At 65.5% G+C, this 113,991-nt stretch carries 113 protein-coding genes and 2 pseudogenes (1 of these 115 running past the window's edge); 66 read left to right on the forward strand and 49 right to left on the reverse strand.

Going from position 1 to position 113,991, the window contains the following annotated elements:
• Positions 1–135 precede the first annotated feature (135 nt).
• The 16 genes from EV580_RS07075 to EV580_RS07150 all read left to right on the forward strand — a co-directional run bounded on the left by EV580_RS07075 (position 136) and on the right by EV580_RS07150 (position 16,975).
• Entirely contained in the window at positions 136–495 is a 360-nt protein-coding gene (locus EV580_RS07075) for an NADH-quinone oxidoreductase subunit A (RefSeq protein WP_133690338.1), read from the forward strand.
• Positions 486–1,040 (forward strand): NuoB/complex I 20 kDa subunit family protein, encoded by a 555-nt coding sequence (locus tag EV580_RS07080; protein ID WP_133689969.1) that lies wholly within the window; start codon positions 486–488, stop codon positions 1,038–1,040. Before EV580_RS07075 ends, EV580_RS07080 begins: the two co-directional genes overlap by 10 nt.
• Positions 1,041–1,114: 74 nt before the next feature.
• Entirely contained in the window at positions 1,115–1,741 is a 627-nt protein-coding gene (locus EV580_RS07085; protein WP_370581725.1) for an NADH-quinone oxidoreductase subunit C, read from the forward strand.
• A complete protein-coding gene (gene nuoD, locus EV580_RS07090; RefSeq protein ID WP_133690339.1) occupies positions 1,741–3,039 on the forward strand; it encodes an NADH dehydrogenase (quinone) subunit D in 1,299 nt (432 codons plus the stop codon). The genes EV580_RS07085 and nuoD overlap by 1 nt, the downstream gene beginning before the upstream one ends.
• The gene (gene nuoE, locus EV580_RS07095) at positions 3,036–3,770 is read left to right on the forward strand and encodes an NADH-quinone oxidoreductase subunit NuoE (protein ID WP_133690340.1); all 735 of its coding nucleotides are present in this window, start codon (positions 3,036–3,038) and stop codon (positions 3,768–3,770) included. Before nuoD ends, nuoE begins: the two co-directional genes overlap by 4 nt.
• Positions 3,767–5,095 carry an NADH-quinone oxidoreductase subunit NuoF gene (nuoF, locus tag EV580_RS07100; RefSeq protein ID WP_208114571.1) on the forward strand — a complete coding sequence of 443 codons (1,329 nt, stop codon included), beginning with the start codon at positions 3,767–3,769 and terminating at the stop codon, positions 5,093–5,095. Before nuoE ends, nuoF begins: the two co-directional genes overlap by 4 nt.
• Positions 5,095–7,473 (forward strand): NADH-quinone oxidoreductase subunit G, encoded by a 2,379-nt coding sequence (locus EV580_RS07105; protein WP_133690342.1) that lies wholly within the window; start codon positions 5,095–5,097, stop codon positions 7,471–7,473. Before nuoF ends, EV580_RS07105 begins: the two co-directional genes overlap by 1 nt.
• Positions 7,470–8,699: an NADH-quinone oxidoreductase subunit NuoH gene (gene nuoH, locus EV580_RS07110; protein WP_133690343.1), complete on the forward strand. Its 1,230-nt coding sequence runs from the start codon at positions 7,470–7,472 to the stop codon at positions 8,697–8,699. Before EV580_RS07105 ends, nuoH begins: the two co-directional genes overlap by 4 nt.
• Entirely contained in the window at positions 8,629–9,216 is a 588-nt protein-coding gene (nuoI, locus tag EV580_RS07115; RefSeq protein ID WP_502703911.1) for an NADH-quinone oxidoreductase subunit NuoI, read from the forward strand. Before nuoH ends, nuoI begins: the two co-directional genes overlap by 71 nt.
• Positions 9,213–9,953, forward strand: coding sequence for an NADH-quinone oxidoreductase subunit J (locus tag EV580_RS07120; protein ID WP_133690345.1), 741 nt, complete (start codon positions 9,213–9,215; stop codon positions 9,951–9,953). Before nuoI ends, EV580_RS07120 begins: the two co-directional genes overlap by 4 nt.
• Positions 9,950–10,249 carry an NADH-quinone oxidoreductase subunit NuoK gene (gene nuoK, locus EV580_RS07125; RefSeq protein WP_133690346.1) on the forward strand — a complete coding sequence of 100 codons (300 nt, stop codon included), beginning with the start codon at positions 9,950–9,952 and terminating at the stop codon, positions 10,247–10,249. The genes EV580_RS07120 and nuoK overlap by 4 nt, the downstream gene beginning before the upstream one ends.
• Complete coding sequence (gene nuoL, locus EV580_RS07130) at positions 10,249–12,132, forward strand: NADH-quinone oxidoreductase subunit L (protein WP_133690347.1); 1,884 nt, start codon at positions 10,249–10,251, stop codon at positions 12,130–12,132. Before nuoK ends, nuoL begins: the two co-directional genes overlap by 1 nt.
• Before the next feature lie 5 nt (positions 12,133–12,137).
• Positions 12,138–13,703 (forward strand): NADH-quinone oxidoreductase subunit M, encoded by a 1,566-nt coding sequence (locus EV580_RS07135; protein WP_133690348.1) that lies wholly within the window; start codon positions 12,138–12,140, stop codon positions 13,701–13,703.
• Positions 13,700–15,265 (forward strand): NADH-quinone oxidoreductase subunit NuoN, encoded by a 1,566-nt coding sequence (gene nuoN / locus EV580_RS07140; protein ID WP_133690349.1) that lies wholly within the window; start codon positions 13,700–13,702, stop codon positions 15,263–15,265. Before EV580_RS07135 ends, nuoN begins: the two co-directional genes overlap by 4 nt.
• Entirely contained in the window at positions 15,265–16,026 is a 762-nt protein-coding gene (locus tag EV580_RS07145) for an enoyl-CoA hydratase (RefSeq protein WP_133690350.1), read from the forward strand. The genes nuoN and EV580_RS07145 overlap by 1 nt, the downstream gene beginning before the upstream one ends.
• 85 nt (positions 16,027–16,111) lie before the next feature.
• Positions 16,112–16,975, forward strand: a complete 864-nt coding sequence (locus EV580_RS07150) for a DUF4344 domain-containing metallopeptidase (RefSeq protein ID WP_286171481.1) — start codon at positions 16,112–16,114, stop codon at positions 16,973–16,975.
• A gap of 16 nt (positions 16,976–16,991) precedes the next feature.
• Here EV580_RS07150 and EV580_RS07155 read toward each other — a convergent pair whose 3' ends face one another.
• Together EV580_RS07155 and EV580_RS07160 are read right to left on the reverse strand one after the other, a co-directional pair.
• Positions 16,992–17,879, reverse strand: a complete 888-nt coding sequence (locus EV580_RS07155) for an SDR family NAD(P)-dependent oxidoreductase (RefSeq protein WP_133690351.1) — start codon at positions 17,877–17,879, stop codon at positions 16,992–16,994.
• Between the two features lie 14 nt (positions 17,880–17,893).
• Entirely contained in the window at positions 17,894–18,496 is a 603-nt protein-coding gene (locus tag EV580_RS07160) for a TetR/AcrR family transcriptional regulator C-terminal ligand-binding domain-containing protein (protein ID WP_133690352.1), read from the reverse strand.
• Between the two features lie 42 nt (positions 18,497–18,538).
• On the opposite strand from EV580_RS07160, the gene EV580_RS07165 reads away from it, so the two are divergent.
• From EV580_RS07165 to EV580_RS07180, 4 genes are all read left to right on the forward strand, one after another.
• Entirely contained in the window at positions 18,539–19,678 is a 1,140-nt protein-coding gene (locus EV580_RS07165; RefSeq protein ID WP_133690353.1) for a phosphotransferase family protein, read from the forward strand.
• Positions 19,679–19,684: 6 nt separating this feature from the next.
• Positions 19,685–20,797 carry an Rv3169 family protein gene (locus EV580_RS07170; protein ID WP_133690354.1) on the forward strand — a complete coding sequence of 371 codons (1,113 nt, stop codon included), beginning with the start codon at positions 19,685–19,687 and terminating at the stop codon, positions 20,795–20,797.
• Between the two features lie 4 nt (positions 20,798–20,801).
• Positions 20,802–21,782, forward strand: coding sequence for a TIGR03617 family F420-dependent LLM class oxidoreductase (locus tag EV580_RS07175; RefSeq protein WP_133690355.1), 981 nt, complete (start codon positions 20,802–20,804; stop codon positions 21,780–21,782).
• Between the two features lie 67 nt (positions 21,783–21,849).
• Positions 21,850–23,205: a flavin monoamine oxidase family protein gene (locus tag EV580_RS07180; protein WP_133690356.1), complete on the forward strand. Its 1,356-nt coding sequence runs from the start codon at positions 21,850–21,852 to the stop codon at positions 23,203–23,205.
• Here the strand turns inward: EV580_RS07180 and EV580_RS07185 are convergent.
• On the reverse strand, positions 23,202–24,149 hold the full coding sequence (locus EV580_RS07185) for an alpha/beta fold hydrolase (RefSeq protein WP_133690357.1): 948 nt from the start codon (positions 24,147–24,149) through the stop codon (positions 23,202–23,204). The genes EV580_RS07180 and EV580_RS07185 overlap by 4 nt on opposite strands.
• 123 nt (positions 24,150–24,272) lie before the next feature.
• Here EV580_RS07185 and bluB point away from each other — a divergent pair, with 123 nt between their 5' ends.
• Positions 24,273–24,917: a 5,6-dimethylbenzimidazole synthase gene (gene bluB, locus EV580_RS07190; protein WP_133690358.1), complete on the forward strand. Its 645-nt coding sequence runs from the start codon at positions 24,273–24,275 to the stop codon at positions 24,915–24,917.
• 13 nt (positions 24,918–24,930) lie between these two features.
• Here bluB and EV580_RS07195 read toward each other — a convergent pair whose 3' ends face one another.
• The gene (locus tag EV580_RS07195; protein ID WP_255496786.1) at positions 24,931–25,206 is read right to left on the reverse strand and encodes a hypothetical protein; all 276 of its coding nucleotides are present in this window, start codon (positions 25,204–25,206) and stop codon (positions 24,931–24,933) included.
• Positions 25,207–25,284: 78 nt separating this feature from the next.
• Here EV580_RS07195 and EV580_RS07200 point away from each other — a divergent pair, with 78 nt between their 5' ends.
• A complete protein-coding gene (locus EV580_RS07200; protein ID WP_133690360.1) occupies positions 25,285–25,557 on the forward strand; it encodes a hypothetical protein in 273 nt (90 codons plus the stop codon).
• 266 nt (positions 25,558–25,823) lie between these two features.
• Positions 25,824–26,189 carry an STAS domain-containing protein gene (locus tag EV580_RS33675; protein WP_286171482.1) on the forward strand — a complete coding sequence of 122 codons (366 nt, stop codon included), beginning with the start codon at positions 25,824–25,826 and terminating at the stop codon, positions 26,187–26,189.
• A gap of 131 nt (positions 26,190–26,320) precedes the next feature.
• Here the strand turns inward: EV580_RS33675 and EV580_RS07210 are convergent, their stop codons facing one another.
• Positions 26,321–28,942, reverse strand: a complete 2,622-nt coding sequence (locus EV580_RS07210) for a LuxR C-terminal-related transcriptional regulator (RefSeq protein ID WP_133690362.1) — start codon at positions 28,940–28,942, stop codon at positions 26,321–26,323.
• Between the two features lie 121 nt (positions 28,943–29,063).
• Entirely contained in the window at positions 29,064–30,239 is a 1,176-nt protein-coding gene (locus EV580_RS07215) for a serine/threonine-protein kinase (protein WP_133690363.1), read from the reverse strand.
• A 202-nt stretch (positions 30,240–30,441) separates the two neighbouring features.
• Between EV580_RS07215 and EV580_RS07220 the strand changes: the two genes are divergently transcribed.
• Positions 30,442–31,653: a pyridoxal phosphate-dependent aminotransferase gene (locus tag EV580_RS07220; protein ID WP_133690364.1), complete on the forward strand. Its 1,212-nt coding sequence runs from the start codon at positions 30,442–30,444 to the stop codon at positions 31,651–31,653.
• On the opposite strand, the gene EV580_RS07225 is transcribed toward EV580_RS07220, so the two are convergent.
• From EV580_RS07225 to EV580_RS07265, 9 genes are all read right to left on the reverse strand, one after another.
• Positions 31,654–32,853, reverse strand: a complete 1,200-nt coding sequence (locus tag EV580_RS07225) for a cytochrome P450 (protein ID WP_286171483.1) — start codon at positions 32,851–32,853, stop codon at positions 31,654–31,656.
• 92 nt (positions 32,854–32,945) lie between these two features.
• Positions 32,946–33,671, reverse strand: coding sequence for a class I SAM-dependent methyltransferase (locus EV580_RS07230; protein WP_133691081.1), 726 nt, complete (start codon positions 33,669–33,671; stop codon positions 32,946–32,948).
• Positions 33,671–34,789, reverse strand: a complete 1,119-nt coding sequence (locus EV580_RS07235) for a methyltransferase (protein ID WP_133690366.1) — start codon at positions 34,787–34,789, stop codon at positions 33,671–33,673. The genes EV580_RS07230 and EV580_RS07235 overlap by 1 nt, the downstream gene beginning before the upstream one ends.
• The gene (locus EV580_RS07240; protein ID WP_133690367.1) at positions 34,782–36,992 is read right to left on the reverse strand and encodes an MMPL family transporter; all 2,211 of its coding nucleotides are present in this window, start codon (positions 36,990–36,992) and stop codon (positions 34,782–34,784) included. The genes EV580_RS07235 and EV580_RS07240 overlap by 8 nt, the downstream gene beginning before the upstream one ends.
• Complete coding sequence (locus tag EV580_RS07245) at positions 36,986–38,596, reverse strand: fatty acyl-AMP ligase (protein ID WP_208114572.1); 1,611 nt, start codon at positions 38,594–38,596, stop codon at positions 36,986–36,988. Before EV580_RS07245 ends, EV580_RS07240 begins: the two co-directional genes overlap by 7 nt.
• Entirely contained in the window at positions 38,593–38,853 is a 261-nt protein-coding gene (locus tag EV580_RS07250; protein WP_133690368.1) for a phosphopantetheine-binding protein, read from the reverse strand. The genes EV580_RS07245 and EV580_RS07250 overlap by 4 nt, the downstream gene beginning before the upstream one ends.
• A complete protein-coding gene (locus EV580_RS07255) occupies positions 38,850–39,884 on the reverse strand; it encodes a 3-oxoacyl-ACP synthase III family protein (protein WP_133690369.1) in 1,035 nt (344 codons plus the stop codon). Before EV580_RS07255 ends, EV580_RS07250 begins: the two co-directional genes overlap by 4 nt.
• On the reverse strand, positions 39,881–40,567 hold the full coding sequence (locus tag EV580_RS07260) for a DUF8713 domain-containing protein (RefSeq protein ID WP_133690370.1): 687 nt from the start codon (positions 40,565–40,567) through the stop codon (positions 39,881–39,883). The genes EV580_RS07255 and EV580_RS07260 overlap by 4 nt, the downstream gene beginning before the upstream one ends.
• Positions 40,564–42,225 (reverse strand): thiamine pyrophosphate-binding protein, encoded by a 1,662-nt coding sequence (locus EV580_RS07265; RefSeq protein WP_133690371.1) that lies wholly within the window; start codon positions 42,223–42,225, stop codon positions 40,564–40,566. The genes EV580_RS07260 and EV580_RS07265 overlap by 4 nt, the downstream gene beginning before the upstream one ends.
• 666 nt (positions 42,226–42,891) lie before the next feature.
• Between EV580_RS07265 and EV580_RS07270 the strand changes: the two genes are divergently transcribed.
• From EV580_RS07270 to EV580_RS07315, 10 genes are read left to right on the forward strand one after another with little or no spacing between them, the layout of a single operon-like run.
• Complete coding sequence (locus tag EV580_RS07270) at positions 42,892–43,899, forward strand: MlaE family ABC transporter permease (protein WP_133690372.1); 1,008 nt, start codon at positions 42,892–42,894, stop codon at positions 43,897–43,899.
• Complete coding sequence (locus tag EV580_RS07275; RefSeq protein WP_133690373.1) at positions 43,900–44,760, forward strand: MlaE family ABC transporter permease; 861 nt, start codon at positions 43,900–43,902, stop codon at positions 44,758–44,760.
• 3 nt (positions 44,761–44,763) lie between these two features.
• Positions 44,764–45,816: an MlaD family protein gene (locus EV580_RS07280; protein ID WP_133690374.1), complete on the forward strand. Its 1,053-nt coding sequence runs from the start codon at positions 44,764–44,766 to the stop codon at positions 45,814–45,816.
• Positions 45,813–46,823, forward strand: coding sequence for an MlaD family protein (locus tag EV580_RS07285; protein WP_133690375.1), 1,011 nt, complete (start codon positions 45,813–45,815; stop codon positions 46,821–46,823). The genes EV580_RS07280 and EV580_RS07285 overlap by 4 nt, the downstream gene beginning before the upstream one ends.
• Complete coding sequence (locus EV580_RS07290) at positions 46,823–47,863, forward strand: MlaD family protein (RefSeq protein ID WP_133690376.1); 1,041 nt, start codon at positions 46,823–46,825, stop codon at positions 47,861–47,863. The genes EV580_RS07285 and EV580_RS07290 overlap by 1 nt, the downstream gene beginning before the upstream one ends.
• Before the next feature lies 1 nt (position 47,864).
• The gene (locus EV580_RS07295; RefSeq protein ID WP_133690377.1) at positions 47,865–49,028 is read left to right on the forward strand and encodes an MlaD family protein; all 1,164 of its coding nucleotides are present in this window, start codon (positions 47,865–47,867) and stop codon (positions 49,026–49,028) included.
• On the forward strand, positions 49,025–50,071 hold the full coding sequence (locus tag EV580_RS07300; RefSeq protein ID WP_133690378.1) for an MlaD family protein: 1,047 nt from the start codon (positions 49,025–49,027) through the stop codon (positions 50,069–50,071). The genes EV580_RS07295 and EV580_RS07300 overlap by 4 nt, the downstream gene beginning before the upstream one ends.
• On the forward strand, positions 50,068–51,033 hold the full coding sequence (locus EV580_RS07305; protein WP_133690379.1) for an MlaD family protein: 966 nt from the start codon (positions 50,068–50,070) through the stop codon (positions 51,031–51,033). Before EV580_RS07300 ends, EV580_RS07305 begins: the two co-directional genes overlap by 4 nt.
• 49 nt (positions 51,034–51,082) lie before the next feature.
• Positions 51,083–51,808 (forward strand): hypothetical protein, encoded by a 726-nt coding sequence (locus EV580_RS07310; RefSeq protein ID WP_255525266.1) that lies wholly within the window; start codon positions 51,083–51,085, stop codon positions 51,806–51,808.
• 10 nt (positions 51,809–51,818) lie between these two features.
• The gene (locus EV580_RS07315; RefSeq protein WP_133690380.1) at positions 51,819–52,595 is read left to right on the forward strand and encodes a hypothetical protein; all 777 of its coding nucleotides are present in this window, start codon (positions 51,819–51,821) and stop codon (positions 52,593–52,595) included.
• Positions 52,596–52,598: 3 nt separating this feature from the next.
• Here EV580_RS07315 and EV580_RS07320 read toward each other — a convergent pair whose 3' ends face one another.
• Positions 52,599–52,967, reverse strand: a complete 369-nt coding sequence (locus EV580_RS07320; RefSeq protein ID WP_133690381.1) for a hypothetical protein — start codon at positions 52,965–52,967, stop codon at positions 52,599–52,601.
• Between the two features lie 89 nt (positions 52,968–53,056).
• On the opposite strand from EV580_RS07320, the gene EV580_RS07325 reads away from it, so the two are divergent.
• From EV580_RS07325 to EV580_RS07335, 3 genes are all read left to right on the forward strand, one after another.
• Positions 53,057–53,665, forward strand: coding sequence for a TetR/AcrR family transcriptional regulator (locus EV580_RS07325; RefSeq protein WP_133690382.1), 609 nt, complete (start codon positions 53,057–53,059; stop codon positions 53,663–53,665).
• 102 nt (positions 53,666–53,767) lie between these two features.
• On the forward strand, positions 53,768–54,667 hold the full coding sequence (locus tag EV580_RS07330; RefSeq protein WP_133690383.1) for an MBL fold metallo-hydrolase: 900 nt from the start codon (positions 53,768–53,770) through the stop codon (positions 54,665–54,667).
• 9 nt (positions 54,668–54,676) lie between these two features.
• Positions 54,677–55,342 (forward strand): nitroreductase, encoded by a 666-nt coding sequence (locus EV580_RS07335; protein ID WP_133690384.1) that lies wholly within the window; start codon positions 54,677–54,679, stop codon positions 55,340–55,342.
• A 13-nt stretch (positions 55,343–55,355) separates the two neighbouring features.
• Here EV580_RS07335 and EV580_RS07340 read toward each other — a convergent pair whose 3' ends face one another.
• Positions 55,356–55,922, reverse strand: coding sequence for a nuclear transport factor 2 family protein (locus EV580_RS07340; RefSeq protein ID WP_133690385.1), 567 nt, complete (start codon positions 55,920–55,922; stop codon positions 55,356–55,358).
• Positions 55,923–56,012: 90 nt separating this feature from the next.
• Between EV580_RS07340 and EV580_RS07345 the strand changes: the two genes are divergently transcribed.
• Positions 56,013–56,651 carry a TetR/AcrR family transcriptional regulator gene (locus EV580_RS07345; RefSeq protein ID WP_133690386.1) on the forward strand — a complete coding sequence of 213 codons (639 nt, stop codon included), beginning with the start codon at positions 56,013–56,015 and terminating at the stop codon, positions 56,649–56,651.
• A gap of 4 nt (positions 56,652–56,655) precedes the next feature.
• Here EV580_RS07345 and EV580_RS07350 read toward each other — a convergent pair whose 3' ends face one another.
• From EV580_RS07350 to EV580_RS07370, 5 genes are all read right to left on the reverse strand, one after another.
• Positions 56,656–58,017: an LLM class flavin-dependent oxidoreductase gene (locus EV580_RS07350; protein ID WP_286171484.1), complete on the reverse strand. Its 1,362-nt coding sequence runs from the start codon at positions 58,015–58,017 to the stop codon at positions 56,656–56,658.
• 40 nt (positions 58,018–58,057) lie between these two features.
• A complete protein-coding gene (locus tag EV580_RS07355; RefSeq protein WP_133690388.1) occupies positions 58,058–58,921 on the reverse strand; it encodes an SDR family NAD(P)-dependent oxidoreductase in 864 nt (287 codons plus the stop codon).
• Positions 58,914–60,275 (reverse strand): cytochrome P450, encoded by a 1,362-nt coding sequence (locus tag EV580_RS07360; protein WP_166654604.1) that lies wholly within the window; start codon positions 60,273–60,275, stop codon positions 58,914–58,916. The genes EV580_RS07355 and EV580_RS07360 overlap by 8 nt, the downstream gene beginning before the upstream one ends.
• A complete protein-coding gene (locus EV580_RS07365) occupies positions 60,256–60,999 on the reverse strand; it encodes an SDR family NAD(P)-dependent oxidoreductase (protein ID WP_133690390.1) in 744 nt (247 codons plus the stop codon). The genes EV580_RS07360 and EV580_RS07365 overlap by 20 nt, the downstream gene beginning before the upstream one ends.
• Before the next feature lie 70 nt (positions 61,000–61,069).
• A complete protein-coding gene (locus tag EV580_RS07370) occupies positions 61,070–61,840 on the reverse strand; it encodes an SDR family NAD(P)-dependent oxidoreductase (RefSeq protein WP_133690391.1) in 771 nt (256 codons plus the stop codon).
• Between the two features lie 65 nt (positions 61,841–61,905).
• Between EV580_RS07370 and EV580_RS07375 the strand changes: the two genes are divergently transcribed.
• Together EV580_RS07375 and EV580_RS07380 are read left to right on the forward strand one after the other, a co-directional pair.
• Complete coding sequence (locus EV580_RS07375) at positions 61,906–63,093, forward strand: cytochrome P450 (RefSeq protein ID WP_133690392.1); 1,188 nt, start codon at positions 61,906–61,908, stop codon at positions 63,091–63,093.
• Position 63,094: 1 nt separating this feature from the next.
• Positions 63,095–63,913 (forward strand): mycofactocin-coupled SDR family oxidoreductase, encoded by an 819-nt coding sequence (locus tag EV580_RS07380; protein WP_133690393.1) that lies wholly within the window; start codon positions 63,095–63,097, stop codon positions 63,911–63,913.
• Here the strand turns inward: EV580_RS07380 and EV580_RS07385 are convergent.
• On the reverse strand, positions 63,898–65,493 hold the full coding sequence (locus EV580_RS07385; protein WP_133690394.1) for a GMC family oxidoreductase: 1,596 nt from the start codon (positions 65,491–65,493) through the stop codon (positions 63,898–63,900). The two genes, EV580_RS07380 and EV580_RS07385, sit on opposite strands and share 16 nt — an antisense overlap.
• Before the next feature lie 13 nt (positions 65,494–65,506).
• Positions 65,507–66,319, reverse strand: a complete 813-nt coding sequence (locus EV580_RS07390; RefSeq protein ID WP_133690395.1) for an SDR family NAD(P)-dependent oxidoreductase — start codon at positions 66,317–66,319, stop codon at positions 65,507–65,509.
• A 65-nt stretch (positions 66,320–66,384) separates the two neighbouring features.
• Between EV580_RS07390 and EV580_RS07395 the strand changes: the two genes are divergently transcribed.
• The 8 genes from EV580_RS07395 (at position 66,385) to EV580_RS07430 (ending at position 70,647) form a co-directional block, all read left to right on the forward strand.
• Complete coding sequence (locus EV580_RS07395) at positions 66,385–66,981, forward strand: carboxymuconolactone decarboxylase family protein (protein WP_133690396.1); 597 nt, start codon at positions 66,385–66,387, stop codon at positions 66,979–66,981.
• A 283-nt stretch (positions 66,982–67,264) separates the two neighbouring features.
• A complete protein-coding gene (gene mbp1 / locus EV580_RS07400; RefSeq protein WP_133690397.1) occupies positions 67,265–67,498 on the forward strand; it encodes a microaggregate-binding protein 1 in 234 nt (77 codons plus the stop codon).
• Between the two features lie 128 nt (positions 67,499–67,626).
• Complete coding sequence (locus tag EV580_RS07405; protein ID WP_133690398.1) at positions 67,627–67,884, forward strand: DUF7218 family protein; 258 nt, start codon at positions 67,627–67,629, stop codon at positions 67,882–67,884.
• Between the two features lie 8 nt (positions 67,885–67,892).
• Entirely contained in the window at positions 67,893–68,261 is a 369-nt protein-coding gene (locus EV580_RS07410) for a hypothetical protein (RefSeq protein WP_133690399.1), read from the forward strand.
• 23 nt (positions 68,262–68,284) lie between these two features.
• Positions 68,285–68,713, forward strand: coding sequence for a hypothetical protein (locus EV580_RS07415; RefSeq protein ID WP_286171485.1), 429 nt, complete (start codon positions 68,285–68,287; stop codon positions 68,711–68,713).
• Positions 68,713–69,942, forward strand: a complete 1,230-nt coding sequence (locus EV580_RS07420; protein WP_133690401.1) for an NRAMP family divalent metal transporter — start codon at positions 68,713–68,715, stop codon at positions 69,940–69,942. The genes EV580_RS07415 and EV580_RS07420 overlap by 1 nt, the downstream gene beginning before the upstream one ends.
• Entirely contained in the window at positions 69,939–70,322 is a 384-nt protein-coding gene (locus EV580_RS07425; protein ID WP_133690402.1) for a PRC-barrel domain-containing protein, read from the forward strand. Before EV580_RS07420 ends, EV580_RS07425 begins: the two co-directional genes overlap by 4 nt.
• Positions 70,309–70,647: a PRC-barrel domain-containing protein gene (locus EV580_RS07430; protein WP_133690403.1), complete on the forward strand. Its 339-nt coding sequence runs from the start codon at positions 70,309–70,311 to the stop codon at positions 70,645–70,647. The genes EV580_RS07425 and EV580_RS07430 overlap by 14 nt, the downstream gene beginning before the upstream one ends.
• An 11-nt stretch (positions 70,648–70,658) precedes the next feature.
• Here EV580_RS07430 and EV580_RS07435 read toward each other — a convergent pair.
• The 7 genes and pseudogenes from EV580_RS07435 to EV580_RS07465 all read right to left on the reverse strand — a co-directional run bounded on the left by EV580_RS07435 (position 70,659) and on the right by EV580_RS07465 (position 78,528).
• A pseudogene (locus tag EV580_RS07435) lies at positions 70,659–71,198 on the reverse strand (cysteine hydrolase family protein).
• 9 nt (positions 71,199–71,207) lie between these two features.
• Positions 71,208–72,260, reverse strand: a complete 1,053-nt coding sequence (locus EV580_RS07440) for a DNA topoisomerase IB (RefSeq protein WP_133690404.1) — start codon at positions 72,258–72,260, stop codon at positions 71,208–71,210.
• Positions 72,261–72,341: 81 nt separating this feature from the next.
• A complete protein-coding gene (locus EV580_RS07445; protein WP_166654605.1) occupies positions 72,342–74,030 on the reverse strand; it encodes a sensor domain-containing protein in 1,689 nt (562 codons plus the stop codon).
• Between the two features lie 76 nt (positions 74,031–74,106).
• Positions 74,107–75,168, reverse strand: coding sequence for an NAD(P)H-dependent amine dehydrogenase family protein (locus EV580_RS07450; protein WP_133690406.1), 1,062 nt, complete (start codon positions 75,166–75,168; stop codon positions 74,107–74,109).
• Entirely contained in the window at positions 75,165–76,283 is a 1,119-nt protein-coding gene (locus EV580_RS07455; RefSeq protein ID WP_133690407.1) for an ABC transporter substrate-binding protein, read from the reverse strand. The genes EV580_RS07450 and EV580_RS07455 overlap by 4 nt, the downstream gene beginning before the upstream one ends.
• Positions 76,280–77,338, reverse strand: a complete 1,059-nt coding sequence (locus EV580_RS07460) for an NAD(P)H-dependent amine dehydrogenase family protein (protein WP_286171486.1) — start codon at positions 77,336–77,338, stop codon at positions 76,280–76,282. The genes EV580_RS07455 and EV580_RS07460 overlap by 4 nt, the downstream gene beginning before the upstream one ends.
• The gene (locus tag EV580_RS07465) at positions 77,320–78,528 is read right to left on the reverse strand and encodes a cytochrome P450 (RefSeq protein WP_166654606.1); all 1,209 of its coding nucleotides are present in this window, start codon (positions 78,526–78,528) and stop codon (positions 77,320–77,322) included. The genes EV580_RS07460 and EV580_RS07465 overlap by 19 nt, the downstream gene beginning before the upstream one ends.
• 89 nt (positions 78,529–78,617) lie before the next feature.
• On the opposite strand from EV580_RS07465, the gene EV580_RS07470 reads away from it, so the two are divergent.
• Complete coding sequence (locus EV580_RS07470) at positions 78,618–79,376, forward strand: FadR/GntR family transcriptional regulator (RefSeq protein ID WP_133690409.1); 759 nt, start codon at positions 78,618–78,620, stop codon at positions 79,374–79,376.
• Between the two features lie 18 nt (positions 79,377–79,394).
• On the opposite strand, the gene EV580_RS07475 is transcribed toward EV580_RS07470, so the two are convergent.
• The 4 genes from EV580_RS07475 to EV580_RS07490 form a co-directional block, all read right to left on the reverse strand.
• A complete protein-coding gene (locus tag EV580_RS07475) occupies positions 79,395–79,868 on the reverse strand; it encodes a hypothetical protein (RefSeq protein WP_133690410.1) in 474 nt (157 codons plus the stop codon).
• Between the two features lie 22 nt (positions 79,869–79,890).
• Positions 79,891–81,111, reverse strand: a complete 1,221-nt coding sequence (locus EV580_RS07480; RefSeq protein ID WP_133690411.1) for an MFS transporter — start codon at positions 81,109–81,111, stop codon at positions 79,891–79,893.
• A gap of 105 nt (positions 81,112–81,216) precedes the next feature.
• Positions 81,217–82,086, reverse strand: a complete 870-nt coding sequence (locus EV580_RS07485) for a LysR family transcriptional regulator (RefSeq protein ID WP_133690412.1) — start codon at positions 82,084–82,086, stop codon at positions 81,217–81,219.
• Positions 82,087–82,095: 9 nt separating this feature from the next.
• Complete coding sequence (locus EV580_RS07490) at positions 82,096–82,698, reverse strand: TetR/AcrR family transcriptional regulator (protein ID WP_133690413.1); 603 nt, start codon at positions 82,696–82,698, stop codon at positions 82,096–82,098.
• Positions 82,699–82,813: 115 nt separating this feature from the next.
• Here EV580_RS07490 and EV580_RS07495 point away from each other — a divergent pair, with 115 nt between their 5' ends.
• The gene (locus EV580_RS07495; protein ID WP_133690414.1) at positions 82,814–83,890 is read left to right on the forward strand and encodes a phosphotransferase; all 1,077 of its coding nucleotides are present in this window, start codon (positions 82,814–82,816) and stop codon (positions 83,888–83,890) included.
• Here EV580_RS07495 and EV580_RS07500 read toward each other — a convergent pair.
• The gene (locus tag EV580_RS07500) at positions 83,880–84,200 is read right to left on the reverse strand and encodes a WXG100 family type VII secretion target (RefSeq protein WP_133690415.1); all 321 of its coding nucleotides are present in this window, start codon (positions 84,198–84,200) and stop codon (positions 83,880–83,882) included. The two genes, EV580_RS07495 and EV580_RS07500, sit on opposite strands and share 11 nt — an antisense overlap.
• Before the next feature lie 119 nt (positions 84,201–84,319).
• Between EV580_RS07500 and EV580_RS07505 the strand changes: the two genes are divergently transcribed.
• The gene (locus EV580_RS07505; protein ID WP_133690416.1) at positions 84,320–85,735 is read left to right on the forward strand and encodes a TIGR00366 family protein; all 1,416 of its coding nucleotides are present in this window, start codon (positions 84,320–84,322) and stop codon (positions 85,733–85,735) included.
• A 46-nt stretch (positions 85,736–85,781) separates the two neighbouring features.
• On the forward strand, positions 85,782–86,936 hold the full coding sequence (locus EV580_RS07510) for a geranylgeranyl reductase family protein (RefSeq protein ID WP_133690417.1): 1,155 nt from the start codon (positions 85,782–85,784) through the stop codon (positions 86,934–86,936).
• Here EV580_RS07510 and EV580_RS07515 read toward each other — a convergent pair.
• On the reverse strand, positions 86,933–87,811 hold the full coding sequence (locus EV580_RS07515; RefSeq protein ID WP_133690418.1) for a cyclopropane mycolic acid synthase family methyltransferase: 879 nt from the start codon (positions 87,809–87,811) through the stop codon (positions 86,933–86,935). The two genes, EV580_RS07510 and EV580_RS07515, sit on opposite strands and share 4 nt — an antisense overlap.
• Positions 87,812–87,912: 101 nt before the next feature.
• Between EV580_RS07515 and EV580_RS07520 the strand changes: the two genes are divergently transcribed.
• Genes EV580_RS07520 through EV580_RS07535 form a run of 4 tightly spaced genes read left to right on the forward strand, consistent with a single transcriptional unit; the run spans position 87,913 to position 91,983 of the window.
• Positions 87,913–89,217: an NAD(P)/FAD-dependent oxidoreductase gene (locus EV580_RS07520; RefSeq protein WP_133690419.1), complete on the forward strand. Its 1,305-nt coding sequence runs from the start codon at positions 87,913–87,915 to the stop codon at positions 89,215–89,217.
• Positions 89,178–89,930: a DUF1365 domain-containing protein gene (locus EV580_RS07525; RefSeq protein ID WP_133690420.1), complete on the forward strand. Its 753-nt coding sequence runs from the start codon at positions 89,178–89,180 to the stop codon at positions 89,928–89,930. Before EV580_RS07520 ends, EV580_RS07525 begins: the two co-directional genes overlap by 40 nt.
• Positions 89,927–91,201, forward strand: a complete 1,275-nt coding sequence (locus EV580_RS07530) for a class I SAM-dependent methyltransferase (RefSeq protein WP_133690421.1) — start codon at positions 89,927–89,929, stop codon at positions 91,199–91,201. The genes EV580_RS07525 and EV580_RS07530 overlap by 4 nt, the downstream gene beginning before the upstream one ends.
• A complete protein-coding gene (locus EV580_RS07535; protein WP_286171487.1) occupies positions 91,198–91,983 on the forward strand; it encodes a DUF1295 domain-containing protein in 786 nt (261 codons plus the stop codon). Before EV580_RS07530 ends, EV580_RS07535 begins: the two co-directional genes overlap by 4 nt.
• 3 nt (positions 91,984–91,986) lie before the next feature.
• Here EV580_RS07535 and EV580_RS07540 read toward each other — a convergent pair whose 3' ends face one another.
• The 5 genes from EV580_RS07540 to EV580_RS07560 all read right to left on the reverse strand — a co-directional run bounded on the left by EV580_RS07540 (position 91,987) and on the right by EV580_RS07560 (position 95,874).
• Positions 91,987–93,249: an SAM-dependent methyltransferase gene (locus EV580_RS07540; protein ID WP_208114573.1), complete on the reverse strand. Its 1,263-nt coding sequence runs from the start codon at positions 93,247–93,249 to the stop codon at positions 91,987–91,989.
• A gap of 36 nt (positions 93,250–93,285) precedes the next feature.
• Positions 93,286–93,984: an anti-sigma factor gene (locus EV580_RS07545; RefSeq protein ID WP_133690424.1), complete on the reverse strand. Its 699-nt coding sequence runs from the start codon at positions 93,982–93,984 to the stop codon at positions 93,286–93,288.
• Positions 93,981–94,544, reverse strand: coding sequence for a sigma-70 family RNA polymerase sigma factor (locus EV580_RS07550; protein WP_133690425.1), 564 nt, complete (start codon positions 94,542–94,544; stop codon positions 93,981–93,983). The genes EV580_RS07545 and EV580_RS07550 overlap by 4 nt, the downstream gene beginning before the upstream one ends.
• A 122-nt stretch (positions 94,545–94,666) precedes the next feature.
• Positions 94,667–94,954 (reverse strand): DUF4873 domain-containing protein, encoded by a 288-nt coding sequence (locus tag EV580_RS07555; RefSeq protein WP_133690426.1) that lies wholly within the window; start codon positions 94,952–94,954, stop codon positions 94,667–94,669.
• Positions 94,951–95,874, reverse strand: coding sequence for an AurF N-oxygenase family protein (locus EV580_RS07560; RefSeq protein ID WP_133690427.1), 924 nt, complete (start codon positions 95,872–95,874; stop codon positions 94,951–94,953). The genes EV580_RS07555 and EV580_RS07560 overlap by 4 nt, the downstream gene beginning before the upstream one ends.
• Positions 95,875–95,977: 103 nt before the next feature.
• Between EV580_RS07560 and EV580_RS07565 the strand changes: the two genes are divergently transcribed.
• Positions 95,978–96,610, forward strand: coding sequence for a TetR/AcrR family transcriptional regulator (locus EV580_RS07565; protein WP_133690428.1), 633 nt, complete (start codon positions 95,978–95,980; stop codon positions 96,608–96,610).
• Here the strand turns inward: EV580_RS07565 and EV580_RS07570 are convergent.
• The 3 genes from EV580_RS07570 to EV580_RS07580 form a co-directional block, all read right to left on the reverse strand.
• Positions 96,607–97,104, reverse strand: a complete 498-nt coding sequence (locus EV580_RS07570) for an LppA family lipoprotein (protein ID WP_166654607.1) — start codon at positions 97,102–97,104, stop codon at positions 96,607–96,609. The two genes, EV580_RS07565 and EV580_RS07570, sit on opposite strands and share 4 nt — an antisense overlap.
• Before the next feature lie 62 nt (positions 97,105–97,166).
• Positions 97,167–98,984, reverse strand: a complete 1,818-nt coding sequence (locus tag EV580_RS07575) for an alpha/beta hydrolase (RefSeq protein WP_133690430.1) — start codon at positions 98,982–98,984, stop codon at positions 97,167–97,169.
• Positions 98,985–99,095: 111 nt separating this feature from the next.
• On the reverse strand, positions 99,096–99,761 hold the full coding sequence (locus tag EV580_RS07580) for a DsbA family protein (RefSeq protein ID WP_133690431.1): 666 nt from the start codon (positions 99,759–99,761) through the stop codon (positions 99,096–99,098).
• Positions 99,762–99,901: 140 nt separating this feature from the next.
• On the opposite strand from EV580_RS07580, the gene EV580_RS07585 reads away from it, so the two are divergent.
• Genes EV580_RS07585 through EV580_RS07605 form a run of 5 tightly spaced genes read left to right on the forward strand, consistent with a single transcriptional unit; the run spans position 99,902 to position 103,990 of the window.
• The gene (locus tag EV580_RS07585; RefSeq protein WP_133690432.1) at positions 99,902–100,429 is read left to right on the forward strand and encodes a YbhB/YbcL family Raf kinase inhibitor-like protein; all 528 of its coding nucleotides are present in this window, start codon (positions 99,902–99,904) and stop codon (positions 100,427–100,429) included.
• 44 nt (positions 100,430–100,473) lie between these two features.
• On the forward strand, positions 100,474–101,544 hold the full coding sequence (locus EV580_RS07590; RefSeq protein ID WP_133690433.1) for an NAD(P)-dependent alcohol dehydrogenase: 1,071 nt from the start codon (positions 100,474–100,476) through the stop codon (positions 101,542–101,544).
• 30 nt (positions 101,545–101,574) lie between these two features.
• A complete protein-coding gene (locus EV580_RS07595; protein ID WP_133690434.1) occupies positions 101,575–102,252 on the forward strand; it encodes a type 1 glutamine amidotransferase domain-containing protein in 678 nt (225 codons plus the stop codon).
• A 5-nt stretch (positions 102,253–102,257) separates the two neighbouring features.
• On the forward strand, positions 102,258–102,584 hold the full coding sequence (locus tag EV580_RS07600) for a putative quinol monooxygenase (RefSeq protein ID WP_208114574.1): 327 nt from the start codon (positions 102,258–102,260) through the stop codon (positions 102,582–102,584).
• 2 nt (positions 102,585–102,586) lie between these two features.
• Positions 102,587–103,990, forward strand: a complete 1,404-nt coding sequence (locus EV580_RS07605; RefSeq protein ID WP_133690436.1) for an NADP-dependent succinic semialdehyde dehydrogenase — start codon at positions 102,587–102,589, stop codon at positions 103,988–103,990.
• Positions 103,991–104,003: 13 nt separating this feature from the next.
• Here EV580_RS07605 and EV580_RS07610 read toward each other — a convergent pair whose 3' ends face one another.
• The 3 genes and pseudogenes from EV580_RS07610 to EV580_RS07625 all read right to left on the reverse strand — a co-directional run bounded on the left by EV580_RS07610 (position 104,004) and on the right by EV580_RS07625 (position 109,097).
• Positions 104,004–106,853 (reverse strand): ATP-binding protein, encoded by a 2,850-nt coding sequence (locus EV580_RS07610; protein WP_133690437.1) that lies wholly within the window; start codon positions 106,851–106,853, stop codon positions 104,004–104,006.
• Between the two features lie 234 nt (positions 106,854–107,087).
• Positions 107,088–108,621 (reverse strand): annotated as a pseudogene (arsB, locus tag EV580_RS07620) (ACR3 family arsenite efflux transporter).
• The gene (locus EV580_RS07625; protein WP_133690440.1) at positions 108,621–109,097 is read right to left on the reverse strand and encodes an ArsI/CadI family heavy metal resistance metalloenzyme; all 477 of its coding nucleotides are present in this window, start codon (positions 109,095–109,097) and stop codon (positions 108,621–108,623) included. The pseudogene arsB and the gene EV580_RS07625 overlap by 1 nt, the downstream one beginning before the upstream one ends.
• 96 nt (positions 109,098–109,193) lie before the next feature.
• Between EV580_RS07625 and EV580_RS07630 the strand changes: the two genes are divergently transcribed.
• Complete coding sequence (locus EV580_RS07630) at positions 109,194–109,553, forward strand: Rv2640c family ArsR-like transcriptional regulator (RefSeq protein ID WP_133690441.1); 360 nt, start codon at positions 109,194–109,196, stop codon at positions 109,551–109,553.
• A 57-nt stretch (positions 109,554–109,610) separates the two neighbouring features.
• On the opposite strand, the gene EV580_RS07635 is transcribed toward EV580_RS07630, so the two are convergent.
• Entirely contained in the window at positions 109,611–110,270 is a 660-nt protein-coding gene (locus EV580_RS07635; RefSeq protein WP_133690442.1) for an ArsR/SmtB family transcription factor, read from the reverse strand.
• A gap of 78 nt (positions 110,271–110,348) precedes the next feature.
• On the opposite strand from EV580_RS07635, the gene EV580_RS07640 reads away from it, so the two are divergent.
• The 3 genes in view from EV580_RS07640 to EV580_RS07650 are tightly spaced (at most 2 nt apart) and all read left to right on the forward strand, a layout consistent with a single transcriptional unit that may run on beyond the window.
• Positions 110,349–111,713, forward strand: coding sequence for an MBL fold metallo-hydrolase (locus EV580_RS07640; RefSeq protein ID WP_286171491.1), 1,365 nt, complete (start codon positions 110,349–110,351; stop codon positions 111,711–111,713).
• Positions 111,714–111,715: 2 nt separating this feature from the next.
• Entirely contained in the window at positions 111,716–112,978 is a 1,263-nt protein-coding gene (locus EV580_RS07645) for an MFS transporter (RefSeq protein WP_133690444.1), read from the forward strand.
• Positions 112,975–113,991, forward strand: partial view of an MFS transporter gene (locus EV580_RS07650; protein ID WP_133690445.1) — the 5' portion only. Its footprint extends 222 nt past the window's final position; only the first 1,017 of its 1,239 coding nucleotides appear in the window; it begins with the start codon at positions 112,975–112,977; the stop codon falls past the right edge of the window. Before EV580_RS07645 ends, EV580_RS07650 begins: the two co-directional genes overlap by 4 nt.

Consider the following 113,991-nt stretch of genomic DNA (forward strand, 5'->3'; position numbering starts at 1 on the left):
CCTTGCCCTCTCGGCGAGAGATGGGCCGCGCTCAGCTATACAAGCCATCCTAACGAAATCGCGACAGCGAGTCTCAAGATCGCTAGGCTGTGTCGTAGCTCACATCTCCAGCCCAGCGAGGAGTGACACAGCCATATGAGTCTCTACACACCCATCTTGGTGTTGGGGGTTATCGCCGCGGCGTTCGCGATCGTGTCGGTGGTGATCGCGTTGGTGATCGGTCCGCGGCGGTTCAACCGCGCCAAGCTCGAGGCGTACGAGTGCGGGATCGAGCCGGTGGCCGGGGAGCCGACCGGTCAGCGGTTCCCGATCAAGTACTACCTGACCGCGATGTTGTTCATCGTGTTCGACATCGAGATCGTGTTCCTCTATCCGTGGGCGGTTTCGTTCGATGCGTTGGGGACGTTCGCGCTGGTGGAGATGCTGATTTTCATGGGGACGGTATTCGTGGCGTACGGGTATGTGTGGCGCCGGGGTGGGCTGGAATGGGATTAGAAGAGCAGCTGCCGGGCGGCATCTTGTTGTCGACGGTGGAGAAGGTGGCCGGGTTCGTCCGCAAGGGGTCGCTGTGGCCGGCGACGTTCGGGTTGGCGTGTTGTGCGATCGAGATGATGGCAACGGCTTCGCCGCGGTTTGATATCGCCCGGTTTGGGATGGAGCGGTTTTCGGCCACCCCGCGGCAGGCGGATCTGATGATCGTGGCCGGGCGGGTGAGCCAGAAGATGGCCCCGGTGTTGCGGCAGGTGTATGACCAGATGGCCGAGCCGAAGTGGGTGCTGGCGATGGGGGTGTGCGCCTCCAGTGGGGGGATGTTCAACAACTACGCGGTGGTTCAGGGTGTGGATCATGTGGTGCCGGTGGATATTTATCTGCCGGGTTGTCCGCCGCGTCCGGAGATGTTGTTGAACGCGATTCTGGCTCTGCACGCCAAGATCGCCGAGATGCCGTTGGGGGTGCATCGCGCCGAGGCCATCGCGGCGGCCGAACAAGCCGCACTGGCTGCTCCCACCACCCTGGAACTCAAGGGGCTGCTGCGGTGACCGGTGGGCAGGAGCGCAGCGACCGGGGAATTGGCACCGACAACAACGACGAGGTCATCGGTGTTCGCCATGGCATGTTCGGCATCAACGGCAGCGGCGACACCTCCGGGTACGGCCGGCTGGTCCGCGAAGTTGCCTTGCCCGGCAGCACACCACGGCCCTACGGCGGCTACTTCGACGAGCTCGTCGACAGATTGGCAGAAGTGCTGACTCCCGACGTGTTCGGCGCCGCGGTCGAGCGCGTGGTCGTCTTCCGGGGCCAGCTGACCCTGGAGATCCGCCGCGAGCACCTGCTGTCCGTCGCACAGGCGTTGCGCGACGACGAGCAGCTGCGGTTCGAATTGTGTTGTGGTGTTTCGGGTGTGCATTATCCGGATGACAGTGGTCGTGAGTTGCATGCGTTTTATCCGTTGATGTCGATCACGCATAACCGGCGGGTGCAGGTCGAGGTGGCGTGTCCGGACGCCGATCCGCATGTGCCGTCGCTGTTTTCGGTGTATCCGACGGTTGACTGGCATGAGCGGGAGACCTACGACTTCTTCGGGATCGTATTCGACGGTCATCCGGGTTTGACCCGTATCGAGATGCCCGATGACTGGGTGGGCCACCCACAACGCAAGGACTACCCGCTGGGTGGTGTTCCCGTCGAATACCACGGCGCCCAGATACCCCCGCCCGACGAACGCAGGTCGTATCACTGATGAGCACCGAAGAGAACGTGATCGTCCTGGGTGGCCAGGACTGGGAGGACATCGTCGCTGCCGCTCGCAAGGGCGAGGCCGGCGAACGGATTGTGGTCAACATGGGCCCGCAGCATCCCTCCACCCACGGGGTGTTGCGGTTGATCCTGGAGATCGAGGGCGAGACGGTCACCGAAGCGCGGTGCGGTATCGGCTATTTGCACACCGGCATCGAGAAGAATCTGGAGTACCGCACCTGGACCCAAGGTGTGACGTTCGTGACGCGGATGGACTACCTGTCCCCGTTTTTCAACGAGACCGCGTATTGCCTTGGCGTGGAACGGCTTCTGGACATCACCGACGACATCCCGGCCCGCGCGAGTGTGGTGCGGGTGATGTTGATGGAACTCAACCGCATCTCCAGCCATCTGGTGGCGCTGGCCACCGGCGGCATGGAGCTGGGGGCGATGACGCCAATGTTCTTCGGCTTCCGGGAACGCGAGTTGATTCTCAATGTGTTCGAGGCGATCACCGGGTTACGGATGAACAACGCCTACATCCGCCCCGGGGGCTTGGCGATCGACCTCCCCGATGACGGACCCCAACGCGTGCGGGATTTGTTGAAGATTTTGCCGGGCCGGTTGCGTGAACTCGAAGACCTGTTGACCGAGAGCTACATTTGGAAGGCCCGCACCCAAGGGATCGGCTATCTGGATCTGACCGGCTGCATGGCTTTGGGGATCACCGGCCCGGTGCTGCGCTCCACCGGCCTGCCCCACGATCTGCGCAAGACCCAACCCTATTGCGGCTATGAGACCTACGACTTCGACGTTGTCACCGCCACCGGCGCGGACTGCTACGGCCGCTATCTGATCCGGGTCGGCGAAATGCACCAATCACTGAAGATCGTCGAACAATGCTTGGAGCGGTTGGAGCCCGGCCCGGTGATGATCAGCGACAAGAAGCTGGCCTGGCCCGCCGACCTCCAGTTAGGCCCCGACGGGTTGGGGAACAGCCCGGCCCATATCGCCAAGATCATGGGCACCTCGATGGAAGGCCTGATCCACCACTTCAAACTGGTCACCGAGGGCATCCGGGTGCCCGCCGGGCAGGTGTACACCGCGGTGGAATCCCCGCGCGGCGAGTTGGGCGTGCACATGGTCTCCGATGGTGGCACCCGCCCCTATCGGGTGCACTACCGCGACCCGTCGTTCACCAATCTGCAAGCGGTGGCCGCGATGTCGGAAGGCGGCATGGTCGCCGACGTCATCGCCGCCGTCGCCAGTATTGATCCGGTCATGGGAGGTGTCGACCGATGAATCCCATCGACCTCGTCCTCGGGCCCCGGCCCGAAGAACCCGGCCCACCCATCAGCGGACCCACCCACTACAGCCCCGAGGTGGATCAACGGTTGGCCGGCGATGCCGCCACGATCATCGCCCGCTACCCGCAGGCCCGCTCCGCCTTGCTGCCCCTGTTGCATCTGGTGCAATCCGAGGACGGGTATGTCACCTCCGCCGGAATCGCTTTCTGTGCACGTCAACTCGATCTGACCGAGGCCGAAGTGGCTGCGGTGGCCACCTTCTACTCCATGTACCGCCGCACCCCCACCGGGAAGTATCTGGTCGGGGTGTGCACCAACACCCTGTGCGCCATCATGGGCGGCGACGCCATCCTGGACACCCTGCAAACCGATCTCGGTCTCCACGCTGGGGACACCACCGCCGACGGCGCCATCACCCTCGAACACATCGAGTGCAACGCCGCCTGCGACTACGCCCCCGTCATCATGGTCAACTGGGAATTCTTCGACAACCAAACCCCGGCCACCGCACGCGAACTCATCGAACACATCCGCGCCGGCCACACACCACACGCCACCCGCGGCTCGGAGGTCTGCTCCTTCCGCGACACCGCGCGGACGCTGGCCGGGTTGCCCCGAGACGCCGAGTCCGGCGGTGGCCCGCCGGGCGCGGCGACGTTGGCCGGCCTGCGGGTGGCCCGCGAACTCGGCATGTCAGCACCCCCGGTTCCCGAGAGCGAGGTGTGATGTCGCCTGCGACACCGCTGACGCCGGTGCTTAGCCGGTTCTGGGACGAACCCGAACCGTGGACGCTGGAAACGTATGTGCGCCATGACGGTTATCAGGCGCTGCGCACCGCGCTGAGCATGAAGCCCGACGACGTCATCGCGACGGTCAAGGAGTCAGGCCTGCGTGGGCGCGGCGGTGCGGGTTTTCCGACCGGCACCAAGTGGTCGTTCATCCCGCAGGACGCGACCGGAGCAGGCGCCAAACCGAAATATCTGGTGGTGAATGCCGACGAGTCGGAACCCGGTACGTGTAAAGACATTCCACTGATCCTGACCACTCCGCACTTCCTGGTTGAGGGTGCGATCATCGCGGCGTACGCGATCCGGGCACGCCACGCCTTCATCTATGTCCGTGGTGAGGTGGTGCCGGTATTGCGGCGACTGCAGGCGGCCGTGGCCGAGGCGTACGCGGCTGGTTATCTCGGCACCGACATCCAGGGCTCGGGGTTCGATCTGGATCTCATCGTGCACGCCGGGGCCGGAGCCTACATCTGCGGTGAGGAAACCGCCCTGCTCGACTCGCTCGAAGGCCGGCGCGGCCAGCCCCGGCTGCGCCCACCGTTCCCTGCGGTCGCCGGGCTGTATGCCTGCCCGACCGTCGTCAACAACGTCGAATCGATCGCCAGCGTCCCGCCGATCCTGCTGGGTGGCGTGGACTGGTTCAAGTCGATGGGCTCGGAGAAATCGCCTGGCTTCACGCTGTATTCGCTGTCGGGGCATGTCACCACGCCCGGACAGTACGAGGCGCCGCTGGGTATCACATTGCGTGAATTGCTCGACTACGCCGGCGGGGTGCGCACCGGCCACGAGCTGAAGTTCTGGACCCCCGGCGGATCGTCGACCCCGTTGCTGACCGCCGAACACCTGGACGTGCCACTGGATTACGAAGGCATGGCGTCGGTCGGATCGATGCTGGGCACCAAGGCGCTGCAGATCTTCGACGAGACCACCTGCGTGGTACGGGCGGTGCGGCGCTGGACCGAGTTCTACGCCCACGAGTCCTGCGGCAAGTGCACACCCTGCCGCGAAGGAACCTACTGGCTCAGCCAGATCTACGAACGGCTCGAGACGGGGCGGGGCACCGAAGAGGATATCGGCAAGCTGCTCGACATCTCCGACACCATCTTCGGAAAGTCGTTCTGCGCGTTGGGTGATGGCGCCGCATCGCCGATCATCTCGTCGATCAAGTTTTTCCGCGCCGAATACGAGGCCCACCTGAACGGCGGGTGCCCGTTCGACCCGTACGCCTCGATGCTGGCCGCACCGGAAGGGGTGGGAGCCTGATGACGCAGACCTCAGATACTGACGCACCGGCACCAGCCGTGGAGATGGTCAATCTCGTGATCGACGACGTCGAGGTCGCGGTTCCCAAGGGCACGTTGGTAATTCGGGCCGCGGAGTTGATGGGTGTGCAGATCCCGCGCTTCTGCGACCACCCGCTACTCGATCCGGTCGGCGCCTGCCGGCAATGCCTGGTCGAGGTGGAGGGCCAGCGCAAGCCGATGGCCAGCTGCACCACCACCGTGTCCGAGGGCATGGTGGTGCGCACCCAGTACACCTCCGAAGCAGCCGACAAGGCTCAGCACGGGGTGATGGAACTGCTGCTGATCAACCATCCGCTGGACTGCCCGGTGTGCGACAAGGGCGGGGAATGCCCCCTGCAGAACCAGGCGATGTCCAACGGCCGGGTCGAGACGCGGTTCACCGATATCAAACGCACCTTCCCCAAACCGATCAACCTGTCGACCGAGGTGCTGCTGGACCGGGAACGCTGCGTGCTCTGCGCCCGCTGCACACGGTTCTCCGAGCAGATCGCCGGCGATCCATTCATCTCGCTACTGGAACGCGGTGCGCTGCAACAGGTGGGCATCGCCCCGGGTGAGCCGTTCGACTCCTACTTCAGCGGCAACACGGTGCAGATCTGCCCGGTCGGGGCGTTGACCGGCGCCGCCTATCGATTCCGGGCCCGCCCGTTCGATCTGGTGTCCAGCCCCAGCGTCTGTGAGCATTGCGCCTCGGGCTGCGCCCAGCGCACCGATCATCGCCGCGGCGTGGTGCTGCGCCGCCTCGCCGGTGACGACCCGGAAGTCAACGAGGAGTGGAACTGCGACAAAGGCCGCTGGGCCTTCACCTACACCCGCGTCGGCGACCGCATCACCACCCCGCTGGTGCGCGACGAGAACGGTGCCCTGCGCCCCGCGTCCTGGTCCGAGGCCATCGCCGTGGCCGCCGCGGGATTGTCATCGGGCCGGGCCGGTGTGCTGGTGGGTGGACGGGTCGGCACGGAAGACGCCTATGCCTACGCCAAGTTTGCGCGAATGGCATTGGGCACCAACGATATCGACTTCCGCTCCCGGCCGCACTCGGTGGAGGAGCAGGAGTTCCTGGCCGCGGCGGTGGCCGGCCGTCGCGAGGTGAACTACGCCGATCTGCAGAACGCCCCGGTGGTGGTGCTGGTCGGGTTCGAACCCGAGGACGAGTCGCCGATCGTGTTCCTGCGGCTGCGCAAGGCGGTGCGCAAACACGGCCTGAAGGTGGTCACGATCGCGCCGTTCGCGTCGTCGGGATCGGTCAAGCTGGCCGCTCGAGTGGTGGCGACCGAACCCGGCCAGGAGGCGTCCGCCCTCGACGCGCTCGCCGACGAGCTACCACCGGAGGCGATCATCCTCGCCGGGGAACGGCTGGCCACCAGCCGCGGCGCGTTGTCGGCCGCGGCACGCGTGGCGCAACGCACCGGTGCCCGGCTGGCCTGGATTCCCCGCCGCGCCGGTGACCGCGGCGCCGTGGACACCGGCTGCCTGCCCAACCTGCTGCCAGGTGCACGTCCCGTCACTGATCCCGCTGCCCGCCAACAGCTCACGAGCGCGTGGCATGTCGACGAACTCCCCACGACGCCGGGCCGCGATACCACCGCGATCCTCGCCGCCGCAGCCGACGGCGAGCTCGACGCGTTGCTCATCGGCGGGGTGGATCCCACCGATCTGCCCGAGCCGCACGCCACACTCGCCGCGATCGAGTCGACCGGCTTCGTCGTCAGCCTCGAATTGCGAGAATCCTCGATCACAGCGCTTGCCGACGTGGTGTTCCCGATCGCACCGGTCGTCGAGAAGGCGGGCTCATTCCTGAACTGGGAGGGCCGAATTCGCCCCTTCGAACCTGCCCTGCCCGCCAACTCGTTCCCCGACCTCCGGGTGCTGCAGATCCTTGCCGACGAACTCGGGGTGGACCTGGGATTCCGCACCGCCGAGGAAGCCCGCGAAGAGATTGCGGCGCTGGGAACCTGGGATGGCGAACGGCCCGCTCCCCCAGCCGTCGCGCCGAAGGACCCGACGCCGCTGGAGCCGGGCGAGGCAGTCTTGGCCGGCTGGCGAGTGTTGTTGGACGACGGTCGATTACAGGACGGGGAACCGTATCTGGCGGGTACGGCGCGACCGGTGGTGGTGCGGTTGTCGGCGGCGACGGCGGCCGGGATCGGCGCGGCCGACGGGGATGTGGTCGCGGTGTCGACCGGCCGGGGTGCGATCCAGGTGCCGCTGGTGGTCACCGAGATGCCCGACGGGGTGGTGTGGCTACCGCTGAACTCACCGGGCAGTGCCGTGCACGAACAACTCGGCGTCACCACGGGTGCCGTCGTGTGCATCGAGCGGGAGGCGGGCGCATGAGCTATCCGGATATGACGGTGTTCGGCCACGATCCGTGGTGGCTGATCCTGATCAAGGCCGTCGCGATCTTCGCCTTCCTACTGCTGACCGTGTTGGTGGCAATCCTGCTGGAACGCAAGATCCTGGGCCGCATGCAGATGCGGTACGGACCCAATCGGGTCGGGCCGTTCGGCATCCTGCAATCGCTGGCCGACGGCATCAAACTCGCGCTGAAAGAGGGTCTGACACCGGCCGGGGTCGACAAGCCGATTTATTTGATGGCGCCGGTGATTTCGGTGATCCCGGCGATCCTGGCGTTCGCGGTGATCCCGCTGGGCCCGGTGGTCTCGGTCTTCGGGCACCGGACACCGTTGCAGCTCACCGATCTTCCGGTCGCGGTGCTCTACATCCTGGCGGTCACCAGCATCGGGGTGTACGGCATCGTGCTGGCGGGCTGGTCCTCGGGCTCCACCTACCCGTTGCTGGGCGGACTGCGCTCGAGTGCGCAGGTGATCTCCTATGAGATCGCGATGGCGCTGTCGTTCGCGGCGGTGTTCCTCTACGCGGGCACCATGTCCACCTCGGGCATCGTGGCCGCCCAGGAACACACCTGGTACGTCTTTCTGCTGCTGCCCTCGTTCGCGGTGTATGTCACCTCGATGGTCGGGGAAACCAACCGGGCCCCCTTCGACCTGCCCGAGGCCGAAGGCGAACTGGTGGGCGGCTTCCACACCGAATACTCCTCACTGAAGTTCGCGATGTTCATGCTCGCCGAGTACGTCAACATGACCACCGTCTCGGCCCTGGCCACCACCCTGTTCCTCGGCGGCTGGCACGCACCGTGGCCGATCAGCCTGATCGAGGGCGCCAACACCGGGTGGTGGCCGTTGATCTGGTTCGTGGCCAAGGTATGGACATTCCTGTTCGTGTTCATGTGGCTACGCGCCACCCTGCCACGGCTGCGCTACGACCAATTCATGGCACTGGGCTGGAAACTACTCATCCCGATCTCACTGGTCTGGATCATGATCGTGGCCGTCCTGCACTCGCTCGGCCACGTCGGCATCATCCCCAACCTCATCGCCGCCGCGGTGCTGCTGCTGGTCCTGCTGGGCGCGAACTCGCTGCGGCACAAGATCTCCCAGCGCAACACCGCACCGCCACCGCCCGCCGCCGATGCGGGGGCGTTCCCGATCCCTCCGCTGCCCGGTATGCCCGCGTCACGCAAGGAGAAAGCAGATGCCTAAGTTCCTCGACGCGATCAAGGGTTTCGGCGTGACGTTCGGGACCATGTTCAAACGTCCCATCACCGAGGAGTATCCGGAGAAGCCCGGCCCGGTCGCGCCGCGCTATCACGGCCGCCATCAGCTCAACCGCTACCCCGACGGCTTGGAGAAGTGCATCGGCTGCGAGCTGTGCGCGTGGGCCTGTCCCGCCGATGCCATCTACGTCGAAGGCGCGGACAACACCGAGGGCGAACGCTTCTCGCCGGGCGAACGCTACGGGCGGGTGTACCAGATCAACTATCTGCGCTGCATCGGCTGCGGACTGTGCATCGAGGCCTGCCCCACCCGCGCACTGACCATGACCAACGTCTACGAAATGGCCGACGACAACCGCTCAGACCTCATCTACGGCAAGGACAAACTGCTGGCACCCCTGCAACCCGGCATGCAACCACCGCCACACGCCATGGCACCGGGAACCACCGACGACGACTACTACCTCGGCAAGATCACGGGTGATCACGAGGCAACGCGATGACGACCACCCTGCTGGCGGCCGAAATGCTCACCCGCACATCGACAACCGAAGCAGTGGTGTTCTGGATCCTGGCCGTGATCGCTATCGCGGGCGCGGTCGGCGTTGTCGCCGCACCCAAGGCCGTCTACTCGGCGATCTTCCTGGCTACCACGATGATCGCGCTCGCGGTCATGTACGTCGCGCAGGATGCGCTGTTCCTCGGGGTCGTCCAGGTGGTTGTCTACACCGGCGCCGTGATGATGCTCTTCCTGTTCGTCCTCATGCTGATCGGTGTCGATTCGTCTGAGTCGCTCGTGGAAACGATTCGTGGCCAACGCATTGCGGCTATCGCGGCCGGCCTGGGATTCGGGATTCTGCTGATCGCCGGGATCGGCACCGTGGCCACCACGGGATTCGTCGGGCTGACCGAAGCCAACGCAGGCGGCAACGTGCAGGGCCTGGCGATGCTGATCTTCACCCGGGACCTGTGGGCCTTCGAGCTGACCAGTGCGCTGCTGATCACCGCGGCGCTGGGCGCGATGGTGCTCGCCCACCGAGAACGCTTCGAGCGACGCAAGACTCAGCGAGAGTTGGTCATCGAACGATTCGCCACCGGCGCCCGCGCCACCCCGCTGCCCAATCCCGGGGTCTACGCCCGACACAACGCCGTCAACACCCCCGCCCGGCTACCCGACGGTTCGGACGACGAATCGTCGGTGAGCACCATCCTTCGCACCAACGGGAACGGTCAGCGATGAGTCCGGACAACTACCTGTACCTGTCGGCGTTGTTGTTCACGATCGGTGCCGCGGGAGTGTTGTTGCGGCGCAACGCGATCGTGATGTTCATGTGCGTGGAGCTGATGTTGAATGCCTGCAATCTGGCGTTCGTGACGTTCTCCCGCATGCACGGCCATCTCGACGGTCAGGTGGTCGCCTTCTTCACCATGGTGGTGGCCGCCTGCGAAGTCGTGGTCGGCCTGGCGATCATCATGACCATCTTCCGCACCCGACGCTCCGCCAACGTCGACGACGCTCACCTGCTGCGGCACTGATGCAGACCTTGGTGTGGTTGACCATCGCCCTGCCGTTGGCCGGGGCGGTGATCCTGCTGCTGGGCGGCAAAGCCACCAACACGTGGGGACACCTACTCGGGTGCGCCGCCGTGATCGGCGCCTTCGCCTGCGGCGCCGTGCTGTTCACCCACCTGCTGGCGCTGCCGGGCGAGGACCGGGTCGTGCACGAGGTGTTGTTCTCCTGGGTTCCGGTCGGCGTCCTGCGGGTCGACTTCGGCCTGCAACTCGACGCCCTGTCCATGTGTTTCGTCCTGCTCATCACCGGCGTGGGTGCCCTCATCCACGTGTATTCGATCGGCTACATGAAAACCGATCCCGGCCGCCGCCGGTTTTTCGCCTACCTCAACCTGTTCGTCGCTGCGATGCTGCTGCTGGTGTTGGCCGACAACTACCTCGGCTTGTACATGGGCTGGGAGGGGGTCGGTCTGGCCTCCTACCTGCTGATCGGATTCTGGTCGCACAAACCCAGCGCCGCGACCGCCGCCAAGAAAGCGTTCATCGTCAACCGGGTCGGCGACATGGGCCTGGCGATCGCGCTGATGGTGCTGTTCGCCACCCTCGGCTCAGTCACCTACAGCACCGTGTTCACCGCGGTCCCGCAGATGACATCCGGGGTGTTGACCGCCATCGGGCTGCTCCTACTACTCGGCGCCTGCGGAAAGAGCGCCCAAGTCCCCTTGCAGTCCTGGCTCGGGGACGCCATGGAAGGCCCCACCCCCGTCAGTGCTTTGATCCACGCCGCCACCATGGTCACCGCCGGCGTCTACCTCATCGTGCGCTCCGGTCCGATCTTCACCGCCGCCCCCGCCGCCCAGACCGCCGTCGTCACCGTGGGTGCGGTCACCCTGTTGTTCGGCGCAATCATCGGCTGCGCCAAAGACGACATCAAAAAAGCCTTGGCCGCCTCCACCATGTCCCAGATCGGCTACATGGTGCTGGCCGCCGGACTCGGGCCGGCCGGCTACGCGGTCGCGATCATGCACCTGCTGACCCACGGCTTCTTCAAAGCCGGCCTGTTCCTCGGTGCCGGCTCGGTCATGCACGCCATGAACGACGAAACCGACATGCGGCGCTACGGCGGCCTACGCACCCTGCTGCCCATCACCTTCGTCACCTTCGGCCTGGGCTACCTGGCGATCATCGGCGTACCGCCGTTCGCCGGGTACTTCTCCAAAGACGCCATCATCGAAACCGCCCTCAACAGCGGCAGCCTCAAGGGCTTCCTACTGGGCGGTGCCGCCCTGCTGGGCGCGGGAATCACCGCCTTCTACATGACCCGGGTGATGCTACTGACGTTCTTCGGCCAGAAACGCTGGAAACCCAACACCCACCCCCACGAATCCCCCGCAAGCATGACCGCACCCATGATCGTGCTAGCCGTCGGCTCCGTCGGCGCCGGCGCTCTACTCGCCCTTGGCAACACCCTCGAGCACTGGCTCGAACCCGTCGTCGGAACCCACGAAACCCACCACCTCATCCCCACCTGGATCACCACCCTCACCGCACTCGGCGTCGTCGCCATCGGCATCGCGGTCGCCTACCGGCAGTACGCGAACCACAAGGTGCCCGAGACCGCCCCGCTCGACGTGTCCGCGTTGACCGTGGCAGCGCGCAACGACCTCTACGGCGATGCGTTCAACGAGGCCGTGTTCATGCGCACCGGGCAGGAACTGACGAAAGGCCTTGTGGTCGTGGATGAGAAGGGTGTCGACGGCGTAACGCAGGGGCTCGCGCACGTGGTCGGCCGCATCTCGGACCGCCTGCGCCAGGTGCAGACCGGGTTCGCCCGCTCCTATGCGCTGTCTATGTTGGCCGGCACGGCACTGGTGATCGCCGTCGTCCTCTTCACGGCGTGGAGGTGAGCACGATGACAACCATTCCCTGGCTGACCATCCTGTGGGCGATCCCCGTTGTCGGTGCGGCGCTGATCATCGTGCTCCCGGCCTCGCTGCGGCACTTCGCCAAGTACGCCGGCGTGGTCGTCTCGCTGGCGGTGCTGGCGCTGTCGCTTCTGCTCGCGGTGCGGTTCGATCCGGCGGGCACGCAGTTCCAGTTCGTCGAAAACCACCCGTGGATACCGTCATTCGGCACCGGCTACATCCTCGGCCTCGACGGGATCGCGCTGGCACTCGTCGTTCTCACCGCCGTCCTGATGCCGTTGCTGCTGATCGCCGGCTGGAACGACGCCGACGACCGGCCGGGCTTATCCGGCCGGGCGCCGCACAGTTACATCGCGCTGATGCTCGCCGTCGAGGGCATGGTGATGATGTCGCTTGTCGCGCTGGACATCCTGCTGTTCTACGTGTTCTTCGAAGCCATGCTGATCCCGATGTACTTCCTGATCGGTGGCTTCGGCGGCGAGAACCGGTCCAAAGCGGCGGTGAAGTTCTTGCTGTACAACCTGTTCGGCGGGTTGATCATGCTGGCCGCGGTCATCGGGCTCTATGTCGTCACGTCGGCCAGCAAGACGTTCGACGCCGGCACGTTCGACTTCCGCGCCATCGCCGACGCCGTCGCAACCGGAGCGTTCACCATGCAACCCGGTGTCGCCAACGCCCTGTTCCTCGGCTTCATGTTCGCGTTCGCGGTGAAAGCGCCGCTGTGGCCGTTCCATCGGTGGCTGCCGGATGCCGCGGTACAGGCCACGCCGGCCTCGGCGGTGCTGATGATGGCGGTGATGGACAAGGTCGGCACGTTCGGGATGCTGCGCTACTGCCTGCCGCTATTCCCCGACTCGGCAACCTATTTCCGGCCGGTGATCATCGCGCTGGCCGTGATCGGGATCGTCTACGGCGCCATCCTGGCCATCGGGCAGACCGACGTCATGCGGCTGATCGCCTACACCTCGATCAGCCACTTCGGCTTCATCATCCTGGGCATCTTCGTGATGACCAGCCAAGGTCAGGCCGGCTCGACGCTGTACATGGTCAACCACGGCATCTCCACGGCCGCACTGTTCCTCATTGCCGGCTTCCTGGTCAGCCAGCGCGGCAGCCGGGTGATCGCGGACTACGGCGGCATCCAGAAAGTCGCACCCATCCTCGCCGGCACCTTCCTGATCGCGGGGTTGGCGACCCTGTCGTTACCCGGGCTGGCGCCGTTCATCAGTGAATTCCTGGTCCTCATCGGCACATTCACCCGCTACCCTGCCTTCGCCGTCATCGCATCGGCGGCGCTGGTGCTCTCGGCGGTCTACATCCTGTGGATGTATCAGCGGATGATGACCGGATCGGTCACCGACGGCAACGAGAAGGTGCGGGATCTGCGGCCGCGGGAGCTTCTGGTGGTGGCTCCGCTGATCGGGCTGCTGATCGGGCTCGGGATCTATCCGAAGGTCGCGCTCGACGTCATCAACCCCGCGGTGACCGCGACGCTGACGTCGATTCATCAGCCCGACCCGGCACCCACCGTCGCGGAGGGAACCCGTCCATGAACGCGCCCAGCATCGAATACGGCCAGGTGTCACCGATGTTGATCGTCCTCGGGGTGGCCGTCGCCGGGGTGCTCGTCGAGGCCTTCGCCCCCCGCAAGGCCCGATACCCCAGCCAGGTTGCCCTGAGTCTGGCCGGGCTGGTGGCCGCGTTCGTCGCCGTGGTGCTGCTGGGTCGTGGCCTGCACGGCGGGGTCGGCCAGGCCGTCGTGGTGGGTGCGGTTGCCGTGGACGCGCCCGCGCTGTTCCTGCAGGGCACCATCCTGCTGATCGGGATCCTCGGGGTCCTGTTGATCGCCGAGCGACGAGTACCCGCCGAATTCGACGACAGCGCAGCGGGTTTGGATGCGTTCACCCCCGACGCGTCGGCCGTTCCCGGCAGCGTCGCGGAGAAGATCGCCACCAAAGCCGCGCTGGTGCAGACCGAGGTGTTCCCGCTGACCATGTTCGCCATCGGCGGCATGATGATCTTCCCGGCCGCCAACGACCTGCTGACGATGTTCATTGCGCTGGAAGTGTTCTCGTTGCCGCTGTACCTGATGTGTGGCCTGGCTCGCCGCAGACGGCTGCTGTCCCAGGAATCCGCGCTGAAATACTTTCTGCTGGGCGCGTTCTCGTCGGCTTTCTTCCTCTACGGCATCGCCCTGCTCTATGGCTACGCCGGCACCCTGAGCCTGACCGGTATCGCACGGGCCATCGAGACCAGCACCGACAACACTGCGCTGGCGCTGATCGGCGCGTCACTGGTCACCGTCGGCGTGCTGTTCAAGGTCGGCGCGGTGCCGTTCCACTCCTGGATTCCCGACGTCTATCAGGGCGCACCGACCCCGATCACCGCGTTCATGGCCGCGGCCACCAAGGTCGCCGCGTTCGGAGCGATGCTGCGCCTTTTCTACGTGGCGCTACCCGGCCTCAATCACGACTGGCGGCCCGTGCTGTGGGCGGTGGCCATCCTGACCATGGCCGTCGGCACCGTCACCGCGGTGACCCAGACCGACGTCAAGCGGATGCTCGCGTATTCGGCTGTGGCACACGCCGGTTTCATCCTCACCGGTGTGATCGCCGCCAACCCCGCCGGACTGTCGGCCACGCTGTTCTATCTGTTCGCCTACGGCTTCTCCACACTGGGCGCGTTCGCGGTGGTCAGTGTGGTGCGCGACGCCAACGGTGCTGAGGAGACCGATATGGCCCGCTGGGCTGGGCTCGGTCGCCGCTATCCCCTTGTCGGCGTGGTGTTCTCGCTGTTCCTGCTCGCGTTCGCCGGTATCCCGCTCACCAGCGGTTTCGTCAGCAAGTTCGCGGTGTTCAAAGCCGCCGGGCAGGGCGGAGCCATCCCGCTGGTGGTGGTGGGCGTGATCGCCTCGGCGATCGCCGCCTACTTCTACGTGCGGGTGATCGTGCTGATGTTCTTCACCGACCCACCCGAGAACGCCCCGGAGGTCGTCACGCCGAGCTCGCTGAGCGTCGCGACGATCACCCTGACGGCGGCCATCACGTTCGCGCTCGGTGCGCTACCCCAGCCGCTGCTCGACCTCGTCGACCATGCGGCTAGATTCCTGAACTGATGATCCTTCTCAGCGATAACCACGGCGCCGTCCGGGTCTTGACGATGAACCGGCCCGAGGTGCGCAACGCGTTGAGCACGGAACTGTTCGAGGCGCTCTACGCCGCACTCGGGGAGGCCGGTGCCGACGACTCCGTGCGCGCGGTGGTGCTCACCGGGACCGACCCGGCGTTCTGCGCGGGCGTCGACCTCAAGCAGGCGCAAAACCTGGGCATGGACTACTTCGGCCGGTTCGACAAGATGAACTGCATGAACGCGATCGTCGAGCTGAGCAAGCCGGTCGTCGGCGCGATCAACGGTCCGACGTTCACCGGTGGCCTGGAGATCGCCCTGGCGTGCGACTTCCTGATCGCCTCGGAGCGTGCGGTTTTCGCCGACACTCACGCGCGGGTCGGGATCCTGCCCGGTGGCGGGATGACGGCGCGGCTGCCACGCCTGGTGGGTTCCGGGATGGCCCGGCGCCTGTCGATGACCGGTGAGGTGGTCGACGCGCACCGCGCCGAGAAGATCGGGCTGGTCACCGAAGTGGTTGCCCACGAACAGCTTCTGGACCGTGCGCTCGAACTTGCAGGCCAGATCGCGGAGGTTCCCGGGCCGACCATGGCCGGCTTGAAGGAGATCTATCGCACCGGGACCGCGGCGGTCACCGGGCCGGCGCTGACGGCCGAACGCGCTGTTGCGGGAGCGTCCATGGTGGACACCGCGCAGCTCGCGGCCCGCCAGCGTGAGGTCGCCGAACGCAACAAGCGGCAGATTCACTAGCGCCCAAACCGACGTATGGGCGCGAAAGTGCGAGTAGATCGCAACATTTCGTCGATCTCGGCGCGCGAGTGATTCAATAGGTCTCGTGACAGACTGCGTTCGCACCGGTGCGGCTCTCATCGGCCTGGTGGTACTGGTCAGCGCGTGCGGCAACGCGGAATCGCATCCCGATCAGCTTCCCGAGTCCACCGTCAGTGCCTCGACGGCAGAGGCGAACCCGGCGCAGTCGGCTCACGATGCGCCGGGCTCGATGATTCCCAGGTACGACGACGCCACCTCGCCCGAGGCCAAGACGGGCCGCGATATCCAACAGGAGGCCAACCTCCTGAACCATCTCTCGGATAGCGTCAACAACACCCTCAAACTGCCGCACGACATCCAGTTGGTCGGCAAGCAGTGCGATACGGCCAACGCGTGGTGGGACCCGGCCGAGAACTCGGTGACGCTCTGCTATGAAGAAGCGACGGAGGGTCTGGAGATCTACACCAAGGCCGGTGACGCCGATCCGAGGGCGTCCACCGTCAACGGAGAGATCGCCACCTTCTACCACGAGCTCGGCCATATGGTGATCAGCCTGTACGACCTACCCATCACCGGCCGCGAAGAGGATGTCGCCGACCAGCTTTCGGCCTACATACTGTTGACGCCGGGGCCGGACGGCAAGGTGGACCCGGCCAATGTGCAAGCCATCAAAGACTCAGCACGTGAATTCCAAGGCTATGCCGAGGCCGCCGGTGAACTCGATGACACCGACCTCGCCGGTGGCCATTCGCCGAACAAGGTCAGGGCCTTCAACATGGAATGCTGGCTGTACGGGTCGGACCCGGCGGCCAACGGCGACCTGGTCGGCGACGGCCATCTTCCGCAGAGCCGGGCCGAGCTGTGCGAGGACGAATGGGACAAGCTGAGCCACGCGTGGAGTCAGTTGCTGGGCCCGCACTTGAAGTAGCTGCCCGGAACGACCTCTATCCCAGCGCGGACTCGGTATTCGTGAACGGGGCGAAGCTGCCGTCGAGCACTTCGAGGTGTCCGATGGTCCGTCCGGTGACGACATTGGCATCGACGAGTGCGAGTTCGACTGCGGCGCGAGCGAACTCGTCATCCGGGGACACACTGGCGAACTCGTTGCGGTAGTACGACAAGCCCGGCGTCGGGATCGGCCGCGATGGAGCCAGCGCGTTGACCGCGATGTTATGGCGCTGCAGATCGTAGGCCGCACACCAGGTCAGGTGCTCCAACGCCGCCTTGGATCCCCCGTAGCCGGGCAGCACACCGCCGCCGAAATTCTGGTACGGCCCGTCTCCCGGCACCCGGGAGGCCACCGACGTCACGTTGATGATGGAGCCGACGCCCGCGGCGAACATGTCAGGGGCGACCAGCTGGATGAGTTCGTAGGAGGCGAAGACGCCGATCTCGAAATGCCGGCGATAGGCATTGGGCGGGATCGCGAGGAAGCCCGGCCAGTCGGCGTTGACCGTAGCCGGTGCGCCCGTGGGCTTCTGCTGCTTCGGTGCGGCGTCGGGCTTGGGTGGACGGCCCGGAGCGGTGAAGGCGGCGTTGTTGACCAGGATCGTGACGGGTCCCAGTGCGGCACGGGTTTCGTCGACGAGCCTGGGCAGGTCATCGCGGTCGAGCAGATCAGCCTGGATGGCCACGGCCCGCCCGCCGGCGGATTCGATGGCCGCGACGGTTTCGCCGATCGTGCCCGGCAGCCGCTCGTCCCACTGCTGTTGGGTGCGGGCCACCACCGCCACCGCGGCGCCTTCGGCGGCCAGGGCCAGCGCGGTCGCGCGGCCCAGTCCTCGGCTGGCGCCGGTGACGATGGCACTTCGGCCGGCCAATCGTCCACTCATCGCGTTCCTCTTCTCTACAGCGCAACCCCGTGCACGAGGATCGCCGCCGTCTGGTCCACCCAGTTCGCGTCGAGATCATCCTCGGGGCGCAACAACAATCGCATCATCGTCGCACCACCGATCAGTTCGATAAGGCGTTCCGGGTCGACATCGGCGTGGACTTCCCGGCAGTGCACCGCCTCCACGAGGCGATCGCGCACTGCGGCGAACACATCGGTGAACCGGGCCATCACCCGGGCGTTGAGGGCGGCGTCGGCACTCATGTCGGCGATCAGGCCAGGCAGCGCGGCGCGCACCACCGGGCTGGTGAAGACGTCGCGGGTGGCGGCCAACATGGCGCGCACGTCGGCGGGGAAATCGCCTGCGGGGGTGGCCAGCGCGGTGGGCGCGGTCGGGAAGGCGGCTTCGTGGACCAGCTCGGCCTTACTGGACCAGCGGCGGTACAGCGCGGTCTTCGTGGTGCCCGCCCGCTCGGCGACAGCCGCCAAAGTCAGATTCGGATAACCGATTTCGACAAGGAGCTCCGCCGTTGCACGCAATATGGCAGCGTCGATACGCGGATCGCGGGGCCGCCCCGGGACCGCGGTCTTGTCAAGCGAAGACGCTTCTGCTTTCATAACGCTACCCACCGTATCGTAATAGGGTTGGAGAGGACAAAGGTGACCAACCAACCGTCTGTAGAAACCGACCTCGATCGGTTGCAGCGTTCCGGCCGTGACGTCAGCACCGTTCCCGCGCTGCTGTCGGAATGGCTGTCCACCGTCATGCCCGGCGGCGTGAAGCCCGAGGTGACTGTCGAAAGCGGCATCGACTCGAATGGCATGTCGTCGGAGACCATCATCCTGACCGGGCGCTGGGAAGAGGACGGCACGAAGGTCGAGCAGAAGTGGGTGGCCCGGGTGGCACCCACCACCGAAGACGTTCCGGTCTTCATCACCTACCGGATGGATCATCAGTTCGACGTCATCCGCCTGGTCGGCGAGCTGACCGACGTTCCGGTGCCGAAGGTGCGCTGGATCGACCCGACTGGCACGGTGCTCGGCGCCCCGTTCTTCCTGATGGACCATGTCGCGGGCATCGTCCCGCCCGACGTGATGCCCTACACCTTCGGCGGCAACTGGTTCGCCGATGCGCCCGCCGAACAGCAGCGCGCGCTGCAGGACTCCACGGTCGAGGTTCTGGCCAAGCTGCACGCGATCCCCAACGCGGCGGACACCTTCGGCTTCCTGGCCGAGGCCGTGCCCGCTGGTGACACACCGCTGCGCCGCCAATTGAACTGGCTCAAGGGCTGGTACGAGTTCGCCGTTCCCGATATCGGCCGCTCGCCGCTGGTCGAAACCGCCTTGGCGTGGCTGGAAGACAACTTCCCCACCGACGTCGCCGCAACCGAACCCGTTCTGGCGTGGGGTGACTCGCGGGTCGGCAACGTACTCTACGAAGACTTCCGCCCGGTCGCGGTACTGGACTGGGAGATGGCCACACTGGGTCCGCGCGAGCTGGACGTCGCGTGGATCATCTTCGCGCACATGGTGTTCCAGGAGCTTGCGGGTCTGGCCGGCATGCCAGGCCTGCCCGACGTCATGCGCGAAGAGGACGTCCGTGCCACCTACGAGAAGCTGACCGGGGTCGAACTCGGCGACCTGCGCTGGTTCTACGTCTACTCCGGAGTGATCTGGTGCTGCGTGTTCATGCGCACCGGCGCGCGGCGCGTGCACTTCGGTGAGATCGAGAAGCCCGAGGACGTCGAGTCGACGTTCTACCATGCCGGCCTACTGCGCCGGCTCATTGAGGAGGCCTGAACCCGCATGCTCGGACCGCTCGACGAATACCCCGTCCACCAGGCGCCGCTGCCGATCGCGTGGCCGGATTCCTCGGATCGAAACTTCTACGACCGCAACTATTTCAATGCCCACGACCGGACGGGCGACATCTTCCTGATCACCGGAATGGGGTACTACCCCAACCTCGGGGTCAAGGACGCCTACGTGCTGGTACGCCGCGGTGACACACAGACCGCGGTACATCTCTCCGACGCGATCGACCAGGATCGCCTCAATCAGCACGTCAACAGTTACCGCCTCGAGGTCGTCGAGCCGCTGCAGAAGATTCGGATCGTGATGGACGAGACCGAGGGCATGGCCCTCGATCTCACCTGGGAAGGCCTGTTCCCAGTCGTCCAGGAGCAGCGGCACGTCATGCGCCAGGGCAACCGGATCACGCTGGACGCGCAGCGATTCGCCCAAGTGGGTTCGTGGGCAGGGCATATCGCCATCGACGGCGAGGAGATCACCGTCGACCCGTCGACCTGGCTCGGCAGCCGCGACCGCTCCTGGGGTATCCGCCCGGTCGGTGAGGCCGAGCCGGCGGGCCGTCCCGCCGACCCGCCGTTCGAGGGCATGTGGTGGTTGTACGTGCCGATGGCCTTCGACGACTTCGCGATCGTGCTCATCATCCAGGAGGCGCCCGATGGCTTCCGCTCGCTGAACGACTGCACGCGGATCTGGCGCGACGGCCGAGTCGAGCAGCTGGGCTGGCCGCGGGTGAAGATCCACTACCGTTCCGGCACAAGGATTCCCACCGGTGCAACCATCGAGGCCACCGATGCCTCCGGTGCGCCACTGCGGTTCGACGTCGAGTCCAAGCTGCCGGTACCGATTCATGTCGGCGGCGGCTACGGCGGCGACTCGGACTGGATCCACGGCACCTGGAAGGGCGAGAAGTTCACCGAGCGGCTCACCTACGACATGACCGACCCGGGCATCATCGGGCGTTCGGCGTTCGGCGTGATCGACCACGTCGGACGCGCGGTCTGCCACGACGGCACCTCGTCGTTCGAGGGCTGGGGTCTGTTCGAGCACGGCGCGCTGGGTCGCCACGACCCGTCGGGCTTCGCCGACTGGCTGACGGTCGCGCCCTGACACAGTGAAAGTCCTGACCGCCCTGTTCGGGCCCACCGATGCGGTGGATCGCGCCCGCGCGCTGCGCGATGCCGGTGCCAGCGGTGTCTTCACCTTTGAAGGGCCGCACGACGTCTTCGCTCCGCTGACGCTGGCGTCCGGCGTCGGCGGCCTGGACCTGATGACCAACGTCGCAATCGCGTTCCCACGCAACGCGATCCAGCTGGCTCACCAGGCCTACGACCACCAACTGCTCGCACAGGGGCGGTTCACGCTCGGGCTGGGCACTCAGGTGCGGGCCCAGATCGAGAAGCGTTACGGCGCGCAGTTCGACAAGCCTGTCGTACGGATGACCGAGCTGGTCCGCGCGCTGCGCGCGATCTTCAACACCTGGGAGACCGGTGAGCGCCTGGACTTCCGCGGCGACTTCTACCGGCACACTCTGATGACGCCGACGTTCAATCCCGGACCGAATCCCTTTGGGCCGCCACCGATTTACGTCGGGGCACTCGGCCCACGACTGACCCGCGCCACCGCAGAAGTGGCCGACGGGCTTCTCGTGATGCCGTTCGGCTCGGCAAAGTTCCTGCGTGAGTCGACGATGCCCGCGGTGCGGGAGGGGTTGGCGGCAGCCGGGCGGACGGAGGACTCGTTCGCGGTGGTGCCCGAGATCATCGTGTCGGCCGGCGACGACCACGATGCGGCGCGGCGGCTGCTGTCGTTCTACGGATCCACCCCGGCCTACCGTCCGGTGCTCGACATCCACGGCTGGGGCGATCTGCAGCCCGAGCTGAATTCGATGTCCAAACAAGGCAAATGGCTGGAGATGGCCGGCCTGATCACCGACGAGATGCTGCACACGATCGTGGCATGCGGTACGCCCAAGCAGATCGCGGCGCACATCCGCGAACGTGTGGACGGCGTCGGCGACACCGCCTGCCTGTACCAGCCGGGTCCGATCGCCACCGACACGCTCGCCGAGATCGTCGACGAACTCGCCCGCTGACCTGTGCCGAGATCGACGTTCTGTCGGTATCCACTCGCACTTTCGCGGCCAAACGTTGGTTTGGGCGATGGGGACAGGCAACATTGGTGGGGTGGGTTATGACGTTGTGGTCATCGGCGCCGGCTTCTCCGGCTTGGCAGCGGCACGTGAGCTGGTAAAAGACGGATTCGACGTCGTGGTGCTGGAGGGCCGCGACCGGGTCGGCGGACGCTCGAGCACCACGACGCTGGCCGGTGTCCCCGTCGACCTCGGCGGCACCTTCGTCGGCCCCACCCAGGACGCCGTCGTGGCGCTGGCCAAGGAGCTCGGCTGCCCCACCGAACCCACCTACAACGAGGGCGCCAACCTCATCCGGTGGCGTGGCCGGGTGCGGTCCTATCGCGGCACGATCCCCCGGCTGTCGCTGCTGCAGCTGCTCGATATCGGCCGGATCCAGTGGCAGTTCGGCCGTCTCGCACGGACCATCGACATCACCTCGCCGTGGGCCTCCCCGAAGGCCAAGCAGCTCGACGCGGTTTCGCTGGGCGGCTGGTTGCACTCGGTGCGCGCCAGCGCCTCCACGCGCGATCTACTGGCCATCATGGCCCGGGTGACCTGGGGCGCCGAGCCGGACGAGGTGTCGATGCTGCACGCGGTCCGCTACGTCATGGCCGCCGGCGGGCTGGATCGCATGCTCGACGTCGTCGGCGGCGCCCAGCAGGACCACTTCCCCGGTGGCACACAGCAGATCGCGCTCAAGATGGCCGCCGAGCTGGGCGACCGGGTCCGGCTCAACTCGGTCGTCTCCCGAATCGAATGGTCCGAGGATGCGGTCGCGGTGGCGTCATCCGGTGGTGTCGTCGAGGGCCGCCGCGCAATCCTGGCCATCCCTCCGGCGCACCGCCTGGCCATCGACATCGCCCCACCCCCGCCGATCGGTTACCAACAGCTGGCCCAGCGCTGGCCGCAAGGCGCGCTCAGCAAGGCCTACGCCGCGTATCCGCGGCCGTTCTGGCGGGACAAGAGCCTGTCCGGCCAGGCGCTGTCGGATCAGGGGCCGGTGTTCATCACCTTCGACGTCAGTCCCGGCGACGACGGCCCTGGAGTGCTGCTGGGCTTCGTCGACTCCCGCGGGTTCGACGCGCTGGGCCCCGAACAGCGGCGCCAAGCCGCGCTCAACGGGTTTGCCGCACTGTTCGGCCCGGATGCCCAGAACCCGATCGAGTACGTCGATCATTGTTGGGGCGCAGAGAGTTTCGCTGCCGGCGGCCCGACGGCCGCGGTACCGCCGGGAGTCTGGACGGAATTCGGGCCGCTGTTACGCAAGCCGGTCGGGCCGCTGCATTGGGCGGGCACCGAGACCGCCGACGAATGGACCGGATTCCTCGACGGTGCGGTGCGCGCCGGGCAGCGCGCGGCAGCCGAGGTCGCCGCGACGCTTTAGGAGCTGATGCGCCGCTGCGCGCTGACCGATTCGACCAACGTGCGCAGATGCGCGTTGACCGCCTCGGGGTGCTCCAGGATGGCGCAGTGCCCGCCCGGGATCTCGACCAGTTCGACCAGGTTGGGGGCGGCGTCGGCGATCTTGCGGGCCTGGCACATCGGCAGCAGCCGGTCCTTGGTGCTACCGATGACCAGGGTCGGCACCGTCAGGCCGGAGAGGTCGATATGACGCGGTCCCATCTCGTCGACCAGTGCTCGCGCCCAGGCGCCACGTCCAGCGGCAGGTGTGGCGGCGAACAGCTCGTGGATGAGGCGGGCCACCGCGGGGTCGGATCCGGCCCCGACGGCCATCAACGCCACGAACCAGCGACTGCCCGGCTGGGCGCCGCGCACCAGGGGAGCCCCGCCGAACGTCTTGATCATCCGGCGCGCGGCAGCCGACCGGCCGCCGGCCAGCATCGCCGGAACGCGCAGCAGGTCGATTTCTTTGAGCAGGTCACCGGTGGTGGTGTTGATCAGGGCAACCGCATCGGCGCGCTGAGCCACGCGGTGCCGGTACCGGTCGGACCAGGCGCTGATCGCGATCCCGCCCATCGAATGTCCCGCGATGACGGCCCGCTCCCCTGGTCGCAGGGCGGCCGACAGGACGGCATCCAGGTCACCGGCCAGGTGGCCGAGGCTGTAGGCCGACCGGCGGGCCAGCCCGCTGCGACCGTGCCCGCGGTGGTCGTAGGCGATCACCCGGTAGTCGCGGGACAGGTCGTTGATCTGCTCGTGCCAGACCCGGATGGCGCAGGTGATGCCGTGCGCCAGCACGATCGGATAGCCGTCCTCCGGCCCGAAGACCTCCGTGTGCAGGCGGGTGCCGTCGGCGGCCTTGACCTCGACGACTTGGCTGGGCGGCAGCGCGGGGCCACTGCGAACGGCCGCATGGGACACCGACATGATTCCCCCTTGGTCGGTGCGGCGACGCTGCCCCACCGGGGTTATCAGAGTAGCCGGAACAATGCTCCCGAACCGTCAGACCGCGCCCGTGGTTACCGGTCCGTGCCTCTCTAAGATGGCCCGGTGACCGACCACGCGTTCTCCGACGAGGAGCGCCGCGCCGTCTACCGGGTGATCAACGAACGCCGGGACATGCGCAGGTTCATCCCCGGCAGCGCGATCCCCGAGAGGGTGCTCACCCGGCTGCTGGCCGCGGCGCACGCCGCGCCCAGTGTCGGCCTGATGCAGCCGTGGCGGTTCCTGCGCATCACCGACGACGGTCTGCGACACAAGATCCACGCGCTGGTCGACGAGGAACGTCAGCAGACCGCGGTTGCCTTGGGCACCAGGTCCGCCGAATTCCTGGCGCTCAAGGTCGAAGGCATCCTCGACTGCGCCGAAGTCCTGGTGGTCGCCCTCGGCGAGGGCCGCGACGGGCATGTGTTCGGCCGGCGCACCATGCCGCACATGGATCTGGCCTCGGTGTCGTGCGCCATCCAAAACCTTTGGCTGGCTGCGCGCGCCGAAGGTCTCGGCATGGGGTGGGTATCGATCTTCGATCCAGAGCGCCTCGGCGAGCTACTCGAGATGCCCGCCGATGCCGAGCCCGTGGCGATCCTGTGCCTTGGACCGGTACCCGATTTTCCCGACCGTCCCGCCCTCGAGATCGACGAGTGGACGTTCGGCAGGCCGCTCGCCGAGTTCGTCAGCGAGAACCGTTGGAGCTGAACGAATTAACCTCTTAGCGACCCACCGAGTAGCAACCCAGGCCCGGGATGCAGCCACTGGCCCCGCCGGGCCACGCTGATCCGCTGGGCCCGTTCGGGATTGATCCGCTGGCACCGCCCCAGCCCGCACTACCGCTCGCTCCGCCCGGAATGCCACCCGACACCCCATTCGGGCCGACCGAGCAGAGGCTGCCATCGGGGTTGACGCAGACCGGCTCGGCACCCGCGAGCGGAGCTGCCGACACGCTGAAGAGAAGCGCCGTTGCCAGGGCGATCTTCGCCAGTGCCATGGGCATAGGTATACCTCAATCCACGCCACCGAGCCCAAATCCCATCCACACCCGTTCTGTGGGAGTAGAAACAATCCGATGAAGACGACGAAGACGCTGTTCGCCGCCACGGTGGCAGCCACATCACTGTTGCTGGCGCCCGCCGCACACGCCGATATCGACGTTGGCCCCAACGTCGTCGTCGGTCCCGATGTCCAGGTCGGACCCGGAATCGCCGATCCTGAACCGGTTGGAGCGGTACCGGTCGCCGACGCCTTTGACGCCGCGGCTCAGGCCGCCGCCGGACGGCCGCCGTGCCTCGGCAACGACGGCGTGCCCTACTACACGCCGGGCGACGCACCCTGCGCCTGAGCGGTCAGCGCGAATTCCTTGCGGGCCATTATCTTTCAGTGACGTGTACCCGTCACCGCATCCTCGCTGCCTGAACACCAGCGCGCAGGCTGAGGCCGTTCATATGCGCGCAACCGCCCCCGACGTGTAGGGTCGTGTGAGGTTGACTTTCCAGCCGCGGTATTCGTCGCAGGCGTGCGGTGTGCCTTGCACCCGCAATGCGAGCCTTTCGGGCGCGTCCCACTACACGTGCACTTCCCATCTATAGCTCAATTGGAGCTCCCCGAATGCCTCCCTCTATCTCTGATTCCACGACCGTCGCGCTACACCTCTCTACCGAGTGGCATAACGCCACTGATGTCTGGATTACCGCTATCGGGCACGTCGACATGTCGACTGCCGACGATTTCAGCGACTACGTCTTTCGTCGTGCGGGTAACTGCCAGCACCTGACGCTCGATATGACCAAGGTGACGTTCTTTGACTGTGCCGGCTTCTCGGCGCTCTACCTCATAGCCGAGCGTTGCCACACGGCACACGTCACCTGGGCCGTCCATCCCGCGCACTGCGTGTCGCGCGTCGTCACGATGTGCGATCCGCTCAAGGAGCTGCCCTTGTCGACCACAGGTGAGTTCGACTCGTTCTGCGCATGAACTCCTGAAGGAAGAGACTGATCATGGATCAACTGTTCTCCCACCTCGACGAAAGCCACCCCGTCACGCTGGACGAGGAACGATCCTCGGTGCCGGTCGAAAACCCGGAGTTCTCCCACCGTTAGCCGCCGCTAGCGCGCCTCGGGATCCGCATTGCGCATGAGCTGGATCAGTTGCTCACGTTCGTTGATTCCGAGCTGCTTGTAGATCCGGTACAGGTGGCCTTCCACCGTGCGCACCGAGACCACGAGGTGTTCGGCGATCTGTCGGTTCGACCATCCGGTGGCGACCAGTGTGGCGATCTCACGCTCACGACCGCTGAGCGGCAACGGAACTCCACCGGTCGCGGTCGCGGGGGTATGCAGCCCGAAGGTGCTGACCAGCCAATGCGCCCGGGTCGACGATTGAAGCCCCGGCAACCGGCTGCCCGCCCGCCGGTGCACCAGGGCCGCAGCGGCAAAGGCGTCCGCCGCGTGCGCCGCCATCCCGAGCGATTCCCATTCCGCGGCCACTCGGTCCAGGTCGTCGCCGTCCCCGGCCACCACCGCTTGGGCGTGCTCGGCGGCGAGAGTGGCGATCGGGGTGTTCAGTTGTTCCGCAAGGGTTTTCAATCGCGCCACATCGGGTTCCATGCCGAACCGCATGCCGGTGTATAGCGCTTCCATCTCGCCGGTGGTGATGCCGGAGCGCCTGGCCGCCTCGACGGCCCGCTCGATCGCGCTGTGCGCATCGGCCATCGCCCCCGTAGCGGCGCTGTGATAGGCCCTGGCCAGCTCGAGCAGTGGCCGGAACACCTCTACCGCAGGGCTCCAAGTACTTTCGGCCACACTCAGCGCTCGCGCGGCCGCACCGCTGTCGCCGCGCAGCACCTCGGCCTGGACGGTCCATGTCGCCACCAGGGGTACCCAACCGCCCGACAGCGTCGATACCATCGCCGACAGCGCGCGTTGCAGCCAGTCGCAGGCCGCCTGCGGGTGGCCCGCCGCGAGCTGCACCCGCCCTGCCATCGCCGCCACGATCGCTTCGGCGTGCGGGGCCCCATGGGCTCCGGCCTGCTGCCGGTCGACGATCGCCTGAGCGCCGGCGATATCTCCGTGGTTGAGTGCCGACAGCGCCTCCGACAATGAGATCGCATACTGCTGCGGCCCGGACGCACAATGCAGCGCTGCGTCATAGCCACGGCTGACCGCGGCCGCCAGGGCCTCGGGTCGCCCGCGCAAGTTCGCCGACGCGGCCGCCGGACCCGCCGCCCACAGGACCGCCACGGGCATCGCGTCCGGATCGGCGATCACCGCCGCGCTCGCGGCGTCCGCGGTGTCCAGGTCAGCGGCGTAGTAGGCGATCGACGCCTCCACCGCCAGGGCATAGCTGCGCAGCACGGGCAGCGTGACTCGGGACCGGACCGTGCCCAGTACCTCCTCGGCCATCGCACGATTGCCGCAACCGAAGAACAGGTTGGTCGCCCGCAGACATCCCCAGCGCACCAGCATGACCTCGTCGCGCGGATCGAACGTGGCCAGCAGCTCCTCAGCCTGCTCGTTGAAACCCTGCCAGGCGAGCGCGTCGGCGAGCGCGATGGCGGCCCGCAGTCCGCCGCCGTTGTCATAGGCGAAGCGCGCCAACTGTTCGGCGAGGGTCAGGCTGGACATCGTCATCGCACTCTCGGCGGCGTCGATCACCAGGTCGATGTCCGGCGTCGCATCGCTGTTCATCATCAGCCGGGCGAGTTCGATGACCAGCCGGGGATCTCGGGCCGAACTCGGGTCCAGCTCACCGACCAGCGACCAAAATCGCTGTGCGAGAGAGGTATTGATCTGTCTCAGCCTGGCGACACCGCAGCCTCTGCGCACCACGTCGGCCAGAACCGGATGCGCCACCTGGACCCGCATGCGTAACGGGTCGCTGATCACGTGGATGACGGAATGGCGTTCGGCATCACTGATCGCGTCGATATCACACATCGACCGCAGCGCATTCCAGTCCAGAACCTCTGCGGCTGCCACGATTTCGAGAACTTCGCGCTCGTTGGGCGGCAGGCCGCGCACCCGCGACTCGAGGAGTTGCTCGATATCCGAGCCCAGACGGGGTGAGTGTGTGAGCCGCCAGCGCCCCGTGTCGTCGGTGAGCGCGCCGTCGTCCACCGCGGTGTCCAGCAGGCCGCGTAGCAGCAGCGGACTGCCTGCGGACAATTCGTGCAGCTGGTCGACGACGGTTCCGGCAACCGGGCCGCCCAACGTCTCGGTGAGCAGCCGCGCGGTATCGCTGTGCGAGAAGGTGCCCACTTCGATCCGGCGCAGGTACTGGTCTTTCCACAGCGCGGTGATGGCGTCGGGGACCTCGGCTTCCGAGCGCATGGTGACGATCAGCGTCGCCACGCCGCGTACGGCGAGCTGATGAACAACGATCGCCGACAACGGATCGAGCAAATGAGCGTCGTCGACGACCAGCAGCAGGTTCTCCACGCTGTCCAGCGCGTCGTGCGCCGCGGCGAGCAGACGAATGGGCTCGAGCGCGCCAGGGATCTGCACGATTCCGGCGAACGCCGCCAGCGGAACTTCACGGGACGTCTGGGTACCCAGGACGAAATGCGTGGTCATCCCTCGGCCGGTGAATCGTTCAGCAACCTGGCGCGCCAGCGCGGTCTTGCCGACTCCGGCCTCCCCGACGAAGACGACGCCGCTGAAGGACGAGTTGTCGACGGCATCGATCGACTGATGGATCTCTGCCGAGCGGGCAACGAACGGCCACTCCAATAGCGGGCCGCCTTCCCGTAGTACGGCTCAGCCGTGCGGCGCACGGTCCCTGTGTAGCGAGTTGATATTAGCGCCCGGATGCACGCTGACCGGGGAGTACGGACCAACGAGAACCGCCCGCCTAGTGCTTCTTGTCCCCTTTCCCGTGCCCCCTGGGTCCCGGGTTGTCAGCCGGCGACGGGGCCGGCGGCGGGACAACCGGACTCGGCGGCGGCGCAACGCTCGTCGGCGGCGCCACCGGCGTGCTGGTCCCCACGGGTTGCGGCGGCGCTGTCGAGGACGACGGATCCATCGCCATCGCGACCGCTGACACGGCAAGCGCGACCAGCACCGCGGCCGCGGACGCATAGATCCGGCCCCGACCGCGACGCGGCCGTGACGGGGGCGGCGCGAAATAGGGTGTGGCCGGAACGGGCGGTCCCGACAGCACTTTGGTCACCGGGCGCGCCGGAACCGGAACCGGCGTCGGGACGTAACATAACGCGGTGTGGTCACCGGCCAGGGCCGCACGCATCTGTGCCGCACTATCGAAGCGCTGCACCGGGTTTCGCGTGATCGCCCGATCGATGACCGCCGCGAGCACCGGATCGACGTCAGACCGGACAGTAGCAATCGGCGGTGGCGGATTGTCCATGATCGCGCGGGCCAGCGCGGCCGGATTATCTTGTGCGAATAGACGTCTGCCCAACAACGCCTCGTACGCCATCAGCCCGACGGCGTACAGATCGTCGCCCACCGACGCGGGCGCGCCGGCGATGCGCTCAGGGCTGAGGTAGCTCATCGTCCCGACGACGAGACCGGTCGTCGTAGTCGGCCCACCTCCGGTCTTGGCGATGCCGAAATCCGCGACCTTCATCGAGTCGCCGGGAGCCGACAGGAGGATGTTGCCGGGTTTGATGTCGCGGTGCAGAATCCCGGCGCTGTGGGCGACCTGCAGTCCCGCCAAGACGTCGTCGAGCATGGCGCGGACGTGATACGGCGACATCGGGCCCGCGGCGATGACGTCGGCCAGCGTCTGCCCGGGCAGACGCTCCAGCACGATGAAGGGGCTGCCCTGGTGCTCGCCGAAGTCGAACACCACAACGATGTTCTGGTGCGACAACCGGGCCGCCGAGCGGGCTTCGTCTTCGAACCGGCGCCGGAAGCCTGGTTCTGCCCCCAGAGCCGGATGCAGCAGCTTCACCGCCACCGGTCGGTTGAGCCGGGTATCCCAGCCGTCGCGCACCTCGGCCATGCCGCCGCGACCCAGGATCCCGCGTAGCTCGTAGCGGTCCACGAGCATTTCGTGGCCGGTCATCCCTCCCTCGTAGCCCCGAACAGAGAATCGCAAACCTCGCACACGCAGACGTGAGACACCCACGACGATCTTCGTCCGGCGGGCACAGCGCATCACCTGATCGCTCGGTCAGGCCGCCGTTGCCCGCTAGGCTTTGACGCATCTGTCAATACGCCGCCTCCACACGGGGTTGACCTGCGGACTGACAGGTGAAAGGAACCGCATGAAGTTCGCCCAGTCGAGCAGGTTGTCCAACCTGTCGCACGAAACCCCGGGGGCGATCACCGAAGAGGTGGCCCGGCTGGAATCGGGTGGACACTCAGTCTTGCGACTGGATGCGGGTGATCCCTATCAGTTCGGCTTCCAGGCACCGGCCGAGCTCGTTCGCGAGATCGCCGACACCTTGACGAATTCGGCGGGTTACACCTCGCCCAAGGGGTTGCTGTCGGCACGGCGCGCGGTCGTGCAGTACTACTCATCGCGCGGGGTCGCGGATGTCGACGTCGAGAACGTGTTCCTGGGCAACGGCGCCGCCGAATTGATCACGATGGCGATGACGGCGCTACTCGAAGACCGCGACGAAGTCCTGGTGCCCGCTCCCGACTTCCCGGTGTGGACCGCGGCGGTCAACGTCAACGGCGGTCGGGCCGTGCACTACCGGTGCGACGAGTCCTCGGACTGGTACCCCGACCTTGCGGACATCGCGGCGAAGGTGACCGCACGAACTCGCGCGATCGTGATCATCAACCCCAACAATCCGACGGGCGCGGTGTACCCGCCCGAGGTGCTGACCGGCATCCTGGAGATCGCGCGGGAGCACAACCTCATCGTCTGCTCGGATGAGATCTACGACAAGATCCTCTATGACGACGCCGTGCATACGGTGACCGCGGCGCTGGCGCCGGATCTGCTATGCCTGACGTTCAACGGATTGTCCAAGGCCTACCGCTGCGCCGGTTTTCGCGCCGGCTGGCTTGCGGTGTCCGGGCCGACCGATCACGCGACCAGCTACCTCGGCGGGTTGACCACCGTGGCCGGGTTGCGTCGCTGTGCGAATGTACCTGCCCAGCAGGCGATTCGGGTCGCACTTGACGCCGATGCGTCGGGCTGCGACCTGACGTTGCCCGCCGACCGACTCCTCGCACAGCGCGACCGCGCCTGGGCGGCACTGAACGCGATACCCGGTGTCTCGTGTGTCAAGCCCAAAGGCGCGCTGTACGCCTTCCCGAAGATCGACCTGCGGCTGTATCCGATCCGCGACGACGAGCAGTTCGTCCTCGATCTGCTGCTGCAGGAGAAGATCCACATCATCCCCGGAACGGGCCTCGGTTGGCCTGAGCCCGACCACATTCGGATCGTGACCCTGCCGCAGGCCGACGAACTGGAATCGGCCATCGAGCGCATCGGGCATTTCCTGGCGACCTATCGCCAGTGACTAGCGCCGCGCGATCACTTCCAGCGCGATCTCGCGGCTGGGCTTGGTGGCGATGCCGCGGGGCACCGCACGAGGTGGCTTCCCCTGCTCGTGAGACCGCAGGTCAAGGGTTTTCATGATGGTGCCGATCGACACCGCCAGCTCACTGTGCGCGAAGGTCGCACCGATACAACGTCGGTACCCGCCCCCGAATGGCGCGTACTGAAACGGCGACGGCTTGGGGCCGAGGAACCGCTCGGGGTTGAAGGTCGTGGGATCGGTCCATATGTCCGGATTGAAATGCAATGCGGGAAGCGCGATTCCGACCACGTCGCCCGCTGAGCAGGCGACGCCGGCGACGGTGAGCGGGGCGGTGAGCCTGCGCAACACGATCGGTACCGTCGGATGGACCCGCAATGTCTCCTGGATAACCGCACCGAGATACGGCAGGGTGGCGATGTCCGCAGGCGTGGCCGCGGACGCCAGTTCGTCGATCACCCGGACCCGGATGCCGTCGTCGCGATGGATGTGGTGCAGTGCCCAGGCCAAGGACGTCGAACTGGTTTCGTGTCCGGCGGCCAGCATCGTCCGCAGCTGATCGCGCAGAACGTCGTCACCGAGTACGTTGCCTTCGTCATCGGTCGCGTCCAGAATCAGGCCGAGCACATCGCTGCCGTGTTCGCCGCTGCCCCTTCGCTCGTCGATCTGCTCGGACAACAGCCGGTCCAGTTGAGCGCGGAAGGCAACCAGCCGGGCCCAGGGCCCGCGCCCGGCGACATCACGGCGCAGCCACGGCACCAGCATCAGCATCGCGCTGCCGGAGCGTAGCAATTGCGTTGTCACCCGCGAGTATTCACTGCGACGGGCGCGATCCGTCACCCCGAACACGACGCGGATGACGACGTCCAAGGTGATGTTCTGGGCGGCCTCGCCGACGAGTAACCGATCACCCGGTCCCAGCGTGGCGATCTGGTCACACGCGGCCTCGGCGATCAGGTCGACGTAGTGGCGCATGAGCTCACCGCGGAACGGGGGCGTCAGGACGCTTCGGGCCCGTCGATGTGCCTCGCCGGACAGCAGGATCAGCGAGTTCGGTCCGACGACGGGTTCGATCGGGTTGGGCAGCGGGGCACGACACTGTGCGCTTGGAGCCGTGAGGATGTCCCGCGCACCCTCGGCGGTCGCAAAGAACAGGACTTCGCCGAGCCCGGGAAATCGCACAGGGAAAGGTTTTTGGTCAGATGCGTGACGCCGGAAGAATCCTTCTGGGTCGGCACCGGCCCAGGCCGCGCGGCCCAGTGCCGCAAGCGCGCTCACGTCCGCCTCGACGCCACGACGATCTGGTTACGGCCCAGCCTGCTGATCTCGAGACCGATCGCCGGATCGGCGAGGGCGCGAAATGCCGAGGGGCTGTATGCGCGTAGCGAACTGATCAGACCGTCGTGAGCGAACGGCAGGAACACGAACGGCAGCATCGACGCCAACCGGAGCAGGTGTACCGGGGCGGGCGGCCGGTATAGGTCACAGACGAGCAGCCTGTCCGCCACCCGGGTGCCCTCGGTCAACACCCGGGCAGCCTGGGCCGGCCGCAGGTGATGAAACGAGAGGGCAAACAGCGCCAGGTCATAGGAGCCGTCGGCCGCGTCGATGTCGGTGGCGTCGACGCGGCGCACGACAGCGCGAGGATGGCTGCCCAGGTCGCCGGCGGCGATGTGCGACACCGATACCGGGTCGATGTCGGTGACCGTGACGTGGGCGTTCGGGTGCGTTTTCAGCAGAGCTCGGGACAGCGCACCGTGACCCGCTCCGAGTTCCAGGATCTTCGGGGTGGGGATGTCCGCGACCAGTGGCAGGGCCCGGGCGGCGAGGTGATCGTGATCGCGCAGGATTCGGCCCATCCAGTCGAGCGACCAGATCACCTGCCGCTTGACGCGGTCGCTGACATCGTCTCGGTCCAGGTATTCCGGACGATCGGTCTGAAGACGTCGATCCAGCCACGACGCGTCGAACCCGCCGCGCGGCATGGTGGCAATGTCCATCATGGGCCCACCCAGCTTGGCGACACTTCGTCGGCAACCGCCTCGACCACACTGAGCGGTGAGGCGGTCGGCACCACCCGGGTCATCCGGAACCCGGCTTGCGCCAACAGCTTCCGGTACTCATCGGCTGACCGCTCGCGGGAGCCGAGGTTCAGCAACATTTCCAGGTCCACCCAGTTCTCCGGACCGTCGCGGCCGTTCTCGCGCACGACCATCTCGACGAGCAGCACCGTGGTGCCCGGCCGGGCCGCCGCCCGAACATTGCGCAAGATCTGCAGCGCCTTGTCGTCCGGCCAGTCGTGGATGATGTTCTTCAGCAGGTAAGCATCACCCCCGCCGGGAACCTGATCGAAGAACGACCCTTCGACGATCCGCACACGGTCGGCGACGTGGTTGGCGCTCAACAACTCTGGTGCGCCCGCGACGACCCGCGGCACATCGTAGAGCACGCCGTCGGATCCGGGTGTCGCACCGAGGATCGCGGCCAGCATCGCACCCTGTCCCCCACCGACGTCGACGATCGTGCGATGTGTCGAGAAGTCATAGCTGGCCACCACGACGGCCAGCGTCATCTGGGCAAGGCTGGTCATCGTCTGGTCGAAGAGGTCGGCATGGTCGGGGATGTGGATGAGATAGTCGAACCCTTCCATGCCGCGCAGTGCGGGCACGATCGACTCACCTGTTCGCACCGAGTCGGTGAGCAGCGTCCAGCGTTCACGCTGTTCTTGGGAACCCTGGAACAGAGCCGCTCCCTTCAGCGAGATCGGCGCGTCGGAACGGAGGGTCGCGGCAAGGGAATTCAGTGCGTAGCGACCGTCGCGGCGGCGACGGAAGATTCCGCGGCCGATCAGCGCCCGCATCAACCGGCGCAGCGCGTCGGAGTCGGCACCCACCCGGGCAGCCAGCTCATCGATCGACAGTGGTCCGTCCGCAAGCGCATCGGCGATACCGAGCTGAGCGGCCGTCGTGATCGCCTGCGCGGGCCACCCGGATACGACCAGCTCCATCATGGCCATGGGTGCGGGCAGCATGCGTTGGTGGAGCAGCAGTAGGTGATGCCGAGTCCACTCGACTCCGCGGGCGAGCCAGGCGGGCGGCACCTTGGCGGCCTTAGGCATGGGGTGCCTCCCGGATTCCGACCCGTTGATGTAGCCGAACGAGTGATGCCGGTGCCCACCAATTCAATCGGCCCATCAGGTGCATGAACGCCGGAACCAGCAGTACCCGCACGAGGGTGGCGTCGGCCACGATCGCCAGCGTCAATCCGACACCCAGCATCCGTAGGAACGACACCTGTGCACCGGACAGTGCCGCGAAGGTGATGGCCATGATCAGTGCGGCGGCGGTGATCACCCGCGCGGTGCGGGCCAGTCCCAGCGCGACACTGGTGTCGTTGTCGGCGGCGGACTTACCGCTCGCCAGCCAGAATTCGCGGATCCGCGATACCAGGAAGACCTCGTAGTCCATCGACAGTCCGAACGCGATGCAGAACAGCAGCACGGGGATGCTGATCGCCAGGGTTCCGGTCGACGTGGTGCCCAAGGCACCGAGGTTGCCGTCCTGGAAGATCCACACCAGCGCACCGAATGCGGCGGAGAGCGAAAGAACATTGAGTAGCAACGCTTTCAGCGGCACCACGACGCTTCCGGTCATCAGGAACAGCAGCGCGAACGTGACGACCGCGATGATCGCGAGGACCATCCACAGCCGGGATCCGATGGCGCCGGCGGTATCCCGGTTGATCTGCGGGGTGCCGCCGATGAGCACCTGCCGGCCCGCGGGCGCGGGAACCGCCTGCAGCAGGTCGAGCTGACTCTCGGATGCGTGCGAATACAGCGGTGCGGTGCTGGTGACGGTGAGGAACGCGCTGCCGTTCGTGACGGCGGTCGCAGCCGTCGGCGGACCCACGGCCGCGCCCTTGACGAAGGTGACGCCGGGCGACGAAACGGACGACACGGCGGGCACCTCCGACAGTGCCGCGGCGTAGGTATCGAGTTCTGCCGCACTGACGTTCTTGACATCCGGTATCACGATGGTCAGATTCCTGGCCAGGTCGGCGGCGAACTCGGTGCGCAGCTGGTCGCCGACCACGTGCGCCGAACTCGACGTCGGCAGCACCCGGTCGTCTGGGACTCCCCAGTTGGCGCCGAGGAACGGGGCGCCGAGCACCGCCAGAAGCGCGACGATCAACACCGAAACAGGTACCGCCCTGCGCATCGAGAACATGGCCAGCCGATACCACGGGCTCGCCTCCACCGGACGTACTGCCGCGACCGGACGCCGCAACCAGCGGCGCAGATCCAGCGAGTCCAGCCGGTCACCGAGCAACACGATCGCCGCAGGTGTCACGAAAACCGCAGCGAGAGAAGCAAATGCGACCACGGCGACACCCGCATAACCGAACGACTTGAGGGCATAGATCGGGAACAACACCATCGCCGCCATCGACAGCGCGACCGTCATCGCGGAGAACAACACCGTCCGGCCAGCCGAGACCATGGTGTGCCTGAGCGCGTCGTCGCGTCCGGCACCGGCCGCCAGTTCGTCGCGGAACCGGCTCAACAGGAGCAGCGTGTAATCAATGGCCAGCGCCAGCCCAAGAGCCACAGCGAGATTGAGCGCGAAGATCGAGACATCGGTGGCGAACGTGACCACGTGCAGCACGGCCATCGCGCCGAAGATCGCGACGGCGCCCACCGCCAGCGGTAACGAGGCCGCGACCAAACCCCCGAACACCCAGACCAGAACCAGGAAGCTGAGCGGAATCGCGACGCCCTCCATGATCTTCAGGTCTTTCTCGCTCTGCTCGGTGATCTGCAGCATCATGGCCGCCTCACCACCGGCCCGCACGGTCACGCCGTCGCGATCGTGAACCACCTTGCGCATCAATACCCCGGCGTTCTTGGGCGCGCCGTTGTCGCCGCCGGTGATGCCCGCCACGATCAGGCCTGTCGTGCCGTCCTTACTGATCAACGACGCGGCCGCCGACGGCGGAGCGGTCCACGGTGAGCTCACCGTCGCCACGGTGGACGCCTGGCTCAGCGTCTGCACGATCTCGGTGCCCACCGCCCGCGCCGCGGCGGCATTCGCGCCGTCCGGCGAGCTGACGGTGATCAGCAGCGGCATGTCTCCTTGCCCGAACGTGCTCGCCAGCACACTCCTCGCCTGCGAGGACTGCGCGCCCGGATCGGTCAGTCCACCCGCGGAAAGCTTGCCGGCGACCGGAACACCGAACGCCGCCATAGCGACCAGCACCAGCACCGCGATCGCAATCATCCGCCGAGGAGCGCGAATCGCGAGTGCCGCGATACCCGCTAACACGGCGACAGCGTTCCCGCCAGCCACTGTGTGCGCGCCTCGAGCCGGCGAAGTTTTCCGCTGGACGTGCGCGGCAACGTGCCGGGTGCCACCAGCTCGACGTGTCCGACGGCGATACCCGTCCGCTGCAGCACGCTGGACGCCACGTCTGCTGCCAGGTTCTCGGGGGCGTCGGCTGTGGTCTCGACGATCATGGCCAGTGCCTCGTCGTCCGCATCGACGGGCACGTAGGCGACGGCCACCGCGCATCCTGTGCGAACACCGGTCAGCCCGTCGAGTGCGGCCTCGAAATCCTGGGGTGCGTGGTTCGCACCCCGGATGATGATGGTCTCCTTGCTGCGTCCGCAGACGAAAAGCTCACCGCCATGGACGAATCCGAGATCACCACAGTCGAGCCAGCCGTCGTGCAGCACCTGAGCGGTCAGGTCTGCGCGACCGAAGTAGCCGGCCATCACACTCGGCCCCCGGACGAAGATGTGGCCCACCTCGCCGGCGGGCAGCGGACGGGAGTCCTCAGCACGAATCTCGACCTCGACCCCCGCCAGGGGGCGGCCGGTGCTCACCAGCTCCTTGTTGTCGCGCTCGACGACGCTGAACTGACTGCCCGCCGGCTTGAACGTCACCGCCAACGATGCTTCGGCCAGCCCGTAGACGGGAGTGAACGCCTGCCCGTCGAATCCCCATGCACCGAAGCGTTCGCTGAAGCGGCGCTGAACCTCGGCACTGGTCAGCTCGGCACCGTTCAGGCACAACCGCCACGAACTCAGGTCCACGCCGTCAAGATCCTCGTCGCGAATCCGCTTCAGGCACAAGCCGAATGCGAAATTGGGTGCGGCGGTGATCGTGCCGCGGTGTCTGGAGATGGCGCGCAGCCAGGCGGCCGGAACGGCCAAAAACAGTTCGGGTGGCAACAACACCAGGGGGCGGGGCAGGTAGAACGCCGTCAACAGATTTCCGATCAACCCCATGTCGTGATAGAGCGGCAACCAGGTGACACCCACCTGCTCGGGCATGCCCGCGGTGACGAAGTAGTCGGCGATCGCCGCCATGTTGTAGAGCAGGTTGTCGTGGGTGAGGGCGACGGGTTTGGGGTCATGGGTGGTGCCCGACGAGAATTGGATGAGTGCGAGATCGGTGGGCGCGATCACGACATCGTCGCCTTCAGCGCCACTGAGCTCTACTGTTGTGACGCAACGGCTCTCGGACGACTCGAGCAGTGGCCGGATCCGATCTTCAGTCACCACAAGGGTGGCTTGAACCGCACGCAACATCGCCGCGGTCCGGTGCCGATACTCGTCGAGCTTGCCCAGCCGCACCGGAGGGTACATCGGCACGGGAATGGCCCCCGCGTACAGCACACCGAAGAAACTGGCGACGAACTCCGGCCCGGTCGGCAACACCAGCGCGACACGATCGCCGGTCTTCACTCCGGCGGCGCGCAGACCCCCGGCGAGTGCGCGCGCCTGGCGGTGGATTTCGGTAAACGAGACTGCGGTGTCGTTCTCGTTGCGGTCGACGAAGAACAGTTTCTGCTCGCTGTGCGCTGCGGCGTCGAGCATCTCGGTCAACGTCGCGAACTTGGGCCGTATCGCCGGGGCTGCGGTCACGTTCGCTCCTGGATGCGGCGCAACACCAACTGGGCCAGCTCACCGACGGTGGTCAGGTCGTCGTCGTCCTGCGCGTCCAGATCGATGTCGTAGCGCGCCTCGATCCGGAAGACCAGCGACAGCACCTGCGCTGAGTCCAGTCCCGCATCCTGAAGGCCGGATTCGGGCGTGAGAGTGACTGCAGTGCTGTCGGTTTCGGATTCGATGAACCCGATGATCTCCTGGGTGAGCCCCGCCAACGTGACCTGCTGTGTCATTTCCGGGTTCCGCCCCACTGGATGGCCGCGGCACCCGCGAAGTCGCCGGCGTGCGCGAACCCGGCCATCATCACGACGTCACCGGCGCCGATCTGGCCATCGCGGATGGCGGCCTCGAAGTTCACCGGGATCGCCACCGCGAACAAATTGCCGCACTCGTGGAAGGTATCGCGATGCCGCTCAGGCGAAATGTCAAGCGCCTCATTCCAGTTGCGTAGCAACAGGCGATTGGGCTGATTGGTGACCAGCAGGTCGAGGTCGCCCGGTTTCACCCCGATGCGATCGCAGACCGCACGCACCACCGCGGGAACCTGCCGGTTGCCGCGGGCGAGCACCTTGATGATCTTGCCCTCGTTGAACCCGACATAGCCCTGCCCCGGCCCGGCCTCCCACCACCGCCGCGCCGGATCTGCGGCCAAGGTCATGTCGGTGGCATTCTCACCGAAGTAGCGGCATTCGACATCGAGCACGGGCGAGCTGTCTGACAACGTCACCAAGCCGACCGCCGCACCGTCGCCGGGAACCGACGCCTGAGCCAGCTTGCGTACCTGGTCCTGTTCGAAGATCTTGCCCGCGGCGTTCTGCGCGACCGCAATCAGCGCGGTGCGCCCAGCGCCGCTCGTCAGTAGCTGGCGAGCGAGCTTGAGCATCAACACAAATGCCGCGCACCCGCCGTTGTGCACGTCGATGATCCACTCGGGGCTGATGCCGAGGCGCTTCGCGACCTCGCCACCCGCACCGAGGATCGGCAGATCGGGCAGCTGCGAGTGTGTCAGCAGCACATCGACCTCACTGAGCACATCGGCTCCGTGCCGCGCCGTCAGGTCCGCGACAGCGCGCTCGATCATGTCCACATTGGACTCGTCGTCGGCGGCATGATGGCGGAAATCCGGTGGCCGGAACATCGGGTTGTCGCGCAGGTCGTCGTTGTCGCTGTACTGCGTGTACCAGTCTGCGGCAACACGGTTTTCGGGCAGATATGTGGCGACGTCGATCAGGCTGACGGTGGGCTGGGAGCCGGCCGGGCTCATGATGTCCGCATCCAGTCCGGCGTGACGGGCAGGCCGTTGCGGTGGCGGTATTCGGCAATCGCCTTGAGGTTCTTCAATTCCAGGAGATGACCCGCGCCGAACATCTCCCAGAAGTCACCCACCCAGACCGGGCGCTCCGGCGGAGCGGTCTCGGGATACGGATTGTCGTCGTAGAACGGATGGTGACAGTTGGTCCAGAGCACCACCGAACCGGGCTTGTTGAACACCACCTGGGCGTCCACCACGCGCATCAGATAGATCATCCACAGGTGCCGGCCCTGATCCCAGGCGCAGTGATAGTCGACCGTGCGCGCCTCGCGGTTGGCGACGGTGCGGGTGTAGATCTCGGTTTCGCTGCCCAGCCGGTCGTAGGCCAGCCATAGCCCGGCCTCGTCCGTCGGGGTGAACCCACGCAGGCTGTAGGTCCATTCCTCCAGTGAGCGGGTGTCGGCCAGGTACTCGTACAGTTCGTCGGGCGGGCAGTCGATGAAATCGTTGACGGTGCAGTACTCGCCGAACACGTCGTCGTGGGGATAGACGGCGTGGATCATCTCCATCAGCACCGGGGTGGCCTTCTCCCTGGGCGAGGTCTCGATGCGCATCAGCCCGGGGATCGGCTCGTCGACGCCCCCAGTCCGGTGATTGTGGTGGGCGGTGATGTCCTCGAGCGCGGGCAGTGTCATCGGTTGTCCTTTTGATCGAGAAACGCAGTGAACGGCGGGATTTCGTCGGCCGAACATTCCACCGCAACCACGGACGGGCCGTCGGCGTCCAGTGCGGCCTTGATCGCCACCCCCAGGTCACCGATGTCTGTGACGTCGGTCGACGGCAATGCCGGGAACATCGCGGCCAATCCGGCCCCGAGCCGGCTGGGTCCGAATCGGTTGTAGCTGTAGCGGTCACCGTAAAACATCTGCTCGCGGGTGACGCACATCGCGTGGGCGTGGTTGTCGAACAACACGAACGTCACCGGAAGCCGATGGTGCAGCGCGGTGTGAATGTCCATGCCGTGCATGAAGAACGATCCGTCACCGGCGATGACGACCGTGCGACGCCCGCGCGCGAACGTCATGCCGATGCCCGCGCCGAAGCTGTACCCCATGCCGCCCATACCCAGGGCCACCAGGAACCGGCCGTCGCGGCGGGCGGGCAGCCAGTGGATCGCGGCCGCGCCGACGTTTCCCGCGTCGACGACGATGTCGGTGCCCGCCGGCAGCAGCTCGTCGAGTGCGAGCATCGCCTCCCGGTACCGAACCCCCGGCCCGGCATGCCGCGGCGGTGCCAGCTCGCCGCGGCTGACGTCGGCGATCGGCTCAGGGCGTTCCACATCGCCGGCCAGCGCGTCGGCGAGCAGGTTCAGCGCGGCACGCAGGTCGTCGCTCTCGACATGCGTGGCAGGCACATACGGCGGTGCTGAGCCGATCGACCCTACGGGCAGCCGTTCCAGGTCGAGGCCCGCCCGGGCCATCAGCGGCAGCCGAGTGCCCACCAGCAGGCACGCCGCGCTGTTGGCCAGCGCCACGCCCACCGCGGGATGGCCCATCACCCCCGCGACACCCAGAGCTTCTGGAGCCACATCTTTCGCGTCGGGAACGGCGGCGATGCCCGCGCGCAGCACGGCCCGCAGGTTCTCCAGTTCGGTACGGGCATCGTCGCGGGCCACCTGGTCGCCGGCGATGATCGTCACCGGACCCTCCACGCCACGCAGCAGCTCGGCCAGCGCAGCGATGTCCCCGACCCGTCGCGGAGGCTCATCAGCGAGGTCGGGTGACCCAACCTCGACCGATGCCTGCTGAATGTCCTTGGGCAGCAACAACACCGCGGGGCCGCCGAGGTGTGCCGCAGCCGCCAAGGCCTCGGGCAACGCGGTCATGATGTCGGCGGGGGTCAGCACCCGCCGGCAGAACACCGACACCGCCGCGAACAACGCCTCTCCGTCCAGCGCGCCGCCCCGGCCACTCGTGTCCTGGAACGATCCGTGGCCGTCTGCCGACGTCGGCGGCTGGCCGATCAGGGCCAGTACCGGCACCCGGCTGGCGAATGACTCCCCCAGCCCCGGGATGGTGTTGAGGGCTCCGCCCCCCGACGTCGCGACGACCACACCGATACCGCCCTCGGCACGGCTGTAGGCGTCGGCCATGGCCGCCGCGGAGAACTCGTGCTTGGCGACCACCGCGGTGATATCTGGGCAGGCGTATGCGGCGTCGTAGAGGTCCTCGATGTTGGCGCCGTCGACACCGAACACATGATTGACGCGCCGCCGTGCCAGGTGTTCGACGATGTAGTCGACTACTCGCGTGCGCCCAGCCCCTGCGCCGTTGGACTCAGAGCTGACCGGCATGACGTTCGAGCGCAGTCGCCCCCGGCACGTGTCCAGAAACAGCGCTCGCCATGACCCCCACCTAGTCTGTCTAACTTGCACGAACCCTAGTGCAGACACCCAGCTCTTCGCCGGGCTTTGGCGATCTGATAGACAATCGCATCGCGTGGTAGCGGTATTTGCCCGAACCGGGCGCCGAGTGGGCATGCGCGAAATGTGAACACGCCGGTGTCCGGTAACCGATCGCCGCAGCGGGCCCGACTCGGGTGCTCGCCGACGCGATCTGGCGGGCTTCGACCGATCCGCTCACCGCCAATTGGACACACTGTCAATTTCCTGTGCGTTAGCCGGTTTTGCGGGCCCGCCGCCCGACGACCGAAAGTGGCGCTGACGGACACGAAGTATCGCCGAGCCAGGGAACTTAGGACCGCGTGCCCCCTCGGGACGCGTCGTCGCACGTTATTGACCCTGCCGCAACTCCGGGTCCGCGCCAGGCGCCCCGGCAAACCCCCGATGACCCTTGACGTTCGTTTGTGGCGTACATCACACTGAACTTCTTTCCGTGAACACACGCACTCTGCCGCTGGTACAACGCACGTACTCGTACCGCTGGTAAACGCACGACAACCAAGCTCGAACTTTGCTGGGGGGAAGTAGTTTTGCCAGCGATTAAGGAGGTGCCTGCCGTTGACCGCAGGTGTCCATGACGCGACTGCGGCGCAAGCAGCGACCGACCCCGAAGGCATCGATCTTGCCTGCGTCGACCTCGACGCGACGATCACCACGAACGGCGAAATCGTCCCCGCCGAGACGCCGGTAGAGATCAGCCCCCAGCAGGAGCCCGAGCCGGTCGCACAAGCGTCGACCGGCCGGCAAGTCGCCGCGATACTAAGCAGACCGCTTAGGCATGTTGTCGGCCAAATGGATTCGTCGCTACAGACCCTGGGCCGTTTCTTCGGCCTGGGCGCTCAGGCGTTCGGCTTCCTCATCACGGACCTGATCCGGCTGCGCCACCCGTGGCGAGACACCATCAACCAGGCCTGGTTCATCATCAGCGTCACCGCGATTCCGGCATTGCTGGTGTCGATCCCGTTCGGGGTGATCGTGGCGGTGCAGGTCGGCAACTTCATCCAGCAGGTCGGCGCGTCCTCGGTCTCGGGCGCCGCCGGCGGCCTCGGCGTCATCCGGCAGGGCGCGCCGATGGTGGCCGCGTTGCTGCTCGGCGGCGCAGCCGGCTCGGCGGTTGCGACGGATCTGGGCGCGCGCACCATCCGCGAAGAGGTCGACGCGCTGCGCGTGATGGGTGTCGACCCGGTCCAGCGACTGGTCACCCCGCGGCTGGCGGCGATCGTCTTCGTGGCGCCGGTGTTGTGCGCCTTCATCATCTTCATGGGACTCGCGGCGGGCTACGCGATCAACGTCGGCTTCCAGTCCGGCACGCCGGGAAGCTACATCGCCTCGTTCGCCTCGTTCGCCAACGTCAACGACGTCGTCGTCGCCATGATCAAGACCTGGTTGTTCGGCGTGGTCGTGATCCTCGTGGCCTGTCAGCGCGGTCTCGAAGCCAAGGGCGGTGCGCGCGGTGTGGCCGACGCGGTCAACGCCTCGGTCGTCATCGGCGTGGTCGCGGTGTTCGTGCTCAACCTGATCATCACGCAGGGCGTCTCGATGTCGATGCCGCTGAGGATGGGCTAGATGGCGACTCCGTCACGCCATCTGCCCGGCGTCATCCGCGCTCCGCTGTGGATCGCCGACCAAGGCGACTCCGTCTTCCAGCGCCTCGGACATCAGGTCAGCTTCATCGCCCAGGTGCTCGGCGCGATCCCGCACACGCTCAAGCACTACCGGCACCAGACCGGGGTGCTGCTGGTCGACGTGATGTGGGGCAACGGGTCACTGATCGTCGGTGGCGGCACGATCGGCGTCCTGATCTTCATGGGTGCGGCCGTCGGCGGCTCGGTGGGCATCGAAGGCTACGGCGCGCTCGACATGGTCGGGATGGGCCCGCTGACCGGGTTCGTCTCCGCGTATGCCAACACCCGGGAGATGGCGCCGATGATCGCCGGCATCGGCTTCGCCGCGCAGGCGGGCTGCCGCATGACGGCCGAGATCGGCGCCATGCGGATCTCCGAGGAGATCGACGCGCTCGAGGCGCTGGGCATTCGGTCGATCCCGTTCGTGGTCACCACCCGCGTGATCGCCGGAATGCTGACCATCATCCCGCTCTACGTGGTGACGCTGGCGCTGAGCTACGTGTCCTGCGCACTGGTGGTCAACGTGATGCACGGACAGTCATCGGGCACCTACTACCACTACTTCGACTCGTTCATCCAGCCGTCCGATGTGGTGTTCTCGGTGCTCAAGGCTGTCATCTTCGTGACGCTGATCATCGCGATCCACGGCTATCAGGGCTACTACGCCGTCGGTGGCCCCGAAGGTGTCGGGCGGGCATCGGGACGGGCCATCCGGGCCAGCATCGTCACCGTGGTGGCCGCCGATATGGTGCTGACGCTGTTGTTCTGGGGCAACAGCCCCGGGATTCGGATCTCGGGATAGGGCATGTTCGCATCAGCCGATCAAGGAGGGCGCAGGCCCAGTTCGCGCGCACTGCGAATCCGGGGCCTCATCGCCGCCGTGGTGCTGATCGTCTCGGGCACCGTGCTGTATCAGCTCGGCACCGGCGGCTACGCAAACACCTTCAAGCTGACGGTGATGGCCGACAAACTGGGCGAGGGTCTGACGCCGGGTGCCGAGGTGAAGTTTCGAGGCCTGACGATCGGTTCGGTGAAGACACTGCAGTCGGCCGGATTCAACAAGCAGAAGATCACCCTCGAACTCGAGCCGAACCAGGCCGCGGCCCTGGCGGCCGACACGACGGCGAATTTCACGTCCTCCAACACCTTTGGGCTGGCCGCCGTCGAACTGACCAGCAGTGGGGCCGGCCCACGACTGGCCTCCAACCAGACGCTGGTGGTCGATACGAACGTGAAGTCGGCGTCCATCACCGGACTGCTGCGCCAAGGCCAGAAATTCGGCCGGATCATGGACTCCCCCGATATCGACCACATCATCGGAATCGTGCGCAAGCATGCCGACCTCACCGAGCCGGTCACCCGGTCCTACTTCGATCTGATCAAGATGGTTACCGACTCCCAGAAAGTGCCTTTCTCACAGTCGCTTTCGGTGCTCGCCTCGGTGGTCAACGGTGTCAGCGACGCCGTCCCGCTCGTCAGCCTGGCCTATGACCTGCTCAACGGAATGGAGTTCCTGGCACACCCCGATGGTGTCGACCGGATGAACCTGATCATGAGCCAGTTGTCACAGCTGCTGTTCACCGCGGACGGAATCTTCGCCAAGCACATGACCTGGCTGGTCCCGCTGTTCGGCGGAATCATGAGCGTCTTCGTGCCGTACGCGTATATGTACGGAAGCATGTCGCCGGCCTACGACCGGATCTCGGGACTTCTGGACCGGACCAGTACGGCGTTCCCGATCATCAACGGCAAGGTCCGGCTGAATCTCGAACTCACCCTGGACACCATGCCGGGGCTGGCGGCGGCGCTGCCCGCGGAGGCTCCCGCGGCCGCGCCGTCGCAGGGTGGTGGCCGATGAGAAGCGTGACCAAATCCGTGTTCTGGCTGACGGTGTTCACCGCGGTCGCGGTGGTTTGTACGCTCATCGTGCTGACGGCGCTGCGCAGTCCGGTGACCGGGTCGCTGTCCCGCTACACGGCGACGTTCTCCGACGTGTCGGGGCTCTATGTCGGTGACGACGTGCGTATCTCCGGGGTCCAGGTCGGCAAGGTGCAGACCATCCGGCTCGACGGGCGGGTCGCCAAGGTGGACTTCACCGCCCAGACCGATCATCCGGTGTACGCCAATACCGTTGCCGCCGTTCGCTATCAGACCCTGATCGGTCAGCGTTACGTGGAACTGGTCCAGCCGCCCAAGCCCGAAAACCGGCTGCCGGACGGCGGCACCATCCCGATCGGGCAGACGATCCCCTCGTTCGATGTCGCCAAGCTGTTCAACGGGTTTCAGCCGATGTTCCAGACCCTCGACCCCGCCCAGTTCAACCTGTTGGGCGAGAACCTGCTGCGGCTGATCCAGGGCGACGAGTCCGGCATCGGCCCGTTCCTGCACGACCTCGACGAGATCTCCAAGCTGGCTGTCGACCGCCAGGTCGTGCTGACCACCATGATCCGTAATCTCAGCGCGATCTCCCAGGACCTGGGCGGCAAGTCCGGGCAGCTGTTCCAGCTCATCTCCCAGCTCAACGTGGTGCTCGCGCAATTCGGTTCCAAGGCTGAGGAATTCCGCTCCGCCCTGGACAGCGGACTGCCGGTGCTGCGCAACACCACCCACGTGATGCAATATTTCGAGCGCACGTTCGACGGGACGACCGGTCCGCTCTTCGACCTGAGCAGCCGGATGTGGCCGCAGACCCCGACGATCATCGCCGGCCTGTCGCTGGCCCCGTCGCTGATCCAGGGCATGCGGAACTGGCTGGTTGACGAGGAACCCGCCACGCCGACGTTCTCCTGCTCCCGCGGCGAAGTCACCCTGCCCGGGATCGGCGAGGTGTCCTTCGCACAGCAGAACCTGGTGGTGTGCCGCTAATGGAACTCGACAAGCACCTCACCACGCTGCGCGCGAAAATCGGTGGGCGGCAAGGCTCGCGAGACGAGGTCGCCACCGCCAGGCGCAACCGCAGAAACGGCATCATCGGCGTCGGTGTCATCATCGCCTCGCTGGCGGGCACCGCGATGGCCTACCTGAATCCGGCCGACGAGGCCGGCTACACCGCGCACCTGCCCAACTCAGCCGGCCTGCGTGCCGGCGATCAGGTCCGGGTGGCGGGCATCGCGGTCGGCAAGGTCACCGGCGTTCGCCTCGACGGCGCCCTCGTCGAGATGACGTTCGACGTCGAGAACTCGGTCAAGGTCGGCTCGGACTCCACCCTGGACATCAAACTGCTGACCCCACTGGGCGGCCACTACGTGGCGCTCGATCCGAAGGGCACGGCGCCGCTGGGGCGCAACGGGATTCCGCCGCAGCGGGTCACGTTGCCGTTCGAGGTCAACGACATCATCCAGGCCGCCACCCCGGTGGTCAAAGAGGTCGACGGCCAAGTCATCCACGACACCTTCGCCGAGGTTGCCAACGCGGCGAACAGGTATCCCGACGCGATCCGCAACCTGCTCCAGTCCGCGGACAAACTGACCGAATCGATGAGCAAGTCGACCACCGATTTCCACCGCGGCCTGGACTTCATCAACGACGGGCTTCGGGCGATGACCAACGGACGTGCACAGCTCATCGCACTGTTCGAGCAGTTCGACATCCTCGGCCAGATGTACACCTCGAAGGCCGTCGACATCGTCGAATTCTTCGCTCTGATCAAGGAATTGACCCGCGTCCTCGACCGGCTCACGATGTGGTACGGCAAGGATGTGCTGCCCATCGCCGAGGGGATCGAGGACATCAGCGACACCCTGGCCGCTCACCCCGAGCGGTGGGGCACGGCGCTGGACGGACTTGGCCAGACGCTCAACATCATCGGGCCCATGCTCAGCGGCAACGGAGTCACCTTCGACCAGCACAACCGGCTGGTCCCCGGTCAGGATCTGTGCCTCCCCAACCTCATGAAGACCTGCTGACATGGCCGGGGAATCGAGCATCGGCTCGCGACTGCGGTCACGACGGGTCATCGCCGCGGTCGTGGCCATCGTCGCCGTCCTCGCGGTCGCCGTCGTCGTCGGCATCAAGATCCTCACGCCCAAGATCAATCCCACCCGCGCGATGTGTGCCGAATTCACCGACGCCGTGGGGCTGTATCCCGGCAACAAGGTCGCGCTGCTGGGTATCGAGGTCGGTTCGATGAACGCGATCGTCAACAAGCCCGACCACGTCGAGGTCGACTTCACCGTGCCCGCGGACCTCATCCTGCCCGCCGATGTCGGCGCGGTCACCTATTCGCAGTCCATCGTGACCGACCGCCATATCGAACTGACCAAGGCCTACACCGGCGGCCCGAAGTTCACCGGCCCCGGGTGTATCAAGCTGAAGTCCACCAAGACTCCGATCAGCGTCAGCGAAACATTCTCTGCCATCGGCAATCTCACCGACGCCATCCTGGGATCCGAACCAGGCCAGGACCCGGCCAAGGCGCCCGGCGTGCAAGCCATCAACGACAGCCTCACCGCAGCGAGCAATTCACTGCAGGGCACCGGGCCGGGCATCAACAAGACGATGCGCAATCTGCGCACCATGCTCGCCGACCCCTACAAGGCCGACGCCGACTACCGCCAGTTGTTCGAGAACGGCGAGATCCTGTCCTCCGACTTCCTGAGGAATTGGGACAGTTTCGCCTCGGTGATCCGGACGCTGCCGGTCACCACCCAGTTGATGGAGGGCCTGTCGGACAACTTCGGAGCGGCGATGGCGTATGTGTCGCACCTGCTGCCGACGCTGATCGAGGCAATCAACCGATTCGGGCCGCGGTTCTACGAGAAGTTCGACGCCCGGTTCGGCGGCTTGCGTGACCTGCTGAACCGGCACATCCCGGCGATCACCGCGATGATCAATTCGTGGCCGCAGTTCAGCCACTGGATGGCCGACATCTACGAGCCCGCGTGGGGCACCCACAACGTCACCTATATCCCGCCGCAGGTATCGATCGCGCCGACGCAGGCCGGTGCCATCTGCGAGGGCCTGAAGGAACGCAATATCCCCGGTGCCGCGGCGGCCTGCGGATCGGGCACCCCGTCCGACCCCATCACCCTCGGTCTGACCAATCTCGTTCTCGGGGCGGCACTGTCATGACCCGACAGACGATGCGCGCACTCTGTGCACTGGTGGCGACCCTGACACTGAGTCTCAGTTCGGGCTGCTCACTGGATCCGACCCGGCTCCCGGTGCCAGGCGCCTACACCCCCAGTCACGCGTACAACATCAAGATCGAGTTCGCGAGCGTGCTCAACCTGCCCGCACGCGCCAAGGTGGACTCCGGTGGTGTGCAGATCGGCGTGCTGGACCGCGTTCAGCTCGAGGGCACAACCGCCGTCACCTACGTCGAAATCGCCGGCGATACAAAGCTCCCCGCCAATACCCGTGCTGAGCTCCGCCAAGCCACCCCACTCGGCGACATCTACATCGCGCTGCTTCCTCCGGAGGACAAGTCCGGGCCGATCCTGCGCAACGGCGACACCATCCCGCTGCGCAACACCTCACCCGCGGACAACGTCGAAGACCTCCTGCGCTCGATGTCGAACCTGGTGGCCGGCGGCGCGATCGGCACGCTGCAAACCACCGTGGTCAACGTCAACAAGGCGTTCCCGGAGGACCCGCACGAGCTGACCCGCATGCAGAAGACCGTCGCCGGCGTGCTCAACGACCTGGCCGCCAATCAGGACACCATCGACCAGATGCTCGACGGCATGGCGAACATCACCTCGGGCTTCGCGGACAACACCCAGGTGTTCAACCGGCTCGTCACCGAAGGTCCGGCGAAACTCCATGGCCTGTCGGCGGTCACGATGGCAATCCTGGACGTGGTCGGCGCGTCGAAGGATGTCGGCAAGCTCGGCGGCGATCTGATCAACCCGATCGCCGGCGATCTGATGCAGATCCTGTCCTACATCACGCCGATGATCCACACGATGGCAACACTCGACACCACGATCCCGGTGATTGCCGACAAGTTCGTGGCGCTCTTGCGTTACAAGCTGCTCGGATGGTTCCGCGACGGCGGCCCGAAGTACACGATCACCGAACTTCACGCGCCCACCGGACGCGAGGGTGTGGATCCTGCCGACAAAGCCGATGCGGCCGTGCAAGCGATGCAGACGATGGGACTGGTGCCATGAAATTCGGTGCGCGCACCACATTGGCCATCCTGGTGGTGATGACACTGGCCGGCGCGGCGTACATGTCGTTCGGCGTTCTCGACGTGGGGCCGACCAAGCAGGTCAACCGACTCACGCTGCTACTCAACAGCTCCGGTGGCCTGATGCCGACATCGGAAGTGACGATGCGCGGTATCAAGGTCGGCCGGGTGACCGGCATCCAGACCACCAACACTGGTTTGGCGGTATCGATGGATGTCGACCGGAAGTATCAGGTGCCCGCGGACAGCACGATCAGCGTGGAGAACCTCTCAGCGGCCGGCGAACAGTACATCGACTTCAGGCCGAAAGTCATTGCACCGCCGTACTTCAGCGACGGCGCGGTGATTCCCGCGGATCGGGTCGCCCCGATCGTGACCGCCAGCGATCTGCTCACCAAGGCCAATGTGCTGTTCACGGCGCTGAACCTCGACCAGATCCACGGCATCATCAAGGACATGTCGGCGGCGTTCTCGGGCAATGACGAAACGATCGATTCTCTCGCCGTCACCGCCGGGTTGACCGCGAAGGTGATCCGCGACGACAAGGAACTGTTGACGACCTTGTTCAGCAATGTCTCCACGTTCACCACCAACCTGGGCGATCTCCATGCCGGCGAGATCATCAGCGAGACAGGAAAAATACTGCCGAAGTCGGTGCCCGCCTTCCTGCAGCTGATCCAACAGATCGAGATCCTGTCGCACACCGGCATCGGTGTGATCGGCCCGCAGGATCCCGCCGGGATCCTGGTGGCCAAGTTCGGCGAATGGCTCGATATGCTGGCCGGCCCGCTGGGCACCTTCGCCACCATCCTGCAGCCGGCGATGGCACCGCTGCACGACATCAAGATCGACGCCGGCCACTGGCTCGACTTCTGGGAATCGACGTTCAACGACACCGGCGGTGTGCGGGTGCAACTCAACGTTCCCCAATGGCACGAATAAGCGAGTGGCACCAATGAGCACGGACGAGAGCAACAAGGAAAGTTCGGACATGACCAAAGCAATTGTCGGCGAAGACGAAAAGGCCGACGCGACCGAAGCCGAAGCTACCGTCGAGGCCACGCCCGAAGCCACCTCACCCGAACCGCACCGAGGATCGCGGAGCCGCAGCTTCTGGGTGGCAGTCGTTTTGGTGGTGGTACTCATCGGCGGCGGCACGTTCGGATTCGTCAAGTACCGCGAGGTGAGCGGCCAGCTCGCGCAGCTGCGCCAGGCCCAAGCCGACCGCGATGCCGCGGCCCAGCTCGCCCGCGACTACGCGATGAAGTCGCTGACCTACACGTTCGAAGACCCAGACGCCTTCTTCCACGCGGTCGAAGACGGTGTGTCACAACAGCTCAAGGACAAGTACGTCAACGCCACCGACCTGCTCAAGGCGGTGATGCTGCAGGCGCAGGTGACATCGTCCGGTGAGGTGCTGGCCGTCGACCCGGCCCTTCAGCCCGACGGTTCCTACGAAGTGGTGGTGTCGGCGCACCAGACCACCCGCAATCTGCAGAACCCCACGCCGAAGGTGTCGATCATCCTGTTGCGGGTGACCGTGAACAAGGCCGGAGATGGTTGGCAGGTCACCGATATCGGCCCCAAGACCGGCACCAAAGCGCCTGAAGAACAACAGATCCCGGGTGCCGCACCGCCCGGACCTGCCCCGGCTCCCGGGGCAGGCCCAGCGCCCGCGCCTGCGCCAGCGCCGCCCGCGCCAGCCAAGCCGCGGTAGGTATTCGCCCGTGAAGCGGTTGTCAGCGTTTGTCGCCGTGGTGTTGACGGCGGCCGCCGGCGCCGTGCTCCCCCATGCGGCCGCTGACACCTCGCTGCCGTCGTGCCCGCAGTCGAACCCGGTGATCACCCCATCGGGCACATCCCCACTGGTGGATTGCACCCTGCACTCCGGTGATCTCGATTTCGCGGTCAATTACTGGAGCGTGCCGGAATTACCCCGGCCGAGGGCGGTCAAGGTCACCGTGACCGACAAGTCGGGCGCGGTCGTGCAGACGATCGACGAGCTGCTGGAACCCTCGACGCCCAGTGGCGTTGGTATGCAGGACATCGACGGTGACGGGCGCGACGAGCTGATCATCCCGATCTCGCAGAATCTGCTCAACGGCGGCAACCCCAACACGCGCTTCGCGGTGTGGCGCGCGGACGGTGACAGCCGGCACTACGAACGCACCCAAATGGTCGGGCAGGCCGCCTATCCCAGTGGGGACGGCTATCTGGTCACCAACGGCGGCGGGCTGGCGAGCCGCGACCTCACCTTCTATCTGCCCACCGGGGCGGGCTACACGCTCGTCGTGGCGTTGACCATCGAGGTCCTGGAGGCCGATCCGGCGACCAAACAGGCACTGACCGTGAATTGCCGCGCCCACCAGGAAGACGGTCTCCACGCCGTCGATATGAGCATCCGCCAGGCCGAGGACTACTTCTGCAATTCGCCCGCTGCAAGGGCTATTTGGCCGGACGCCAACCGGGTTCAGATCAAGCGCTGGGGTGTGTTCGGCAACTGAACGCTAGGGCGCGCACCACGCGCGGACCGCCACCAAGAGGTCCCTGGCCTTGGCGAGGTCGCTCGCGAGACGTTCCGGCGACGCCGGACGGTACGGATCGCTGTTGTCGATCTGGGAGGCCACCATGTTCGACCGAATCCGAAGGTCGATCCCGGGCGGGCTGCTCAAGTTGTGAAGCGGGCTCAATGGCGCACGAACCTGGGCCGCCACCCACGGCGGAGTTCCGGTCGGAGCGATCTCGTTGAACACGGTTTCGAGCCGATCCGCGGCCGGCAAAAGGAGACTGCAGTCGTCATCGCGGGCGGCCGCCACGGGTGCCGTGGCAAGGCACATCGTGGCGACCGTAAGGGCGGTCAGAGTTCGGCGACGCATCGGCTCTACCTTCGCATTTCGAGGCAGATCGCGAACAACCTTTGCCGATTTCACCGCGGCAGCCGGAACGCGCCTAGGATTCTCTAGCGATGGATTCGTCGGCGGAGTTCGATCGCGGCGCGGTCACCGATATCGCGCTCGCGATGTTCTTGGCGCGCGGATTCGGTTCGACGACTCTCGACGACATCGCCGAAGCCAGCGGATTTACGGTGGAGACCGTGACTCGGGTTTTCCCAACACGGGAATCGTTCGTCCTCGGCGTCGCCGACGACATGCTCGATTCGGCGGTCAAGCACTTGGCCGAAGGCGAGCAGGATGAAGACCTCGTCGACGCACTGACCCGTGCCCACAAAGAGATGTTGCGCGGGATCATTGACGGCACCGGGTCGGTTCCCCTGCAACGGATGCAACAGATGGGGCTGCTGGCGATGGCATCACCCACCCTGGCAACGGCAATCTCGGAACGGCGTAAAGAGACACTGCCGCTCGCGCTGGCGGACCACTACGGCATGGATCCAGAGGATCCCTTGATACTCCGAACCGTCAGGGTCTGGTCGGCGGTGGTATCGGGCACCTACGCAGCGGGGATCGGCGATCATGCAGATACCGAGCCCGAACGGGATCTCGACGATACGAAACGCATGACGCGACGCCTCGATCACGCGTTCAAGCACATCACCGGGCGAAGCGAGTACTAGTCCCCTCTCCCTTCTCGCCTTCTCGGCAGCGGGATGACTTTTCGAACCACGTCGCGTTCAGGCAGTCGAAGGGCATTTCCCAAGGCCGTCAGGAGAAGAAACATGAGCGTGGACAACATTTCCCGAATCGACGAGCTGGTTCCGTCGCGCTACGCGGTCCAGGTCGGCGATATCGAGGTGCTGGTGATCAGCGACGGGGTGCTGCCGATCACGGCATCGACCCTGGCCACCAATGCCGACTCGGCCGACCTGTCGGGCTGGCTGACCGACCAGTTCCTGCCGCAAGACGTGGTCGACTGGCCGCTCAACGTGGTCGTGGTGCGCACCGGTGGCCGGACCATCCTGGTCGACGCCGGCCTCGGCGTTGAGTTCCCGGACTTTCCCCGGGCCGGTCAGACGGTGCACCGGCTGGAGGCGGCCGGCATCGACCCCGGTTCGGTGACCGACGTCGTGCTCACCCATCTGCACATGGATCACATCGGCGGGCTGCTCACCGAAGGGTTGAAGGCCCGGCTGCGGCCCGATCTGCGGGTCCACCTGGCCAGCCGTGAAGCGGAGTTCTGGGAGGCGCCCGACTTCTCCCACACCGTCATGCCGCAGCCGATTCCGGATGTCTTGCGGCGCACGGCCACCCAGTTCCTCAACGACTATCGCGGACAGCTGCGGCCGTTCGAAACGGAATATGAGGTGGCACCGGGCGTGCTGATCAGCCGCACCGGCGGTCACACACCGGGACACAGCATCGTGAAGCTGGAGTCCCGGGGCGATCGGCTGACTTTCGCCGGAGATGCCGTGTTCGCCGTCGGATTCGATAAGCCTGAGTGGGAGAACGGTTTTGAGCACGACCCTCTGGAGGCTGCCCGGGTCCGGGTGGATCTGCTGCGGGAGCTCGCGGCGACCGGTGGATCTCTGGTGGCCACCCACCTGCCGTTCCCGTCGGTTTGCCATGTTGCCGCGGCGGGCGACGTCTTCCGGTGTGTGCCCGCGACGTGGGATTACTGAGGACGCGTTGTGGACGTCTACTCGGCAGTGACAAGCCGCCGGGCGGTGCGCGGGTTCACCGACGAGCCCGTTCCGACAGAACTGTTGGAACGGGTTCTCACCGCGGCGGCGTGGGCACCCTCGGGGTCGAATCTCCAGCCGTGGCGCATCTATGTGCTGACCGGTACGCCACTCGCTCGACTCAAGAAGATGGCAGTGGAGCGGGTGGCGACCGGTGACCCTTGGGACGAGCGAGAATTCGAGATGTACCCGAGCACGTTGAAGTCCCCCTACGGCGAACGTCGATCAGCGTTCGGCAGGGAACGGTACAGCTCGCTGGGAGTAGCTCGTGACGATTGGGAGGCGCGCCAACGCGCAGCGATCGGCAACTGGGAGTGTTTCGGGGCACCCGCGGCCCTGTTCTGCTACATCGACCGCGATCTCGGCCGACCGCAATGGGCGGACCTCGGAATGTACTTGCAGACGGTGATGCTGTTGCTTCGCGCGGAGGGGCTACACAGCTGTCCGCAGATGGCCTGGTCTCAGGTGCGCGCGACCGTCGCCGACGCGGTTTCGCCGCCCGACGATCTGATCCTGTTCTGCGGCATGTCAATTGGCTACGAAGACTCCTCGGTGCCGCACATCCGCACCGGCCGGGCACCGCTGGGCGAGACTGTCACCTTCATCGGAGACTGAGGGCGCGTCGCCACTACCAGCGGGCCGGTGCCGGCGTATCGATGGACAACGGCCGGTCGTATGAGAGATCGGACCGGTCGCGAGTCCCGACGAGATAACCCTTGTCGGTGAAGAACGACGACTGCAGAACCCTGGCGTCCGCGATGAACATGCCCTCGACCGTGGAACGGCGAACAGCTATGCGCCACTGCCCCTCCCGCCGTTCCAGTCGATCGATATAGCGACCGGTGATGAACTGGGCGGTCTTGCCGTCCGCACCGATAAGAACGACGATCGCGTAGCTATCGGCGTGCGCCGTGTCGCCGTCGATCTCACAGGTGTGGGTAGTGATGTTGTGCGTGTGCACCGTGGAGGTCTCAGCATGCGTCGCATTGGCCCACGCTCCGTACGCCGGGCCCGGATTCACCGCATGACCGTGCTCGTCCACACCGTCCGCGTGGTAGGCCGAGGTGATCAGGTCGATATCGTGCCGGTCGCAGCCACGAGCGTGTCGAGAGATGCAGTCGAGGATCTCACTTCGGTCCATGAGGTAGCGGACGTCCCTTCTCAGGGTGTCCGTTTCGGCGGCTGTGGTGGTCATGCCTCTCCTCGCGTCGGCGTCGATGACACTATACGATCGTACAGCACGGCTCGGATGTCAGAATACTCCTAACCGACGGAGCGAGGAGACATGGCGACATCGACGCGGCGCGTGGGCGCCGAAACGTCCAAGACCAGGGACACGCTGCTCGACTGCGTCGAGACGATGATGCTGGAAGAGGGCTATGCCAGTGTCACGTACCGGGCTCTGGCAGCCAAGGCGGGCGTAACGCCCAGCTTGGTCCAGTACTACTTCCCGACCTTGGACGACATCTTCATCGCCGCGATTCGCCGCTACTCCGAACGTGGCATCGTCCATCTCACCGAGCTCATGGAGCAACGGACCGACGATCCCCTGCGAGCGGTGTGGGAGTACAGCTGGGATGAGGCCACCGGTGCGATGATCACCGAGTTCATGGCGCTGGGCAATCACCGTAAATCGATCCGCACTGAGATCGCTGCCGTGACCGAGAACGTCCGCAAGCTCCAACTCGACGCGCTGGTCGCCAAATTCGGCAAGAACGCGAAACCGATCGGCGATCTCTCACTGCCGGCGCTGCAGCTGCTGATGTCCGGCCTGCCGAAATTTCTCAACCTCGAGGCGGGAATAGGGGTCAGGTCGGCGCACGCGGAAGTCACCGAAGCCTTTGAACGCTACATCGATTCGGTCGAGCCGCCCGCCAAGCCAAAACGCAAGTCCCCCGCACGCAAACCCACGGCCCGCCGCTGATCCCTCAGGCCCCCGCGAACATCCCGCGGTAGCCGTATGCCGGGTGGCGCTCACTGATGCCGGCGCCCGAGCCGAACAGCTTCTCTCGCAGCGTGCCCGGCCGGTATTCGCTTTGCATCAAGCCTCTGTTCTGGAGCACCGGGACAACGTGTTCGAAGAATTCCTCATAGCTTTGCGGCAGCAACGCATTCATGATCTGCACTCCGTCGACACCAGCAGCTTGGTATTCCACAAGACGGTCGGCGATGCTCTCCGGCGATCCGACGACCATCTGGGGAAGCGACAGTGACGTCAGGAAATCCTTGACCGTCGGTTTCACGCCGTCGGGCCAGGCGTTGATCATCGAAAGGAAGGCGCCACGGATTCCGGGGATCTCCTCAATGATGTCCGCCAGTGGCGTCGAGGGATCATAGCGGCCGAGATCCATCCCGCTCAGGCTGGAGAAGTACGCGGTCTGCGCCTCTTGGCTGCGGAACTCCTCCAGCTCGCCCCACTTGCGATAGGCCTCTTCATCAGTCGATCCGGTGATGAACATCATGCCCTGAAGGAACAGGATGTCGCCGTCGCACCTACCGCGATCGCGCGCCAATTCCCGCACCGTATTGATCTGCTGCGCAATTGTTTCCAGCGACATCGCTGACAGGAACATGAGTTCGGCATGGCTACTGGCGAACTCGAGACCAGCCGGGGAACCACCGGCTTGGGCCAGGACGGGCGTCCGCTGGGGAGACGGCTCCATCAGGTTGAATCCCTCGACGCTGTAGCGCTTGCCCCGATGGTTGATGTCGTGCACCTTCGCCGGATCGGCGTATCGCCCCGCCGCCGCATCGTTGACGACGGCATCGACATCCCAGGATCCCTCCCAGAGCTTGTACGTGACATCGACGTACTCGTCGGCCCAGGCATAGCGTTCGTCATGCGAGAGATTGCCGGGCAGCCCGAGGTTGCGGAAGGCCTGTTCGTTCGCCGAGGTGACAATGTTCCAGCCGATGCGCCCGTTGCTCAGGTGATCGAGTGTTGACACGGCGCGGGCGAAGACGAACGGGTGGTGCTGGATCACCGAGCTGGTGTAGAGGAATCCGATGTCGGTCGTTTGGTGCGCCATGGCGGGAATGACCATCGTGCAGTCCCCGATAGGGACGTTCATCGCCATCTCGAAGACGACGTCACGTGATCCGTTGTATTCGCCCTGAACTCCGATCACATCGGTGAAGAAGAATGCATCGACCTTGGCCCGCTCCGCTTTCTTGGCCAGGTTCACCCACAGATCGAAGTTCTTGAACTCACGGTTGCGGGCGTCGGGGTGGCGCCAGATCCCGTGGAAATTATGGCCGATGGAATCCATCACCAGCAGCGTGAAGATCATGCGTTTGGACATCGCACCTTCTCTCGAATTCGGTTCTGCGCTAGCGCATCATGTGTGCGTACTGCCGGTGCGGGTGCACATCGAACATGTCCCGATACGACGGCGGTTGCCGGCCCTCTTCGTCGGCGATGCCGTACTTCACCGCGAGCTCGGCACCGATGAGAGTCTGACCGCTCACCGCCATCACATCCGGATCGTGGTACAGCGCCCAGATGACGTGACCGGTCAGCTCCGGCGTTTCGGCACTGTCCAGGATGTGACCGAACTTCACCGGATTACTGGCGATGATCTTTCGGACCCGGTCCGTGAGCAGTGAACCCATCCAAATCGACACTGCAGCAACGCCGAACTCACGGAAGTCGACTGCCATGTCGGCGGCCATCTTGTCCGTACCGGCCTTCGGCACGCCGTAGGCCGGCCCGAAGGCGTAGTGCACCGCACCCGAGGACGACGAGAAGGCGACCAGACCCTTGCCCTGCGGGATCATCAGCGGGGCCGCGTAAACGGTGGCGACGTAGCTGCTTCGCAGACCGACATTCAGGGTGTCGATGACGTTGACCGGCTCGTCCCAGAACTTGGTGCGCCCCATCATTTCGTCACGGATGATCGCGGCGTTGTTGACCAGAATATCGACGCGGCCGTGGTCGCGACGGATCCTGTCGAATAGCGCCTCGACTTGGGCATCATCTCCGTGATCGACGGCCACCGGGATACCGGTGCCGCCTGCCGCGGTCACCCGAGCGGCGGTCTCGTCGATGGTGCCGGCGGGGTGCTTCACCGTCGAGTCCCGGGTGCGGCCGGTGACGTAGACCGTGCACCCATGGCTGCCCAGCGCATGGGCAATTCCCGCCCCCGCACCACGGCTCGCACCGGTCACGACGGCAATCAGATTGTTGTCAGACATCGATTTTCGCCGCTTCCTTCAGCTCGGTGATCGGCCGGGCCAGCCCTTGTTCTTCGCAGATGATCTGAAGCCGGTCGACGGTTTCGGCAACACCCGCACCGATCCGCGGACCCGGTGTGAACGTCGCAGGCAGGTGGCGCATGCCCTGGATGACTCCGACGCTGTCGTAGTGCACGGTCCCCTCCGCCGTGCAGCGGTAGTCCGGAAGCCGGTCCAGGACCGCGGTGAGCATTGCCTTGAACACTGTGCGTGCCACGTTGGATCCGATGCATCGGTGAACGCCGAGCCCGAAGCTGAAGTGCCGGTTGCCCTTCCGATCGAGGATCACCTGGTCGGGGTCGCCGAACACCGCGGGGTCGCGGTTGGCCATCGCCCAGGACAACCAGAGCCGCTGCCCCTCCTGCAGCCTGGTCCCGTTGAAGTCCATGTCCGCCGAGATCGTGCGCGCATCACCGGGCGCCGGCGTGAAATACCGCAGGAACTCCTCGGTGGCGGGATTGAGGAGAGAGGCGCGCTCCTTGCTGAGCCGCCGGCGTTGGTCGGGATGGTTCGACAACCACTCCAGTGCGTGTGCGGTCAGCGCCGTGGTGGTGTCGAATCCCCCGCCGATCAACAGGTTGAGCATGCCCAGTAGTTCGATATCGGGTGGGGCCGCACCGTCGATACGCAGCGTGGCCAAGGCGTCGATGATGCCGGGGCGCGGGCTCTCCCGAATCTCGGCCAGATTGGTGAACAGGTCGACACCCATCGCCATGTAGAGCTCACGCACGCGCGCGGCGTCCGGCGAGTCAGGCGGGGTATAGACCGATGCGTGCGCGGGTTCGTTGTAGAGCGTCCACTTCTCCAGCCGCACACCGAGCATCGCCAGCGTCAGCACCGCGGGCACCACGTTGGCCAGGTCGTCGACGAAGTCGATTCGTCCCGATTCGATGTGGTCGTCGAGGCAGGCCCGCACGATCTCGTCGATGAAGGGTTCCCACCGCTTGACCGCGGCCGGCGACAGGTACGGGTTCAGCGCGGTGCGGTAGTAGCGGTGCTCGGGGTCGTCCATCTCGAGCATGCCGCCACGGAACCCCTCTGCCTCGACCATCAACGGAATGGAGATTCCCCTATACCCACGCCGTTCGTTGTGGACGTCGTGGTCATTTGAGACGTGCGGGCACCGGGCGAGTTCGAACACTTCCTGACTGCCCGCGGCGACCCAGTGGCCGTCGTAGGTGTCGGTCCAGGCGATCGGACACCGTTGATGCATCTCGTGGGTGATGTCGAGAAAGTCGTCTCGGTAGTCGGCGGCGTGGCGGTCGAAGTGATACCGCGCAGCCACGTCATCGCGGCTAGACAACGGCACCACCATTGACCCCGATCACCTGGCCGTTGACGTATCCCGCCCCGTCTGTGCACAGGAAGGAGCACACCGCAGCGACTTCTTCGCCGACCCCGAGTCGGCCGGCGGGGATGGCCTGGGTGAGCACCTCGGTGGCGGGAAGCTTGCCCTGCTCCTGCTGCTGCCGAAGCATCGGAGAATCAATGACGAACGGCGGCACCGTGTTCGCGGTGATGCCTTTGCGGGCGTAGTCCAATGCCACCGTCTTGGTCATGGCGATGACGCCGCCCTTCGTCGCCGAGTAGTGGCCCTGCGCCGGTGCGCCCTGCTGTCCGGCGGCCGACGAGATGGTCACGACGCGACCCCACTTGCCCGCCACCATGTCCGACAGCGCGGCACGGATGCAGAGGAACGTTCCGGTGAGGTTCACCGCGAGATAGCGGTTCCACTCGTCGAGTGTGATCTTGTCGAATCGGGTGAAGCCCGCGATCGCCGCACTGGTGACGAGGATCTCGATCGGCCCGAACGACTCACGGACCGTGGCGAATGCGGCTTCGACCGCGTCCTCGTCCGAGACGTCGACAGGGAATGCGGCGGCACTTCCACCGGCAGTTTGGATTGCCGCGACCACCTTCTCCGCGGCTTCGGAGTTCACGTCCAGGACCGCCACCCGATGACCATCAGCGGCAAGCTGTGCGCTGATCGCTCGACCCAACCCGGAACCGCCGCCGGTTACCACTGCTGTTCGGCTCACTGCGACCACTCCTTCATCGAATGCTGTACGAATGTATAGCGAAAGTCATACCACCACGCAAGCAGCACACTCAGACGCCCGCGGGCCCGGGTGCGCCATGCATGTACAACGTCTGACCCGAACAGAAACTGGAGGCATCAGAAGCGAAGAACAAGACCCCGTAACCGATTTCATCAGGCTCACCGAGCCTGCCGAGCCCGTTGGTGAGGGCGATGGCTTCAGGATCCAGCCCATATCGAGCGGCATCGTCGGTCAACGTTGCGGCACGCACAGCACCCACAGCGATGGCATTCACACGGATGCCCTTCTTTGCCCACGCCGACGCCATCGACCCGGTCAGGTTGTTCACCGCCGCTTTGGCCGCACCATAGGGCGCCGCCTGAGGCATCGCGAGCAGACTCGCGCCCGACGAGATGTTGACGATCGCGCCCTTACCCTGGGCCATCATCGGTTTGGCTGCCGCCTTTGACAGGTGCCAGACCGCGGAGAAGTTGAGTGCCAACACGTTCTCGAAGTCGTCGTCAGGCCACTTGAGAATCGACTTGGTCTCGGCGCCGCCCGCGCAGTTCACGAGAATGTCGAGCCGTCCGAACTCCGCCATGGTCGTTTCGACCAGGCCTCGGCAGGCATCGGCTGTGGTCACATCGGTGGACACCGCCAGTGCGCGCCGGCCCATCGCCATCACTTCCTTTGCGGTCGACTCGAGCGGATCGGGTCGGCGACCGGCCAAGACGACATCAGCACCGTGCTCGGCCAGCACCAGTGCGGCGCCGCGCCCAATGCCCGTGCCCCCACCGGTGATGACGGCGACCCGGCCATCAAGTGCGAACCGACTCTTCATTGCGCTCCCTCGAGTTGTGCAACTGCGTTGTACGATCGTATAGCAATGGCATACAGTCGTACAGCATGAGCGACCTGTACTACGACCCGTGGGACTTCGACATCGACCTGGATCCCTACCCGACGTACCGGCGGCTGCGTGACGAGTGCCCGGTCTATTACAACGATCGGCACGATTTCTGGGGTGTCAGTCGCTATGCGGATGTGGATGCGGCGCTGAAGGATACGACGCGACTCAGCTCCGCCAAGGGCGACATCCTCGAGGTCGTGATGACGGATCCGGTGATGCCGCCCGGGATCTTCATCAACGAGGATCCGCCGTTGCACACAATTCACCGCGCGATCGTGTCGCGAGCGTTCACACCGAAGAAGATGCGCGCCATCGAGGACAAGATCCGCGCCTTCTGCGTGGCCTGCCTGGATCCGCTGGTCGGCGGCACTCACTTCGACTTCGTGGAAGACCTGGGCGCCGAACTCCCGATGCGCACCATCGGGATGCTCGCGGGTATCCCTGACGCCGAGCAGCCCGCGGTGCGTGAGCATGCCAATCAGGTTTTGCGCAATGAACCCGGAAAGCCGATGGCGATCAAGAAGGACCGCTATTTCACCGGCGAGATGTTCGGCGAGTACGTCGAATGGCGGGAGAAGAACCCGTCCGACGACCTGATCACCGAACTGCTCAACGTGGAGTTCGACGATGAGAACGGGACGACCCGCAAGCTCACCAAGCAGGAGCTGATCGTGTTCCTGGCCGTCGTGGCAGGTGCGGGCGTCGAGACCACCGGCCGACTGTTCGGCTGGATGGGCAAGGTCCTGGCCGAACATCCTGACCAGCGCAAGGAACTCGCCCAGGATCATTCTCTGATTCCGACCGCGATCGAAGAGCTGCTGCGCTATGAGCCACCCGGTCCGCATGTGGCGCGCTACGTCACCACCGACGACGTCGCCTTTCAGGGGCAGGTGATTCCGTCGGGCAAGCCCTTGCTGCTCATGCTCGCGTCCGCCAATCGCGACGAGCGCCACTTCGACGACCCGGACAGATTCGACATTCACCGAAAGCCCGGTGGCCACCTGACATTTGGGCGAGGTGCGCACTTCTGTGTCGGCTCTCCATTAGCCCGTCTCGAAGGGCGGGTCGCACTCGAGGAAGTTCTCAAACGCTGGCCCGAATGGGACATCGACATGGCCGGCGCACGACGGTCGCGGACCTCGACGGTGCGCGGCTGGGACAGCATGCCGGCGGTCATCGCCTGACATGGGCGCTTCATCCAATCGGGTCGCCGTCATCACCGGTGCTGCCCGCGGCCAAGGCCGTAGCCATGCAATCGCGTTGGCCGCCATGGGCATGGACATCATCGCCATCGACCGGTGCGCGGATATCGACTCGATTCCGTACCCGTTGGCCACCCCCGACGAGCTCGATGAGACAGCGAACCTGATACGTGCAGCCGGAGGGAGGATCACGACGGTGATCGCCGATGTCCGCGACCTGGCCGCACTCCAATCTGGAATTGATTCCGGTGTAGCGGAATTCGGTGACATCGATGTCGTGATCGCCAATGCCGGAGTGGTCGGCATGGGCTTGACCGACCCACTCGACGGCGCGGTGTTCGACGATATCGTCGGCACCAATCTTCGCGGCGTGTGGCACACGATCGCCGCCACCGCACCGTCGATGATCCGCAAGGGCGGCGGTTCGATGGTGCTGATCAGCTCGATGCAGGGTCTGGTCGGGCGCGGCGGCGACGGTAGCGCGGCGATCTTCGCCTACGCCGCGTCCAAACATGGTGTGGTTGGGTTGATGAGATCGGCGGCGAACGCCTATGCCCAGCAGAATATTCGGGTGAACTCGGTGCACCCCACCGGCGTCGCGACCCCGATGATCTTCAACGAGCACATGGCGCGGGTCTTCGAGGCTGACCCCAACGCCAGCGCGATGTCCGGCAACCTGCTACCCGTTCCGTTCGTCGAGCCGGTCGATGTCACCAATGCCGTGCTGTATCTCATCAGCGACAGTGCGCGGTATGTCACGGGGGTGACGTTGCCGGTCGACGCCGGCTACGGCGTGATGTAATCGGCTGCACGCCAGGCCATTGCCATCATCGGCCCGTTGAGGTTGCCGGCGACCATGGTGGGCAGGACCGAGCAGTCGACGACCCGCAACCCGTCGATTCCGCGCACTCTGAGCTCGTTGTCGACGATGTCGTCGTCGCCGGGGCCCATCGCGCAGCTGCCTGCGGCGTGATAGCCGCAGTAGCCGCCGTCGAACGCGGCCTCGATCAGCTCGTCGTCACTGCGGACCCGGGCGCCCGGATACGTCTCGTGACTGATGCGTTGCGCGATGGGTGACTGCTCGAAGATTGTCCGCATCGTGCGTAGCAGGTTGGTCGCGGTCGTCCGGTCGTAGTCGGTGCCGAGGTAGTTCGGATTGATCCGCAAGGGCGCGTGCGGGTCCCCGGAGGTGATCTCGAGCGAACCCTCCGACGTCGGGCGCAGCACCATCCCGAGACACGAAACACCGGCCTGACGCTGAATTTCCACCGGTTCACCGGTGTTGTACGGCGGAATGGTCCACGGGCCCATCATCAGCTGCCCATCGGGACGATCCAGGCCTGGTTGGGATTTCACGAATGCGACGATGTCGAACGAGGGTGCGGCGAGCGGACCCTTGCGTGTTGCCAAATACCGGATCCCGGTCATCGCCTGCGCCAGGCCGCTCGAGAGTTGCCGGTTGTAGCCCAAGTCTTCGTTGAGCTGTAGCCGCAGGGTTGCGCACCGGTGTTCGCGCAGCTTGCGGCCCACGTTTTCCCGCTCGAGATACACGTGGACACCCGCTGCGCGGAGCACATCCCGTGGTCCGATCCCGGAGAGCTGCAACAGCTTCGGTGTGTTCAGGCTGCCCATGCTGAGGATGACCTCACGGTTCGCTCGCAGCACGCCGATGCTACCTCGATTGGAGATCTCGACACCGACGGCTCTTCCGTTCTCGAGAACCAGCCGCTGCACTTCCGCGTGAGTGCGAACGGTGAGATTGGGCCGATGCCTGGCGGGCTTCAGGAACGCGGTGGCCGCACTGACCCGACGACCGTTCTTGATTGTCGAGGTGGCGTAGCCGATCCGTTCGTCGTCGGATTCGTTGATGTCCACGACTCGCGTCAGGCCCATCGAGGCACCGGCTTCGACCATCTCCTCACACAGCGGGTCGGGATCTCGTGGAACGGAGACGTGCACAGGTCCACCCGCGCCTCGGACGGGTGATGCGCCCAACTCACTGTCCTCGAATCCCCGGAAAATGGGCAGGATCTCGTCCCAGCCCCAACCCTTGTTGCCGAGACGTTCCAGACTGTCCCAGTCGGCACGAGCGCCGCGGTTGTAGATCATCCCGTTGATGGAGCTCGATCCACCGAGCACCTTGCCGCGCATCCACCGTTCGGAGTGGGGATTCGGGCCGAAGGGCGTGGTTTCGTAGTGCCACATGTGTTTGGCGCTCTCGAAGAGCATCCCGGAGCCCTTCGGGACCGCGAACAACGGATTGCGATCGCCCCCACCGGCTTCCAGCAGGAGCACAGTGATGCCGGGGTCTGCGGAAAGCCGGTTGGCCAGGACACAGCCCGAAGAGCCCGCGCCGGCGATGATGTAGTCGTAACTCGTCATGGCATCCTGCCGCTCAGCGAATCTGGCCCAGTCCACCAGCCACTACCAGCGACTCGCCGGTGATGTAGCTGGCTTCTCCGCTCAGCATGAATACGGATGCGTAAGCGATATCCCACGCCGTGGCCTGCCGCCCCAGCGGAAACTGGATCTGGGAACGGGATTTCACGTGCTCGCTGCCGTAGCGACCGAGCGGGGTGTCGACGGGGCCGGGGATCACGTGGTTGGCGCGGATCCCGCGCGATGCACCTTCCAGCGCGACGTGGCGACATACCCCGAACAGCGCCGCTTTCGACGCGTCATAGGCGGGGAACCGGGTCCCTGCCCGCAGGCTCGCCGCCGATCCGATGAAGACCATCGAGCCGCCCTCGGCCAGCACTGGCATCGCGGCCCTCGCGATCAGGAAGTGGGACCGGACGTTCAGGGCGAAGAGGTCATCCCAGAGTTCGGGCGTGGTGCCCGCCAGTCCCTGCCCGGCGCCGAACCCGACGTTGGCAACTGCGCCGTCGAGCCCGCCGAGTCCCTCATGGGCAGCCGTCACCAAGCGCTCGCATTCGGCAGCGTCTCGGACGTCGGCAACCACTGACAGCGCGGTCGCGCCCTCCTGCCGGCAGAGCTCGGCCGTCCGCTCGGCAGCGTGTTCATCGACATCGACGCACGCAACGTCTGCGCCCTCGCGTGCGCACAGCACGGCGATGGCCCGACCGTTACCGATCGGCGCCTCCGCGTCATCGGATGCGCGGGTTCCGGCGCCGACTACGACAATGCGACGGCCGACCAATCGTCCGCGGCCCGGGGCAATGCCCAATGTCTCGGGGGTGAGCGTCATGGGAGCACTGTAACCCCGTGCTGTACGACTGTACAACCATCGCGGGTGGGGCGTACGGTCGCCGCATGACGCAACTGCCTCGGTTGAGGCCCCTGCACGTTGACGAGTGGGACGACGACGCGCTGGAAGCACTGCGCCAGGCGTTTCCCGCTGGAGTCATCGATCACATCCGAATGTCAGGGCGGGCCCCCAATGTCCTCGCAACGATGCTTCACCACCCGGCACTCGCGGGACCATTCACCATCTACGGCAATGTGCTGCTGAGGAAACCTGCCATCGGACACCGCAATCGAGAGCTGATGATCCTGCGGGTCGCGTGGCGCACCGGCGCCGTCTACGAGTGGGTGCACCATGTTCGTCTCGCGGAGCAGTACGACATCAACCACGACGACATCGGCGCGATCGCCGAGGACAGGGCGTGCGCGACGTGGACGGCGCTGGAACGCGACCTCGTCGGCGCTACCGACGAGATGCTCGACTCCTACCAGGTATCCGACGACACATGGCGACGGCTGGGCGAACAGCTCAGCGATGAACAGCTGGTCGAGATTCCCTTCGTCGTCGGGACGTACACCTGCTTGGCGATGGCGTTCAACAGCTGGAACCTGCAGGTGGAGAATGGTGCTGACCTGCAGGGGATTCCGCTGCCACCGAGAGCCTGACGTGGTGGCGGAGGCGACCGGCCCGGGAAAACATCACCGTGGGATGAACCACGTTTGAACGAGCCACGACGGGTAACAGCGATTTCACGTCGATGGTCGAAAACCAGGGAGAGCACCGCGAATTACGTTATGCACCTTGATGATTAGTTGCGAGATGGCACAAGCAGGCGGCTGATCCGCGCCGAAGGCGACCCGCGGGCCGCGGCTACGACCGAGGGTTTGGCAGCCGGTAGCCCTGGGAACTTCGAAGCCACCACACACGTGATTCGAAAGGAACTGTGTCATGGGCGAGAAAAATGGAGCCGCGGAGGGCATCGAAGGTGTCGTCGAGGGCGTGAAGGGCAAGGTCAAAGAGGCTGTTGGCGCGCTCGCCGGGCGCGACGACCTGCGGCGCGAGGGCGAGGCCCAGCAGGACAAAGCCGACGCTCAACGCGAGGCCGCGAAGAAGGAAGCCGAGGCCGAGAGCGCACGCGCTGCCGCCAAGGCCAACGAGGAACGCCAAAAGGCCGAGCAGTAACACCTCGTCAGCAAGGTCCGGCTCCGTACGCGGGGCCGGGCCTTGCTGATGACGTGGCATTGACGGGTTTGAAGGGCGCGTGCTTGGGCACTCCGTGCATGTTGCAGTGATGTGGACAGGAGGCAGCTATGCCGAACTCGTCGATCAAGAACGAGAAGATGTACGAAGATCTGCGCCGCGAAGGGAATTCCAAGGAGAAGGCCGCGCGGATTTCCAATGCCGCCGCGGCTCGCGGAAAATCATCCGTTGGACGCAAGGGCGGCAAAGCCGGAAGCTACGATGACTGGACGGTGCCGGAACTCAAGAAGCGCGCCAAAGAGCTTGGTATGTCCGGCTACTCGAGCCTCACCAAAGACAAGTTGGTAGCCAAGCTCCGCAACCACTGAGGTGCGTCATGACAGTCACTTCATTCCAAAACCTGCCGCTTGCCGACCGTGACCGCAGCTGGGATGGTGACGCGGCCGACAAACGAGTACGCACCTGGGCCGGCGTCTCCGACACTCCCAACGCCAAGTATCGCGATGCCCACGTGTGGTACGACGGCGACAAGAAGGACAACTTCACCGCCTACAAGTTACTCATCGCCGATGTGATCGACGGCAAGCTGACCGCAGTGCCCAGAGGTGTCATGGCCGCCGCCGCAGTGATGGACGGGTCGCGGGGCGGGGTCGACTTGCCGGAGTCGGATATCGACCGCGTGAAAAGCCATCTGGCGAAGTATTACCGGAAGATGGATGACACAGCGCCGTGGGACAGGCAATAGCGAGATCACGCCACCCGGCAGGAGTGATCGGTGCGCTGATCCTCCTCGGCGGCCTACTCGCCCTCGTCCTGACATGCTGTCCGAGCAATCGCGACGGCATGCCAGGCCAACTCGCGACGGCGAAGGAAGAAACGCAGTCGGCCGCACGCTCTGCGGCGCTGGCCGTGCAATTGTGGTCAGACGGCCAGTCGCCCGGCTCGTTGGCCGCAGTCCAAATCAGCGATGCCCGTGACGAAGTCGTGAAGGCCTACAAGGACATCGCCGAACTGAAGGCGAACAACCACATCGATCTGGACCGTCAAAGACTGCTGACCGGCGCCATGACGGGGATGATCGATGATCTCAACGCCGCCTCGGCTTCGCTGCGGGGCGACGCGCCGACAGGTGATCCCCAGCAGCTCAGGCAGCATCTGCTTTCCCGCGCTGATGCGCTCGAACAGGCCTACCGCTGATGAAGAAGATCTTCGCTGTCGCGTTGGGGATTCTCACCGCAATCGGTGGCTTTCTCGACATCGGTGATTTGGTGACCAACGCCGTCGTCGGCTCCCGTTTCGGTCTCGGTCTTGCCTGGGTGGTTCCGCTGGGAGTGGTGGGAATCTGCCTGTACGCCCAGATGGCCGGTCGGGTAGCCGCCGTCAGCAGTCGCGCGACCTTCGAGATCATCCGCGAGCGTCTCGGTCCCCGGATCGGAGCAGCCAACCTCAGTGCGTCGTTCTTCATCAACCTGATGACCGTCACCGCCGAGATCGGCGGCGTCGCCCTGGCCCTGCAGCTGGCGACCGACGTCGGTCCCTTGCTGTGGGTTCCGGTCGCCGCATTCGGCGTCTGGCTGGTGATCTGGCGAGTGCGGTTCTCGCTCATGGAAAACGTCACCGGATTGCTGGGCCTGTGCCTCATCGTCTTTGCCGTCGCTGTCTTCGCGCTGCATCCGGATTGGTCGGCGCTCTCCCACCAGGCCTTTGCTCCTGCCATCCCCGAAAGCGAATCAGCCGCCACCTACTGGTATTTCGCCATCGCACTGTTCGGCGCGGCGATGACGCCCTACGAGGTGTTCTTCTTCTCCTCCGGCGCCCGCGAAGAGCGCTGGACCACCAAGGATCTCAACACGTCCCGGCTCAATGTGCTCGTCGGATTCCCGCTGGGTGGCATCCTGTCTCTGGCTATTGCGGCATGTGCGACGGTGGTTCTGCTGCCTGCGCAAATCGAAGTCACGTCGCTGTCCCAGATCACGATGCCGGTGGTGATGGCCGGCGGCAAACTCGCCCTGGCGTTCGTGATCATTGGGATCGTCGCCGCGACATTCGGTGCCGCCTTGGAGACCACACTGTCGGCTGGGTACACGCTTGCTCAGTTCTTCGGCTGGGCGTGGGGCAAATTCCGCAGGCCGGCCGAGGCGGCACGTTTTCACACTGTCATGCTGGTGACCGTAATCGCCTGTGCCGCGGTGCTGTTCACCGGAGTCGACCCAATCCTGGTGACGGAATACTCCGTGGTGTTCTCGGCGATCGCGCTCCCGCTGACTTACCTTCCGATCCTCATCGTCGCCAATGACCCCGAATACATGGGCGATCATGTCAACGGCCGCGCGCTCAACATCGCGGGATCGTTCTTTCTCGTCATCATTCTCGCGGCCTCCCTGGCCGCGATTCCGCTGATGATTGTGACAGGAGCGGGCCAATGACAGTTCAGAGTGGAGAACTGCCAAACGCACCCAGGCCCACCGGCACTCTGATCGATGCGCGCCTGCATCTACTGGATCGGCAGATGCTCGACGCCGACGGCACGCCGGTCGGCATCGTCGACGACCTCGAGATAGAAATAGACGACCGGGTGCCGCGCGTCACCGCCATCCTGACCGGGCGAGTCCTCTTCACCCGCATGTTCGGCGGCCAGCAGCCTCGTTCGCGACTACAAGCCCTGCCCTGGCGGTTGGTCACGAAACTCGATGCGGCGGTGCATCTGAGCCCCGAAGCAGACCAGTTCGACGGTCTGTGGATCGAGCACTGGCTGCGTGACCGGCTGATCGCCCGCATCCCGGGAGGCCGGCATGCAGCTCAGTGACCTTCTCGAACTACCTGTCGTCGACACCTCGGGGAACCAGGTCGGCACCGTCATCGACGTGCGGTTGTGCGTGCCCGGCACGGTCGACGATCATCCTGGCTCGCCCAGCGTATTCGGGATCATCGTCAGCCCGCATACCCGGTCGTCCTACCTGGGTTACGAACGTCGCAGAGTCACGCAACCGCGGCTCCTGGCCGCGCTGCTGCGCTGGCGTCACCGCGGGACTTTCCTGGCCGTCTGGGACGATGTCGCCGACGTCACGGACAATCGGATCCAATTGACAAGCGAGGCAACAAAATATTCCCCACTCCTTGCTGACGGGTGAAACGAGCCGCCTCACGGGAGACAGCGATCCGCAGGGAGCAGCTCGGCCCGCATGTTGCGTTGCATCATCGTCAGAGCGGCCGCGCCGAGTTCCGGGTCGATGTGAGCCACCACGTCGGGAGGGACGACAACATCGTAGTGACGCACGTATCCGTCCAGTGCGCTGTACAGGATGCACTGCTCGGTGACTTGTCCGGTCAACACCAGCGTTCGTGTCTCCAGCCGCCCCAAAAGGTAGTCCAGTGGAGTCGCGTAGAACACGCTGTGGCGTACCTTTGTGAGCATCCGGCTACCGGGGGCCGGGATCACCGGCTCGACCAGGTCAGGACGTTCGCCATTGCGGGCCGAATCGACGATCGCGGCGTAGTCGGCAGTGAAGTCGCCGTGGTTGTCGTTGACGTAGATCAGGTCGACGTCGTCACGGTCGGCCGCCGCCCCGATCAGATGGGTGAGTGGTTCGATGATCGTGGCCACACTGGTCATCAATTGATCTGCGTCGGGGTGGCGTTAGTCGTTCAGCATGTCGATGACGAGGACCGCGGTATCACTCATGATCGGACGTCAGGCGGCGCGAGCCGTAGTCGACTCAGAAGTGCTTCCTGCCTTAGCTATTCGGCGAATCAGCGCGCGGGTGGCCTTCTCCAGGATTTCTTGCGCGGCTCGGGGCGCCCGCGCCCGCTCAGCTCGCTGAACCGCTGAGGCAATCGTGTCCCCTTGTGCGTAGCCTGCGACGACCCGGGGGTCGACATAGGAGCCGCGAGCGACTGCGGGAGTGTTACCCAACTCCGCGGAAACCTCTTTCATCACCCCTGCGGTCGCCCGCTTGATCGCGCGTTCTGAACCTGGCGGGTCGGCGTTGGCAAAGGCTTGGGCGGCAAGGACCGTGCCATGCCACGTCCGCAGATCTTTCACGCTGTACTGATCTCCGGCGAGCTGCTTGAAGCGGGCGTTGAGATCGTCGGCATGCACCTCCTGCCAGGAGGATCCATTGCGCCACACCAGAAGTCGGGGTAGGTCGTGGTCGCAGCGCAGTAGGGCTTGAATGGCGCGGACCACGTCCGGGTCCTCGATTTCAAAAGTACGCTGCACGCCGCTCTTGGCCGGATAGTCGAACGCCACCGAACCCGCGCGGAGGGTGACATGCTCGCGTAGGAGCGTCGCCAGCCCGTACGATTCGTGCTCCTCGGCATACTGCTCTCCGCCTGCCCTGAAGTAGCCCCGATCGAGCAGGTGCAGCGCCAATGCCAGCACTCGCTCACGGCTCGAGCCCCGGCGCTCCAGATCGGCCGCGACGTCGTCGCGCCACTTCGGCAGCTGTTTGGACAGGTCGAGGACGCGATCGAATTTCTCTTCGGCCCGCTCCTCCTGCCACGCTTGGTGATAGAGATACTGACGCCGACCGGCTGCGTCGGTTCCCACAGCCTGGACGTGGCCGTTCGCGTGGGGGCAGATCCACACCTTTTTCCACGCAGGCGGAATCACCAAGTCCTTGATCCGGGCCGCCGTCGCCGCGTCGTCGATCCGGCGTCCGTCAGGGTCGTAAAAGGCGAAACCGGAACCATGACGCTTGCGCGTGATCCCCGGTCCACTGAGCACGCTTCGCCTCAGCCGCATCGGGTCCCTCCTTGCACGTGACGCTGACCAGGAGTTACCCGTAAATCAACAGATCCACACCACAGTCCGGCTCAGAAGCACTCACGCGTCGGGCCGGCGACTGCGCTTGACTCGATACATGGCCTCATCGGCTCGGGAGAGGAGTTGGTCGGCAGCGAGGTCATTGCCGAAGGCACTGCCGACACTGGCGTCAACCGTCAGTTCGTGGTCGTTGACCGCGAAGGGTGCGGCGAAGACTTCACCGATACGAGCGGTCAGGCCATCCAGCTGCGCTGTGAAGGAAAGGTGTTCGCGCACAACGACAAACTCGTCACCACCCAGGCGAACAACTGTGTCGCTGTGCCGCACCGCCGAACTCAGACGTCGACCGACCTCGCGCAGCAGGTCGTCGCCGGCGTCATGACCGAAGGTGTCATTGACTCGCTTGAACCGATCGATGTCGATGAACAACACACCGACGAACGTGCCGGCCGCGCGTGCCTCGGTGAGCGCATCGCTGAGGCGGCCTTCAAGAACCGTCCGATTGGGCAGTCCCGTCAACGGATCCGTGAGAGCAGCACGTTCGAGTTGCGCGGCGGCCTTCTTCTGCTCGGTGATGTCGAGGAGCTGCACCAGGAAGTGCGTGATCACGCCGGCCTCGTCGGGTAGACCGATGACGGTATGTAGGCACCAGGCCACCGTCCCATCGGGCCTGCGGAAACGGCGCTCGCTCTCGTGATGGCTCAGGGTGCCGGCTCGGACAGCGGCAACGGCGTCGTCACGATCGGATTCATCGTCGGCCGCGAATTCTCTCAGAGAATGACCTACCAGCTCGTCGGCGCTGCGGCCCAGAATCGTGCACAGTGCGGGGTTGACCCGCGAAAGCATCCCGTCCCACCTGCGCCACCCGACCCCGATCGTGGCGTAGGTCATGGCCAGCTCGAACATCCGCACCACGGAATCGCGAGCCCGCTCCGCTGTGACACGATCGCTGACATTGCGATGGGCGGTGATCATCTGCGCAGACCTGTCCTCCTGGCTGGGAAGCACATGCGCGGTGGTCTCGATCCAGCGATAGGAGCCGTCGGCATGGCGCATACGCATGGTGAACGTCGGCAGCACCCCGGTCACCGATGCCCGCCATGCCTCTCCGAGCGGACCAAGGTCGTCGGGATGGACGAGATCGATCCCACGGGTGCCGATCAGCTCGTCAGGGGCAAAACCCAGCACGGTGCCGCAGGCCGGTGATACCCACAAGAACGTGGTGTCCGGCACCCGCTGCCAGGCCACCATGTCGGAGCTGTGCTCTGCGATCGTCCGAAAGAGGCGCTCCGAATCGCGCAGTTCCAGTGTTCGTAGCCGCTCACCGCCGATCGGTGTGAAGACCGCGACCACCACCCATGGCGCCGGGTCGTCGTCGCGGAAGACAGGCACGGCGTCGACCTCCAGCCACACGTGATGGCCGACCGCATCACCGCCCGGGAGGTGGATGCCGATGATCCGGTTGCGCACCGCCGCACGGGTAGTCAGGGCGACCACCGCGGGGTGCTGAGCACCTTCGACGAATTGACCGGTTTCGTCGACCGCGGCCCACCGCGGATCCAGTGACGTACGGCCCCGCATCTCATCGAACTCAAGGCCCAGAATCGCTTGCGCGCGTTCGGATGCCGCGACGATCTCACCGTTTGCGTCCTGCACGACGATCCCGGTCTGTGGCGGCAGGTCGACGAATCCCGCCGCCGCGGTCATGGCGTCGATCGACACCTGTACGCCACCGGATTTGCCGTGCACGAAAATTCCCTTCCCCCTTGCGCCCCAACCCAGTGTAAATACCCGGTGCCGGGCCGCGGTCAGGAGCAGGGGCCGGTCAGCCTGCCTCGGGCCAGCGGTAGGCGCCGAATATTTCGGGGACGACAACACCCGGGCGCGCGGCCAGCACATAGGGAATGGCCCGGACCGCCGTCATCGCCGCGGCGAGTTGGCCGCCCGCAACACCTTCGAGATCGGTCTCGTGGTTGTCGATCGTGAGCTCCAGCCGGATCGGCGGCGCGCCATCGACGATGACGCGGATCAGGAACTGACCGGCCAGAGCGAGGTCCCAGCCCGGGATGTTCTCGACTGCGGTCCAGTACTCCTCGGCGACCAGAACCGGTGTCCCGTCGCGATAGGCGGACCACGACATGATCTGGCCAACCACCGACCCGGCGGGCAGAGTCGCACACGCAACGTCGACGTCATGGGGCAGCGTCGCGGTCCTGACGTCGGTGCGGATCTCGTCGATCCGCAGCCCGAGCACATCGGCAGTCGCGGCCAGAGATTGCTCGTACTGGATAGAGATCGCTTGGAACAGTGGGGATTCCGCCGTCACATCCTCGGGCAGCTTGCCCATGCCCATGAGGTCGACGAGCATCTCCCGCGCCGTGATGGCGCGGCAGTCGACGAATTCCTGCACGGTGATTCTGTCGACCCGCCGGGACAGCGCGGTGAGTGAGGTCGCGAGCCGCTCGAACATGAAGCCGGGATGTTCACCGGCGGCGTGGAATCGGGCACCGGATTGTGCGCACGCCTGCGTGATGCGCTGTTCCACCTCGGGGTCGTACGTGGCGAGGTGGTTGTACGACGTCGTCGTGATGACGCTTTTCCCCGAGGCGAGCAGTGCGACGATATCGTCGGTGTTGGTGTTGCCGGGAAAGGCCTTACTGGCCGCGTGCAGGACGATATCGGCGTCCAGTGCGAAGATGGCCGCGGCATCGTCGGTTGCCGTGACGCCGGTTGGTGGGCGACCGACGATCTCGCCGGCGTCGGCGCCGACCTTCGATGCGCCGTAGACGTAGAGCCCGGCCAGCTCGAGGTCTGCCCGATCGATGATCTCGGCGAGCTGCGCCTTGCCCACCGAGCCGGTCGCCCACTGGATGACCCGGATTGTCATGACAGCTCGGGCCGTTCGAGCAGACCTTCGATGGTGCCGTGCATGACGATGGCGCTGGCGTCCGGCAACACCCTTCGCGCGACCAGGAATTCGCTTCCCATCCAGCCGTGCCGGATGTACTTGCCAAACCGCAATCGAGTGCCGGGCGCACCGGTCGCCGCGGGAATCATCTTGATCCGTTCGAGTGCCTGTTTGACGCCGACGCCGGTCAGTGGTCGCGCATCGGCCAGAGCGATCATCATCAGCCGTCCGACGTCGTAGCAGTACACGGGGAAGAAATACTCGGGCCGTCGGCCGTGACGCTGCTCGAACCGGTCCAGAAACCGTTGTCCCGTCTGGTTTCTCTCGTCGTATTGATCCAAGCCGATCCACCCCGCGAGCTGCTCACGCCACCAGTCGCTGGTCGAGGCGAATTCGAATGCGGTGGTCGTGTAGCGAGGGGGAAGCCACCCGACTTCGGCGAGCGCGTCGTTCATCCCGGTAATGCCCAGCCCGAAGCCGACGTGGATGATTCCGTCCGGTCGGTCGGCGGCCAGCGTGGCCATGGCGACGCGCTTCTCGGTTTGCACCTGTGGGATCGCGACTTCGGTGGTGATGGTCAATCCCGCACTGGCACAGGCGACCCGGGTGGTGCGGAGGTATTCGGTTCCGATCAGCGAATCTTCGTAGGCGACGCCGAGCGTTCGGCAACCGTCCAGTGCCGCGACGGTCGCGATGATGATCGGCTCCTCCTCCATCGACCCGGCCGGCAGACCGAACACCCACTCCCCCAACATCGTTTCGCTGGCGCCCATCGTGATGCACGCGACTTCGCCGAGGTCTTCGACGTAGCGGCGCAGTGCCGCACCGTTCTCGGAGACCCACGGCCCGAAGATGACGTGGACGTCTTCCTCGACGAGTTCGAAGAACGCGTCGCGGACCGCGCGGAACGAGCCATTCGGCAGCCCCTGCACGGCTCGCACGACAAACTCGACCGGGCGCTCCAGCACACCCTGTTCGATGTACTCGTCGGCGACCAATTGCAGTGCCGGCAGGATGTTCTCGTCGAAGGTGCCGTCATCGTCGAGGTAGTCGATGAGCAGGCCGATCCGGGCCGGTTCGAGTGTCGACGTCATCGTACGGCTCCCCTGAATTCGAGATCGGCAAGGTCGAAGATCCCCGGCGGCGCCTGGCGGACGGCCGGGATGGCGTGGACGGCGTGCATGGCCGTTGCCAGACAGCCCATTTCAGTGTGATCCTCGCCCCGGGTACCCAGCACCAGGTTGCAGCGCAGGGTGGGCGCGCCGCCGAACTCGATCTCGTAGCCTTCGGCGCGGGACCACTGCGGAATGACATCGGGGCTCATCCAGGTCACGTGTTCGACGCCGATCGTCGTCGAACCGCAATCGGCCCGGACCCCCAGCTTGATCGCACCGACCGTTCCCGCGGGGATCACACCGGACGCGACCTCGAGTTCGCGCTCGGTGACGGCCGTTTCCCGGTACGGCTCGCAGGACGAGATGGCGAGCCCGAGTGCCTTGGCGATGATCCGCGCGGTGGCCACGAATGCCTGTCCCGCACGCTGCGGATCACTCAGGACCGGTGACGTGGCATCCGGTGGATGGCCGTAGCCCATGACGTCGAACATCATCTCGCGGCTGGGATATCCGGCGTAGGAGAGGGATTCGCGAACGACAATCTCGTCGCAGCCGGCGGACAGCCGAGACAGGACGGGTACCACCGCCTCACCCCAGAATCCCGGAAACAGGCCGACCCCGAGGAATGAGGCGCCACCATCGGCGCACGCGGCGGCGATCACGCTCGCCCGGTCTGGATCGAACCCATACACGTCGACGAACGAACTACCGGTGGCGATGACATCGATACCGGTGCTCAGGAGGTGAGCCACATCCTCGAAGCAGGAATCCGGGTGCCGTTCCACACTACCCATGTAGAGCACGACATCCGGCTTGGCCCTGACGATCTCGTAGTTGTCGTCGGTGGCCCGGACGCCAGTCCGCGCTCGGCCGGCAAGATCGCCCGCGTCGCGGCCCGACTTCGCCGGGTCGTAGACCCGCACGCCGACGAGTTCGAGGTCGGTCGAATCGATGACCGCGCGCAGCGCCAGCCGGCCGGTAGCTCCGGTGGCCCATTGCGCCACCCGGGTGATGCTCACCGCGACGGCCAGCACAGCTGCAGATCCGGCACGAACCGTAACGGCGGCCGGTAGCGGACCTCATACCCCGGACTCAGGGTGTACTCGGGAATCCGACGATGCCACTCACGCAAGGCGATTCGGAGCTCGCGACGGGCCAGGTGTGAGCCGAGGCAGCGATGTGGGCCCGCGCCGAAGGCGAGGTGACGGTTACCTCGGCGGTCGAAATCGACGGTGAGTGGATCGGAGAAATCGGCGGGATCGACATTGGCCGCGCCGAGGTTGACGAGCAGGTGGTGGCCCGCCGACACGGTGTGCTCACCCAGAGTGCGTTCCTCGCGGGCCCAGCGAACCGCCCACGGCACCGGCGTTTCCCAGCGCAGGAGTTCCTCGACGGCGCGCGGAATGACGTCGGGCTGGTCGGATAGCTGCCGCTGCTGTTCGGCATGCTGAGCGAGGTAGGCCCAAAAGCAGGTGAGGGTGTCGGTCACGGTGTCGAGACCCGCGGTGAGCAGCACGAAACAGATGGACAGCAGGTCATCGCGCGATACCGGGCCACCGTCGAGACGGGCCTGGGTCAATTCGGTGAGCAGATCGTCACACGGTACGGCCGTTCGTTGGTCCAGAACTGAATCGAAGTAGGCATAGACATCCTGGGCCGTGCGGCGTTGGATCTCCAGTTTCTCGTCGAGGGTCGACTCGTCGGTGCCGGGGTGTAGGAGCCCGTCGCGCATCGCGACCAGCGTGTCGAGCTCCTCCCAGGGCAGACCCATCAGGCCGAGAAAGACCGACGACGGGAAGAGTTCGGCGAATTCCGCTGTGAAGTCGCATGATCCGCGATCGATAAAGGTGTCGATGAAGCGGTTGACGCGCTGCGCGATGTCAGCCTCTTGAGCCTCCATCCGTCGCGGCGAGAACATCGGTTCCAGCAGCGTGCGAAATCGGGTGTGCTCGGGCGGGTCGATGCCGAGCGGGATCAGGGGCTTGGTTTGCCCTTGCTCGACCAGGTCGGCCGAGGAGAACGTCATCGCGTCGTTGAGCGCCGCACTGACGAGCGACCGCCGTCCTACCATCACGCTCTTGCCCAACGCCAGCGAACCCTGCTGCGCCAGCCCATGGTTCGCCGACTGCGGTGACCGCGAGTCGAGGCCCGCACCGGCGCCGCCGCTGACGAACTGGAATTTCTTCACCGGCCGCTCGGCCCGTACGGCACTTGCCTCCGTCACTGACACTCCCATCTAAATATCTAGATGTATTCGAGCATGGTAGTTTGAAAATATCTAGATGTTTCCTGATCTGATTCCGAGGCGGCGACGTGACTGCAGGCAGGGCCCAGGCCACCCAGACCGTCGAGAAGCCCGAACAGATTGCGGCCGAGCTGCGTTCGCAAATCATCAGCGGCGCGCTTGCCGACGGCGCAGCGCTGGGGCGGGAGCCCGATCTGGTGGAGCGGTTCGGGGTGTCGCGGCCATCGCTGCGGGAAGCGCTGCGGATTCTGGAGACAGAGGGCCTGATCGAAGTGGTCCGCGGAGTCCGCGGCGGCATCTTCGTCCGCTCCCCCGACGAGCGCATGACCGCGCGGACGGCCGCCATGCTGCTGCGCGCCCAGAACGTCTCGCTCGCCGACGTATTCGAAGGGCGCTACCTGCTCGAGCCGCCGGCCGCGCGAGCCATCGCGTCCCTCCCCCGTGGCCGGCGGGGGGCGATCGACCAACTCAGAGCATTGATCGCCCGCGAGGAACAGGTCATCGACGACCACGAGGCGTTCGGCCTGACCAACCACGCGTTCCACCAGGCGCTGGTGGCGCTGGCCGGCAATCAGACGCTGAGCATCGTCGCGGGAACGCTCGACAAAGTGCTCGCCAGCGCGCTCATCGCGGTCAGCCGCGCCGACAAGAACCTCACCTCGGCCGCGATCCGGCAGCGCGACCTGCGTTCGCAGCGGCGGCTCGTCGAACTCCTCGACGCGGGCGATGCCGACGGCGCCGAGAAGCATTGGCGTTCCCACATGCAGTACCTCGTGCGCACGATGACGCGTGCCGCCTCGACGAGCCTGGTCGACCTGTTGCCCTGATCGATGGAGAGCTGACGGCTACCGCTCGATAGCGGTCACCCGCTCATTCTGGGTATTCGCCGCGATCTCAGCCATTGTGGACCTCATGTCCGCCATGAGCTCGAACATCTGCTCCTGGTATTCGTCGGAATACTGCGACATCTCGACCAAGTGCTCCATGTCCCGGATCTCGTCAGCTTCCGCCTTGGTGGCCGCGTCGTACTGAGTCGCCCCCGACGAGATGCCACCGAGGCCCGACATGATCGACCCCGCCCCACCAAACCGGGACGGATCGCCCGGGATACGACCGTTGCCGAGGGATGTCGACGTGCCCGACGTCTTGAGCGGCGGAGCGGTCGCGTCGTCATCCACCGATGTCCCATCAGCAGACGACGGCCCGGGGGCGGGCGCGCCGGTACCGTCGTCAGCGGTCGCGACTCCGTGACCGATCACGGTGGTCAGTCCGAGGGCGGCGGCCAGCGCGCAGATCCGCAGGGCATGTAGGGCGTTCATGGCCCTGAGTATCCGTCGCCCGTTACGCGTCCCGCAGGAAAACCGCGGCCAGCGCCGCCGCGATGCCCGCCAGCACCAGGATCGTGACAGCGACCGCGGTCCACCCGCGAGCGTCGAATGCCACTCCCCCGAACCAGCCGATGGCACTCGACCCGCCGTAGTAGAAGAGGTTGTACAGCGACGAGGCTTGAGCCTTGCCGACGGGCGCGGCCTGGCCGGTCCATCCGGCCGCTGTGGAATGCGCTCCGAAGAAGCCGGCCGTGGCGACCACTAAACCGATGAGAACCACGAACACGTTGTCACTCAACGTGATTGCGATCCCGATCATCATCACCGCCACGGACGTCAGCAAGATCCGCCTGCGCCCGAAGCGCGCCGCCTCGGCACCGGCCCGCGACGACGCCCACGTGCCGGCCAGGTAGGCCAGGAACACCAGGCTGACGACGGACGGCGCAAGGTGAAAGGGCGCCGCGGTCAGGCGGAAGCCGAGGAAGTTGTACAGCGCGACGAAGCCGCCCATCAGTAGGAAGGCCTGCGCGAAGAGCACCAATTGGCGCGGTGTGCGCAGGTTGGCGGCCAGTCGGTGGGCCAGGTCTCCCTCCGGATTGGTGCCGTGCCGCGACGCGGGGGTGAAGCCGCGCAGCTCGGGCGCCAGCTTCACGAACGCCATCGCTGCCAGGCCGCAGATCACCGCGACGGTGAAGACACCGATGCGCCAGCCGGCGAACTCGGCGACCGGGCTGGACACCAGACGGCCGAGCAGGCCCCCGATCGTCGTTCCCGCCACGAAGGTGCCCGCGGCCCTGGCGGCGTGCACGGGCTCGACCTCTTCGGTCAGATAGGCCACTGCGATCGCGGGGACACCGCCGACAAGGAGGCCCTCGACGAAGCGGCCCGCCATCAGCAGTCCGAACGTCGGCGCGAACGGGAGCAGGATCCCGACGACTGTGGCACCCGAGACGGAGATCGTGATGGCCTTCACCCGGCCCATGCGATCGGCCAGCGCCGACCACGGGATGACACCGAGCGCCAGACCCGCGGTGGACACCGAAACCACCAGTGCCGCAGTCGCGGCGCCGATACCGAGGTCGGCCGAGATCAGCGGAAGCACGGCCTGCGGCGAGTAGAGCTGGGCGAACGTTGCGACTCCGGCACAGAACAGCGCCGCCAACAGTCGCGCGTAGGCGGTCGATCCGCGGGTGTGCCCAGTCCACACGGGTTGCAGGGACTGGTCAACGGTCATAAAGCCGACAGTAGAAATGGGCTACTGATGTGTCCAATGCATGAAACGGCTGACCTTCATGCGACTGGCGTATGACTGCAGTTGAGTCGGGACCGCCGAGTGGTGCTAGCGGCCGATAAGAAATTCGACGAAGCGCTCTGCCGGTGGGCCCAGGGGCCGATCACTCCCCCACGCCACTCCGACCTCGCGTTTGGCCCGGCTGTTCGACAGGGGCACGTGGACTACCCGTGCATCGGCCGCGTCGCGCGGCACGGGTACCACGGCGACGCCGAATCCGGCTGCCACCAAGCCCTCCATCGTCGGAATCTCCGAGGCCTCGAACACGATCTCGGGATCGATACCCGCCTCGGCCCACAAGTCGTCGGTCAACAACCGCAACCCGAGTGGCTTCTCGAGTGCGACGAACGGCTCGTCGGCCGCCGCGGACAGGCTCACCCGGCTGCGAGTCGCGAAACGGTGCGCGACCGGCACCGCCAGGCACAGCCGTTCGACGTACAGCCGGTGCCACACAACAGTGGCAGGATCGGGACGCGGTGAGGTGATGGCGATATCGGCCCCGCCGTCGGCGATTCGTTGCGCGACCTCGTGCGCCGGCCCCTGAAACAGATCGAACGCGATTCGCGGCGCGGATTCCCGGAAACGCCGAAGCTGCTCGGGCACATACCAGTTGGCCAGCGAGTGCAGGAAAGCCAGCCGCACCCGACCGGTGTCCGGGTCACGCAGCGCGGCGATCCGGTCGACGGCCGTCTGCACCTCGGCGACGCTGCGGCGGGCGTGCTCGAGCATGATGCGGCCGTACTCGTTGAGGTGAAGCCGACGTCCGACGCGGTCGAACAGTGGCGCGCCGGCCTTGTCCTCGATCCGGGTCAGGGCACGCGACAGCGTGGGTTGGCTCACCCCCAACTCGGCCGCGGCATCGGTGACATGTTCGGTTTCGGCCAGCACCACGAACCACTGCAGTTCTTCGAGATGCACGTCTAGACCCTAGCCATCTGGTGCGGCACTCACGCCGTCCAGCAGCGCATCCACCAATGCCCCGTAACGCTCGAAGGCGTGGTTGTTCGGGATCGGCGCGCTCATCACCTGCAGCAGCAGCGTGCCCATCAACGCGTTGGCGATCGCATCGGGGTCGGCGTCGGCGCACACCGCGCCGGCGGCCATCGCACGGCGCACCCGATCGACGAGCCCACCGCGCTGCGGCACGCTGAGTTGTTCGTAAAGCGCTTCGGTGTCACCGGAACTCGCGGCCGCAGCGGCGACCAGTGCGCGGATGAGTTTGGCGTTGGCGGGTTCGGTGATGAATTCGCCGTGCTCGACCAGCCACCGCAGCAGATCCGCGCGAAGGTTGCCGGTGTCGGGCACTTCGAACGATCCGTCGCGCCCGTAGGCGTCCAACACCGCCTCGGCGACCAGCGGCGCCTTCGACGCCCAGCGTCGATAAATGCTCTTCTTTCCCACGCGCGCCCGAGCGGCGACGGCATCCATCGACAGCTCGGCGTAGCTGGACTCGACCAGTAGCTCGCGCACGGCGTCGAGGATCGCCGCGTCCAGCGAGGCGTCCCTGGGCCGGCCGAGCGGTTGTGCCATGTCACGAGCCTAACTTCGCCGATTCATTGCCGATCTGGTTCGTAGTGCCGTAGGTTACCGCTATTACGACACAAATCGTGTCGTAATGGCACAGTCGCGAGGAGCACACCCGGAGATGAGCACATCTGAATTGTCGGTGCCCACCGACTTCGCCGAGGTCTCGCCGAGCTGGATGACCCAGGCGTTGGCCGCTCACCATCCCGGCGCCGTCGTCAGCGACGTCGCCATCGACCTTCGCGACGACGGCACCAATCGCCGTGCGCGCCTTCGCTTGTCCTACTCCGAGGGCCAGGGCCCGGCGACCGTGTTCGTCAAGGCCGCCGACCCCGACCATAAGGAACTCATCCGCATGACCAGCGGCATGTTCCACGAGCCACGCCTGTTCAGCTCCGGGGTGGAGCTTCCCCTGGAACATCCCGCCGTGTACGCCGCGCTGATCGACGAGGACGCCTACGACTTCTGCCTCGTCATGGAAGACCTGACCGCGCGGGGTGCGGATCCGCGGGACTCGTTGCGGCCGTTGACAATCGACGAAGCACGATCGGGGATGTGCGGACTCGGCCGGATGCACGGACGATACTGGGGATCGCGCGTCATCTCTGAGCCGGCGTTGGGTTGGCTGGAGCCCTTCGAACCGTTCGACGGATTGCAGTACGCGCCACTGCCCAGTGCGTTGGAACAACTCGACACCAGCACTCCCCCTGAGGTGTTGTCGATGTCGATCGAGCAACTGGTGGAAGGCACCTGGAAGCCCTACATCCGGACGCTGACCACCTCGCCGCAGACGCTGCTGCACGGCGATCCGCACATCGGCAACACCTACGTCACCCCCGGCGGCGAGGTCGGATTCCTGGACTGGCAGGTCGCCCGCCGTGGCAACTGGTCACTGGATGTCGGGTACTTCCTGCAGGGCGCACTGACCGTCGAGGACCGCCGCCAGCACGAACGAGCGCTGTTGGCGGACTATCGCGACGCGCTCGGCTTGCCCGCCGATGAGCTGCCGAGCATGGACGAGATCTGGCTGCGCTACCGCGCGTCGGTCGCTCATGGGTTGGCGCTGTGGCTGGCCACCGCCAGCAGCGGCGGTGGGCTGTGGCAGCGCCTCGAGGTTGCCGTCGCGCTGGCGCAACGCTATGCCAACGCCTACGGCGACCTGGACACCCCGTCGGCGATCGCCGAGATCACGGCGTAACGATCGCGTTCGCCGCCTGCGCCGGAGCCTCCAGCGCCTGGCTGTTGCGCTGCTCCATCTCGGTGAACCCCTGGGCACTGGTGTGCAGCCCCTGTGCGTGATCGCTCAGGCGAGTGAGCAAGGAGGCTGTGGTGGCCAGCCACTGCTCGGACAGAGCCGTCATGGCCAGCGCCGATGTCCCCTGCCACCCGACCTGGGCGGCGTCGATCCGGCTGGCGGCCGCGGCATGCTTGACGGCCACATCCTCGCCGTGACCACTGACCGCGACGCCGGATGCGGCCAGATCTTCGATATTGACCCGAAGCGACATATTCCACCCCTCAGACCTGCTGGTTCCTGGATACCAGCAAAGGCCGACAGGACGCTAGTCACCTGTCGACGCAGCCGCTAGAGTCCCTGCCGGACCAGGCACTTAACCGGGGGTAGATCATGACGACGAGCGAAGAAGTCAGGCCCAAGCGTCGCGGCGTCATGCAATCCCTGACCGACGTGTCGGTGAGGTACGTCGAACGCCTGATGCCCGACCCCTATCTGTTCGCGGTCATCCTGACCGTCATCGTCGCCGCACTGGTCGCGTTTCTGGTGAAGGGCGCCACGCCCGGCGGCATGCTCAAGGCGTGGTACGGCGGCGTGTGGGGACAGCAGAACATCTTCACGTTCGCGTTCCAGATGGTTCTGATCCTCGTCACGGGCTACACGCTGGCCGAGGCGCCGGTGCTCAAGCGCGGCATCGTGTACATCGCAGGCAAGCCGAAGAATCAGGTTCAGGCCGCCCTGCTCTGCTTCGGGGTGAGCGCCGTGCTGCACCTGTTGAACTGGGGGCTCGGACTGGTCGCCGGGGCCCTGGTTGCGCGGCAGGTCGCAAAGCGGTTGCCCGACACGCACTTCGGCTATCTCATCGCGGCGTCGTTCATGGGCTTCGTTGTGTGGACGCAGGGGCTCTCGTCGTCGATCGCGCTGGCCAACACCGACAGCAGCAGCCCAATCAACGTGATTCACAAGATGACTGGGCTCACGGTGCCGCTTTCGGAGACGATCTTCCAGCCGTACAGCTGGCTGTCGGTGCTCGTCGTGCTGGCGGTGCTGGCGCTGGCGATCTGGCGGATGGCGCCGTCGAGCACCCTTGCTCCCGATCCTGCAGTGTTCGACGAGGAGGAGGGGACGGAGGCTGAGGCCGAACCGCAGGGCAAGAAGACGTTCGCGGAATGGCTGGAAAACCTGTGGATTCTGAACGTCCTGATCTTTGTCGCGGGCATCGCGTACTTCTGGATCAGTGGTTTCGCGCTGAACATCTCCTCGATGATCATGTTGCTGACGATCACCAGCGCGCTGCTGCACAAAACTCCGATCCGGTTCATCCGGGCTTTCACCAGTGCCGCGAAGGTGTCGGGTCCACTGCTGCTGCAGTATCCGTTGTACGGCGGCCTGATCGGCTTGCTCGGATACCAGGCGACCAAGGACATCAAGCCGCTGCAGACGCTGCTGGCCGAGGCACTTGTGCACGGTGCGTCGGAGTACACGCTGCCGTTCCTGACGTTCGTCGGCTCGTTGATAATCAGCCTGTTCGTGCCGTCCGGCGGAGGGCACTGGGCCGTGCAGGGCCCGATCGCCGTCGACTCGGCACTGGCGATCGGCCAGCACTCGGAGGGCTATCTCGGGTTGATGTCGATGGCGGTCGCCGTCGGCGAGGGGGTGGCGAACATGATCCAGCCGTTCTGGTTGCTGCCCCTGCTGGCGATCGCGAAGCTGAATGTCCGCCAGGTGATGGGTTTTACGATCGTCGCGTTCCTGATCGGGTTCGTTGTGCTGGGCGCCACCATGCTGATTGCGCCGCACGTGATTTAGCTGGATTCGCACCCGTCCGCGGCGCCGTCAGCGCCGAATACCGCATATGGGCACTCAGCGTTATGACGTGGCGATTGTGGGCGGCGGGCCGGCAGGTTCATCGGCCGCGTGGCAAGCCGTACAGACCGGAGCGCGGGTGGTCGTCCTGGACAAGGCCGAGTTCCCCCGCGACAAGCCGTGCGGCGATGGTCTGACTGCCCGCGCGGTCAGTCTTCTTCAGAAGATGGGCTTGGCCGACGAGGTCGACAAGTTCCACCGCGTCAACCGGGCCACGATCTACAGCCCCCATCGGTTGGAGCTGTCATTCCCGAGCCGGCCCGGCATGCCCAACCACGGCCACTGCGCCCCACGGCGCGAACTGGACACGCTGCTGCTCGAGAACGCCCGGACAGCGGGCGCCGAGGTGCGCCAGGGCACCGAGGTCGCCGGCCCGATCCTGGACGGCGACGGCCGAGTGACGGGGGTGACGCTCAAGGATGGTGAGCCGGTTTATGCCGACGCGGTGATCGCCGCCGACGGCGCCTACTCGCCCGTCAAGCGTGGCCTCGAGCTGACCTCGCGGTACAACGGCTACTCGGCGATCGCGATTCGCGCCGAGATGCCGGCGAATCGTCCGGACTCCGACTCCCTCGACATCTATCTGAAACTGGCGTTCCAAGGCGACCAACTGCCCGGCTACGGCTGGGTGTTCCCGATGGGCGCGGGCCGGCTCAACATCGGGCTGGGATACGTCAACAGCTACAAGCGGTGGCACGAGATCAACGTCAGCCAACTCCTGGGCGAGTTCCTCGCGACCCTGCCCCGCGAGTGGGAGCTGCCCACCGTCGACGAGCTGCGAAAGGACAAGGCAGTGCAGGCCTGGCGACTACCGATGGGCTTCACCGCGTGGCCGCCGTGGCGACCGGGTGTGGTCTTCGCCGGCGACGCGCTGGGCGCTGCCAGACCGGCGTCGGGTGCCGGGATCTCCAAGGCATTGCAGTCCGGGCTCGCCGCCGGCGAGTGTGTCATCGCCGCACTCACAAATGGCGGCCCCGACGACTTCACGAACTACGAACAGCGCATCACCGCGACTTGGGGCCGGGAGTACCGCCACGGCAGGCTCTTTCACCGGCTGGCAGGCATCCCGGCGGTGGCCAACACCGGTCGCCGCGTACTCGACGGCGTGAGTCACGCCAAAATGCGTGTGTCCCTACCCTTCTAAGCAGGCTTGACGAGGGTGAACTGACACACGTCGGTATAGCCGTCGCGAAACAGCTGGGCGCACCCGGTCAGGTAACGCATGTAGCGGTCGTACATCTCTTCTGACTGCAGCGCGATCGCGTCGTCCTTGCGGGCCGCCAGCGCTGCCGCCCAGATCTCCAGCGTGCGTGCATAGTGCGGCCGCAGTCGCTGAGCGCGCTGCAGTTCGAAGCCCGCCTTGGCCGCGTGCTCGACAACGGTGCACGGCTTGGGCAGATCACCGCCGGGGAAGATCTCGTCCATGATGAACTTCACGAATCGCAGGATCGTCATCGTCAGCGGCAGCTCGTTGGCCGCGAACTCTTCATCGGTCGGCTTGATGATGGTGTGCAGCAACATGATCCCGCCGGGCGGCAGCAGCGTGTACGCGGTCCGGAAGAAATCGTCGTAACGATCGCGACCGAAATGCTCGAAGGCGCCGATGGATACGATCCGGTCGACCGGCTCCTCGAACTGCTCCCAGCCCTGCAGCAGCACCCGCTTGGAGCGCGTGCTGGAGTTGTGGTCAAGCAATCGCTGCGCACTGGCTTGTTGGTTGCGGCTCAGGGTCAGGCCGATGACGTTGACGTCAAAACGCTGCACGGCGCGCTTCAGGGTCGCGCCCCAGCCGCACCCGATATCGAGGAGCGTCATGCCCGGCTGCAGCCCCAGCTTGCCCAACGACAGATCGATCTTCGCGAGCTGAGCCTGTTCCAGGGTCATGTCGGCACGCTCGAAGTAGGCACAGCTGTAGGTCTGGGTGGGATCCAGGAACAGCCGAAAGAACTCGTCGGACAGGTCGTAGTGCGCCTGCACATCGTCGAAATACGGCGCGAGGACGCGGGTTTTGTCCGTCATATATCGGTATTCGGCGCCGACGGTCCCACGGATGGGGCCGGGGCCGTCAATCAAGGGAATCCGCGGCCCATCCGGTGGCGTCGCCGCGACGAATCGCTTGCATGGGGAACGGAGTTGTCGGTCGGCGATCAATCGCCGTGGTGGGTAGTGGAGTGGCCGGTCTGACAGCCGCGTACATGCTGGCGCAGCGCGACCGGGTGACATTGTTCGAGGCTGATACCCGGATGGGCGGGCACGCGCACACTCATGTCGTCGATCGCGGCGACGGGCAGAGCGTCGCGGTCGACTCCGCGTTTCTGGTGCACAACGACCGGACGTACCCGACGCTGTGCCGCCTGTTCGACGAACTCGGCATCGCCACCCACGAAACCGAGATGTCGATGTCGGTACGCGCGGACGGAATCGGACTCGAGTACGCGGGCGCGCGCGGCATCGGTGGGCTGTTCCCGTCGTTGGCGACGGCGACGCGCCCGCAGTACCTGCGCATGCTCACGGAGGTGAAACGGTTTCACCGAACCGCTACCGCGTTGTTGGCCGGCGAACTCACCGACGACCTCGAAACACTTGGTTCGTTTCTGGGCAGGCACAACTTCTCGCGGTTCTTCGTCACGCACTTCATGACACCGCTGGTCGCCGCCGTATGGTCCTGCGCCCCGGGAGCGGCAATGGACTATCCGGCCCGCTACCTCTTCAATTTCCTGCACCACCACGGGATGCTGTCGGTGTTCGGCTCACCGAAATGGCGTACGGTCCAAGGTGGTTCGGCTACCTATGTCAACAAGGTGCTGGAGCGCATCGACGAGGTGCACGCGGGCATGCCGGTTCATGCCGTCGAGCGCAATCGGGACGGTGTCGAGGTGACGGCAGGGTGCCTGGGCCCGCGACAGTTCGACTCGGTGGTGGTCGCGACGCATCCCGACCAGGCCCTGTTGATGCTCGTGAGTCCCACCGATGCCGAACGGCGGGTGTTGGAGGCGATTCCCTACAGCACCAATCACGCACGGCTGCACACCGACGAATCGGTGTTGCCGCGACGGCGCCGGGCCCGCGCGTCGTGGAATTATCTGGCGACCGACAACCACGACGAGGTGGTGGTCACCTACGACGTCAGCCGGTTGATGGGTATTGCGGGACCACGACGTTTCCTGGTGACTCTCGGCGACGGGCATCGGATAGATCCGAACCAGGTCGTGGCGGAGATGACGTACGCGCATCCGCTGTATACACCGGAATCTGTTGCAGCCGTGCAGCTTCTGCCCACGCTCGGTGATGACCGCGTGGTGTTCGCCGGCGCCTACCACGGGTGGGGATTCCACGAGGACGGCGCCGCGTCCGGACTGGCCGCGGCGCAACGCCTGGGCGCCCGATGGCCGGTGACCGAAGAGCTGGAGGATGTCGCGTGCTGATCCCCGCGCTGTATCGGACCCGCGTCTGGCATCACCGGGCGGCGCCGGTCGAATATTCCTTTCGGCACCGCGGCTATAGCTGGTATGTCGATGTCGACGACCTCCCCAGGCTGCCACGATGGCTTCGCCCGTTCGCGCGAATCGACCCGCGCGACCACCTTGACGGCCAACCCGGGGACTCGCTGCGTGATCGCGTCGACGCCGTGCTGGCCAGCCGCGGGCTGAGTGCGAGCGCGGGCAGCGTGACGGCGCTGCTGCAGGCTCGCGTCCTCGGTTATGTGTTCAACCCGCTGAGCCTGTATTGGTGTCACGATGCCGACGGCACGGTGCAGCACGTAATCGCCGAGGTGCACAACACCTATGGCGGCCGCCACGCGTACGTCGCGAGTGGCGATGGTCAGCTCGCGACCGTGTCCAAAGCCTTTTACGTATCGCCGTTCAACGATGTTTCGGGCCGCTACCTGATCAACGCTCCGCGCCCGGACAAGACCCTGGAGGTGACGATCACCTTGTTGCGCGACGACCAGCCGCCGTTCGTGGCGGCGCTGCGCGGCGATCAACTCCCGGTGAGTACCGCACAGCTGCTACGGCTGCAGCTCATCGCGCCGATAGCTCCGCTTCGAGGGGCATTGGCGATCCGGCGGCACGGAATTGCACTGTGGCTGCACAAGATTCCGGTGGTACCGCGTCAAGAGAAGGCGGAACTGCGATGACCCTGGAGTCCACCGCGATTCCTGGCGGGACGGTCGACGGCACTGCCGGGACAGGAGTACCGCGGGTGCCCCGCGGACCCTTGGCGGCGATGTCGGGTGCGGTGGCTGCCCGGTTGTTGCGCCGTACCGCGGCGGCACTGCCGCTTCGGTTGTGCTATCCCGACGGCTCGGTGGTCGGCGCTGCCGATCCATCCATGCCGAGTTTTATTCTGCACCAACCGGATCGACTGGCCCGGCGGATCGGCGCGAGCGGGTTGATCGGTTTCGGTGAATCCTATATGGCCGGCGAGTGGGATAGTTCGAACCTGGCCGGCGCACTGACCGTCCTGGCGAGCGGAGTGGCGGATTTGGTGCCGCGCGGACTGCAGCGGCTACGGCCTCTTGTGCTCAGCGGCCAGCCGCGCTCGGCGCGCAACAGCCCCGCCCAGGCCAGGCGCAATGTGGCTGCGCACTACGACTTGTCCAATGCGATGTTCGCCGAGTTTCTCGACGAGACCATGACGTACTCGTCCGCGCTGTTCGATCAGCTGCCCGCATCGCGGGAGCACCTTGCCGATGCCCAACGGCGCAAGATCAACCGGCTGCTCGATGCGGCCAAGGTGGGGCCGGGAAGCCGGGTGCTCGAAATCGGCACTGGCTGGGGCGAATTGTGCGTCCAAGCCGCGGGCCGGGGTGCGACAGTCCATTCGATCACGTTGTCGGCCGAGCAGCGTCAGCACGCGCTGCAGCGGGTGGCCGCCGCCGGGCTGTCGGACCGCGTCCGGATCGACCTCGCCGACTACCGCGAGGTAGAGGGACGTTACGACGCCGTGGTGTCGGTCGAGATGATCGAGGCCATCGGGTACTCGTTGTGGCCCGGCTACTTCCGCGCGCTGGACGACCTTGTCACTCCCGGCGGGCGCGTCGCGATCCAGGCAATCACCATGCCGCACAACCGGATGCTGGTGAGTCGCAACACTCACACCTGGATCCAGAAGTACATCTTCCCCGGCGGGCTACTGCCCTCGACGCAGGCCATCGTGGAGATCACCGAGAGCCAGACTCGGCTGCGAACGATCGACATGGTATCGATGCGCGATCACTACGCCGAGACTCTCCGGCTGTGGCGGGAGCGGTTCATCGAAAGTCGGGATACGTTGGCGGCATTGGGGTTCGACGCGGTCTTCGCCCGGATGTGGGAGCTTTACCTCGCCTATTCCGAGGCCGGCTTCCGGGCCGGTTATCTTGATGTGTACCAATGGACCTTCGCCCCTACGGGAGCTCGCCAGTGAATTTTCTCCTCGTCGCCGCAGCATCGGTGGCCGCGGTCATCGTGGTCCACGGCGTGACATTCCTGATCGCGCGGCGTATCGGGCGTTACAACATCGTCGACATCACCTGGGGTCTCGGGTTTGTGGCGGTCGCCGCCGTCGCGGCAGTGGTCGGCACCGGGGACCTGTTTCGCCGTCTGCTGTTGCTGGCGCTGACCGCATTGTGGGGGTTGCGGCTGGCCTGGCACATGTACGTCAAGATCAAGGGCCACGGCGAAGACCCCCGCTACCGTGACCTGCTGCGCGGAAACTTCGCACCGGGCAACGTCATCCGGAAGATCTTCGGCACCCAGGCCGTGGCGACGCTGTTCGTCGCACTTCCCCTGATGCTCTCGGCCACGCTGGGCCCGACGCGTTCCGCACGGGTTGTGTTGATGGGCATCGGCGTGGTGGTGTGGCTGGCCGGCTTGGTGTGCGAGTCCGTGGGCGATCACCAATTGCGGGCGTTCAAGCGGGACCCCGCGAACAAGGGGACAATCATGGACCGGGGGCTGTGGAGCTGGACACGGCACCCGAACTACTTCGGGGACGCCTGCGTGTGGTGGGGGCTCTGGCTGGTGAGCATCGCAGGCTGGGTTTCGCTGGCGACCGTGGCCAGCCCCGTGGTGATGACGTACTTCCTGGTGCATGTCACCGGGGCCAGGCTCACCGAAAAGTACATGAGAGACCGGCCGGGGTTTCGCGAATATTGCTCGCGGACATCGTATTTTGTGCCGCTGCCACCAAAATCCCGGACCCGGTGACGTCTACATCGACCAGGGCCGACCCCAGGGCATGGCGGCCTCTCCCCCGGCGTCGGGCTTGACGGCCAGAATCTGGTCCACACCCATCCGGCCCTGTTCGAAGGCCAGCCCGCCACCGACCAGATAGAGCCGCCACACTCGGGCGACCTCCTCACCGGCCAGAGCGACGAACTCGTCGTAGCGACGCTCAAAGGTGTCGATCCAGCAGTCGACGGTGCGGACGTAGTGTTCGCGCATGGCCTCGACGTCGCGCACCTCGAAACCGGCGTCCTGCAGGTAATTCACGGTCTGCCCCATCGGCCGCATGTGCATGTCAGGCGCGATGTAGGACTCGATGAACGCCCCGCCACCCGGCGCGGCGTCCGCACCCCGCGACATCTGTTGCAGCACGAGTCGGCCGGTGGGCTTGAGCGACCGGTACAGCATCGCCGCATACGTGCCGTAATTCTCCTCGCCGACATGCTCGCCCATCTCCACCGAGGCCACCGCGTCGAACGGCTCACTGTCATCAGCGAATTCGCGGTAGTCCTGCAACCCCACGTTGACCCGCCCGGTCAGACCGCGATCCGCCACTCGGGCGACCACGAAGTCACGCTGCCGCACCGACAGCGTGATGCCGGTGGCGTGCACCCCATAATGCTCCGCGGCGAACAGGACCAGTGAGCCCCAGCCGCAGCCTACGTCGAGCAGCCGCATGCCGTCGGTCAGACCGAGTTTGCGGCAGATCAGGTCGAGTTTGGCGGTCTGAGCTTCATGCAACGTCTGCCGATCGTCGGTGAAGTAGGCCGACGAGTACGCCATGTGGTCGTCGAGCAGCAGACGATAGAAGTCGTTGGACAGGTCGTAGTGGTGGGCGATGGCCGCGCGGTCACGCCGTCGGCTGTTCCTGCGGCCTTTCAGCCTGGCTTCGGTGCTCGGCGGCGGTGGCGGCGGGCCCAGCGCCCCGAGCGTGGCCGCCTGCCGCAGTGCGTCCGCCAGCTTGCGCGCGGTCGGACGAGTGGGCGTCTGGCCGTCCGATCGGCGCCACACCTCACGCAACCCCTCGCCGAGATCCCCGTCGACGTCGAGATCACCCGCCACAAAGGCGCGCGCAAGACCCAGTTCACCTGGCGCCCACACCAACCTGCGCAAGGCCCGCCGCGACCGGATGACCAGGACCGGGCCCGCCGGTCCGGCCTCGCTGCCATCCCAGGCCCGGATGCGGACCGGCAGCTCGATATCGAGGGCCGTGCCGACGAGTGACTCCAGGCGCTGCGCGGTGTTCACAACCGGTATTCGTCGCCGACAGCCTGGCGGATGGCGTCAGGTCAAGGACAGCTTGGCGAAGATCTGTCCGGTCGGCTGCGGCGAACCTGTTCCTGGCTCGACGGTGAACGCGAGCGCGTTGGTGTTGCCGAGATCGGTGAGCACCGCCGTCGTCGACGGCCGCACCGCGTCGCCAGTCATCGTGCCTGCCGATCTCGGGGTCCCGCCGTCGAGCAGCCACATCTGATAGACCGAGCCGGGCGGGGGCGGTGCGACGTTGTTCATCACCAGCACCCCGGCATTGGTGTCGCGCGAGTACACGAAGGTTGCCACGCCGCCGGTGGGGATGGCGGCGGTGGTGGTTTGGACGTCGGAGGCCTCGAACACTCGCGCGGCCGTCGGCGTGCTCGGGGGGCGCAGGACCACGACCGTGCTGAACACGCCGAGCCCGATCACCAATGCCGCGGCGGCCGCGATGAGCGGTCTGCGCCAGGAACGCCGGGGCGCTGCGGGCCCCGCGGCAACCGCCGCCAGGATCCGCTCCCGCAATTCGGGCGGAGGCTCGACGGCGGTCGCGTCTGACACCAGGGCCATCGTGTCGCGGTAGGCGCGCACCTCGTCGCGGAAGGCGTTGGCCACAGCCGCGGGCGCGGCGTCGAGATTGCGGTCGATGTCGGCGCGTTGGTGACCGTCGATGGCGCCGAGGGCATACACGCCCGTGAGGTCCATCAGCTCGAAATCCGCGGGGCCGGTCATGACACCCCCAGGCAGTTGCGTAGGCCCCGCAACGCATCTCGGATGCGCGACTTGATGGTCGACAGGTTGGCCGACAGCCGCGCCGACACCTCGGGATAGGTGAGTCCGCCGTAGTACGCCAGCTCGATGCACTCGCGCTGAACGTCGGTGAGCGAGTCGAGGCACTCGACGACGCGGCGGCGATCCTCTCCCCCGATCACCGCGTCGGCGACGTCGTCGCGCGGGCGGTCGATGTTGGCCGCGCCGTAGCGATCCTCGCGCCGGCGTCCGGCCTCTTCGGAGCGCACCCGCTCGACGGCGCGCCCGTGGGAGACCGTCATCAGCCACGCCATCGCTGAGCCGGCCGCCGGGTCGTACTTGTCGGCATTGCGCCACACGTGAAGGAAAATGTCTTGGGTGGTTTCCTGGCTGTAGCCCGGATCCCGCAGAATGCGCAGTACCAGCCCGTAGACCCGCGCTTTGGTCAGATCGTAGAACGTGGCGAAGGCGTCAGCGTCCTGGCCCGCTGTCCGGCCCAGCAATGCCTCGAGCTCGTTGCGCGGCGGCGCCGATCCGTTCATCGAGCCATAGCCTAGCCACTCATAGGCTGCCGACCCCACTGATTCGGTCGGCCGAGACCCCAGCCGAACATCCATGACAGAGATTCGTCGCCGAAACGGTCATGGATGGCACCGCGTTGGCGCTAAGCGGGCAGCAGGTCGAACGGCGGCGTTCCGACGCCACTGATCATGAGCTGGCCCGACGGGATCTTCTCGACGAGCCGCACTGCGGCGCTGCGGTTTCCAATCGTCAACTGGGCGTGCTGGCCCGCCACGAAGTCGTCGGGCGCACCGTAGGCGAGACCCTGCCAGTGGTAGCGCCCGTCGATCGGGCTGAGGTGGCCGGCAAGTCGGACCCGGACCCCGCAGCACACACCGGCGACATCCAGTTCGGCGGCGCCGTCGAAAACGCCGTTGTCGTCGACGGTCACAGGAACCTGGTCCGCGTCCACATCCGTCGGCTGATCCGGTTCATCAGCCCGATCTCCTCGAGAAACGCTGCCAGCGGGGCGAATCCGGCGCGGGTGGTCTCGTGGAAGTACGGATTGGCACGGGCCTCTCGGCGCGCTTCGCGGCCGTCGAGCCCGGCCCGCCGATAGACGGCACGATTGGTGAACAGGTAGCGGTAGAACGGTCCGCCTGCGCCGTGGATGGTGGCGAGCAGGAACCGGTTGCGCCGCTTCATCATCGGGACGTCCCGGCGCGCGCCGTCGCGGGCGAACTGGATGTGGCGCGCTTCCTCGGTGACGTGGATGCGCATGATGCGGCTGACGATCGGCTGCAGTTCGGCGTCGTCGAGGATCTGGCGCTGCAAGGCGTCGAAGATCTCCTCCCCCACCAACGCCGCGATCCAGAGCACCTGCTTCTGGAACACCAGCGGCAGCGTGTTGATGATCATGCGCTGAAAACGACCGGGCTGAAACGGCTTTCCGTCGACGGCGGCGATGGCGCGGCCGAACATGACCATGTGCCGGGTCTCGTCACCGAGCTCGGTGAGCGAATAATGGGCGGACGCCGAGGTGACGTCGGCGTGCATGAGACCGCGAAGCAGCGCCTGATTGAGGATGTTCTCGAACCACACCCCGGCCGACAGCAGGTTGATGAATTCCTGGCGTGACAGCTCGATCTGCTGCTCGCGGGTCATGCCCGCCCACATCGGCGTGCCGTACAGCGACACGACCCGAGGCGGCAGGAAGAACTTGTCCGGCTGGACCGGTGTATCCCAGTCGATGTCGACGACGGGAGCGTACGACTTCTTGGCCGAGCCCTTGAGCAGGCGATCGGAGAACTCCTCTCGGCTCGGTGACGTCGTCGTCCTGGTCGGAGAAGCCTTCGAAAGCGCCGCAGCCATGAGAAGCCTCCTGCTAGTCGCGGGTGTCCTGAGTCGGTGATACCGAAGATACATTCAGCGTCTGTTTGTATCAATAGCTCATCGCAGGCTTTAGACTGCAGCGATGAAGCACAGCGGCCTGCTCGCCAAGGCGGTGCAGCGGTTCGGGGCGCCGAGCGCGGAGGGCAACGCCCAGCGCATCCTCGACGCCGCGCTGAAGCAGTTCGAGCTGTTCGGCATCCGACGCTCGACGGTGGAGGACATCACCCGCCGGTCGGGGCTGGCCCGCGTCACGCTGTACCGGACCTTCGCCAACAAGGACGCCATCGTCGAGGCGGTTCTGTTGCGGGAACTCGAGCGCTTCCTCTCCGAGCTGGCCGCCGAGGCCGGCGGCTACCCGACCGCCGAAGACAAGCTGGTCGAAGGATTCGTGTTCACCCTGACGACGATGCGCGACCATGCCCTTCTGCAGCGGTTGCTCGCCACCGAGCCCGAAACCGTACTGCCGTTCCTGACCGTCGAGGGCGACAGCGTCGTCCAGACGGCGTCGTCGTTCCTCGCGCATCAACTCGCGGTCGCGCTGCCCGATGACAAGCGCACGCAGATCGAACTGCTCGAGGTCGCCGAGGTCACCGTGCGGGTGATCGTGTCGTTCGTGCTGACGCCGTCGCAGAATGTCGCGCTCGGTGACGACGACGCCGCGCGCTCATTCGCACGGCGCTACCTGGTTCCGCCGCTGCTGGGCTTGACGGGCTAGGTCTTCGGCAATCGGCAGCCAGTGCTGCCGGTCACCAGTGCCGCCTTTTGCGAGCCCAGACGGAGCACTGTCCCAGTGTCGCTGGAGAACTGGACGTCATGATTACCAGGCGCGTCTTTGAAGACCGTGACCGTCCCCGCATTCAGCGTCTTGGCGGCCTGCAGCGCAATGTCGTACGCCTGTTTCCAATTCGGCTCTGGGATAGGCACATCCGAGAGGTAGCTGGGCATCAATATCTCGTTGCCGCCCGATTGCTCATACGGCGGGCTGCAGCCACCGCGGCTTTCTTCGCGACGCCAGGTGAACGCGACCGTCGGTGCTATGGCTGAGATCTGTTGCCCGACTTGCTCGATCACAGCCGTCAGCGCAGTCTTGGTGTCTTCCAACGACGGCAGCGACGTCAGCGATTGGGCCGCCTGGCTGGCGCGGGTCGGATCGGTCGGTTGGTAAGGGTTACTCACGTGACATCCTGTTGCTCCTAGGGCGATTGCCATGGCGCAGATAAGTACACCCAGTCGGCGTAGTTGACGACGTCGCGGCGACATGGACGAAGACCTCATTTCTGCGGTATCGGTTCAGTGCCGGCAATGACGGCGGCGATGTTGTACCCCGTGGTGTACAGCTGATTGTTCGGGGCGTCCCAGCGGGGGTAATCGCTGTGGCCGCTGGCTGCGCTGAGGGACCGTCCGTCGGGCACGACGGTCGCCCCGGTTTCCATATGCGTGAAATTCGGATTCGTCGCCGGGTTGGGCCCGAAGTTTCCAGTACCAGACAGATCCGCTTGCAGGAGTAGGTTTTCGGCCATCCTGTCGTACGGGGCGGGCAGGAACGGCGCGGCGTAATGGAGGATCGGCGGCACGTCGTAGACCTTCTGGATCGGGTCGTCGGGTGTTTCCATCGTGAAGACGTGCCCGGGCTGCAGCCCCAGCTCTTGCGGAGTCGTGGCCTCGATACCGGGGGAACCGTAGAAGATCGCGTTGTCCACGCCGTGATTGCCGGGCTCTTGCAGTGCCAGCCCGGTGGTCAGCGAGCCGTAGGAGTGCCCGATGGCGGTCAGGTCGAGCGGGCCGTGGTGGGCGGCCGTGATGCCGTCGTAGAAGCGGGACAGGTCCAGTGCGCCGGCTTTGGCGACGTCGTCGTGGCTCACCTCGTACGCGCCCGACAGCGAGGCACCGATCTCGTCGGTACCGGGCACCTGCGGTGGGTCATAGCCGATCCAGGCGATCGCACTGACCGTTTCACCGTTTCGCCCGGCGAGATCGAGTTGGTTGAGCGCTTCCTGGCGCACATGCATGGCCTCGTCGGTCATGCCACCGATGGCGCCGCGGACGGTGGTGTTGAGTCCGGGCGTGGTGACCGAGACATGCGTCGCGTCATCCGGATTGCCGACCGCGATGGCGGCTCTCACCTGGCGGCCGCTCTCGGTGTCCAGGAGCATCAGCTTGCGGTCCGGACTGACCCTGACCGCATCATCGACCGCCTTCAGATCGGGCAGGTACTTGGCCCGGTTCAGCGCACCGTCGTATTGCCGTTGCCACGCTTCGTATTTCAGGCGGTTGTCGAAGATCGCCCCCGGTTTGTTGGGTGGCGGAATGTTCTGCCCGTTGGCCCAGTCCGGATGCTGACCTTTCAGCGCATCCGCTTCGGACTGGGCCGCTTGGGCATTCGTCAGCTGATCGGCGAGGTTGAGTTTGTTGTAGTAGTCGGCGCCGGGAGACAGCTCATCACCGGCGGGCATGCCCGGATGGTTGCCGATGTTGTGATCTTGCCCGTAGAGGTAGTCCTTCTGCTGTTTGGACAGGTCTTCCCAATACTTTGCGAACTGTGTCGGATCGTCGGGCGGCGGCTTATCGGGTATCTCCGGGTGCGGTCCCGTCGGCGGCAGCGGCGTCTTACCGCCGGCCATGTTGATGGCGTTGGCCAGCGCCACGTCGACCACGTTCGCATCGGCCACGATCTTGTCCAGTCGCGGCTGCAGCTGCATCTCTTTGAGTTCGGCTTCCATCGGGTTGCGCACCGAGGGGCCGGGCACCACGGTGCCCGACACCGGGTCGATCTCCATGCCCAGCGCTTCAGCGTCGGCCTTGAGGGTCGCCAGTTCGGACTTGATGCGCTCGATCTCGTCGGCCGCGTGACGGGCTGCATTGGCTACGGCCTGCGCCTCGTTACCGTGCGCGTCGAGGTCCTTGCGGGTTTGGCCGATCGCCTCCTTGGCGGCTTCGGCAGACTCCCCGCCCCAGGTCTGAAACGCCGGCAACGTCGCCAAGCCGTTCGCGGCATCCTTGGCGGCCTGGGCACGGCTGGTCGCGGCGTGGAACACCTCACGCACGTCTCCGGCGTTCCAGCGCTCGATGTCTTGCACGGTGAGGGTCATGGCGGCGTGACTCGAAGCGACATCTCGTCCCCCTTCAGACCTGCTGGATCATGGATACCAGCAAAGGGCGCAGGGACGCCAGTGAGACAAGCCGTGCGTTGGCACGAAACTTCAGCCCGGGAACTGGGCCAGCCAGTCCGAATCGCCGTCGACCGGCTGGTCGTTGATCACCACCAGCGGGACACCTGGTTCGGGAAACTGGTGCAGGACAACCAGATTGTTGGCCGCGATGAGATGCGGGTCGAAGCCGATCGGTAGGCCGATCCGGATGAGGTCTTGGGCCAGCTGAGGCGCACCCACCCGATTGGCGACGTCGGCAAGCTGGTCGTTGCTTGGATCGGTGGACCCACCCTCTTTGGGTTGAAAGTCCTTCGCATAGATCGCCTCGATGAAGCGCCACGTGACGTCACTCGATCTTGATTGGTCGGCCACTACGTAGGCCGCGTAGATCGCGCGGCTGTCGTAGGTGCCACTGGCGGAGTACTTGTCGAGAAAATCGACGAACTTCAGGTTGACGCGCAGGGCCCCGTTCTCCAGGCGCCTACCGATCTCGCCACCCTGAGCCCGCACGAACTTTCCGCTGTACGGGCAGAGTGGATCCACGTAGAGATCGATGTGGCCCAGGGCGTCGGGGTCGCCGATCGAGAGCGCGTCGCCAGCCGGCATCGCCTGCGCCGCCTGTGCGACCCCGGTCGGCCCGACCATGACCAGCGCCACCAGCAGGCCCACGACAGCCCCGATGGCCCGAAGTGATCGGTTCGTCGATCGTGCGCTCATGACGCCATCATGCGCCATCGACGCGGATGCCCGCACCGGGTAAGGGCCCCCTAAATATCGCACGCCATGCGATAGAACATCGCTGCGCCGAATGTCAGGTTTGAACTGACTGACAGACCCGGCAAGGACAGGGACATCTCATGGACTCCCCGTACGACGCACTCCCCCAGCTACCCACCTTCACCCTGAAATCGCGGTCCATCACCGATGGCGAGATGCTCGCCAATCCACAGGTCGGCGGAATCATGGGCGCCGGCGGTCAGGACATCTCCCCGCATCTGAGCTGGTCCGGATTTCCCTCGGATACGCACGGGTTCACGGTCAGCGTCTTCGATCCCGACGCGCCGACGGCGTCGGGCTTCTGGCATTGGGCAGTCGCCAAGATTCCGCCTGACATCACCGAACTCGCCGCCGGTGCCGGTGACGGCGCCCCGGGTCGTCTGCCATCCGGTGCTGTCACGCTGAAGAACGATGCGGGCTACCGGCGCTATGTGGGCGCCGCGCCGCCCGCCGGCCATGGCCTGCATCGCTATTACGTCGCCGTACACGCCGTCGGCCCCGAACCGCTCGACATCTCACCCGATTCGACGCCTGCATACCTGGGATTCACGCTCTTCCGGTCCGCCATCGCGCGCGCGGTCATCCACGGTCTGTACGAGCAGCGCTAACCGTCACCACCAGATATCCGTCCGCTATTCGATTGGAGCACAACATGAAGATGCGAGCCGCGCGTATGCACGGGTACGACCAACCCCTGGAGATCGAAGAGGTTTCCGTGCCCGATGTCGGGCGCAACCAGGTCTTGATCAAGGTTGCCGCCACCGGGATGTGCCGAAGTGACTACCAACTGTTGGACGGTTACTTCCGCGAAGGCCTTCCCATCGATTTCCCCTTCATCCCCGGACACGAGGTCGCAGGCACGATCGCCGACATCGGGGCCGACGTCCCCGAATCCGCGGGACTGTCCGAGAACGACCTGGTGATCGTCGATCCGAACTGGGGCGACGGCATCTGCCGCCAGTGCAACGAAGGCAATCAACAGCTCTGCAGCGACGGACAACTCGTCGGATTCGGCCCCAACGGGGGTTTCGCCGAATACATGCTGGCGCCCTACGACCACGTCATCAGCATGGCCGGTCAACCCGAGCAGCAGCCGCAGTACCTGGCACCGCTCACCGACGCCGGTGCCACGCCCTACCGCGGCATGAAGAAGCTGCGGGATGCAGGCAAGCTGGCAGCGGGCCGCACGGTCGTCGTCAACGGAATCGGCGGTCTCGGTGGGTATGCCGTCCAATATGCCCGGCTCCTCAGCGGCGGGGCCACGGTGTTGGGATTCGCACGCAGTGACGAAAAACTCTCCTTAGCAAGCGAATACGGTGCTCACCACACGATCAACGTGCGTGACAAGTCCGTCGAGGATGTCCAGAACGCGCTGGAGGACAAGACCGGCCGGCGGACGGTGGACGCGGTTCTCGACTGCGCCGGTTCGGCCGACTCGCTGGGTTTGGCCGCCGCCATCCTGGGACCCGAAGGCGCGCTGTCACAGGTCGGTCTGATGGGTGACACTGTCGAACTTCCGATATTCCCGTTCGTCAGCGGCGAGAAGTCGTACTTCGGATCCTTCTGGGCCAACCACAATGACCTGCAAGAGGTTCTGGCACTCGCCAGCGACGGGCAGATCAAGCACCACATCACCACCGTGAAACTCGACGACATCAACGACACGTTGCAAGCGTTGGGCCGTGGAGACATCGTCGGCCGCGCGGTCGTGGTCTTCGACTGAGTTCATTCTCGACAACAGGAAGGCACACCGATGACCGTCCCCTACGTCCTCGTGGTCGCGACCAACGCCGCCGTGATCGGTCCCCACAAACGACCGACAGGATTCTTCTTTCCCGAGATCGCCCACCCCTTCGACGTACTCGACCACGCCGGCGTGGCGGTCGAGTTCGCGTCGCTGGCCGGTGGCAAGCCGCCCGAAGATGGATTCGATTCCAACGACCCGGTGCAGACTGGTTTCCGCGATTCAAAGGGCTACCAACGACTCTCGCGCAGTCGCCGCCTGGCCGAGGTCGATGTGCTGGATTACGACGCCGTCTTCATCCCGGGTGGATTGGGACCCATGGTCGACATCACGGGTAACCCCCACATCCAGGCAATGGTGAAGAGGGCATGGGACGCCGGCATGATCGTCAGCGCCGTCTGCCATGGCCCGTCCGCCTTCCTGGGGGTGACTCTCGATGACGGCACACCACTGGTCCGGGGGCGCAAACTCACCTCGTTCTCGGCGGCCGAAGAAGATGGGTACGCCGCCGACGACGTGCCGTTCGACCTGGAGAAGGCCCTGCGCGACGAAGGCGCACTCTATGAATCCACCGATCCGTGGGAGCCCAAACTCGTGGTGGACGGACGCCTGATCACGGGACAGAACCCTCAGTCCGGAACCCTTGTCGGTGAAGCTCTGGTCGACGCCTTACGCAGTGGACACTGATTTCGATGGCCAAACCTGTTGTTACCGTCGCACATTGGCAGTTCTCGGCCGAGTCGCGTGCGACGGTGCTTGCTCTCGTCGGCGACCTGGCAGCCCGTTCGTTGGCCGAGCCGGGCTGTATTGGCTACGACGTACTCCAAAGCGTAGATGGTCCACACGATCTCGTACTGGTGGAGCGCTACGCCGACCGAGCCGCACTTGAGGCTCATACGAGTTCTCCGCACTATCAGGATCTGGTCGCCGGGCGGATACGTCCTCTGCTGACCGATCGGCAGGTGCACATCCTTGAGCCCGTTGACCACCGCAGCCGGCCACTCACGAAAGGAGTTTGACAATGGCCATCGCGACCACCAGCCCCGTTAGCGGCGAGGTTCTCAAGGCGTTCGACGAACTCTCGCCCGAGGAACTCGAGGACAAACTTGCCCGAGCGGCCGCAGCGGCGTCTTCCTATCGGCACACCACAATCGCGCAACGCGCCGACTGGTTGAACTCGGCGGCCGATGTGCTCGAACGCGATGCCGGCACGGTCAGTGAACTGATCACCACCGAAATCGGCAAGACACTGCGGTCGGCCGCAGATGAAGTCGGCAAATGTGTTGCCGCGCTGCGGTTCTATGCCGAACACGGAGCGGTGTTCCTAAGTGATGTCAGCCGCGCCGGCAGTGCCGTTGGCGCTCGACTGACGTACGTCACCTATCAACCGCTCGGGGTGATTCTGGCGGTGATGCCGTGGAATTTTCCTCTGTGGCAGGCGATGCGATTCGCCGCGCCAGCCCTGACCGCCGGCAACGTCGGTCTGCTCAAGCACGCCTCCAACGTGCCGCAGACCGCGCTGTACATGGAGCAACTCTTCCGCGAGGCCGGCTTCCCCGAGGATGTGTTCCAGACCCTGCTCATTTCCTCCGGAACAGTCGAGCGGGTGCTCCGCGACGACCGAGTGAAGGCGGCCACCTTGACTGGCAGCGAACCCGCGGGACGGTCGGTGGCCGCGATCGCCGGCGACGAAATCAAAAGATTGGTCCTCGAACTCGGCGGGTCGGACCCGTTCATCGTGATGCCGTCGGCCGACATCGAGCGAGCCGCCGACGTCGCCGTCCGGGCACGCACGCTGAACAACGGCCAGTCCTGCGTGAATGCCAAACGCTTCTTCATCCACACTGACATCTACGACGCGTTCCTCGCAGCCTTCGTGACGAAGATGAAAGCGTTGGTGGTCGGCGATCCGATCGAGCCAGGAACCGATATCGGCCCGCTGGCGACCGAGGCGGGCCGAGAGGACGTCGAGGCGTACGTGAACGACGCGGTCGACAAAGGAGCCACCGTGCTTACCGGCGGGCAGAGAATCGAACGGCCCGGGTGGTTCTACCCGCCGACTGTGATTACCGACGTGACCCGCGAGATGCGAATGTTCGGGGAGGAAGTGTTCGGTCCGGTCGCCCAGGTGTTTCCGGTGTCTTCACTCGCCGAGGCAGTAGATCTGGCCAACGAGCACCCGTACGGACTCGGCTCAAATCTCTGGAGCGAGGACGAAGCTGAGCGTGAAACATTCATCCGTGACATCCAATCAGGCATGGCCTTCATCAACGGCCATACAGCCAGCTATCCCGAGATTCCTTTCGGCGGCATCAAACGCAGCGGCTACGGCCGCGAACTGGCCGACGTGGGAATGAAAGAATTCATGAACGCCAAGACGGTTTGGGTCGGCGAATCAGCATCCCCGGAGACGTCGAGCCGATAGCCCGCAATCCAGGTCAGCGAAGCTGCGCCGTCTCCGCGTCGTCTCCGCCCGCCGTCGCCCGAAAAATCCGCCGCAGTTTGTCACGCGAACGAATCCTCAACTTGGCGAAGATGTTTCGCAGATGAGTGTTGACGGTATGCGGCGACAGAGACAGGTACTCTGCGACCTCACGGTTGGTCGCCCCTTCCGCGACCAGCTCGACGACTCGCCATTCCATCCGGGTCAGGCTTTCCCATCCGGTGCTTTCCCGCACGCGAACGATCCGACGATGCACACCCAAATCAGCCAACGCACGCGCGACACGACGAGCGTCCGCCGTGCTCTGCGCATGGCTGAACGTGTCGAAGGCGTCGGACAGGTGAGCTGCGGCGCGTTGAGCATCGCCGTTCTTGGCGAGCGCCACGCCGAGGTCCTCGACTGCGGCCGCGAGGAGCAATGGGCGCTCGCATCCGGCGTAGGCGTCCACTGCAGCACCGAGACTGGCGGCGTCGTCATCGAGCAGCGCTCGGGCGTGCATCGACACGGCGGCAAAGAGCGGTATGTCCCTGTCAGTCTCCAAATTCCGGATCGCCGACGCCACGAGTTCGTGCAATCGACCCCCGTTTGCACCCGCGGCGACCCGAGCCGCGAGCACGGTGTGATCGAGATCCAGGGCGAGCAGCGGGGTTCCCAGCAGCTCACCTCCCCGCTCGAAGGCATCCGCGGCGCGCACGGCGTCGCCCTGCTGCCACGCCATGAAAGCCTGCGCACCGCAGGCGGCCCGGCGCCGGGCAGGGCCGCGGTCCATCAGATAGTCGGCGGCAAGGCCGGCGATCCTGGCCAAGTTCCGGTCTTCGGTACGGGCGGCCAACTCGGACAACACGAAAACGTGGATAAGGCCGGACACGCCGTTGTTCATGAATCGGACACCGTCGGGCAGCGACTCCACCGCGCTGCGCGCCTCATCCAGCTTGCCTTGGATCACCGCGCACATCGCCGTCAAATGCACGAAATTCTGTGCGATGACGGTGTCTTCACCTCGACGTGCCGCATCGACACCACGGTTGATTGCTTCTGTCGCGTCCTCCAACCGCCCAAGCGTCAGAGCGACGTTTGCGTGATGGAAGTTCGCGAGATGAGTGACGGCAGTGCCGACGTCGCCGGCCCGGATCCGGCTACGCACGTCCGCGAGGGTCGCGAGGCTTTGCGATCCGAAGCCGTTGGCACACTCCACATTGGCCATCGCCAGGCACGCCAGCACCTTGACACTGGCGTCGGTGGACGACGCGTTGTGTGCGTCGATGGCCGCAGAGCGGGCACGATCAGTCTGACCGTCCATCATGACGTTGTAGGCCAGCCAGCCCAGATGCTGTGCACGCGTCTCGGGTGTGATGCCGGTGAGAGCGAGCGACTGCACGTTTTCTTCGGCTCGCTGTCCTGCGACGCGATCGGACAGCTTGGACATGCTCAGGCGGATCAATGCTTCCCACTCGTCGGGCAGCTCTGCGGCCAGGGAGTCGTCAAATAATCGCCTTGCCTCGCCGTAACGCTGAGCCCGGTTCAGAAGCCAGATTGATTGTGCGACAACGCTATTTCGCGCGTGATCATCCGAGCGCATGAGCCTCATCGCATGACAACCCATGTCCGCGGCCCGTGACGGATCGGTCCTGGACAACGATTCCACCGCCGTCAGCAGTATGGCGACCGCTTTGTCATCACCGATGTCGGCACTGCGCGCCAACTGCGGGGCGACCTCCTCGGCCGTTGCGCCGACACTGAGCAGAACGTCGACCGACTCGCGCTCGAGCGCCCGGCGCACCGCAGCGGGAACCGCATCGCGAGCGGCATGACGCACCAGGTCGTGTTTGAAGCGCAACCGGTCGCCTGCCTCGCTGAGAAGATCGGCGCGTACCGCTTCCCCGACGAAGTCGATGAGGCTGGACGGATGGCGCTTGACCATCCGGCCCAGCAAGCCCGCCGAAAAATGATCCGGTAGTACCGCCGCGACGTGAACAAGCTGACGGGTAGCCGGCGAGAGCCGATCGAGTCGCTGCACCATGGTGTCGGTGAGGCGCCTAGGCACCCGCTCCCCCTCCGTGGACGCTCTGCCGCGGTTGACCCGGACGCGGCCTTCTTCCTCGAGGCCCTGTGTGAGCTCCAATAACAGGAAGGGGTTGCCGTGCGCCATGGACGTCAGTCGCAACAGATTGTCGTCGAGGTCGGCACTCAGCACGTCGCGCACGATGTCCGCGGCGGCGTCCGCGTCGAGCGCATCCAGACGAATCCGCCACGCGTCGGACCCCCATCCCGTCACCATCGCCTCGGTGGCGTCTTGCACCATCGGAGCTTTCTCGCCGGACCGCGAAGTCATGACCCACGCGATCGGCGAGGACGCCAGATCGCTCATGAGGGCTCGAAAAGCCATCAGCGTGCCGGCGTCTGCCCAGTGGAGGTCGTCGACAAGCACCAGAAGTGGCGTCTGCGCCGCGGCGGAAGCGATGGCCGAGTGCATTTCGCTGACGAGCCAGTAATGGTTGTCGGGACCAGCGCTGAGCCGCCGCATCGCCTCGACGTCACCGATCGGAGGTTCAGCGCCGAGGAACGTGGCAAAGAGCAGCGCGAACGGTGCGGCCTGCTGATCCTCGAACGCCTTGCCGAGGAGGGGGCGAACGTCGGCGGATAACGCCTTTGCGGCCGCCTCAGACAGGAAGCGTGATTTCCCGATCCCGGGCGGTCCTTCCACCAGCAGGAAGGAACCGATCCCATTCCTCAAACGGGCGATGACATCGTCGACCACCGCGAGTTCGTCGGACCGACCTCGCAGGGGGAACTCAATGCGGGCAAGGGCACGCCGCGCCGCCTCGTCGCGTTTGACGGCTGCCATGCGCACACCTCTGCGTTCGCGCTCAGCTATCCCACCGATGAGATGCGCCTGAACGTTTCCTGACGATCATCTGGGAGTGGGCTCGCCCATACAGCAACTTAAATGAGAGGACCCCATGCCTAGTGAATAACTGACTGAATTCGACCGCAACTTCACCGACGTGGCACCTGCCAACGCCGCGCCGTGAGCGTCCGGGTCGGCTAATTCCCGGCAAGGTTCCAGGAGCGTCCTTGATCAGCCCGCGCTGCCCCGCACCTCGAGATTGATACCAAGTTCGGCGAGCAGTCCCCGCACGCGGCCTTCGATGTCGTCTCGAATCGGTCGAACAGCATCGACGGACTGGCCCGCCGGGTCGGCGAGTTCCCAGTTCTCGTAACGCTTACCGGGGATGTAGGGACACTCGTCGCCGCACCCCATGGTGACGACGACGTGGACGGCGTCGACGTCGTCCATGGTCCAGCGGCGCGGTTGTTCTCCCTCGATATCGATGCCCTTTTCGGCCATCGCGGCGACGGCGGCTGGGTTGACTTCACTGGCGGGTTCGGAGCCGCCCGAGTAGACGGTGGCGCGGTCACCGGCGAGATGTTTGAAAAATCCCATGGCCATCTGCGACCGGCCGGCGTTGTGGGTGCACAGAAACAGAACTGCGGGTTTCGTGTCAGTCATCGCGCGAGAGCTCCTGCGTTGTGCGGGTGTGGATGTCGGGGAATCGCTTGCGGAGAAAAAGTGACACGTAGACCAGGGCAACGAGAACGGGGACTTCGATGAGCGGGCCGACAACTCCGGCCAGAGCTTGTCCGGAGGTTGCGCCGTAGGTCGCGATGGCGACGGCGATGGCGAGTTCGAAGTTGTTACCCGCGGCGGTGAAGGCGAGAGTCGTGGTGCGTTGGTAGCCGAGGCCGAGAGCCGCGCCCAGCACGTATCCGCCGCCCCACATGATGGCAAAGTACGCCAGCAGCGGAACGGCAATGCGAATGACATCGGTTGGGCGGCTGGTGATTTGGTGCCCCTGGAGCGCGAACAGTATGACGATCGTGAACAGTAGACCGTAGAGCGCCCACGGACCGATCTTGGGCAGGAAGCTCGACTCGTACCACTGCCGGCCTTTGGCTCGTTCGCCGATCCGTCGCGAAAAATAGCCCGCGACAAGCGGAATGCCCAGGAAGATCAGCACCGATTTGGCGATCTGCCACGGGGACGTGCTGATGGTGGTCTGTGCCAGACCCAGCCAACCAGGCAGGACGGACAGATAGAACCAGCCCAGCACGGCGAACATGACGACCTGGAAGATCGAGTTCAGTGCGACCAGCACGGCAGCTGCTTCGCGGTCACCGCAGGCGAGGTCGTTCCAGATGATGACCATGGCGATGCAACGCGCGAGGCCGACGATGATCAAGCCGGTTCGGTATTCGGGCAAGTCGGGCAGGAGAAGCCACGCGAGCGCGAACATCAGCGCCGGACCCAGGACCCAGTTGAGCACCAACGAACTCAGGAGCAACTTGCGATCTCCGGTGACGGTGTCCAGTCGGTCGTAACGGACTTTGGCCAGCACCGGGTACATCATGATCAGCAGTCCCAGAGCGATGGGCAGCGAGATCCCGTCGACTTGGACACGGTCGAGTGCCGTGCTGAGGCCCGGCACCCATCGCCCCAGGAGTAGACCGGCGGCCATGGCGACGCCGATCCAGACCGGAAGGAACCGGTCCAGGGTGGACAGCTTGCCCACCACCGCGACGTGTTCGTCGCCGGGCGCGGTCGTCTCTGACATCAACAGCAGGAGTTCGCGGGCGCGGCGTCGGCGGCGGCCGTCCCTCCACAGCACACACCGTTGTCGTTGTCGCGGTCGCCGTCGAGGTGCTGCGGGCTGGTGCCGAAGGTCTCGGAGTCCGACAGCACCGTGTAGACCTCCCACTTCTCACCGGCAGGCCCGGTCACCCACACCTTGTCCTGCGTGGCGAAGCAGCAGGTGGTGTTCATTTCCTCTTCGGTGAACAGTCCCTCACCCGCGAGTCGCGCGATCTCAGCGTGCACGGTGTCGCTGGACTCAACTTCCACACCGAGGTGGTTGATCGTGCCGCCCTTGCCGGGATTTTCCAGCAAGACGAGCTTCAAGGGCGGCTCGACGACTGCGAAGTTGGCGTAGCCCGGTTTCACCTTCGCGGGGGTGGTGTTGAACAGTTTCGAGTAGAACGTGATCGCTTCATCAAGGTCGTCGACGTTGAGGGCGAGCTGCATGCGGGACATGGGAACCTCCGTACCTGTGCGACTTATGTCGAACTTTCGGCGTACGCCAGAATGCCACCTTTTTGATAAATGTCAATCTAGTGGCAGACTGGGACCGTGCCCAAGACGCTGCCCACCATCGACATGTCGAATCCGGTCTGCTGCGCTCCGGTCGCCTCCGGCCCGATGAGCGATGACGACGCTCTCGAAGTGGCGCTCCGCCTCAAGGCGCTGGCCGATCCGATGCGGGTGCGGATCATGTCGATGCTGTTCAGTTCATCGGCAGGCGAAGAGAACAGCGGCGACCTCTCAGCAGCCCTCGGCTTGGGCGAATCGACGGTCAGCCATCACTTGGCGCAGTTGCGCCGAGCCGGCTTCGTCGTGTCAGATCGCCGCGGAATGAACGTTTTTCACCGCCCCGCCCCCGATGCGCTTGGAGCACTGTGCGCGGTGCTCGACCCGAAGTGCTGTCGCTGAGCGGGAAGTGTGGAGCTTTCCCGCTCAGTACCGCTGCCTCCCATGCTTTTTGGGGCACTACTCAATTCCAGCGGTTACCGGCAAGCCCGCAAGTCGCCATTCGAGCATGCCGTCGTTGAGACGAATTGCGCGTCTGCCGTTCTGATTCAGGAGCCGCACCGCGTCGTAGGCGAAGACGCAGTACTCGCCTCGGCAGTACACGACGATGTCGCTGTCATCGGGGAGGTCGGTGATTCGTTCGGCGAGCTCATCGACTGGGATCGATATCGCGCCGGGGATATGGCCGGCGAGATACTCCTCGACCGGACGGACGTCGAGCAACACCACATCACCGTCAGCGGTGATGTGGTCGCGGCCGATCGTCGGCTGCTCGTTTGAGGGCCCGAGGTAGGCCTCGCGAGCCGGACGGACGGTTGGCTGATGGCTCTCGGCGACTCGGCGTAACAGCGCGAACAGCTGGGCCACATCGGCACCGGCGAGCCGATAGAACACCTTCGTGCCGTCGCGCCGGGTGTCGACGAAGCCAGCCTGCTTGAGGGTCTGCAAATGCGCCGAAGCGGTGGTGAGATTCAGGCCGGCAGTCTTGGCCAACGCATCGACGCTGCGCTCGCCCTGGCCGAGCAGGTCGAGCAACTCCAGCCTGCTGGCGTGCGCGAGCGCCTTACCACTGGCGGCGAACGCCTCGTAAAGTCGCGTCTTCGCAGGTGAACGCTCCATAGTTGACCTTTCTCCATATTTCCATGGAATATGGTACACAATGTACGGACTGGGCGAGTCGACGAAACGGAGACACCCGTGAGCTTCACCGATGACCACGTGATTCCGATCGTGGACGAAGGGCTGGGCAACAGCGCCTACCTGGTCGATCTGGGCGACGGACGGGCATTGGCGGTGGACGCCAGCCGGGATCTGCGGGCTCTGCGCGCGGCGGCCCAGTGTCGCGGATTGTCGGTCGCGTTTGCGGCAGACACGCACCTGCACGCTGATTTCCTTTCTGGCGCAGTGCAACTGCATCGTGACGCTGGTGCAACGATCCTGGCCTCCGCTGCGGGCAACCGGCTGTTCGATCACGTCGGGCTGCGCGACAACGATGAAACAGATCTCGGCGGGTTGCGGCTACGGACGTTGTCGACACCGGGCCACACCGACGAGCATGTGTCGTTCCTGCTCCTCGACGGCGATCGACAGGTCGGCGTCTTCACCGGTGGATCCTTGATCGTCGGTTCGGCGGCACGCACCGACCTGCTCGGGCCGGAGCGCGCCGCCGAACTCGCGCGAGCGCAGTTTCATTCGCTGCACCGGCTCGCGACACTGCCTGACGACGTCGCGGTCTGGCCGACCCACGGTGCAGGGTCGTTCTGCTCGGCGCCGCCCGGCGCCGACCGAATCAGCACCATCGGAGCCGAGAAGGCCACCAATCCGTTGATGAGCGCCCCAGATGAAGACACATTCGCGCACCAACTCCTGGCGAGCCTCGGCACCTACCCTGACTACTTCCGCCGTCTCGGTGAGATCAATCGCCGCGGCCCCGGGGTCCTGACCGGTGAGCCCTTCTTGCCCGCGCTGACGCCCAAGGACATCGACGATGTCCTTGTCAATGGCGGCTGTGTCGTCGACGTCCGGGCGGCTGCGGCGTTCGCGAAGGGTCACGTGCCTGGCGCTTTGTCCATCCCGCTGCGTGGACAGTTCGCGACGTGGCTGGGCTGGCTGGTCCCAGCCTCCACTCCCCTGGTATTCGTCCTCGATGAGGACCAATCCGTGGGCGAAATTGTCTGGCAGGCAATGAAAATCGGCCACGAACAGTTGGTGGGGCAGCTTGCGGGTGGAATGGCCGCCTGGCGGGCAGAGGATCGGCCAGAGGAGCATCTGACGTTTGCCCGCGCCGAGACGTTGCCAGAATCGACGTACCTGGACGTGCGCCAGGATGCGGAGTTCGCAGCGGGACATGTCGACGGCGCGCTGCACATCGAACTCGGCGCGCTGGGCGATCACAGTTCTGCGGTACCTGACGGTGCGGTCATCGCGTGCGGACATGGCGAACGAGCCATGACGGCGGCCAGTGTCTTACAGCGGCACGGCGTGCAGGATCTTGCAGTGCTCGACGGCGGACCATCTGACTATGCAGAGACGCATGGCCGCGCCATCAAGACCGGCTGCTGACGGTGCCGGCTGAGTCGACGCGCTACCCGGCAGTCCGGCTGGGTCTGCGGGAAAATCTCTGGCAATTCATCTTTTTGGTCATCGTCAACGTCTGCGTTGGTGGGCTGGTGGGCCTGGAGCGCACCACCGTGCCGCTCATCGGCGCGCAGGTGTTCGGGTTGGCCGACGACCTGGCCGTGTTCTCATTCATCATCGCCTTCGGTGTGACGAAGGCCTTGACGAATCTGGCCGCCGGGGCGCTCACCGCCCGATTCCGGCGCAAGCAACTGCTGTTGGCAGGCTGGGTGGTCGGGATTCCTGTGCCGTTTCTTCTGGCGTGGGCCCCGACATGGGGGTGGATTGTGGCAGCGAACGTTCTCCTGGGTTTGAATCAGGGGCTGGCATGGTCGATGACGGTCAACATGAAGATCGATCTGGTCGGTCCGGCCCGGCGCGGTTTGGCCACTGGGCTCAACGAGGCGGCGGGATACGTCGCGGTCGGCGCCACGGCGCTGCTCACCGGGTATCTGGCCACCGTGTACGGACTGCGTCCTGCGCCCGAGCTGATCGGCGTGGTTTTTGTCGTTGCCGGACTTGGTTTGTCGTTGGTGGTGCGCGATACCGCCCAACACGTCGCCTTGGAATTGGCGCAGCACCCGAAACCACAGGCAGCTACTGACCATCGGTTGGCGGCGACCTTCGTGCGGACCACGTGGACCAACCGAAGTCTCCGTGGTGCCAGCCAGGCAGGCTTGGTCAACAATCTCAACGACGGCCTCACCTGGGGCGTGTTTCCGCTGTTGTTCACCGATCACGGACTCGGGTTGGCCGCCGTCGGCCTTATCAAGGGTCTCTACCCGCTGCTGTGGGGCCTTATCCAGATCCCCACCGGCCATTTGGCTGATCGCATCGGCCGCAAGCCGCTCATTGTCAGTGGAATGTTGGTGCAGGCAGCCGGATTCGTGATCGCGCTCGTTCTGCTGCACTGGCCTTTGCTGGCCGGAATTCTTTCGGCGATTGCCCTCGGTATCGGCACCGCCATGGTGTACCCCGCACTGATCGCAGTCGTCTCCGATCACGCCCACCCCAGCTGGCGCCCCAATGCCCTTGGTACCTACCGGTTCTGGCGCGATGCCGGCTATGCGATCGGCGCCCTGGTCGCCGGTGTCATCGCCGATGCTATGGGGTTGAACGCCGCGGTCGCCGCCGCCGCGGTTCTCACCGCGGCATCCGGACTGTTGGCCGCATACTGGATCAGCGACTACCGGCCCCAAGGTGCCCCATGACTCGGACTGTCGACGACCCCACTATCGTTGCCGTTCAACGGCGGTCGTTGTGGGTTCTCGTTGTCGCGCAGGTTTTCTCCGGTGCGGGTCTGGCCGCAGGTGTCACTGTCGGGGCGCTGTTGGCCCAAGACATGTTGGGTTCGACCGGCCTGGCCGGTCTGCCAAGCGCGTTGTTCACCATAGGATCTGCCGCGGCCTCCGTCGGCGTCGGGAATGTGTCTCAGCGCATCGGTCGGCGTCCCGGTTTGGCGGCCGGCTATGCGACGGGCGCCGTCGGAAGTGTCGGCGTCGTCGTAGCGGCGGTGTTCGACAACGTGGCGCTGCTGTTCGCCGCTCTTCTGATCTACGGCGCCGGTACCGCCACCAATCTGCAGGCCCGGTACGCCGGGGCTGATCTCGCCCATCCTGACCATCGGGCCAGAGCCATCAGTACGGTGTTGGTGGCCACCACCGTGGGTGCCGTCGTTGGGCCGAATCTCGTTGGCACGCTGGGCAACATGGCCAACACCGTCGGCATACCCCGCTTGGCCGGCCCTTTCCTCCTCGCAGCCCTGGCGTACGGCTGCGCCGCCGTGGTGATCGTGATGTTCTTGCGCCCCGATCCCCTGATACTTGCGGCGGAGATCAGCGTCGACGAGTACGGCGAGAGCGGCGATCTCGACCGGCCGGCCCACCTCGGGAGACGGGCGGTGTTGGCGGGCACCACCGTTATGGTGCTCACCCAGTTCGTGATGGTGGCGATCATGACCATGACGCCGGTGCACATGCAGGCCCATCACCACAGTCTCGACGCCGCAGGACTTGTCATTTCGGTTCACATCGCGTCGATGTACCTGCCCTCACCGCTGTCGGGGATACTCGTCGACCGGATGGGGCCGGCCAAGGTCGGCATGCTTGCCGCGGTCGTCCTGGCTGCGGCGGGCCTCACTGCCAGCCTTGTGCCAGCCGAATCGATCGTCGGGCTCGCGGTAGCCCTCGGCCTACTCGGCTTCGGCTGGAGCCTCGGGCTGGTC

This window comes from Mycobacterium sp. BK086, from assembly GCA_004362315.1.
In the GTDB taxonomy this organism is placed as follows: domain Bacteria; phylum Actinomycetota; class Actinomycetes; order Mycobacteriales; family Mycobacteriaceae; genus Mycobacterium.

Bases quoted from the DNA above. Each gene is read 5' to 3' on its own strand.
- EV580_RS07075 (WP_133690338.1), top strand. From the start codon at position 136: ATGAGTCTCTACACACCCATCTTGGTGTTGGGGGTTATCGCCGCGGCG.
- EV580_RS07080 (WP_133689969.1), top strand. From the start codon at position 486: ATGGGATTAGAAGAGCAGCTGCCGGGCGGCATCTTGTTGTCGACGGTG.
- EV580_RS07085 (WP_370581725.1), top strand. From the start codon at position 1,115: ATGTTCGGCATCAACGGCAGCGGCGACACCTCCGGGTACGGCCGGCTG.
- nuoD (WP_133690339.1), top strand. From the start codon at position 1,741: ATGAGCACCGAAGAGAACGTGATCGTCCTGGGTGGCCAGGACTGGGAG.
- nuoE (WP_133690340.1), top strand. From the start codon at position 3,036: ATGAATCCCATCGACCTCGTCCTCGGGCCCCGGCCCGAAGAACCCGGC.
- EV580_RS07105 (WP_133690342.1), top strand. From the start codon at position 5,095: ATGACGCAGACCTCAGATACTGACGCACCGGCACCAGCCGTGGAGATG.
- nuoH (WP_133690343.1), top strand. From the start codon at position 7,470: ATGAGCTATCCGGATATGACGGTGTTCGGCCACGATCCGTGGTGGCTG.
- nuoI (WP_502703911.1), top strand. From the start codon at position 8,629: ATGCGGGGGCGTTCCCGATCCCTCCGCTGCCCGGTATGCCCGCGTCAC.
- EV580_RS07120 (WP_133690345.1), top strand. From the start codon at position 9,213: ATGACGACCACCCTGCTGGCGGCCGAAATGCTCACCCGCACATCGACA.
- nuoK (WP_133690346.1), top strand. From the start codon at position 9,950: ATGAGTCCGGACAACTACCTGTACCTGTCGGCGTTGTTGTTCACGATC.
- nuoL (WP_133690347.1), top strand. From the start codon at position 10,249: ATGCAGACCTTGGTGTGGTTGACCATCGCCCTGCCGTTGGCCGGGGCG.
- EV580_RS07135 (WP_133690348.1), top strand. From the start codon at position 12,138: ATGACAACCATTCCCTGGCTGACCATCCTGTGGGCGATCCCCGTTGTC.
- nuoN (WP_133690349.1), top strand. From the start codon at position 13,700: ATGAACGCGCCCAGCATCGAATACGGCCAGGTGTCACCGATGTTGATC.
- EV580_RS07145 (WP_133690350.1), top strand. From the start codon at position 15,265: ATGATCCTTCTCAGCGATAACCACGGCGCCGTCCGGGTCTTGACGATG.
- EV580_RS07155 (WP_133690351.1), bottom strand. From the start codon at position 17,879: ATGAGTGGACGATTGGCCGGCCGAAGTGCCATCGTCACCGGCGCCAGC.
- EV580_RS07160 (WP_133690352.1), bottom strand. From the start codon at position 18,496: ATGAAAGCAGAAGCGTCTTCGCTTGACAAGACCGCGGTCCCGGGGCGG.
- EV580_RS07170 (WP_133690354.1), top strand. From the start codon at position 19,685: ATGCTCGGACCGCTCGACGAATACCCCGTCCACCAGGCGCCGCTGCCG.
- EV580_RS07180 (WP_133690356.1), top strand. From the start codon at position 21,850: ATGGGGACAGGCAACATTGGTGGGGTGGGTTATGACGTTGTGGTCATC.
- EV580_RS07185 (WP_133690357.1), bottom strand. From the start codon at position 24,149: ATGTCGGTGTCCCATGCGGCCGTTCGCAGTGGCCCCGCGCTGCCGCCC.
- EV580_RS07195 (WP_255496786.1), bottom strand. From the start codon at position 25,206: ATGGCACTGGCGAAGATCGCCCTGGCAACGGCGCTTCTCTTCAGCGTG.
- EV580_RS07200 (WP_133690360.1), top strand. From the start codon at position 25,285: ATGAAGACGACGAAGACGCTGTTCGCCGCCACGGTGGCAGCCACATCA.
- EV580_RS33675 (WP_286171482.1), top strand. From the start codon at position 25,824: ATGCCTCCCTCTATCTCTGATTCCACGACCGTCGCGCTACACCTCTCT.
- EV580_RS07215 (WP_133690363.1), bottom strand. From the start codon at position 30,239: ATGACCGGCCACGAAATGCTCGTGGACCGCTACGAGCTACGCGGGATC.
- EV580_RS07220 (WP_133690364.1), top strand. From the start codon at position 30,442: ATGAAGTTCGCCCAGTCGAGCAGGTTGTCCAACCTGTCGCACGAAACC.
- EV580_RS07230 (WP_133691081.1), bottom strand. From the start codon at position 33,671: ATGGACATTGCCACCATGCCGCGCGGCGGGTTCGACGCGTCGTGGCTG.
- EV580_RS07235 (WP_133690366.1), bottom strand. From the start codon at position 34,789: ATGCCTAAGGCCGCCAAGGTGCCGCCCGCCTGGCTCGCCCGCGGAGTC.
- EV580_RS07250 (WP_133690368.1), bottom strand. From the start codon at position 38,853: ATGACACAGCAGGTCACGTTGGCGGGGCTCACCCAGGAGATCATCGGG.
- EV580_RS07255 (WP_133690369.1), bottom strand. From the start codon at position 39,884: ATGAGCCCGGCCGGCTCCCAGCCCACCGTCAGCCTGATCGACGTCGCC.
- EV580_RS07260 (WP_133690370.1), bottom strand. From the start codon at position 40,567: ATGACACTGCCCGCGCTCGAGGACATCACCGCCCACCACAATCACCGG.
- EV580_RS07265 (WP_133690371.1), bottom strand. From the start codon at position 42,225: ATGCCGGTCAGCTCTGAGTCCAACGGCGCAGGGGCTGGGCGCACGCGA.
- EV580_RS07275 (WP_133690373.1), top strand. From the start codon at position 43,900: ATGGCGACTCCGTCACGCCATCTGCCCGGCGTCATCCGCGCTCCGCTG.
- EV580_RS07280 (WP_133690374.1), top strand. From the start codon at position 44,764: ATGTTCGCATCAGCCGATCAAGGAGGGCGCAGGCCCAGTTCGCGCGCA.
- EV580_RS07285 (WP_133690375.1), top strand. From the start codon at position 45,813: ATGAGAAGCGTGACCAAATCCGTGTTCTGGCTGACGGTGTTCACCGCG.
- EV580_RS07290 (WP_133690376.1), top strand. From the start codon at position 46,823: ATGGAACTCGACAAGCACCTCACCACGCTGCGCGCGAAAATCGGTGGG.
- EV580_RS07295 (WP_133690377.1), top strand. From the start codon at position 47,865: ATGGCCGGGGAATCGAGCATCGGCTCGCGACTGCGGTCACGACGGGTC.
- EV580_RS07300 (WP_133690378.1), top strand. From the start codon at position 49,025: ATGACCCGACAGACGATGCGCGCACTCTGTGCACTGGTGGCGACCCTG.
- EV580_RS07305 (WP_133690379.1), top strand. From the start codon at position 50,068: ATGAAATTCGGTGCGCGCACCACATTGGCCATCCTGGTGGTGATGACA.
- EV580_RS07310 (WP_255525266.1), top strand. From the start codon at position 51,083: ATGACCAAAGCAATTGTCGGCGAAGACGAAAAGGCCGACGCGACCGAA.
- EV580_RS07320 (WP_133690381.1), bottom strand. From the start codon at position 52,967: ATGCGTCGCCGAACTCTGACCGCCCTTACGGTCGCCACGATGTGCCTT.
- EV580_RS07325 (WP_133690382.1), top strand. From the start codon at position 53,057: ATGGATTCGTCGGCGGAGTTCGATCGCGGCGCGGTCACCGATATCGCG.
- EV580_RS07330 (WP_133690383.1), top strand. From the start codon at position 53,768: ATGAGCGTGGACAACATTTCCCGAATCGACGAGCTGGTTCCGTCGCGC.
- EV580_RS07340 (WP_133690385.1), bottom strand. From the start codon at position 55,922: ATGACCACCACAGCCGCCGAAACGGACACCCTGAGAAGGGACGTCCGC.
- EV580_RS07345 (WP_133690386.1), top strand. From the start codon at position 56,013: ATGGCGACATCGACGCGGCGCGTGGGCGCCGAAACGTCCAAGACCAGG.
- EV580_RS07350 (WP_286171484.1), bottom strand. From the start codon at position 58,017: ATGATCTTCACGCTGCTGGTGATGGATTCCATCGGCCATAATTTCCAC.
- EV580_RS07355 (WP_133690388.1), bottom strand. From the start codon at position 58,921: ATGTCTGACAACAATCTGATTGCCGTCGTGACCGGTGCGAGCCGTGGT.
- EV580_RS07360 (WP_166654604.1), bottom strand. From the start codon at position 60,275: ATGGTGGTGCCGTTGTCTAGCCGCGATGACGTGGCTGCGCGGTATCAC.
- EV580_RS07370 (WP_133690391.1), bottom strand. From the start codon at position 61,840: ATGAAGAGTCGGTTCGCACTTGATGGCCGGGTCGCCGTCATCACCGGT.
- EV580_RS07375 (WP_133690392.1), top strand. From the start codon at position 61,906: ATGAGCGACCTGTACTACGACCCGTGGGACTTCGACATCGACCTGGAT.
- EV580_RS07380 (WP_133690393.1), top strand. From the start codon at position 63,095: ATGGGCGCTTCATCCAATCGGGTCGCCGTCATCACCGGTGCTGCCCGC.
- EV580_RS07385 (WP_133690394.1), bottom strand. From the start codon at position 65,493: ATGACGAGTTACGACTACATCATCGCCGGCGCGGGCTCTTCGGGCTGT.
- EV580_RS07390 (WP_133690395.1), bottom strand. From the start codon at position 66,319: ATGACGCTCACCCCCGAGACATTGGGCATTGCCCCGGGCCGCGGACGA.
- EV580_RS07395 (WP_133690396.1), top strand. From the start codon at position 66,385: ATGACGCAACTGCCTCGGTTGAGGCCCCTGCACGTTGACGAGTGGGAC.
- mbp1 (WP_133690397.1), top strand. From the start codon at position 67,265: ATGGGCGAGAAAAATGGAGCCGCGGAGGGCATCGAAGGTGTCGTCGAG.
- EV580_RS07405 (WP_133690398.1), top strand. From the start codon at position 67,627: ATGCCGAACTCGTCGATCAAGAACGAGAAGATGTACGAAGATCTGCGC.
- EV580_RS07410 (WP_133690399.1), top strand. From the start codon at position 67,893: ATGACAGTCACTTCATTCCAAAACCTGCCGCTTGCCGACCGTGACCGC.
- EV580_RS07420 (WP_133690401.1), top strand. From the start codon at position 68,713: ATGAAGAAGATCTTCGCTGTCGCGTTGGGGATTCTCACCGCAATCGGT.
- EV580_RS07425 (WP_133690402.1), top strand. From the start codon at position 69,939: ATGACAGTTCAGAGTGGAGAACTGCCAAACGCACCCAGGCCCACCGGC.
- EV580_RS07430 (WP_133690403.1), top strand. From the start codon at position 70,309: ATGCAGCTCAGTGACCTTCTCGAACTACCTGTCGTCGACACCTCGGGG.
- EV580_RS07440 (WP_133690404.1), bottom strand. From the start codon at position 72,260: ATGCGGCTGAGGCGAAGCGTGCTCAGTGGACCGGGGATCACGCGCAAG.
- EV580_RS07450 (WP_133690406.1), bottom strand. From the start codon at position 75,168: ATGACAATCCGGGTCATCCAGTGGGCGACCGGCTCGGTGGGCAAGGCG.
- EV580_RS07455 (WP_133690407.1), bottom strand. From the start codon at position 76,283: ATGACGTCGACACTCGAACCGGCCCGGATCGGCCTGCTCATCGACTAC.
- EV580_RS07475 (WP_133690410.1), bottom strand. From the start codon at position 79,868: ATGAACGCCCTACATGCCCTGCGGATCTGCGCGCTGGCCGCCGCCCTC.
- EV580_RS07480 (WP_133690411.1), bottom strand. From the start codon at position 81,111: ATGACCGTTGACCAGTCCCTGCAACCCGTGTGGACTGGGCACACCCGC.
- EV580_RS07490 (WP_133690413.1), bottom strand. From the start codon at position 82,698: ATGGCACAACCGCTCGGCCGGCCCAGGGACGCCTCGCTGGACGCGGCG.
- EV580_RS07495 (WP_133690414.1), top strand. From the start codon at position 82,814: ATGAGCACATCTGAATTGTCGGTGCCCACCGACTTCGCCGAGGTCTCG.
- EV580_RS07500 (WP_133690415.1), bottom strand. From the start codon at position 84,200: ATGTCGCTTCGGGTCAATATCGAAGATCTGGCCGCATCCGGCGTCGCG.
- EV580_RS07505 (WP_133690416.1), top strand. From the start codon at position 84,320: ATGACGACGAGCGAAGAAGTCAGGCCCAAGCGTCGCGGCGTCATGCAA.
- EV580_RS07510 (WP_133690417.1), top strand. From the start codon at position 85,782: ATGGGCACTCAGCGTTATGACGTGGCGATTGTGGGCGGCGGGCCGGCA.
- EV580_RS07515 (WP_133690418.1), bottom strand. From the start codon at position 87,811: ATGACGGACAAAACCCGCGTCCTCGCGCCGTATTTCGACGATGTGCAG.
- EV580_RS07520 (WP_133690419.1), top strand. From the start codon at position 87,913: ATGGGGAACGGAGTTGTCGGTCGGCGATCAATCGCCGTGGTGGGTAGT.
- EV580_RS07525 (WP_133690420.1), top strand. From the start codon at position 89,178: ATGGCCGGTGACCGAAGAGCTGGAGGATGTCGCGTGCTGATCCCCGCG.
- EV580_RS07530 (WP_133690421.1), top strand. From the start codon at position 89,927: ATGACCCTGGAGTCCACCGCGATTCCTGGCGGGACGGTCGACGGCACT.
- EV580_RS07545 (WP_133690424.1), bottom strand. From the start codon at position 93,984: ATGACCGGCCCCGCGGATTTCGAGCTGATGGACCTCACGGGCGTGTAT.
- EV580_RS07550 (WP_133690425.1), bottom strand. From the start codon at position 94,544: ATGAACGGATCGGCGCCGCCGCGCAACGAGCTCGAGGCATTGCTGGGC.
- EV580_RS07560 (WP_133690427.1), bottom strand. From the start codon at position 95,874: ATGGCTGCGGCGCTTTCGAAGGCTTCTCCGACCAGGACGACGACGTCA.
- EV580_RS07565 (WP_133690428.1), top strand. From the start codon at position 95,978: ATGAAGCACAGCGGCCTGCTCGCCAAGGCGGTGCAGCGGTTCGGGGCG.
- EV580_RS07570 (WP_166654607.1), bottom strand. From the start codon at position 97,104: ATGGCAATCGCCCTAGGAGCAACAGGATGTCACGTGAGTAACCCTTAC.
- EV580_RS07575 (WP_133690430.1), bottom strand. From the start codon at position 98,984: ATGACCCTCACCGTGCAAGACATCGAGCGCTGGAACGCCGGAGACGTG.
- EV580_RS07580 (WP_133690431.1), bottom strand. From the start codon at position 99,761: ATGAGCGCACGATCGACGAACCGATCACTTCGGGCCATCGGGGCTGTC.
- EV580_RS07585 (WP_133690432.1), top strand. From the start codon at position 99,902: ATGGACTCCCCGTACGACGCACTCCCCCAGCTACCCACCTTCACCCTG.
- EV580_RS07590 (WP_133690433.1), top strand. From the start codon at position 100,474: ATGAAGATGCGAGCCGCGCGTATGCACGGGTACGACCAACCCCTGGAG.
- EV580_RS07595 (WP_133690434.1), top strand. From the start codon at position 101,575: ATGACCGTCCCCTACGTCCTCGTGGTCGCGACCAACGCCGCCGTGATC.
- EV580_RS07600 (WP_208114574.1), top strand. From the start codon at position 102,258: ATGGCCAAACCTGTTGTTACCGTCGCACATTGGCAGTTCTCGGCCGAG.
- EV580_RS07605 (WP_133690436.1), top strand. From the start codon at position 102,587: ATGGCCATCGCGACCACCAGCCCCGTTAGCGGCGAGGTTCTCAAGGCG.
- EV580_RS07610 (WP_133690437.1), bottom strand. From the start codon at position 106,853: ATGGCAGCCGTCAAACGCGACGAGGCGGCGCGGCGTGCCCTTGCCCGC.
- EV580_RS07625 (WP_133690440.1), bottom strand. From the start codon at position 109,097: ATGTCCCGCATGCAGCTCGCCCTCAACGTCGACGACCTTGATGAAGCG.
- EV580_RS07635 (WP_133690442.1), bottom strand. From the start codon at position 110,270: ATGGAGCGTTCACCTGCGAAGACGCGACTTTACGAGGCGTTCGCCGCC.